The 114,961-nt window shown below is 53.2% G+C and carries 108 protein-coding genes and 1 riboswitch; of the genes, 28 read left to right on the forward strand and 80 right to left on the reverse strand.

The annotated features are described in order from the left end of the window. Nucleotides 1–164 precede the first annotated feature (164 nt). From ACTH3S_RS00005 to hslU, 5 genes are all read left to right on the forward strand, one after another. Entirely contained in the window at nucleotides 165–2,912 is a 2,748-nt protein-coding gene (locus ACTH3S_RS00005) for a hypothetical protein (protein WP_441806965.1), read from the forward strand. Nucleotides 2,913–3,076: 164 nt separating this feature from the next. Then, a complete protein-coding gene (gene argS, locus ACTH3S_RS00010; protein ID WP_441806966.1) occupies nucleotides 3,077–4,762 on the forward strand; it encodes an arginine--tRNA ligase in 1,686 nt (561 codons plus the stop codon). Between the two features lie 150 nt (nucleotides 4,763–4,912). Then, the gene (locus tag ACTH3S_RS00015) at nucleotides 4,913–5,398 is read left to right on the forward strand and encodes an SPOR domain-containing protein (RefSeq protein ID WP_441806967.1); all 486 of its coding nucleotides are present in this window, start codon (nucleotides 4,913–4,915) and stop codon (nucleotides 5,396–5,398) included. 106 nt (nucleotides 5,399–5,504) lie between these two features. Then, nucleotides 5,505–6,035, forward strand: coding sequence for an ATP-dependent protease subunit HslV (hslV, locus tag ACTH3S_RS00020; protein ID WP_441806968.1), 531 nt, complete (start codon nucleotides 5,505–5,507; stop codon nucleotides 6,033–6,035). Nucleotides 6,036–6,047: 12 nt separating this feature from the next. Beyond that, on the forward strand, nucleotides 6,048–7,379 hold the full coding sequence (gene hslU / locus ACTH3S_RS00025; protein WP_441806969.1) for an ATP-dependent protease ATPase subunit HslU: 1,332 nt from the start codon (nucleotides 6,048–6,050) through the stop codon (nucleotides 7,377–7,379). A 59-nt stretch (nucleotides 7,380–7,438) separates the two neighbouring features. Here hslU and ACTH3S_RS00030 read toward each other — a convergent pair whose 3' ends face one another. From ACTH3S_RS00030 to ACTH3S_RS00040, 3 genes are all read right to left on the reverse strand, one after another. Continuing rightward, entirely contained in the window at nucleotides 7,439–8,683 is a 1,245-nt protein-coding gene (locus tag ACTH3S_RS00030) for a patatin-like phospholipase family protein (protein ID WP_441806970.1), read from the reverse strand. Nucleotides 8,684–8,802: 119 nt separating this feature from the next. Next, entirely contained in the window at nucleotides 8,803–11,109 is a 2,307-nt protein-coding gene (gene ptsP / locus ACTH3S_RS00035) for a phosphoenolpyruvate--protein phosphotransferase (RefSeq protein ID WP_441806971.1), read from the reverse strand. Nucleotides 11,110–11,124: 15 nt separating this feature from the next. Continuing rightward, the gene (locus tag ACTH3S_RS00040) at nucleotides 11,125–11,655 is read right to left on the reverse strand and encodes an RNA pyrophosphohydrolase (protein WP_441806972.1); all 531 of its coding nucleotides are present in this window, start codon (nucleotides 11,653–11,655) and stop codon (nucleotides 11,125–11,127) included. A gap of 172 nt (nucleotides 11,656–11,827) precedes the next feature. Between ACTH3S_RS00040 and ACTH3S_RS00045 the strand changes: the two genes are divergently transcribed. Then, nucleotides 11,828–12,484 (forward strand): HAD family hydrolase, encoded by a 657-nt coding sequence (locus ACTH3S_RS00045; protein WP_441806973.1) that lies wholly within the window; start codon nucleotides 11,828–11,830, stop codon nucleotides 12,482–12,484. Nucleotides 12,485–12,544: 60 nt separating this feature from the next. On the opposite strand, the gene ACTH3S_RS00050 is transcribed toward ACTH3S_RS00045, so the two are convergent. From ACTH3S_RS00050 to ACTH3S_RS00060, 3 genes are all read right to left on the reverse strand, one after another. Further along, nucleotides 12,545–13,741 (reverse strand): class I SAM-dependent rRNA methyltransferase, encoded by a 1,197-nt coding sequence (locus ACTH3S_RS00050; RefSeq protein ID WP_441806974.1) that lies wholly within the window; start codon nucleotides 13,739–13,741, stop codon nucleotides 12,545–12,547. A gap of 192 nt (nucleotides 13,742–13,933) precedes the next feature. Continuing rightward, complete coding sequence (gcvH, locus tag ACTH3S_RS00055; protein ID WP_441806975.1) at nucleotides 13,934–14,326, reverse strand: glycine cleavage system protein GcvH; 393 nt, start codon at nucleotides 14,324–14,326, stop codon at nucleotides 13,934–13,936. 45 nt (nucleotides 14,327–14,371) lie between these two features. Next, nucleotides 14,372–15,262 carry a LysR family transcriptional regulator gene (locus tag ACTH3S_RS00060; RefSeq protein WP_441806976.1) on the reverse strand — a complete coding sequence of 297 codons (891 nt, stop codon included), beginning with the start codon at nucleotides 15,260–15,262 and terminating at the stop codon, nucleotides 14,372–14,374. Nucleotides 15,263–15,384: 122 nt separating this feature from the next. On the opposite strand from ACTH3S_RS00060, the gene metE reads away from it, so the two are divergent. Continuing rightward, the gene (gene metE / locus ACTH3S_RS00065; protein ID WP_441806977.1) at nucleotides 15,385–17,706 is read left to right on the forward strand and encodes a 5-methyltetrahydropteroyltriglutamate--homocysteine S-methyltransferase; all 2,322 of its coding nucleotides are present in this window, start codon (nucleotides 15,385–15,387) and stop codon (nucleotides 17,704–17,706) included. Here the strand turns inward: metE and cpdA are convergent. The 12 genes from cpdA to thiC all read right to left on the reverse strand — a co-directional run bounded on the left by cpdA (nucleotide 17,700) and on the right by thiC (nucleotide 32,708). After that, nucleotides 17,700–18,506, reverse strand: a complete 807-nt coding sequence (gene cpdA / locus ACTH3S_RS00070; protein ID WP_441806978.1) for a 3',5'-cyclic-AMP phosphodiesterase — start codon at nucleotides 18,504–18,506, stop codon at nucleotides 17,700–17,702. The two genes, metE and cpdA, sit on opposite strands and share 7 nt — an antisense overlap. Nucleotides 18,507–18,693: 187 nt before the next feature. Further along, a complete protein-coding gene (locus ACTH3S_RS00075) occupies nucleotides 18,694–19,179 on the reverse strand; it encodes a DUF1249 domain-containing protein (RefSeq protein ID WP_441806979.1) in 486 nt (161 codons plus the stop codon). Between the two features lie 2 nt (nucleotides 19,180–19,181). Continuing rightward, nucleotides 19,182–19,796, reverse strand: coding sequence for an NUDIX domain-containing protein (locus ACTH3S_RS00080; protein WP_441806980.1), 615 nt, complete (start codon nucleotides 19,794–19,796; stop codon nucleotides 19,182–19,184). A 360-nt stretch (nucleotides 19,797–20,156) separates the two neighbouring features. Further along, entirely contained in the window at nucleotides 20,157–20,609 is a 453-nt protein-coding gene (locus ACTH3S_RS00085) for a hypothetical protein (protein WP_441806981.1), read from the reverse strand. Nucleotides 20,610–20,834: 225 nt separating this feature from the next. Next, on the reverse strand, nucleotides 20,835–21,905 hold the full coding sequence (locus ACTH3S_RS00090; protein ID WP_441806982.1) for a hypothetical protein: 1,071 nt from the start codon (nucleotides 21,903–21,905) through the stop codon (nucleotides 20,835–20,837). 1 nt (nucleotide 21,906) lies between these two features. Continuing rightward, nucleotides 21,907–22,407: a hypothetical protein gene (locus tag ACTH3S_RS00095; protein WP_441806983.1), complete on the reverse strand. Its 501-nt coding sequence runs from the start codon at nucleotides 22,405–22,407 to the stop codon at nucleotides 21,907–21,909. Nucleotides 22,408–22,899: 492 nt separating this feature from the next. Then, nucleotides 22,900–23,055, reverse strand: a complete 156-nt coding sequence (locus ACTH3S_RS00100) for a hypothetical protein (protein WP_441806984.1) — start codon at nucleotides 23,053–23,055, stop codon at nucleotides 22,900–22,902. 173 nt (nucleotides 23,056–23,228) lie between these two features. Then, nucleotides 23,229–24,221: a hypothetical protein gene (locus ACTH3S_RS00105; protein WP_441806985.1), complete on the reverse strand. Its 993-nt coding sequence runs from the start codon at nucleotides 24,219–24,221 to the stop codon at nucleotides 23,229–23,231. A gap of 6 nt (nucleotides 24,222–24,227) precedes the next feature. Further along, the gene (locus ACTH3S_RS00110; protein ID WP_441806986.1) at nucleotides 24,228–27,929 is read right to left on the reverse strand and encodes a hypothetical protein; all 3,702 of its coding nucleotides are present in this window, start codon (nucleotides 27,927–27,929) and stop codon (nucleotides 24,228–24,230) included. Next, nucleotides 27,926–28,546 (reverse strand): DUF4123 domain-containing protein, encoded by a 621-nt coding sequence (locus ACTH3S_RS00115; RefSeq protein WP_441806987.1) that lies wholly within the window; start codon nucleotides 28,544–28,546, stop codon nucleotides 27,926–27,928. The genes ACTH3S_RS00110 and ACTH3S_RS00115 overlap by 4 nt, the downstream gene beginning before the upstream one ends. After that, nucleotides 28,543–30,660 (reverse strand): type VI secretion system Vgr family protein, encoded by a 2,118-nt coding sequence (locus tag ACTH3S_RS00120; protein WP_441806988.1) that lies wholly within the window; start codon nucleotides 30,658–30,660, stop codon nucleotides 28,543–28,545. Before ACTH3S_RS00120 ends, ACTH3S_RS00115 begins: the two co-directional genes overlap by 4 nt. 170 nt (nucleotides 30,661–30,830) lie before the next feature. Then, entirely contained in the window at nucleotides 30,831–32,708 is a 1,878-nt protein-coding gene (gene thiC, locus ACTH3S_RS00125; protein ID WP_441806989.1) for a phosphomethylpyrimidine synthase ThiC, read from the reverse strand. A gap of 90 nt (nucleotides 32,709–32,798) precedes the next feature. Then, nucleotides 32,799–32,913, reverse strand: a riboswitch (TPP riboswitch). A 218-nt stretch (nucleotides 32,914–33,131) separates the two neighbouring features. Here thiC and ACTH3S_RS00130 point away from each other — a divergent pair. Beyond that, nucleotides 33,132–34,520 (forward strand): TolC family outer membrane protein, encoded by a 1,389-nt coding sequence (locus tag ACTH3S_RS00130; protein WP_441806990.1) that lies wholly within the window; start codon nucleotides 33,132–33,134, stop codon nucleotides 34,518–34,520. Between the two features lie 45 nt (nucleotides 34,521–34,565). On the opposite strand, the gene waaA is transcribed toward ACTH3S_RS00130, so the two are convergent. Beyond that, nucleotides 34,566–35,819 carry a lipid IV(A) 3-deoxy-D-manno-octulosonic acid transferase gene (gene waaA, locus ACTH3S_RS00135; RefSeq protein ID WP_441806991.1) on the reverse strand — a complete coding sequence of 418 codons (1,254 nt, stop codon included), beginning with the start codon at nucleotides 35,817–35,819 and terminating at the stop codon, nucleotides 34,566–34,568. A 126-nt stretch (nucleotides 35,820–35,945) separates the two neighbouring features. Between waaA and lpxL the strand changes: the two genes are divergently transcribed. The 4 genes from lpxL to ACTH3S_RS00155 are packed head-to-tail and all read left to right on the forward strand — an operon-like array spanning nucleotide 35,946 to nucleotide 40,003. After that, on the forward strand, nucleotides 35,946–36,893 hold the full coding sequence (gene lpxL, locus ACTH3S_RS00140) for an LpxL/LpxP family Kdo(2)-lipid IV(A) lauroyl/palmitoleoyl acyltransferase (protein WP_441806992.1): 948 nt from the start codon (nucleotides 35,946–35,948) through the stop codon (nucleotides 36,891–36,893). Continuing rightward, nucleotides 36,880–37,860: a mitochondrial fission ELM1 family protein gene (locus ACTH3S_RS00145; protein WP_441806993.1), complete on the forward strand. Its 981-nt coding sequence runs from the start codon at nucleotides 36,880–36,882 to the stop codon at nucleotides 37,858–37,860. The genes lpxL and ACTH3S_RS00145 overlap by 14 nt, the downstream gene beginning before the upstream one ends. Continuing rightward, nucleotides 37,857–38,972 carry a glycosyltransferase family 4 protein gene (locus ACTH3S_RS00150; protein ID WP_441806994.1) on the forward strand — a complete coding sequence of 372 codons (1,116 nt, stop codon included), beginning with the start codon at nucleotides 37,857–37,859 and terminating at the stop codon, nucleotides 38,970–38,972. Before ACTH3S_RS00145 ends, ACTH3S_RS00150 begins: the two co-directional genes overlap by 4 nt. Further along, nucleotides 38,969–40,003 (forward strand): glycosyltransferase, encoded by a 1,035-nt coding sequence (locus tag ACTH3S_RS00155; protein ID WP_441806995.1) that lies wholly within the window; start codon nucleotides 38,969–38,971, stop codon nucleotides 40,001–40,003. The genes ACTH3S_RS00150 and ACTH3S_RS00155 overlap by 4 nt, the downstream gene beginning before the upstream one ends. On the opposite strand, the gene ACTH3S_RS00160 is transcribed toward ACTH3S_RS00155, so the two are convergent. Then, complete coding sequence (locus ACTH3S_RS00160) at nucleotides 39,987–40,670, reverse strand: SGNH/GDSL hydrolase family protein (RefSeq protein WP_441806996.1); 684 nt, start codon at nucleotides 40,668–40,670, stop codon at nucleotides 39,987–39,989. The genes ACTH3S_RS00155 and ACTH3S_RS00160 overlap by 17 nt on opposite strands. Before the next feature lie 94 nt (nucleotides 40,671–40,764). Here ACTH3S_RS00160 and ACTH3S_RS00165 point away from each other — a divergent pair, with 94 nt between their 5' ends. From ACTH3S_RS00165 to ACTH3S_RS00180, 4 genes are all read left to right on the forward strand, one after another. Continuing rightward, nucleotides 40,765–41,433: a YrbL family protein gene (locus ACTH3S_RS00165; protein ID WP_441806997.1), complete on the forward strand. Its 669-nt coding sequence runs from the start codon at nucleotides 40,765–40,767 to the stop codon at nucleotides 41,431–41,433. A 123-nt stretch (nucleotides 41,434–41,556) separates the two neighbouring features. Then, nucleotides 41,557–42,972 carry a mannose-1-phosphate guanylyltransferase/mannose-6-phosphate isomerase gene (locus ACTH3S_RS00170; RefSeq protein WP_441806998.1) on the forward strand — a complete coding sequence of 472 codons (1,416 nt, stop codon included), beginning with the start codon at nucleotides 41,557–41,559 and terminating at the stop codon, nucleotides 42,970–42,972. Beyond that, nucleotides 42,969–43,874, forward strand: coding sequence for a lysophospholipid acyltransferase family protein (locus tag ACTH3S_RS00175; RefSeq protein ID WP_441806999.1), 906 nt, complete (start codon nucleotides 42,969–42,971; stop codon nucleotides 43,872–43,874). The genes ACTH3S_RS00170 and ACTH3S_RS00175 overlap by 4 nt, the downstream gene beginning before the upstream one ends. 1 nt (nucleotide 43,875) lies before the next feature. Further along, nucleotides 43,876–45,903 (forward strand): glycosyltransferase, encoded by a 2,028-nt coding sequence (locus tag ACTH3S_RS00180; RefSeq protein ID WP_441807000.1) that lies wholly within the window; start codon nucleotides 43,876–43,878, stop codon nucleotides 45,901–45,903. Here ACTH3S_RS00180 and rffA read toward each other — a convergent pair. From rffA to ACTH3S_RS00215, 7 genes are read right to left on the reverse strand one after another with little or no spacing between them, the layout of a single operon-like run. Then, nucleotides 45,883–47,013: a dTDP-4-amino-4,6-dideoxygalactose transaminase gene (gene rffA, locus ACTH3S_RS00185; RefSeq protein WP_441807001.1), complete on the reverse strand. Its 1,131-nt coding sequence runs from the start codon at nucleotides 47,011–47,013 to the stop codon at nucleotides 45,883–45,885. The two genes, ACTH3S_RS00180 and rffA, sit on opposite strands and share 21 nt — an antisense overlap. Next, a complete protein-coding gene (locus tag ACTH3S_RS00190; RefSeq protein ID WP_441807002.1) occupies nucleotides 47,010–47,573 on the reverse strand; it encodes an acyltransferase in 564 nt (187 codons plus the stop codon). Before ACTH3S_RS00190 ends, rffA begins: the two co-directional genes overlap by 4 nt. A gap of 3 nt (nucleotides 47,574–47,576) precedes the next feature. Further along, on the reverse strand, nucleotides 47,577–48,620 hold the full coding sequence (locus ACTH3S_RS00195; protein WP_441807003.1) for a TDP-N-acetylfucosamine:lipid II N-acetylfucosaminyltransferase: 1,044 nt from the start codon (nucleotides 48,618–48,620) through the stop codon (nucleotides 47,577–47,579). Beyond that, nucleotides 48,613–49,524, reverse strand: a complete 912-nt coding sequence (gene rfbA, locus ACTH3S_RS00200) for a glucose-1-phosphate thymidylyltransferase RfbA (RefSeq protein WP_441807004.1) — start codon at nucleotides 49,522–49,524, stop codon at nucleotides 48,613–48,615. The genes ACTH3S_RS00195 and rfbA overlap by 8 nt, the downstream gene beginning before the upstream one ends. A gap of 22 nt (nucleotides 49,525–49,546) precedes the next feature. Then, nucleotides 49,547–50,593: a dTDP-glucose 4,6-dehydratase gene (gene rfbB / locus ACTH3S_RS00205; RefSeq protein ID WP_441807005.1), complete on the reverse strand. Its 1,047-nt coding sequence runs from the start codon at nucleotides 50,591–50,593 to the stop codon at nucleotides 49,547–49,549. Nucleotides 50,594–50,633: 40 nt separating this feature from the next. After that, nucleotides 50,634–51,701 (reverse strand): CDP-glycerol glycerophosphotransferase family protein, encoded by a 1,068-nt coding sequence (locus tag ACTH3S_RS00210; protein WP_441807006.1) that lies wholly within the window; start codon nucleotides 51,699–51,701, stop codon nucleotides 50,634–50,636. Beyond that, on the reverse strand, nucleotides 51,702–52,820 hold the full coding sequence (locus tag ACTH3S_RS00215) for a glycosyltransferase family 4 protein (RefSeq protein ID WP_441807007.1): 1,119 nt from the start codon (nucleotides 52,818–52,820) through the stop codon (nucleotides 51,702–51,704). It lies immediately after the preceding gene. A 228-nt stretch (nucleotides 52,821–53,048) separates the two neighbouring features. Here ACTH3S_RS00215 and ACTH3S_RS00220 point away from each other — a divergent pair, with 228 nt between their 5' ends. Continuing rightward, entirely contained in the window at nucleotides 53,049–53,720 is a 672-nt protein-coding gene (locus ACTH3S_RS00220; protein WP_441807008.1) for a hypothetical protein, read from the forward strand. 61 nt (nucleotides 53,721–53,781) lie between these two features. On the opposite strand, the gene ACTH3S_RS00225 is transcribed toward ACTH3S_RS00220, so the two are convergent. Next, nucleotides 53,782–54,453: a 3-deoxy-D-manno-octulosonic acid kinase gene (locus ACTH3S_RS00225; protein WP_441807009.1), complete on the reverse strand. Its 672-nt coding sequence runs from the start codon at nucleotides 54,451–54,453 to the stop codon at nucleotides 53,782–53,784. 352 nt (nucleotides 54,454–54,805) lie between these two features. On the opposite strand from ACTH3S_RS00225, the gene ACTH3S_RS00230 reads away from it, so the two are divergent. From ACTH3S_RS00230 to ACTH3S_RS00245, 4 genes are read left to right on the forward strand one after another with little or no spacing between them, the layout of a single operon-like run. After that, the gene (locus ACTH3S_RS00230; protein WP_441807059.1) at nucleotides 54,806–55,840 is read left to right on the forward strand and encodes a glycosyltransferase family 9 protein; all 1,035 of its coding nucleotides are present in this window, start codon (nucleotides 54,806–54,808) and stop codon (nucleotides 55,838–55,840) included. Next, the gene (locus ACTH3S_RS00235; RefSeq protein WP_441807010.1) at nucleotides 55,833–57,218 is read left to right on the forward strand and encodes an O-antigen ligase family protein; all 1,386 of its coding nucleotides are present in this window, start codon (nucleotides 55,833–55,835) and stop codon (nucleotides 57,216–57,218) included. The genes ACTH3S_RS00230 and ACTH3S_RS00235 overlap by 8 nt, the downstream gene beginning before the upstream one ends. Beyond that, on the forward strand, nucleotides 57,215–58,156 hold the full coding sequence (locus ACTH3S_RS00240) for a glycosyltransferase family 8 protein (protein ID WP_441807011.1): 942 nt from the start codon (nucleotides 57,215–57,217) through the stop codon (nucleotides 58,154–58,156). The genes ACTH3S_RS00235 and ACTH3S_RS00240 overlap by 4 nt, the downstream gene beginning before the upstream one ends. Continuing rightward, nucleotides 58,149–59,129, forward strand: a complete 981-nt coding sequence (locus tag ACTH3S_RS00245; protein WP_441807012.1) for a glycosyltransferase family 8 protein — start codon at nucleotides 58,149–58,151, stop codon at nucleotides 59,127–59,129. The genes ACTH3S_RS00240 and ACTH3S_RS00245 overlap by 8 nt, the downstream gene beginning before the upstream one ends. A 72-nt stretch (nucleotides 59,130–59,201) precedes the next feature. Here the strand turns inward: ACTH3S_RS00245 and ltrA are convergent, their stop codons facing one another. From ltrA to glnE, 4 genes are all read right to left on the reverse strand, one after another. Next, the gene (gene ltrA / locus ACTH3S_RS00250) at nucleotides 59,202–60,470 is read right to left on the reverse strand and encodes a group II intron reverse transcriptase/maturase (RefSeq protein ID WP_441807013.1); all 1,269 of its coding nucleotides are present in this window, start codon (nucleotides 60,468–60,470) and stop codon (nucleotides 59,202–59,204) included. Nucleotides 60,471–61,245: 775 nt separating this feature from the next. Then, nucleotides 61,246–61,650 (reverse strand): DUF6165 family protein, encoded by a 405-nt coding sequence (locus tag ACTH3S_RS00255; RefSeq protein ID WP_441807014.1) that lies wholly within the window; start codon nucleotides 61,648–61,650, stop codon nucleotides 61,246–61,248. A gap of 87 nt (nucleotides 61,651–61,737) precedes the next feature. Further along, on the reverse strand, nucleotides 61,738–62,664 hold the full coding sequence (locus ACTH3S_RS00260) for a branched-chain amino acid transaminase (protein ID WP_441807015.1): 927 nt from the start codon (nucleotides 62,662–62,664) through the stop codon (nucleotides 61,738–61,740). Between the two features lie 79 nt (nucleotides 62,665–62,743). Further along, nucleotides 62,744–65,647, reverse strand: coding sequence for a bifunctional [glutamate--ammonia ligase]-adenylyl-L-tyrosine phosphorylase/[glutamate--ammonia-ligase] adenylyltransferase (glnE, locus tag ACTH3S_RS00265; RefSeq protein ID WP_441807016.1), 2,904 nt, complete (start codon nucleotides 65,645–65,647; stop codon nucleotides 62,744–62,746). Nucleotides 65,648–65,725: 78 nt separating this feature from the next. Here glnE and ACTH3S_RS00270 point away from each other — a divergent pair, with 78 nt between their 5' ends. Together ACTH3S_RS00270 and mgtE are read left to right on the forward strand one after the other, a co-directional pair. Further along, a complete protein-coding gene (locus tag ACTH3S_RS00270) occupies nucleotides 65,726–66,889 on the forward strand; it encodes a potassium channel family protein (RefSeq protein WP_441807017.1) in 1,164 nt (387 codons plus the stop codon). 23 nt (nucleotides 66,890–66,912) lie between these two features. Beyond that, complete coding sequence (gene mgtE, locus ACTH3S_RS00275; protein WP_441807018.1) at nucleotides 66,913–68,256, forward strand: magnesium transporter; 1,344 nt, start codon at nucleotides 66,913–66,915, stop codon at nucleotides 68,254–68,256. Between the two features lie 4 nt (nucleotides 68,257–68,260). Here mgtE and ACTH3S_RS00280 read toward each other — a convergent pair whose 3' ends face one another. The 5 genes from ACTH3S_RS00280 to typA form a co-directional block, all read right to left on the reverse strand. Then, nucleotides 68,261–69,145, reverse strand: coding sequence for a CYTH domain-containing protein (locus ACTH3S_RS00280; RefSeq protein WP_441807019.1), 885 nt, complete (start codon nucleotides 69,143–69,145; stop codon nucleotides 68,261–68,263). Nucleotides 69,146–69,235: 90 nt separating this feature from the next. Further along, on the reverse strand, nucleotides 69,236–70,273 hold the full coding sequence (locus ACTH3S_RS00285) for a porin (RefSeq protein ID WP_441807020.1): 1,038 nt from the start codon (nucleotides 70,271–70,273) through the stop codon (nucleotides 69,236–69,238). 302 nt (nucleotides 70,274–70,575) lie between these two features. After that, on the reverse strand, nucleotides 70,576–71,022 hold the full coding sequence (dtd, locus tag ACTH3S_RS00290) for a D-aminoacyl-tRNA deacylase (RefSeq protein ID WP_441807021.1): 447 nt from the start codon (nucleotides 71,020–71,022) through the stop codon (nucleotides 70,576–70,578). Between the two features lie 96 nt (nucleotides 71,023–71,118). Continuing rightward, the gene (pip, locus tag ACTH3S_RS00295; RefSeq protein WP_441807022.1) at nucleotides 71,119–72,081 is read right to left on the reverse strand and encodes a prolyl aminopeptidase; all 963 of its coding nucleotides are present in this window, start codon (nucleotides 72,079–72,081) and stop codon (nucleotides 71,119–71,121) included. 136 nt (nucleotides 72,082–72,217) lie between these two features. Then, complete coding sequence (typA, locus tag ACTH3S_RS00300; RefSeq protein ID WP_441807023.1) at nucleotides 72,218–74,029, reverse strand: translational GTPase TypA; 1,812 nt, start codon at nucleotides 74,027–74,029, stop codon at nucleotides 72,218–72,220. A 613-nt stretch (nucleotides 74,030–74,642) separates the two neighbouring features. On the opposite strand from typA, the gene glnA reads away from it, so the two are divergent. The 4 genes from glnA to glnG all read left to right on the forward strand — a co-directional run bounded on the left by glnA (nucleotide 74,643) and on the right by glnG (nucleotide 79,537). Further along, nucleotides 74,643–76,046, forward strand: coding sequence for a glutamate--ammonia ligase (gene glnA / locus ACTH3S_RS00305; RefSeq protein WP_441807024.1), 1,404 nt, complete (start codon nucleotides 74,643–74,645; stop codon nucleotides 76,044–76,046). A 209-nt stretch (nucleotides 76,047–76,255) separates the two neighbouring features. Continuing rightward, the gene (locus tag ACTH3S_RS00310; RefSeq protein WP_441807025.1) at nucleotides 76,256–76,780 is read left to right on the forward strand and encodes a DUF4124 domain-containing protein; all 525 of its coding nucleotides are present in this window, start codon (nucleotides 76,256–76,258) and stop codon (nucleotides 76,778–76,780) included. A 235-nt stretch (nucleotides 76,781–77,015) separates the two neighbouring features. Next, nucleotides 77,016–78,113, forward strand: a complete 1,098-nt coding sequence (gene glnL / locus ACTH3S_RS00315; RefSeq protein WP_441807026.1) for a nitrogen regulation protein NR(II) — start codon at nucleotides 77,016–77,018, stop codon at nucleotides 78,111–78,113. Beyond that, a complete protein-coding gene (gene glnG, locus ACTH3S_RS00320) occupies nucleotides 78,110–79,537 on the forward strand; it encodes a nitrogen regulation protein NR(I) (protein WP_441807027.1) in 1,428 nt (475 codons plus the stop codon). The genes glnL and glnG overlap by 4 nt, the downstream gene beginning before the upstream one ends. 63 nt (nucleotides 79,538–79,600) lie before the next feature. Here the strand turns inward: glnG and ssb are convergent, their stop codons facing one another. After that, nucleotides 79,601–80,143: a single-stranded DNA-binding protein gene (gene ssb / locus ACTH3S_RS00325; protein WP_441807028.1), complete on the reverse strand. Its 543-nt coding sequence runs from the start codon at nucleotides 80,141–80,143 to the stop codon at nucleotides 79,601–79,603. A gap of 57 nt (nucleotides 80,144–80,200) precedes the next feature. After that, nucleotides 80,201–81,571, reverse strand: a complete 1,371-nt coding sequence (locus tag ACTH3S_RS00330; protein WP_441807029.1) for an MFS transporter — start codon at nucleotides 81,569–81,571, stop codon at nucleotides 80,201–80,203. Nucleotides 81,572–81,746: 175 nt separating this feature from the next. Between ACTH3S_RS00330 and uvrA the strand changes: the two genes are divergently transcribed. Continuing rightward, the gene (gene uvrA, locus ACTH3S_RS00335) at nucleotides 81,747–84,581 is read left to right on the forward strand and encodes an excinuclease ABC subunit UvrA (RefSeq protein WP_441807030.1); all 2,835 of its coding nucleotides are present in this window, start codon (nucleotides 81,747–81,749) and stop codon (nucleotides 84,579–84,581) included. 60 nt (nucleotides 84,582–84,641) lie between these two features. On the opposite strand, the gene rplQ is transcribed toward uvrA, so the two are convergent. The 41 genes from rplQ to secE form a co-directional block, all read right to left on the reverse strand. Continuing rightward, entirely contained in the window at nucleotides 84,642–85,040 is a 399-nt protein-coding gene (gene rplQ / locus ACTH3S_RS00340) for a 50S ribosomal protein L17 (protein ID WP_441807031.1), read from the reverse strand. A gap of 33 nt (nucleotides 85,041–85,073) precedes the next feature. Then, nucleotides 85,074–86,078 (reverse strand): DNA-directed RNA polymerase subunit alpha, encoded by a 1,005-nt coding sequence (locus tag ACTH3S_RS00345; protein ID WP_441807032.1) that lies wholly within the window; start codon nucleotides 86,076–86,078, stop codon nucleotides 85,074–85,076. 35 nt (nucleotides 86,079–86,113) lie between these two features. After that, nucleotides 86,114–86,734 (reverse strand): 30S ribosomal protein S4, encoded by a 621-nt coding sequence (gene rpsD, locus ACTH3S_RS00350; RefSeq protein WP_441807033.1) that lies wholly within the window; start codon nucleotides 86,732–86,734, stop codon nucleotides 86,114–86,116. An 18-nt stretch (nucleotides 86,735–86,752) separates the two neighbouring features. Then, the gene (gene rpsK / locus ACTH3S_RS00355) at nucleotides 86,753–87,142 is read right to left on the reverse strand and encodes a 30S ribosomal protein S11 (protein ID WP_071267319.1); all 390 of its coding nucleotides are present in this window, start codon (nucleotides 87,140–87,142) and stop codon (nucleotides 86,753–86,755) included. Nucleotides 87,143–87,155: 13 nt separating this feature from the next. Next, on the reverse strand, nucleotides 87,156–87,512 hold the full coding sequence (gene rpsM / locus ACTH3S_RS00360; protein ID WP_441807034.1) for a 30S ribosomal protein S13: 357 nt from the start codon (nucleotides 87,510–87,512) through the stop codon (nucleotides 87,156–87,158). Nucleotides 87,513–87,653: 141 nt separating this feature from the next. Further along, nucleotides 87,654–87,767 carry a 50S ribosomal protein L36 gene (gene rpmJ / locus ACTH3S_RS00365; RefSeq protein ID WP_008174902.1) on the reverse strand — a complete coding sequence of 38 codons (114 nt, stop codon included), beginning with the start codon at nucleotides 87,765–87,767 and terminating at the stop codon, nucleotides 87,654–87,656. A gap of 30 nt (nucleotides 87,768–87,797) precedes the next feature. Then, nucleotides 87,798–89,120 carry a preprotein translocase subunit SecY gene (gene secY, locus ACTH3S_RS00370; RefSeq protein WP_441807035.1) on the reverse strand — a complete coding sequence of 441 codons (1,323 nt, stop codon included), beginning with the start codon at nucleotides 89,118–89,120 and terminating at the stop codon, nucleotides 87,798–87,800. 17 nt (nucleotides 89,121–89,137) lie between these two features. Then, on the reverse strand, nucleotides 89,138–89,572 hold the full coding sequence (rplO, locus tag ACTH3S_RS00375) for a 50S ribosomal protein L15 (RefSeq protein WP_441807036.1): 435 nt from the start codon (nucleotides 89,570–89,572) through the stop codon (nucleotides 89,138–89,140). A 1-nt stretch (nucleotide 89,573) separates the two neighbouring features. After that, complete coding sequence (gene rpmD, locus ACTH3S_RS00380; RefSeq protein ID WP_441807037.1) at nucleotides 89,574–89,762, reverse strand: 50S ribosomal protein L30; 189 nt, start codon at nucleotides 89,760–89,762, stop codon at nucleotides 89,574–89,576. A 4-nt stretch (nucleotides 89,763–89,766) separates the two neighbouring features. Then, nucleotides 89,767–90,267 carry a 30S ribosomal protein S5 gene (rpsE, locus tag ACTH3S_RS00385; RefSeq protein ID WP_100641176.1) on the reverse strand — a complete coding sequence of 167 codons (501 nt, stop codon included), beginning with the start codon at nucleotides 90,265–90,267 and terminating at the stop codon, nucleotides 89,767–89,769. Nucleotides 90,268–90,279: 12 nt separating this feature from the next. Next, nucleotides 90,280–90,627: a 50S ribosomal protein L18 gene (gene rplR, locus ACTH3S_RS00390; RefSeq protein WP_096278067.1), complete on the reverse strand. Its 348-nt coding sequence runs from the start codon at nucleotides 90,625–90,627 to the stop codon at nucleotides 90,280–90,282. A 9-nt stretch (nucleotides 90,628–90,636) separates the two neighbouring features. Further along, complete coding sequence (rplF, locus tag ACTH3S_RS00395) at nucleotides 90,637–91,170, reverse strand: 50S ribosomal protein L6 (RefSeq protein ID WP_441807038.1); 534 nt, start codon at nucleotides 91,168–91,170, stop codon at nucleotides 90,637–90,639. Between the two features lie 9 nt (nucleotides 91,171–91,179). Continuing rightward, nucleotides 91,180–91,572 carry a 30S ribosomal protein S8 gene (gene rpsH, locus ACTH3S_RS00400; protein WP_441807039.1) on the reverse strand — a complete coding sequence of 131 codons (393 nt, stop codon included), beginning with the start codon at nucleotides 91,570–91,572 and terminating at the stop codon, nucleotides 91,180–91,182. Nucleotides 91,573–91,660: 88 nt separating this feature from the next. Then, on the reverse strand, nucleotides 91,661–91,966 hold the full coding sequence (rpsN, locus tag ACTH3S_RS00405; RefSeq protein ID WP_041341451.1) for a 30S ribosomal protein S14: 306 nt from the start codon (nucleotides 91,964–91,966) through the stop codon (nucleotides 91,661–91,663). A gap of 13 nt (nucleotides 91,967–91,979) precedes the next feature. Beyond that, complete coding sequence (gene rplE / locus ACTH3S_RS00410) at nucleotides 91,980–92,519, reverse strand: 50S ribosomal protein L5 (protein WP_441807040.1); 540 nt, start codon at nucleotides 92,517–92,519, stop codon at nucleotides 91,980–91,982. A 15-nt stretch (nucleotides 92,520–92,534) separates the two neighbouring features. Next, complete coding sequence (gene rplX, locus ACTH3S_RS00415; protein WP_441807041.1) at nucleotides 92,535–92,855, reverse strand: 50S ribosomal protein L24; 321 nt, start codon at nucleotides 92,853–92,855, stop codon at nucleotides 92,535–92,537. Nucleotides 92,856–92,872: 17 nt separating this feature from the next. Beyond that, entirely contained in the window at nucleotides 92,873–93,241 is a 369-nt protein-coding gene (gene rplN, locus ACTH3S_RS00420) for a 50S ribosomal protein L14 (RefSeq protein WP_304102043.1), read from the reverse strand. An 18-nt stretch (nucleotides 93,242–93,259) separates the two neighbouring features. Beyond that, entirely contained in the window at nucleotides 93,260–93,526 is a 267-nt protein-coding gene (rpsQ, locus tag ACTH3S_RS00425; protein ID WP_071267344.1) for a 30S ribosomal protein S17, read from the reverse strand. 1 nt (nucleotide 93,527) lies between these two features. Then, a complete protein-coding gene (gene rpmC, locus ACTH3S_RS00430) occupies nucleotides 93,528–93,719 on the reverse strand; it encodes a 50S ribosomal protein L29 (protein WP_441807060.1) in 192 nt (63 codons plus the stop codon). Then, nucleotides 93,719–94,132: a 50S ribosomal protein L16 gene (rplP, locus tag ACTH3S_RS00435; RefSeq protein WP_071267348.1), complete on the reverse strand. Its 414-nt coding sequence runs from the start codon at nucleotides 94,130–94,132 to the stop codon at nucleotides 93,719–93,721. Before rplP ends, rpmC begins: the two co-directional genes overlap by 1 nt. Before the next feature lie 12 nt (nucleotides 94,133–94,144). Continuing rightward, the gene (gene rpsC / locus ACTH3S_RS00440) at nucleotides 94,145–94,828 is read right to left on the reverse strand and encodes a 30S ribosomal protein S3 (protein WP_441807042.1); all 684 of its coding nucleotides are present in this window, start codon (nucleotides 94,826–94,828) and stop codon (nucleotides 94,145–94,147) included. An 11-nt stretch (nucleotides 94,829–94,839) separates the two neighbouring features. Then, a complete protein-coding gene (rplV, locus tag ACTH3S_RS00445; protein ID WP_441807043.1) occupies nucleotides 94,840–95,172 on the reverse strand; it encodes a 50S ribosomal protein L22 in 333 nt (110 codons plus the stop codon). A gap of 17 nt (nucleotides 95,173–95,189) precedes the next feature. Beyond that, a complete protein-coding gene (gene rpsS / locus ACTH3S_RS00450) occupies nucleotides 95,190–95,465 on the reverse strand; it encodes a 30S ribosomal protein S19 (protein WP_441807044.1) in 276 nt (91 codons plus the stop codon). Between the two features lie 23 nt (nucleotides 95,466–95,488). Beyond that, entirely contained in the window at nucleotides 95,489–96,316 is an 828-nt protein-coding gene (rplB, locus tag ACTH3S_RS00455) for a 50S ribosomal protein L2 (protein ID WP_441807045.1), read from the reverse strand. 17 nt (nucleotides 96,317–96,333) lie between these two features. Further along, nucleotides 96,334–96,627 (reverse strand): 50S ribosomal protein L23, encoded by a 294-nt coding sequence (gene rplW / locus ACTH3S_RS00460; RefSeq protein ID WP_200204925.1) that lies wholly within the window; start codon nucleotides 96,625–96,627, stop codon nucleotides 96,334–96,336. Beyond that, entirely contained in the window at nucleotides 96,624–97,229 is a 606-nt protein-coding gene (gene rplD, locus ACTH3S_RS00465; RefSeq protein ID WP_441807046.1) for a 50S ribosomal protein L4, read from the reverse strand. The genes rplW and rplD overlap by 4 nt, the downstream gene beginning before the upstream one ends. Nucleotides 97,230–97,240: 11 nt before the next feature. Next, a complete protein-coding gene (gene rplC, locus ACTH3S_RS00470) occupies nucleotides 97,241–97,879 on the reverse strand; it encodes a 50S ribosomal protein L3 (protein ID WP_441807047.1) in 639 nt (212 codons plus the stop codon). A 75-nt stretch (nucleotides 97,880–97,954) separates the two neighbouring features. After that, the gene (gene rpsJ, locus ACTH3S_RS00475) at nucleotides 97,955–98,266 is read right to left on the reverse strand and encodes a 30S ribosomal protein S10 (RefSeq protein WP_041341420.1); all 312 of its coding nucleotides are present in this window, start codon (nucleotides 98,264–98,266) and stop codon (nucleotides 97,955–97,957) included. Between the two features lie 190 nt (nucleotides 98,267–98,456). Further along, a complete protein-coding gene (gene tuf / locus ACTH3S_RS00480; RefSeq protein WP_441807048.1) occupies nucleotides 98,457–99,653 on the reverse strand; it encodes an elongation factor Tu in 1,197 nt (398 codons plus the stop codon). Nucleotides 99,654–99,688: 35 nt separating this feature from the next. After that, nucleotides 99,689–101,794, reverse strand: coding sequence for an elongation factor G (gene fusA, locus ACTH3S_RS00485; RefSeq protein ID WP_441807049.1), 2,106 nt, complete (start codon nucleotides 101,792–101,794; stop codon nucleotides 99,689–99,691). 18 nt (nucleotides 101,795–101,812) lie between these two features. Then, the gene (rpsG, locus tag ACTH3S_RS00490; RefSeq protein ID WP_441807050.1) at nucleotides 101,813–102,283 is read right to left on the reverse strand and encodes a 30S ribosomal protein S7; all 471 of its coding nucleotides are present in this window, start codon (nucleotides 102,281–102,283) and stop codon (nucleotides 101,813–101,815) included. A 115-nt stretch (nucleotides 102,284–102,398) separates the two neighbouring features. Next, nucleotides 102,399–102,773: a 30S ribosomal protein S12 gene (gene rpsL / locus ACTH3S_RS00495; protein ID WP_018405045.1), complete on the reverse strand. Its 375-nt coding sequence runs from the start codon at nucleotides 102,771–102,773 to the stop codon at nucleotides 102,399–102,401. A 161-nt stretch (nucleotides 102,774–102,934) separates the two neighbouring features. Then, nucleotides 102,935–107,149 carry a DNA-directed RNA polymerase subunit beta' gene (gene rpoC, locus ACTH3S_RS00500; protein WP_441807051.1) on the reverse strand — a complete coding sequence of 1,405 codons (4,215 nt, stop codon included), beginning with the start codon at nucleotides 107,147–107,149 and terminating at the stop codon, nucleotides 102,935–102,937. Between the two features lie 76 nt (nucleotides 107,150–107,225). Then, entirely contained in the window at nucleotides 107,226–111,302 is a 4,077-nt protein-coding gene (gene rpoB / locus ACTH3S_RS00505) for a DNA-directed RNA polymerase subunit beta (protein ID WP_441807052.1), read from the reverse strand. A gap of 242 nt (nucleotides 111,303–111,544) precedes the next feature. Continuing rightward, complete coding sequence (gene rplL / locus ACTH3S_RS00510; protein WP_441807053.1) at nucleotides 111,545–111,919, reverse strand: 50S ribosomal protein L7/L12; 375 nt, start codon at nucleotides 111,917–111,919, stop codon at nucleotides 111,545–111,547. Nucleotides 111,920–111,958: 39 nt separating this feature from the next. Continuing rightward, nucleotides 111,959–112,489 (reverse strand): 50S ribosomal protein L10, encoded by a 531-nt coding sequence (gene rplJ, locus ACTH3S_RS00515; protein ID WP_441807054.1) that lies wholly within the window; start codon nucleotides 112,487–112,489, stop codon nucleotides 111,959–111,961. Further along, nucleotides 112,479–112,613, reverse strand: a complete 135-nt coding sequence (locus tag ACTH3S_RS00520; RefSeq protein WP_441807055.1) for a hypothetical protein — start codon at nucleotides 112,611–112,613, stop codon at nucleotides 112,479–112,481. The genes rplJ and ACTH3S_RS00520 overlap by 11 nt, the downstream gene beginning before the upstream one ends. Before the next feature lie 112 nt (nucleotides 112,614–112,725). Beyond that, complete coding sequence (gene rplA / locus ACTH3S_RS00525; RefSeq protein ID WP_441807056.1) at nucleotides 112,726–113,424, reverse strand: 50S ribosomal protein L1; 699 nt, start codon at nucleotides 113,422–113,424, stop codon at nucleotides 112,726–112,728. A gap of 1 nt (nucleotide 113,425) precedes the next feature. After that, nucleotides 113,426–113,857 (reverse strand): 50S ribosomal protein L11, encoded by a 432-nt coding sequence (rplK, locus tag ACTH3S_RS00530; RefSeq protein WP_441807057.1) that lies wholly within the window; start codon nucleotides 113,855–113,857, stop codon nucleotides 113,426–113,428. Between the two features lie 101 nt (nucleotides 113,858–113,958). Beyond that, nucleotides 113,959–114,492, reverse strand: coding sequence for a transcription termination/antitermination protein NusG (nusG, locus tag ACTH3S_RS00535; RefSeq protein WP_441807058.1), 534 nt, complete (start codon nucleotides 114,490–114,492; stop codon nucleotides 113,959–113,961). A 12-nt stretch (nucleotides 114,493–114,504) separates the two neighbouring features. After that, nucleotides 114,505–114,873 carry a preprotein translocase subunit SecE gene (gene secE, locus ACTH3S_RS00540; protein ID WP_441807061.1) on the reverse strand — a complete coding sequence of 123 codons (369 nt, stop codon included), beginning with the start codon at nucleotides 114,871–114,873 and terminating at the stop codon, nucleotides 114,505–114,507. Nucleotides 114,874–114,961: the final 88 nt, after the last annotated feature.

Below are 114,961 nucleotides of genomic sequence, written 5' to 3' on the forward strand. Positions count from 1 at the left end.
ATTGCAGAAATGAATACTAATCAGCATTGTATAGCGAAAACCTATGCTATGCTTTTCAGCAAATCAAAAATACATACCTATAAATGCGCCACAGCTTGCTGCGATCATCACGCACGAGATAAGCATTCAAGGGCTCTTGCTGTAACGAAAACTGGAGAAAAATAATGTCAGGGAAATTTCTTGCTCGTGCGTCGGCGCTGTCGCTGGTGGCACTTTTGGCTGCTTGTGGTGGAGATGATGGTTCGACACCCATTGTTAATGTGAACCCCTCGCCTCAGGAGCCCACAGAGGACAATTCTGGGGATGGGACTAACGACAATACAGATGGGGAAGCATCTAACCCAGATACTGGTAACGGCGACACTGGCGGAAACACTCCTCCAGAACCTGTGTATCGAATCGGTTATTTGACTGACATAACAGACCCAACAACATTTGTTGCCAACCAGATTCAAGCGACCCCTCCGAACCCACTAATCGGAAATGAGCCTGCTCGTTTACAGGTAGCAATTCTCAAAGAAAACTCTGATGAGTTAGTCTTGGGGGTTGATAATACAGTTACCTTTTTTTCTGCCTGTGCTTCATCTGGCTGGGCGGCATTTGGACCCGAAAGCGTCAGTTTGGATACGGGAGTTGGTTACTCGGAATACACACCCGATGAGCGCTGTGCAGGCCAAGATGTACTTTACGCCCGTGTTAATCACAATTTCTCCAATCTCGCCAAGATAACGATGACAAACCAGTCACCCACTGGATCTACACCTCCATCAGCCTATCGAGTTGGATCCTTTGACAACAGCAGCATCTTTCAAGAAGGTATTCTTGACGCCACCACCCCTGTCCTAACCAGCGGTACTGGTGGATCCAATTCTACGGATCTTCGTCTGGCTATCGTTGACAATAACGATGACCCGGTGATCAGCAGCGGTCTGAGTGTTGAGTTTACATCTATGTGCCTCGATGCAGGAAGAGCGAAAATCGAGACAACTGGTGTGACAAACAGCGGCCAGCTGTTAGCGATATACACAGCTGAGGGCCCTGCCGGGAAGTGTTTGGGCACAGACTCTGTTTACGCACTAGCCGGCACAGACAACCAACTGCGAGCCTCTGTAGATTTGTCTATAAACGAAAACAACCTTGCAATTGGATCCTTCGATTCGGCGGGTACCTTCACTCAAACCCTAGCCGCAGAAAAGACAACATTGGACTATAACATCGAGACAGAGCCGAGCACTTCTATTCGTTCCGTCATCGGTACGCTCGACAACTCGGGCACTTTTGATCGGATTATAGGCAAGGAAAGCAATGTTGAATTCTTCTCAACCTGCATCGACTCCGGGCTGTCATCGATCGACACAACAGGATCTACAGCATCCGGCGAACTGATTAGCACCTACAAGGCTAACGGCTGTATTGGCGACGATACAGTCTATGCCCGCATTACTGATACCGACACCATTGCATCCACAACTTTGAACATTCTGCCCAAACAGGGTCAGGAATTGGCACTTGGCTTTTTCAACACAGGCACCTTCAATAAAGGCGTAATCGGAAATACCCGAAGCACACCACTGCCTCTGGGCGTCCAAACCAAACTGTACCTATCCATAGCCGATGCACAAACTGAAACCCAGATCAAAGGACAGCCGCTATCCATTAAACTCACTTCGCGCTGCGGCGAACAACAGGGCGCGATATCGCCTCTCTCCACGGAAAACGCGTCAGTGAGCTTGGGTTACATTGAGGTATTGTATACGGCTCAAAGCTGCGGTTCACGCACAGAGGACTTGGTTCGCGCTGAGCTAGAGGGCGTGGCAGGTCTGACAGCGACTGCAGAAACAACTATTGCGCTAGCAGAGCTGCCTGCAAACTCTTTAACCACAGGCCGCCCCACCCCTAACTCCATCGCCCCATCCTGGTATTCCACAGAGGGTCGTGAGACAACCTCTACACTCAGTGTGCAGCTAAAAGACAGCCAGAATAACGGCATCGAAGGGGAATCTGTAACCTTTACTCTCGACAACCCTGGAAACACAGACGTTGCTGTACTCGAGCCTGTCAACGGCGGTAAAACCAATGAAGACGGTTACGCGGAGGTTAAAATTAAAGCAGCTGTCGGTTTTGATAACGTTGTTTTTCGGGTTATTGCCAGCTATACAGATACAATTGGCAGCCTTCTAGAGGCGTATTCAGCGCCGATTGCGGTCAACTCTAAGCTGCCGTATGCGGAGCGTTTCTCTTTGAGTACAAGCAACTTTGCACCTGACACAAGAGGCATTAACGGTGTAAAAGTGCCACTAACCCTTTTGGCAGCTGACAATCAAGGTAATCGCATACGCGGCAATACCGTGGTTAACTTCGAAACAACTGTTGGCAGCATTGAACCAGAGTGCATCCTCGATAATGAAGGTCGCTGCAATGTCACATGGGAAAGCTTGAATATTAGCAACGCCCCAGGAGCCGGCTATGCTGAAATAAGAGCCTATACCCACGGCACCCTGGCCCCCGCTAATGCCAATGGGCCGACACCTACCGGAGAAATCGACAGTACGGTTAGAATATTGATGACTACATCTACGGGAGTAAGCGTTGAGCTAGACACGCAGACGATCCCAGCAACTGGCGGAGCTTTATGTGCAGAAGCATTTGTCGATCTTGAGGGAACCAATAGCAGCATGTATTCCCCCCCAGTTGGCACGACCATGGAATTTGAAGTCACGAACGGAACGCTTATTCCGGCTTCTTCCAGCAGCTACACATTAGGGTCATCATCTGCTCTTCTGCAAACCCCGTACAGCTTCACCGGGTGTACTTTCATTGAACCGGATTCAAATCGGACAGAACTGATGAAATTAACAGTAACCGTGACACCACCGGGCGGCACTAGCGCTTTTGACCGAGCGACTGAATAAATTAACCCGTTAGGGCTTTAAGCTGACGAACGCGCAAAAGCCCGGCCACGCGCCGGGCTTTTTGCTTACAAAACGACTTTCCGCGATAATAGCGCCCATCGAATTTTCGGTGGGCGTTTTTGCTTACCGCCTCCTCATTTTTGCAACCCGAGCCGTCCAACAGCATGAAAGAGACCATTTCCGATCTGCTCCAGTCCGCACTGGCTGCCCTTCAATCTGAAGGCACCCTGCCTGCCGACCAGACCTACACGCCGCAAGTGGGCAACACCAAGGATAAATCCCACGGTGACTATGCCTGCAACATTGCACTGGTTGCCGCCAAAACGGCGGGCTGCGCACCTCGCAAGCTGGCTGAGCTACTGATCGAAAAGCTGCCACAAAGCAGTGCGGTGGAGAAAGTAGAAATTGCCGGCCCGGGCTTTATCAACTTTTTCATGAGCACCTCCAGTGCGTTTGCGATCGTTAATACGATTCTGGATGAAGCGGGCCAGTTCGGTCGAAACAGCAACGGTAAGGGCAAGAAAGTTCAGGTCGAGTTTGTTTCCGCAAACCCCACCGGCCCCTTGCATGTTGGTCATGGCCGGGGCGCGGCCATTGGCGATTGCCTGTGCCGCCTGCTGGAAGCAAACGGTTACGATGTTACCCGGGAGTTTTACTACAACGATGCCGGCGCTCAGATAAACAATCTTGCGCTCTCGGTGCAGGCTCGTGTGAAAGGACTAACGCCGGAAGACGACGGCTGGCCAGAAAACGGTTACCGCGGCGACTATATTGCCGATGTCGCCAAGGCTTATCTTGCCGGTAATACAGTAACCGCAGACGATCGTGAAGTAACCGCCAGCGCCGACCCGGAAGACCGTGCCGCCATTCAGGATTTTGCGGTGGCGTATTTGCGCCGGGAGCAGGATCTGGATTTGAAGGCGTTCGGCGTGCAATTTGATGTGTATTTTCTGGAATCGTCGCTTTATCAGAGCGGCAAAGTAGAAGCGACCGTTAAGCGCCTGCAAGAAAATGGCTACACCTATGAAGACGGCGGCGCTATATGGCTGAAAACCAAAGAGTTCGGCGATGACAAAGACCGGGTAATGCGCAAACAGGATGGCGGCTACACCTACTTTCTGCCAGACGTGGCCTACCACCTGGACAAGTGGGAGCGCGGTTTTACCACGGTAATCAATGAGCAAGGCGCCGACCACCACTCCACGATTACCCGGGTTCGTGCCGGGTTACAGGCACTGAACGCGGGCATTCCCCAGGGTTGGCCGGATTACGTTCTGCACCAGATGGTTATGGTGACTCGTTCCGGCCAGGAGGTGAAAATCTCCAAGCGTGCCGGCAGCTATGTGACCATTCGAGATCTGATTGACGAAGTAGGCCGCGATGCCACCCGCTTTTTCCTCGCGGCACGGCGCGTGGATTCCCAGTTGACCTTCGATATCGATTTGGCCCGCTCTCAAACCAATGAAAACCCGGTGTATTACATTCAGTATGCCCATGCGCGTATTTGCAGCGTGCTGCGAAAGCTGGCTACCGAAGGCGTTGAGCGCGGGTTCAATGAGTGCGTGGGTGATTTGTCGTTGCTTACTCTGGATGAGGAAAAAGAGCTGGCAAACCAACTGGCAAAATACCCAGAGCTTATTGCCAACTCATCAGCCCAGCGCGAACCGCACCACCTTACGCATTACTTGAGGGACCTGGCTGGCCAGTTCCACACCTACTACAACGCCCACAAAGTGCTGATTGAAGACACCGCCGTACGTGATGCCCGTGTAAGCCTTTACCTCGCCGTGCGCCAGGTAATTGACAACGGGCTTGGCCTATTGGGCGTCAGCGCACCAGAAGAGATGTAAGTAGCAACAATGGCCCAAGATTACGCCCGAAAAAAACGATCGGCCACGCCGTCCACCACGTCCAAGAGAAAGCCGAGCAAGGCTGCGCGCGCACCCAAAAAGCGCACAAAGCCTGCAGCACCGGCTCGCTCCCAACGTGGAGGTCTATCCTTGAAGTGGATCCTGTCTTTGGCCACGGTCGGTGGGTTTATCGGATTTATTGTGTACTTAAATTCCGTACCGCCCAGCACAGGCCCTCAGCCCGCCGTCGAGAAGCCGGCGCAACAACCAACAAAAAAGGCCGCAGAGCAGCAGGAAAAGAAGCCGGGCTTTCGGTTTTACGACATGCTTCCGGAATCAGAAGTTGTTCCCTCGAAGGTGGACGAGTACACCCCTGGTCCATCCAAGCAGAACTACGACTACATTGTGCAGTCTGGCTCTTTTCGCAGTAAGGAAGACGCCGAGCGCCAACGGGCGCAGATTGCCTTTTTGGGCCTTAGGGCTTCGGTACAAAATATTGAGCTAGATAGCGGCTCTGTGTGGTACCGCGTGAATGTGGGCCCGTTCACCTCACGGAGCCAAATGAGCTCTGCCGTGGACAAGCTTGTGTCTATTAACATTCAGCCGCTGGCCCGGAAAATTCCAAAGAAAGAATAGCTACCCCGCGCACACCCGGCAGACTCCTCTGCGCAGGCACTTGAATTCTTTTATCCCGCCTCCATAACTGGCCAATACCGATTTTTATCAGGCAATTGGAGCCCTAATGACTACCATTCTTTCCGTCAGACGCGATGACGAAGTTGCCATGGGAGGCGACGGCCAGGTTTCTCTGGGCAATACCGTAATGAAGGGCAACGCCCGCAAGGTTCGTCGCCTTTACAATGGCAAGGTGGTTGCCGGTTTTGCCGGCGGCACTGCCGATGCTTTTACTCTATTTGAACGGTTTGAAGCCCAACTTGAAAAGCACGAGGGCAATCTTACAAGAGCGGCCGTTGAACTGGCCAAAGACTGGCGCTCAGATAGAGCATTGCGACGACTGGAAGCGCTTCTGGCGGTGGCGGATGAAACCGCATCTTTGATCATCACCGGAAACGGCGATGTGATCGAACCCGAGCAGGGATTGATTGCGATTGGCTCTGGCGGCCCGTTCGCGCAAGCATCTGCCCGCGCACTGCTTGAGAACACCGAGCTTTCTGCCCATGAAATTGTGGAGAAAGGCTTGGATATAGCAGCGGACATCTGCATCTACACGAACCACAATCGCACACTTGAAACACTCTCCAAAAACGATTGATCCGGAGCACACATGTCTGCAATGACTCCCCGTGAGATTGTCCACGAACTCAACAAACACATCGTGGGCCAGCAAGAGGCCAAGCGCGCAGTGGCAATTGCCCTTAGAAACCGCTGGCGCCGCATGCAACTGGACAGCACCCTTCGTGATGAGGTTACGCCAAAGAATATTCTGATGATCGGCCCCACCGGCGTGGGTAAAACCGAAATTGCCCGCCGCTTGGCCAAGCTAGCCGATGCGCCCTTCCTGAAAGTAGAAGCCACCAAATTCACTGAGGTGGGCTACGTAGGGCGTGATGTTGAGTCCATTATTCGTGACCTGGCAGACATGGCCGTGAAGATGCTGCGTGTGCAGGAAATGAAACTCCATGAAGAGAGAGCCTTGGATGCCGCTGAGGAACGTATTCTAGACGCCCTGATACCGCCAGCCAGAAGCTTCAGCGAAGACAGCCAGAAGCCGCCTGAGGACTCCTCCACGCGTCAGATGTTCCGAAAGAAGCTGCGTGAAGGTGAACTGGACGACAAAGAGATCGAAATTAATCTGAGCAATTCCGGCGGCGGCGTTGAGATCATGGCGCCTCCTGGCATGGAGGAGATGACCAATCAGTTGCAGAGCATGTTCTCGAATATGGCCTCTGAAAAATCCAAGCCCCGAAAAATGAAGGTCTCCGATGCCCTCAAGCGGGCAAAGGAAGAGGAAGCCGCTAAACTGGTCAACGAGGAATCGATCAAGCAAAAAGCCATTCTCGCCGTAGAACAAAATGGCATTGTGTTTCTCGATGAAATTGACAAGGTGGCTAAACGTTCTGAAAACACGTCGTCGGACGTGTCACGGGAAGGGGTTCAGCGGGATCTGCTGCCGCTCATTGAAGGCAGCACCGTGAGCACAAAATACGGCTCAGTGCGCACGGATCATATCCTGTTCATTGCTTCCGGCGCGTTTCACCTGTCGAAGCCCTCGGATCTGATTCCGGAGCTTCAGGGCCGCCTGCCCATCCGCGTGGAACTACAGGCTCTTACCCCGGATGATTTCAAACGCATTCTTACCGAGCCAGATGCTTCACTGGTTCAGCAGTATGAGGCATTGATGGCAACAGAGGGCGTTAAGTTGACGTTCAACAACGAAGCCATCGCCCGCATTGCAGAAATTTCCTGGAAGGTAAATGCGACCACCGAAAACATCGGTGCCCGGCGCCTGCATACGGTTCTGGAACGGCTGCTGGAAAGCCTGTCCTTTGATGCCGGTGATGACGTAACCGATACGTTTGAAGTAACCGCAGATTACGTAAATGAAAAGCTTGGGGAACTGTCGGAAGACGAAGATCTGAGCCGTTACATTCTCTGATTCGCGGGCGCGAACCAGAAACCAGTGGGCCAGGCGTGTTTTGCGCGCCTGGCCCGTTTTTATTCTGCTTTTGAAAACAGATGGGTGACGTTTTCTAGCCCAGTTGCGAGCTTGCCCTTCCCCGCTGCCTTTTTCTGCCTGCTTTTGGCCACATAGAGTGGCAGCATTTCGCCATAAAGACTGGTACTGATGGTGCGTTGTTCGTCTTCCAGACGATCTCGGCGCAACGTTATGCCGTATTTTATCAGTTTAGGCTCTAACTCATCCGCCCGGTTCAGCAAATCCCGACGGGTCATTTGATAGGCGTGCTCACACACCATCCTACGTGACTGGAAACTGAACACGTTAGAGAGAAACAGCTTGGCATCGTCTCTTGTCGGCTCAAACAGAAGAAGATCTTTATTCGGGTAATCCGTCGTGTAATGGGCCACGCCCGATTGCATACGTGAATACACCATTGTTCTGAACATCTGGGACAACAAGCTGGGCATGCCCGAATGTGTCAACTCCCCAGGCCCCATGGTTCCGGCTCTAACGGCTGCACTGGCGTCAATTGGCACCTGGGGATTTACGGCAAAAACCAGATCTGCGCCATCTTCAAACGCCACTGAAGCATGCAGGCCTTTGCGTAACGTTCCGTCCACATAATACCGGCCATCAATATCAACCGGCACATACAGCCCTGGCGACGCTGTGCTTGCCTGAATAGCTTTGGAGATCGGCACGTGATCGAACCCGGGAGCACCAAAACACACCGCCTCGGTGCTTTCCACATCCGCAGCCACAATATAGAGACTGCGCTTCAACTGCCGGAAATTGTTTGAACGTCCCAGCATAGAAAAGGCGCGCTTGAGGTACTCATGCAGCCCTTCGTTGTCAAAGAGCCCGGCAGGCGCCGCCTGCGCCAATATGGTCATGGCTTCCAGCAGGCTCTGATCGTAGGGGTTACTGATAAAACGGCGAACGGCGGTAGAAAGTAGCCCGGGCACGGCCAACAGCCGGCTGCCCATTTCCTTTAATGCGGGACGAAAAAATACGTCTGGGTGAAACGGGTGAACTTCGGCTTCATTGCGAACAAAGATCCGGCACAGTTGCGCGGTGGTCATCTGGTTAGCCAGGTTGGCTGCCACAAACGAGCCGGCGTTAACACCCACATAAACATCAAGATTGTTGAAATCCAGCCCATCCAGCGCTTCATCCAGCGCCCGGAGTGCGCCAATCTCATAAATGCCACCTAAAGGGCCGCCGCCACCGAGCGCGAGCCCGATGCGTGGAGTAGGTTTCAGATCGGTTGGCGGTTTCATAGCCTTTCCTTTTCCGGATAAATAGCCAGAGCTAACATTCTGAATTGTCTGACTAACAAGGTAACAACCCGGTTTAGAGTACACACCCTAGATTTGAAAGGCTGCCTAATATGACATCCTCAGGTGGTGGTGTGTGCCGCCAGTGCTGTTGTTGTGGATTTACTTGGCCGGAGGTAACGTCCGAAGCCTGCGTTACGCAACGCGAGATCCACACAGCTTTTGATTACATGGGGCGAATCCAGCAGCAGCACATCTTTCAGAAGCGTCACTGCCCATTCCTTACTTACACTGCGAATCACCGATTTTACTTTCGGCAAACTGGCCGCGTTCATGGATAAAGAATCGTAGCCCATGGCCATTAACAGCAATGCCCCCCCGGGGTCCCCGGCTAATTCACCGCAAATACCCAGGGGCTTACCCACCGCATGAGCATCTTGAGCAATGCGCACCAGCGCCTGCAGCACAGCCGGGTGGTACGAGTGATAGAGCTGCGCCACCCGTGGGTTGTTGCGGTCTACCGCAAGTAAGTACTGAGTCAAGTCGTTGGAGCCAACTGACAGGAAGTCCACACGGTCCGCCAGCTCACGAATTTGATACACCGCAGCAGGTATCTCAATCATTACGCCCACTTTGGGCATGTGGATGTCAAAACCCTCTTCCCTCACCTCGTGGTACACCCGGTAAATCAGGTGCAGGGATTCCTCCACTTCGGAAATATTGCTGATCATGGGCAGCATGATTTGAAGGTTATTCAAGCCCTCACTGGCTTTGAGCATGGCTCGCACTTGCACGAGAAAGATCTCAGGATGATCCAATGTAACTCGAATGCCCCGCCAGCCCAGAAATGGGTTTTCTTCTTCAATGGGGAAGTACGCTAGCGATTTATCGCCGCCGATATCCAGAGTACGCATGGTGACTGGATTGGGCGCAAACGCCTCTAGCTGCTCACGGTAATATTGGCGCTGCTCCTGTTCCGAGGGGAAACGGTCCTTGATCATGAAAGGCACTTCGGTGCGGTACAGACCTATGCCCTCTGCGCCATGGGACAATGAACGCACCACATCTGTCATCAACCCGGTATTGACCAAAAGCGGAACCCGGTGGCCATCGGTTGTTTCGCAGGGTAAGTCGCGAAGCGCTTCCAGGCTACGGTCGATCTCCTCTTCTTCATCAAAAATAGCCTGGAAGAACGTCCGCAGATCTGAGGAGGGCGAGGCGAAAATCTGCCCCTCAAACCCATCCACAATCAACTCTTTACGGTCAAGCTGATTAACCGGGATATCCACCAACCCCATCACGGTGGGCACACCCATGGCGCGGGCTAGAATGGCAACGTGGGAGTTGCTAGAGCCTTTAACGGACACCAGTCCCACCAACTTCCCTCGGGGCACCTCACCGAGCATGGCCGGAGTGAGCTCTTCACTAACCAGAACAGTGTGTTCTGGGTAAATCACATCGTTTTGCTCACCTTCTTGCAGGTACGAAAGCAGGCGGCGACCTAGGTCGCGAATATCCACCGCGCGCTCTTGCAGGTAGTGATCGTCCATCATTTCAAACTGGCGAACGTACTGCAGAACCACCCGTTTTAGGGCGCCTTGCGCCCAATTCCCTTCCCGAATTGTGTTGTTAACCTCTCCGGGCAAGGCCTCATCACTCAACATCCGAAGATACACGTCGAACAGTGCCAGCTCTTCCGGTCGCAAGCGGGAGGTAAGCCGCTTTGCAACAGCTTCGATATCTTCACAAACCGCCTGTACAGCAGACCGGAACAACTCCAATTCCAAATCAATATCTTCAGCCGGCCTCTCGGGCACAGCGTCCAGATCTGCAGGTGGGTAAACCACTACACCGTGGCCAATAGCTACGCCTGGAGAGCCGGGCACACCATCGAAGGCCACGTCGCGGGCCTCTTCCCCGGTCAGGGACAGGCCGCTGATGGCACCGGTTGCTTCGCTATGGGCAATAACACCGGCAAGCTGAGCGGATACGGTAACCAGAAAAGCTTCTTCACCTTCGTCAAAACACCGGGAGCTCTCCCGCTGCTGAACTACAAGCACGCCGAGTACCCGGCGATGGTGAATAATAGGGACCCCGAGAAAGGAGCGGAAGCGCTCCTCGCCGGTTTCAGGAAAGTATCGATAGCGGGGGTGGGATGGTGCGTCTTCCAGGTTAATGGGCTCTTCTCTGGAGCCCACAAGCCCCACAAGCCCTTCAGAGTGCGCAAGACTCACTTGGCCCACAGCCTGCAGGTATAGCCCTTCGGTGGCCATTAGGATATAGCGGTTGGAGGCTGGATCCAGCAGATAAACGGAACACACTTCGGTTCCCATGGCTTTCTGCACACGCGATACAATGATACCCAGCGCCTCCTGAAGATCCCGGGCGCTGTTTACCTCTTGTACTAGACTTCGCAGAATGCTCAGCATGGGTGTGTCAGTCCGTCATTTCGCCTGTTCCTTTAAACGCCGGTTATGCTCGCTTCGGTGCCACTGCTCCATGTTGTAGAACAGTCTTGGTGCAAGCTCTCTCAGCGCACGTCGGTATACTTCGCGCTTGAAGGAAACCACCTGACCCAACGGGTACCAGTAGCTTACCCACTGCCAGCCATCGAATTCCGGTGAATTCGTACCGTCAACGCGTACTTGCGCATCTGGCGATAACATCCTCAGTAGGAACCATTTCTGTTTTTGGCCCACGCAAACGGGGTGCGAGTGTTGCCGTACCATTCTTCGGGGAAGGCGATACCTCAGCCAGCCCCGGGTACAACTGATGATTTCAACATCATTGGCGTTTAGGCCAATTTCCTCTCCAAGCTCCCGGTACAGTGCTTCTTCCGGCGATTCTTCATGATTGATGCCGCCTTGGGGAAACTGCCAGGAGTCCTGCCCTATTCGCCTTGCCCAGAGAACTTGCCCCCGGTAGTTGGCCAGAATGATTCCGACGTTGGGTCTGAAACCGTCTGAATCGATCACGGCACAGTCCTCTTAATAGAGTCGGTAGACCGGTCAGATAGTTACCGGTCGGATTTTTCCAAGTTGCGCTCATTCTTACAGAATCCCAAGGCTTCGGCAAACGCAGCTGCTGGCAATCGCCCGTGGTAAGATACCGGCCTTCCACAAGTTCCGTGTCCTTGGAGGTAATCGTTTGACGCTCGCAATTTTTGATCTCGACAACACCCTACTCGCTGGCGACAGCGATCATGCCTGGGGTGAGTTTTTGGTAGAGGAAGGTATTGTTGATGCCCAGGCCTACCGTAAGGCCAATGATCGCTTCTATCAGGATTACCTGAATGGCGAGCTGGATATACTTAACTACCTTGGGTTTGTGCTTCAGCCGCTGTCAATTCACAGCATGGACGAACTGCTAGAATGGCGCGCCACGTTCATGGATAAAAAAGTACGCCCTATGCTGCTAAAAAAAGCCGATGCGCTTTTGAACAGCCACCGGGAACGTGGTCACACCCTGATGATTATCACGGCGACCAACCGGTTTGTGACCGAGCCCATTGCCGATGCACTGGGCATTGACCACCTGATTGCCACTGAGCCAGAGATGGTCGATGGCCGTTATACCGGCGGAATTGCGGGTACCCCCAGCTTTCAAGGCGGCAAAGTCGCCCGGCTGAATGACTGGCTGGCGGCTACGGGTGAGAGCCTGGACGGCGCTTGGTTCTACAGCGATTCCCACAATGATTTGCCGCTGTTAGAAAAAGTGGACAACCCGGTTGCGGTTGACCCGGACCCGAAGCTGGAAGAATTCGCCAGAAATCAGGGCTGGGATGTTATGACACTTCGCGATTGATACTTGCCAGAGAAGAGCCGAACCCTCTCTCTTTTCGAGAGCAGGCGTTCGGCTTCAGCGTCACATAAACCCGGTAAGAGAGCGCACAAAGCAGGATTTGATGTAGTCAGTCTCTGGAATTCCCGGAATAATCGGATGATCCGGCGCTTGATGCCCCTGCTCCAAAAGCTGCACGAAGCGATCAATCTTGCGGCCACTGCCCCGAATGATATCCACCAGTTTCTCTTGGGAGAGGTGCATAGAGCAGGAAGCCGACACCAACAGGCCATCCCGCTCCAGCAGCCGCAAACCCAGCTGATTCAATCGGGCATACGCCTGCTCACCGGCTTTCTGGTCACGACGGCGGGGAATAAATGCCGGTGGGTCCAGCACCACAATATCGAACTTTTCCTTCTCGTCCGCCAGCGCTTTCAGTGCTTCGAATGCATCACCTTCAAGAGTCTCAACGTTATCCAGGCCATTGAGCTTGGCATTGTGGTGAACAGAATCGATAGCTGAGGAAGAGCTATCTACACAGGTAACCTGAGTAGCACCCGCGCAAGCCGCCTGAATGCCCCAGCCGCCCACGTAACTGAACACATCTAACACGCGCTTACCTGGCGCATACGCTTGCAAGCGCTGACGATTCATTCGGTGATCATAAAACCAGCCGGTTTTCTGGCCGCCTTCAAGGGGCACTTCAAAGTGAACACCGTTTTCTTCCACTTCAAGTAGCGTCGCTTCTGGGCCATGGGCCTGCTCAACGTAGGTATCCAGTCCTTCCACTGAGCGCATCTTGCCATCATTCTTGAGAATAATGGCCTTGGGGTGCGCCAGCCGCTGAATCGCCCGAATGATCGACTCTTTCATGTGCTCCATGCCAGCGGTGGAAATTTGCACCACTACGGTATCGCCAAACCGATCGACCACGAGCCCGGAAAGGCCGTCGCTGTCGCCAAACACCCAGCGATAGAAGGGTTTATCAAACACCCGTTCCCGCAGAACCAGTGCTGTTTCCATGCGCTGGGTCAGTCGGTTTGGTGTCATGCCCTGCGCCGCATCACGGCTGATCAGGCGGCCGCAAATGAGTGCATGAGGGTTCACGAACACTACGCCCAGGGGTTTGTCGTTTGCCGCACGTAACTCAGCCTGAGTACCGGCTTCAAACTGCGCCAACGGTGACCGCTGGATATCCACTTCGTTGCTGTAAACCCACAGATGGCCAGCCCGAAGCCTGCGCTCCGCGCCTTTGCGTAAATATAAAACCGGGAAATTCATTGCAACCACCTGATCGGAAAACGGGGCGTGGATTATACATTAACTAACGACGACAGCACCCAAGCTAGAGGGAACCGTCGGGCAAGGCTTTCCAAAACTGTGCGGAGCCAGGGATGGCGGAGCCCAAGCGCCACATGGATGTGCCGCAAGGAGCGTGTTTTGGAAAGCCTTGCCCGACGGTTCCTACTCGGTTTATTCGGCGGCCGCCACATGCTCTGCGTAAGCAGCAGCATCCATCAAACCTTCAAGCTCGCCTTCATCGGCCAGCTTTACTTTGAACAGCCAGCCGTCGCCGTACGGGTCTTCGTTGGTCTTCTCTGGCTCATCTTCGAGAAGCTCATTAATCTCGATAACCTCACCGGTAACCGGGCTAAATACATCCGATGCGGATTTCACCGATTCGGCAACGCCGGCTTCTTCGCCGCCGGTAACCGTTTCACCAACCTCGGGAACCCCGATATAAACCACATCACCCAATTGCTCTTGGGCAAAGTCAGTTATGCCAACCGTTGCTGTTCCATCGGCGTGCACTCGCACCCACTGGTGAGTGTCGATGTATTTGAGATCGGAAGGGGTATCGCTCATAACGGTAATTCCTAGCAGATTTTTGGGGCAGTGTAACCGAAGACTTTAGCGCCAGCTAACCTCTCGTGCCAACTTCATGAAAGAATCCATGTACTGCACCCCCACATCCCGCTCGCGACAACCCAGAAAAATCTGTTTTGAAACGCCTTCTTTCCCTAACTTCACCGGAACCACGCCCAGCCGGTCGCTATATTCATGCACCAACCAGCGCGGTAATGCTGCTACTCCACGGCCTGCTGCGACCATTTGCAGCATAATATCTGTGGTTTCGATGGTTTTATGGCGGGCTGGGCGCATGTTTGCGGGTACCAGCAAATAATTAAACACATCCAGCCGCTCAATTGCTACGGGATAGGTGATTAGGGTTTCTGGCTCCAAATCTGCAGCCTCTACCCAGGGCTTCTTGGCTAGGCGATGGCTGGCCGCAACCACCAACACCTGTTCATAATCAAACACCGGCTCAAACACCAAGCCTGGTCGATGCAATGGATCGGGGGTGACCAGCATGTCGATGTCGTGACCAAACAGCGCACCAATGCCGCCAAACTGGAATTTCTGTTTTACATCCACATCCACCGACGGCCATTTTTCAAGGTACGGCCCCACGACTTTCAGCAGCCATTGATAACACGGGTGGCATTCCATTCCGATGCGCAGCGTGCCGGCTTGGCCGTTGGCGAACTGGCCGATTAGCATCTCTGCATGCTCAAACTGCGGCAGCAGCCGGTTGGCCAGTGCCAGCAGGTGGCCGCCTGCCTGGGTCAGCCGAAGTCGACGACCTTCCCGAAACCATAAAGGGGTTCCAAGCTGCTGCTCCAACTTGCGAACAGAGTGGCTGAGCGCGGACTGGGTCAGGTGAAGGCGATTGGCGGCCGCGGTCAGCGAGCCTTCCGCTTCCACGGCCCGTAGCACTTCCAGATGATTACGCTCAATCATTTAACAATCCATGAGTAAAATTAATAGAACCCTGAAATAATACCATTATTTTTCATTGATCCCGAACGCTAATCTGGCCATTCCTAACAACGACTCACTAAACACAGAATCAGGAGTTTCGGATGACCACCACTCACAACCTCGGCTACCCGCGCATCGGCGCTCGCCGGGAACTAAAATTTGCTCTGGAAGCTCTTTGGAATGGCAAGTCCAGCGAAGCAGAGTTGCAGGCAACCGCCGCTGGGCTGCGTGAGCAGAACTGGAAGCAGCAAGCAGACCTTTCCTTTGCGCCCGTTGGCGAATTCTCGCTGTACGATCAGGTGCTAGACATGAGCGCCACACTTGGCAACCTGCCCGAGCGTGCTAGTACTCATGAGGGCTCTGCGCTGGATGAGTATTTTCGTGTCGCACGAGGCCGCTCCCCAAGCGACACGGCCTGTTGCAGTGTACACGCCGGTGAAATGACCAAGTGGTTCGACACCAACTACCACTACATAGTGCCGGAGTTCAGTGCCGATACGAGCTTCAGCCTGAATGCCGACCGCATTCTGGAGCAATTGGCAGAAGCTCAGTCTCAAGGCATCACCGCCAAGCCAGTAATCATCGGCCCGGTGACGTATTTGTGGCTGGGCAAGGCCAAAGACGAATCTGACCGCCTGGCACTGCTGGACAAACTGTTGCCGGTATACAGCGAATTGCTGGAAAAACTAGCCACAGGGGGCGCGGAATGGGTGCAAATTGACGAGCCTGCGCTGGTTACAGAATTGGATGCCGATTGGAAGCATGCCTTCGTGCTCGCCTACCATGAACTGAAAACAGCGCCCGTGAAGCTGTTGCTGACGACTTATTTCGGCGAGCTGCGGGAAAACCTGCAGCTTGTTTGTGAGCTACCGGTCGCCGGCGTTCACCTGGATGCGATCAGTGCCCACGGAGAGATCGCGCGACTAGCCGACTGGCTGCCGCCTCACAAGGTGCTGTCTCTTGGTGTGATCAATGGCCGTAATATCTGGAAAACGGACCTGAACGCGACACTGAACCTGTTGGAGCCACTGAAAGACAAGCTGGGCGAACGCCTCTGGCTGGCACCCTCTTGTTCGCTTCTGCATGTGCCGGTTGATCTGGAAAGTGAAACCACGTTGGATGCCGAAGTGGGCAACTGGCTGGCCTTTGCCCGCCAGAAACTGCAGGAACTGAGCACTCTGGCCAAGGCACTTGATGAAGGCCGTGGCGCTGTTGCTCAAGACTTGGACACCAACCAAAAGGCGATTGGGAGCCGCCGTGATTCTTCACGGGTTCACAACCCTGTGGTTGCCAAGGCCGTGTCTGCTATTACACCTGCACACGGCGAGCGCAAAAGCCCATTCAACACCCGGGCCAAGCTGCAACAGGATCGATTCCAGCTGCCGGCCTACCCTACAACCACCATTGGCTCTTTCCCGCAAACGCCGGAAATCCGCCAGGTACGCAAAGAATACCGCCTGGGCAACCTGAACCAGCAAGACTATACCGCGCGAATTCACGAGGAGATTGGCTACTGCGTGGAACAGCAAGAGGCCCTTGGCCTAGACGTATTGGTACACGGCGAAGCCGAACGTAACGACATGGTGGAGTATTTCGGCGAGCAGCTGGAAGGTTATGTATTCAGCCGCTTTGGCTGGGTGCAATCCTACGGTTCACGATGCGTGAAACCGCCCATTTTGTTTGGCGATATCACCCGCCCTAACGCCATGACCGTAGACTGGATAAAGTACGCTCAATCTCTGACGGATAAACCACTGAAAGGCATGTTGACCGGCCCTGTGACGATTCTGAACTGGTCGTTCGTGCGTGATGACCAGCCACGCAAGGATACCTGCCTGCAACTGGCACTGGCCGTGCGTGAAGAAGTGCAGGATCTGGAAAAAGCCGGCGCGGGCATCATTCAAATCGATGAAGCAGCCTTGCGCGAAGGCCTGCCACTGCGCCAATCAGACTGGAACACCTACCTGGAATGGGCGATAGAGGCTTTCCGTATCAGCGCCAACGGCGTAGAAGATGACACTCAGATTCATACGCACATGTGCTATTCGGAGTTCAACGACATCATTGGTGCCATTGCCCGTATGGATGCGGACGTGATCACCATCGAAACATCCCGCTCAGCCATGGAGCTGCTGGATGCGTTCAAGGGCTTTGAGTATCCGAACGATATCGGCCCTGGGGTGTACGACATCCACTCGCCGAACATTCCGCAAACCGCCCAGGTTACGGACTTGATGGAAAAGGCAGCACAGCGGATACCGGCGGAGCGCTTGTGGGTGAACCCCGATTGTGGCCTGAAAACCCGACGCTGGGAGGAGGTGATTCCGGCACTCGAAGCCATGGTGTCTGCCGCTAAAGAATTGCGAGCGCAGCACCCGCAGATCCAGACATCAGCACGGGAACTCGCGGCTGCGGCTCAGTAACCAGAACTGTTCTGATCCAGCTCAAACTCGAAATCCAGGGCCCGGCGCACTTCTGTAGTGAAGTTGCCGGAGGCCTGGAGTTCAAACCAGCGGTATCCCGGCGCCCTGCTCTCTACGGAAAAATCCTGTGCGCCCGACGTGAACTGAATACAGGTGGATGGCGTTGCCAGCAATTGCGCGCCCTTTCTCTGTTGTTCGTATACCTGATGGATGTGTCCCCAGAGCACGATTCTGACCTGCGGAAACCGATCAATAATCTGCCAGAAAGCGTCCCGGTTCCTGAGGCCGATATCTGCCATCCAGTCAGCACTAATATCAACCGGGTGATGATGCAGCGTGACAAGCGCTGGTAAGTCCGGATGCTGCTCCAGCGTGCTTGCCAGAAATTCCAGCTCAGGTTCTGCAAGCTCTCCGTGCACGTTCTCAGGCACTGAAGAATCCAGAAGAATAAACTGCCAGCCACCCTGAATAATATGCCGGCGATCTGCGCCATGCTCTTTTGCCACTCTGGCGAGAGTCGCAACGTGATCGTGATTTCCGGCAATCCATGCGGAGTCACAACTAAAAGCCTGGAGACGATCACCCAACACCCGATAAGCTTCTTCTGAGCCATCCTGGGCGAGATCGCCGGTGGCCAGAATCAAGTCCGGTTGCCCATGGGTCTTGAGCACCTCGTCAATCACAGCGTCGAGACTGTCGCGGGTATTCACGCCCAGTAACGCGCCATCCTCGCTGGCCATAAGGTGCGGGTCTGTTAACTGCAGTACCCGAAAAGGCCGGGTGGTTTGCGTTGAAGTCATGATGCTCTTGGTCTGCTCGCTGTCATCACTTGAAGAACAACAAGTGTACGTTGTCAGCTTCGGGATTGATCACCTCTCACTGGTACAATGTCACATTCTGACGAGGTGCAGGGCCATTTATTGCACTATTTAACAACACTTCACATTACCCGGGCATCCGACCTATAGCTAACACGGCACAGACGGCTCAGTCGGTAGGTTCTCCCGTAGTCCAGGCAGCATGTTCAAGCGGTAAATGGCCAAATCGCAGACAGTACTCAAGCCAGTCGGCAAGAAACCCATTCACCTGCACTTTTTCATCCGGGTGGTGCATAAAACGGTTTGGGTAGTCATTCACCGGAGCAATCTGCGTATCCCGGTAACAGCTGATGACTTCAGCCATGGCGGCATCGTGGTACACCCGAACGGTCATCCGGGGGTTATTGAGCCAGCGGCCACTATTGTGGATCTGTTCCAGCAGAAGGGTTTCGGTATATCTGGCGGTTTGCAGCACCTGTATCCGCACCCGGCCGAGATACTCATTTTCCCGGTGCAGTTCAATATCACACACCGGGCGCCCATCCGCTCTTAGCTGACGCAGCCTGAAGAGGCGCTGATAGTTGCCTTCACACAAAGCACCCAGTTGACGTAAATCCGGTACATAACGCCTGGGTTTCATTGTCCACTCACCCATTCTTACCGCCCCGCCCGCAATCTGGAACGATTAAGCTGCAACCACTGGATGGCGATAATAGCCGCCGCATTATTGATGCGGCCATCGCTGATCATCGCAATGGCTTCATCTGCCGGGACCACATGGGCTCTTATATCTTCATGTTCGTGTTCGAGGCCGTAGAGACCGCCTGCAAGCTCGGTACTGACACGACCATAGTACAGGTGAATCATTTCGGTGCTGCCACCGGGAGAGACCAGGTAGCCGCATATTTTTTCAAGCGTGCTGAAACTAAGCCCGGCTTCTTCCTGGCCTTCTCTTTGTGCCGTTTCTTCGTTGCTTTCACCTTCGTCATTCATGCCGGCCACAAGTTCCAGCAACCAGGGAGACTGGTCGCGCCCCAGAGCGCCCGGCCGGAACTGTTCAAGCAGGACAACTTCGTCGCGGCCCGGGTCGTAGGGGAGGACACAGGTGGCGTCGCCACGGATGAAGAGTTCACGACTAAATCGGGGCATCTTCCCGCCATCAAAACGTGGGTGTGTAAGCCATAGCTTATCCATACGAAAAAAGCCCTGAAAGACGGTTTCGCGCTTTTCGATACAGATATCGCTGGCTTTAAACTGGAACGGCTCAGTCATGGTTTACCCTAAGATGGAATCGATCTGGAACGATAGACTCTGGCTTGGGGTTATTGCAAGTCTGTGTGGGGTTGGCCGGGTGTGAGGCCGCGCTTGAGCGCGGCTCAGGAGTCCTGATGGGATAAAATACTGTGACAGGCAATCCTCAATTCGGGATCAGTAATAGTTAATCTTCCCAAAGATGTCTTCAATCTCCTTCGGCCACTAATAGATCTTTTTACGCTGTAGCGGCATCTTGGGGGGCTTCCCGCAAAAGTAATGCGTCTCCCGCATGAACAGGTGGGCGTAGTACTGCCGCTCCCACACGACGCCGGAGCCCAGGTACTGCCAATTGTAGGAAAAGGTCACCTCCAGCTCGCCCTAGGGAATCCGGTAAAAGGTGCCTCGGTGCCCTACATACACAAACCCTTCCTGCCGGTCGATCCGGACCGGCAACGTGAGCGGGAAGAAGATTTCAAACAGGTATATCGCAACCCAGACCGGCCCAAAAGCGATCAAAACTCCGAGCAATGCCTTTGAATAGAGCAGGCTAATAACCCAGCCTAACGCCAGCACAACGACCATGAACAAATTTATGATGCCCAATTGGCCTGCTCGAAAAATCGAGAAGGCTGTCCGGGTGTCCATAAACCGTTCGTTGATATCGGCGACACAATACTCCATACCCTCCGAGGAACCGGACACCCCCGCCACCTTCAGGGCTGGAGGGCTGGCGAGCCGTGCACCATGAGTACGATACAGCTTCCTCTCCAGCTGTTGTTCCAGATCCGTTTCCGGAAAATCACACTTCAAAGGCGAGTCTTTCATCGACATTCAGCTCCTTCACATCGTTGCCGTCCAGAATGAAACGGAGCCCGTTTTCACCCGTAACTTTCCGGCCATCCTTCTCATACTCGATCAGCAACTCAAGCTGGTCCCGCTTGTCGTGGTTGTAGTGAGTAATTTCGTTCGAATCGTCGTCAGAGCAACCAGTTACTATCCGCCTCGAACAGCGTAATGGAGGTAGTTAAATTACTCCCCGCTGTGTCGACTTCGTTCTCAGCTCGCATAACTCAGTTTCTCTGCCATCACATTGCGCCGCTGGGCTGTATCGATGATGGTGACCTCAGTGAACATCCGGTCCACTTTCTTCTTGAAGGTTTTATCGTCCATGTCCCGCCAGTAACGCGGTGAGCGACCGGTATTTCTATCATGTTCTGCCGTGGCCGGGTCCAGGGGGCGGTATCGCTCCAGTAGGGGGACTTCCGGCAGTGGTTTGGTGATATCCATGTAGTTCTGGATAAAGTCCCAATAGGCATAGCACATGGTGGCGCTGCCATGGGCGCCGAGGATATCGCCAACCGTTACATCCAGCTTGCTGTAACGGTGAGACAACACCAGATCGAACAAGGTGCCGAACCGGTCCACCCGAGCGCAGCACCAGGCATCAAATTCGTAGAAGGGTTTTTCGATCACGACCGGAGGCTTTCGGGGCACGAACGGGAGTTTCCGGGAATATTGCCAGGCCTTGATCATGCCGGTGCGGCGGTTGAATTCCCATTCGGGGCCACGGCCGTTTTGATAAAGCCATTTGGGGAAGAGGCGGAAGGCTAGGCCACCGATAATTATGAAAAGCCAGCCACCAAATAAAAGGCTAACCTCCAACGGAATCAAGCTGTGCAAGAATTTAGGCCAAGTTTCATTTAGCACGCCAAACAGGGGGGACACCAAGATCAAAACGATCAGAACTATCGGAGACACAATATAAGCCGACACCTTTCCCAAAACAGAAATCATGTCGAAAAAACGCGCCTGAAACGCTAACGGTGCGTGCCGGAAGCATTCGTGGCTGTTCTCGACGTATAGCCCGAGCTTGGCAGCCAAGTCTTCCTTTTTCTCCAGCCTTCGCAGTTCTTTGGGTGGATCATCGGACATGAAGGTCGGGGGCACCACCTCACGGGTATTACCCCATGGCAGGCGAAGACTGGCAGACCGATCCAGTCCTGTCCGGTTCGATTCCTCTACCTGGTTCTTCTGATGGGAAATCACATCAGAACGGTAAGCGTACTGCCCGTAGTGATCACTCTCCTCCGCATCCATCAGCTTCGACCTAGGCGTTCCATTGCCCACATTACCCAAACTCCTTCAGGCACCGTTTATACATTTCGTCCGTCTTCTGTTTGTAGGTGACATCATCCATATTGCGCCAGTAACGTGAATTACGGCCGATGCGTCTGTCATGTTCGGCAGTCACCGGGTCTTTGCTTCGGTGGGGCTCAAACAAGGGAATATCTGGCAGCGGTGCGGTGCTGTCCATGTACTGCAGCCAGAAATTCCACAGCGCCTTGTGGTCTTCGTCGTTGGCCGAAGCGGCCTGGAAGGCGGTCAGGGGCAACGCCTCTTCCCGGAAGCGGTGCACCATGGCGCCGTAGTACAGAGGTAAGCCCTGATGAGTCGGGCCGCTGTGGATGTAGCCATCGAATTCGGCAAATGGTGACTGCCAGGCTATCTGGCCAGCGTCACGTTTTTTCTTGGGATCACGGAAGGCAGTCACGAGACCGGTTCGGCGGTTGAATTCCCACAGGGGGCCTTTAGGGTCTTTGTAGATCCAGCTGGGGAAGAAGTGCTCCATGAAGCTTCCCCCCCCCCCCAAACCGCAGCGCAGGGTGCACCTACATATAAAAGGGCGGGGAGGAAAAACTCTGTAATGTATGGCGCTGGATTACGGCCACTGAGGAAGACAATCTCTAACAGCTGAAGGAGTAATAGGGCTCCACCACCAAATATAATGACTTTCGCGAATCCCTTTAAAATTAGCCAGAGCCAAGACGAACTTGGCAACGTCGCCCATCGGATGCTTTCATAGTTGATCCAGGCAATCGGAACCCTCTTTTTCTCCTTACCTCGGCCCTGTTCAACATACCAATTGGTGTCCTCATCCTGGCCCGGCGGCCAGGTTTCCAGAAAGTCGCCCGGCACCACATCAGAAACATACTCTTTGGACAACTTCTGCCCTGCCGCCCATTGAAAGCGAAAGCTCCGGGAGCGCTGTTCCAATTGGCCGCGACGGCGTGGACGGCTGTTCTGCTCAGGCTGCCAGGCAGTAGTGCTGTAGTATGAATTGTCAGGCATCAGAGGCTTCCTCCACGGTGCTACTAGACAGTCGGTGGGCTCGGACACTCAAAGCTCGCCGGTTGGTGGTCATGGCCGCCCAGAACGCACCGTCATCGCGGGTGAAGTCAGGAGCCTCGTGATTGCCGTGCCTGGCTTCCTGATACATCAGCTTCTCCAGCACCACACCATCGCAGCCTCCACGGATGATTCAGCATACCCCTCAGGGGGCTCTGTTAAGGTATCGCATCCCGACGATAGGAACCTGATGTGACGTTTGTCACTGTTGCCCCCAGCAGCCCATCACTGAGGAAATCCTAAAAACGCCATATATGGAACTCATCATGCCAGCATGGCCCCTTGCGGCTGATCAGGCAGCGGCAAACCCCTCCCCTGGATATGGGCGTCCAGAATACAGGCCTGGTGGAAGTTCGTAGCCCTCAAACGCTCCCGATACGTCTGTTCGTGATGTTTACGCCAGGATTCGGGCGAAATCTTTCGCCACTTGAACGGATCACGCCCAGTGCGCTGGTCCCATTCCGCCGTAACCGGATCACGGTGCCGGAACGGCTCGAAAATAGGCACGTCCGGCAAAGGTCCCGACACATCCATGAACTGCTGGATCATTTCCCAATAAGCATACACTTCCTTTTGATCCATCGCGTCCGTCAACAAACCTTTCATCCGCAGTTGATGCTTACTGTAACGGTGCTGCAGGAGAAGATTGAAATACCGACCACCACGTCCTGAAGGGCTGTGCACCAGATAGGCATCGAACTCAATGAAGGGCGCCTCGAAAACCGCCTTTCCTTTTTTTATGCGAACCAGACCTTCCCGGCGATACAGACCCGTGGGGTTGGCACGTTGGCGCTTTTCACTTATCCACGCTATTAGAATTCGGCCGTACTTTCCGCCAAAATAAAAACCTAGCAAAATACCAAAATAATATTTAACAGAATCAATAAGATCTACAAAGTTACTAATGCTTTGATGATATATAATTAAACTTATAATTGCGATTGCTAATCCAGCCAATGATGCGATTAAACCCACCCCTACTGACATATAAAGAATATACAAAAACCCTTGAAGCCCGCGTAAAAAGCCATTACCTATCAGGTATGTGGTATCGTCCCAAGGAAATCCACTCTCCGCATCATTTTCGTATAATCTGGCGTAGGTCAACTGTACCTCAATGGTGTTCGGCATGATTGGATTGTGAGTCCCACCCCAAGGCAAGCGTTGAAACGCCAAATCCATGTCTGGATGGCCTCCCGCTAACAACACCGGTATCGCATCAGAACGATAGGCAGTATCTCGATAAACATCGGTCATAAATGGTCAACTCGTGATGGTAAGCCAGCGAGGGCTATCGTCATTAAGAGTGGGGACGTCCACTCCCGATACCAAGGGCTTCTCCATATCACTGACGGGGAGCAAGCCACCATTACCGAGAGTGATCCTAACCTTGGCGGTCAGTCTTTCAAGGGAACGCGATCGACCAGCCCAACGCCAACGGGGTTTCGGAAGATGAAACCGAAGCATCTGCCGCTCGGCATCATAAAATACAAACTCCGGCTCTATAGACTTTGCTTTGTGTCCCTGTCTCGTTGAGATCCAGAATTTTGCATTGAACTGCTCGCCAGGCTCGTCGACTAACGCAAACGCGGCGGAACTAACAGCAATGATCTGCCCTTCCGTTCGCTCATGATCTTCCAACCAATCCTTCTCTGTCTTGGACAAAAGGCGTCGGTCGTTAAACTCTGCCAGACTGCCACTCGTGCCTTTAAGCGGGAAAAGTCCATTGACCATGAACTGAAATGAATCTTCTGGCTCGTCGTGAAGATGCGTATATTTTCTACCGGGATTCTCCTTGCCGAACGGGCCGTGCTTTAACCATACTTCCAAGGCATCATCTGTCTTGAAAATGGCCCAGACCAAAGCGGAAAGAGCGACGAGAAGCGCTACTGCAGCCAAAGCTGCCGCAAAACTCACCCCGATGATCGGAATCACGCCGGCTCCTGCAAGATGAGAGAACATAAAGACACCAAACCCCGCTGCGGCAATGAAATACCCTGCAGCCGCGTCCGTATCATTAGCCCGCAACCGCTGAACACCCTCCCATAGCGACAATATGACTTCTAAGCCTGCCCCAAAGGCACCTGCAAATTTGGCAATTGACATCAATCTATCCGCAAACAATCGCCTAGCTATTGATTTACCGACGACGTTGCTGATCTTGTCAACATCCAGCCGAGTTTTCGTAAGCCAAGAAAGACGGTTTTGCTGAACAGAGTTTTCAGCTTCGACAATATGCCCGAGCCAATATAAAAGATTAGTTGCTCCATATGCTAAAGTTGCAATGTCTTTAGGAAGCTTACCAAAATCCAGGTCCCGAACTGTTCTAGAAATGCCCTCAATAGAAGCTATCGTATTCCAACCAAAAACCGCCAGCATCCCGGGCGGCGCCCAACGCAAAAGAACGCCCTTACTTTGACTCGTCAGTCCTCGGGACATCCTGGCGGCTACGCTGTTCTCATGAGCCAACAACATTTCGACCTGGGTCGACACGGTAGGGGTCTTACCCTGCAAACCAGCAACCGAAGTAGCATTGGCAAGAAGTTTACCGTTGCCATTACGGATAACGGCATAGTTACCGCTCATTCCGGGCCCTACCCGATTAATGACGCCACCTTTGGGTCTTACGATTTGCGAGCCACTGGACTTTTTAAGTGCCTCGTTTATCGCCTCATTGGAAAACTTGCCGATCCCCATTGTCTGGCTGCCATACCGCATGCCAATAACAACCATTTTAGGGTTCGGGTTAGGTATGAAAGGATTAGCATGGTCTACGACCAATCCACCAAAAAAGGGATTTCCGAGTTTCATGTACCTAATCGGAACTTGAAGTGTATCCGTTGCGTTATAAATTGGGCTGGTGCCAATTGACCTCAAAATAGCCCGCTGGGTGCGCACATAGAGCTCACTAGAGAGGTCCGCCATCAGCTGGCCCATGGTGGTATAGGACGCCGCGCCCCACTCAAGCAAGTCTGGATCTCCCATCTTTCTGATGTTGTCGTATACTTTCTCCCGCTCCCACTCGCTCAGCTCGTATTGTTCCTGTAGCGCTTTCGGCAAATCACCCTTTTCGATTTGTAGGGCTTGAAGCCACTTCAGAAGCCCAGGCCTCGGCTGGCCTGATCCATCACCAATCTCATCTCCTGTTGCAACTTGGTCATTAGAGGTGTCCGAATCTATCTTGAAAAAGACAGATAAACCTTCCTTCCCGAGGGAAATTCTCTTGATAAATTCGGCCCCCGCGTGATCTCTATATGCTTCCTTTTCTCTTGCGACCTTACTCACGAGTGGGTCAAACTGAAACACCGAGGTTTCCAAATGAGTAAACAACGTATTAAATGTTGCGAGAGCAATAGGCTGGCGCAGGCCGTTAAGCTCAAAAAGGTCCTTGAATACAGGGATTGCTCGATCCTCCAGCAACGTAATTCGGCGCTGGATCAATTCGTAGCATTTCTCACGACAGGCTTCCCGGTCCCCCTTTCGCAGCGCAGCATCTAACTTGGCAGTGTCGACGGCGTATTTATAGTCATCGAATGGTCCGCGCTCATAACCTTTATGATCAAAAATAGCTGAATGAACGAGCATAGCGCTTTTGAAATGAGGGTGTCCCTGAGCGGCCTGCGCTATCGTCAAAAGGTAGGTTAAGTGCAAAGTGGTCTGAGCCGTAAGCCACTCGAGCTCAAACAAAACATCAGGTAAAAGAATCGCAGGTATATGCCGCGTCCGAAGATGAGCGACCTGATCTTTATCGCTGGTGCCAGCTTGCAGGCGTTGACGCACCTCTCGCAACAGATCACTGCGAGCAATCTCAGACTTATCTTTGGCCGTATCTTCAGTTGGAGTGTCTCGCTCACTTGCAAACTGGGCTCGCCAATCTTCACCGAGCAGTTCATCGACCCAGCCAGTCAAACCACCGGCAAACTCAAGTGTTTCCTCGGCTTTACACGCAAAGCCCTCCATTCGCTCTAACTCATACCGAATGTCCTGAAGCAAGGTGTTATTGTTATCCAAGCCATTGCCCTCCAGTGCCTGCGCAACAATGGTTGGATTAGAGGCCTCTTTTTCACGGTTCGGATCTCGACGACGACAAGTTCCTACATCTTGAAATGAAAACCAGCCCGTTCCCGAACGCTTATCTGGACCAAAACGGCGACGGTACTCATAATTTCCGAGCATTTCCAAGCTTACACAACGAGCTTTTCGCCGTTCATTAATAACCTGCGGTTGGGGTTTTCCGTAGGACGGAATGCCTGTCATTTCCCGATAGCTTGCCGGAAGCTGGACTATCTCCTGACCCGACTCCAAGGATTCAATGTAACTCCAGCTCCACTGTTCTTCAGACCAGGCTACCTCTATATCGCCGATGGTCCAGCTTGGATCCCCTACCGATTGGAGACGAGCCGGTACCCATAATGTATCCAGCAGCTTACCCACAGGTTGGCGAACATCGGCGGCGAGGGTGCCTTCATTTTTCGCGAGTTCTCGGTAACTGCCTAAGTCAATGTCCCGTAGCTTGCCATTTTCATCATTTTGAAGTTCCCGCCACAAAATTCCTTTCCAAAACACATAAAGGTAACCAGGCCTCAGCAAAGCGTGCCCGGATTCGCCGTTAACATTTGGCATCTCTGCTAAAGGGTATATCGGGAACAAAAGATTGGGCTGCGTACGAGCAGAGAGGCGACTTGGATGAGGCCTATCTAATAAAGGAAGCCGCAGAATGCCTCCCTGCTCTTTCTCAATGGTGAGAGTCAAGGTGTGGTTAAAACGATCAGCAGCGTTGACCGCGTAGCCACACTCATAACGCTGGTGCCACTGCCGTTGTTCCATTGATAACGTGCTGATCAATTCTCCGTTCTTTTCGAGTATCAACCCGTACCCGGAGTGAACGCTGGTTCCGGCAACTTCAACGTACAGTTTTTCGGGTGTTTTACATGGAGAACCCGCTGAAATACATGTTCCTGTCACCAGTATGTCTCCTTCCAATTCCGTTTGGACATGAGGCTCTTATTGATTATGTTCTGGCGGTTATCGCAGAGCTCCAACCATCCTTCACTTTGTGCCTGTGCATCCCTGCGCATAACATCAATTCCTTCCGCCGCAGTGAGAAAAGCCTCCTGATCCACAATCCATAGCCACTGCCTGACTGGCCCATTAAACATGGCCCTCTCGGCATCATCGAGTGCTGGGTATAGAGCGCTTGAAATCCACGAATCATGAAAGCGGAAAATGGATTCAACGCCTCCCTCAACTCGAACGGAAACCAAAGTGCGTAGGTGCGCTACCACAGTTTCAATGCTGTGCTCCGAGCTAAGTAAGGATCCTGACAGAGCTGGAAACTCAGCTAGCCAAAAGTCTAACCAATCTCGCGGCTGATCCAGCTTAACTAATACAGGGCTCACGCCTGCAATCCCCTCATAGGGTTCGCATTGATAGATCGCAACCCATTCCGGATTCACAGCATGACGGTAAATTAGTTCACGAATATTGAAGTGCGGATGGGCACCTTCCATTACCGCATACCAGTTCTGCTCATCTTCCATGAACAGAAGCTCACTGGCATTAAACTTCTCCACAGAGCTCATCCTAATGCCTCCCGACAGGGGCAATCCCGTAGCGGACAACTCCCATCCGATTGCTCCATACATTTATCCACCAGAGCGAACTCTTCCACAGCAGCGAGTTCAAGCAACTCAATCGTTTCCTCGATTTTGCCAATAGACCGCTGCCCAACCTCCGCCAACGCCACCGGCGCCACAACACCGCCCGCAGCCGTCACCAACCCGGGCCTCTCCGGCACCTGCACCTTCTGCCCACTGCCCTTTCCACCAGCGCCACCGGCGTTCATCTTGATGCTCGCACCACCCAATGCCACGCCGCTTGGGTCGATCTTTACGAAGCTGCCACCGGCTTTGAGGGTGATTTCAGCGCCTGCTTCGATCACCGCTTTCTGACCGGCTTTGATATGCAGTTCGGTGCCCGAGTCACTGAGCCAGGCGGTGCCGGCTTTGAGGTGCAGGGTGCCGGTGACGTTAAAGCTGTGGTCTTTGCCAGTTTGTTCCCGCTTTTCGCCGTCCACGGTGTGGTGGCTGTTGCCTTTGGTGTGGCTGAAGCGGTTGTTCTCCACCGTCAGGTGGCTGTCGTTCTTGATGACTTCGGTACGGTTGTTTTCCGTCAGCAGGTCCAGGTCTTTCTGGGCGTGAACGTAGATTTGCTCTTGATCAGCTTCGTCTTCAAACCTGAGTTCGTTGCTGCCCTCACCCTTGTGGGTTTTGGTTTTTAATGTGGTCCGGGTTTTGTGTTCCGGCAGCGCGTACGGCGGTGTGTTGGTGGCGTGGTAGGTTCTTCCGGTGATGATGGGCTGGTCCGGGTCGCCGTCCAGGAAGCTGACGATGACCTCGTGGCCGATTCTGGGCAGGGCCATGAAGCCGTATTGACCACCGGCCCAGCCCTGGGCCACGCGCAGCCAGGCGCTGCTATGTTCGTCGTTTTTCGAGTAGCGATCCCACGGGAATCGGACTTTCACCCGGCCGTACTGATCGCAGTGGATCTCTTCACCCTCGGGGCCGGTGACGATGGCCATCTGAGGGCCGTCCATCATGGGTTTATGTTCACAAAGAGGCCGCCAGGTTTTGTCGGCCGGGATGGCGGTGAAGTCGTTGTGGTAACTGGTGGGTTCGCTGCCACCCTCTTCTTCCATGGCCTGGGGCTGTTTGCCGGTGTGGGTGATGGCGGTCAGCAGCCATTCCCGGTTCAGGCTCTGGCTGTCGTGTTCCTGCAACTCCACTTTGGCGCCGGGAGCGAAGTCCGGGCGGTTGCTTTTGCCGTTGGCCATGGACGCGTCGTTTCTGAGGGCATCCAGTCTGTTCTGGGTGAACGGCTGGCCGCTGGCGTCGGCTTTGTAGCGGCCGGGGTAGTCGTAGTGCTGGTAGTCTTCCCGGTGGTTAACACCGCCGGCACTGTGTTCATGTATCAGGGCGTAGGCGGGGTTCTTGAAGGTGTAGTCCTTCATGGCCACGGAGGCGGCTTTGACCCGTTCTTCGTAGGCGAAGCTGAACACGCAGGCCTGTCGGGTGCTGCCACCGGCTTGGGTGTTGCAGGCGACCGGGTCCAGTTTGGGGGCATCGCCGTGGTGGTCAGCGATAATCAGGGCCGGCTGTTCTTCGCCATCCACACTGCCGTGCTGGTAGCGGTAGTGCCAGCCTTCTTCAGCGGCCAGGCGTTCCAGGAATTGCAGGTCGCTTTCCCTGTGCTGAACGCAGTATTCCCGTTCGGCCGGCGGGCGCTTCAGATCAAACACCGAATCCATAATGCCCCGCTCTTCGAGCAGTGTTCGCACGATGGTGTCTGTAGTCTGGGTCTGGAAGATGCGGCTGTTGTGCATCAGCCCTAATCGCCATAACGGCGGCTGGATAGCAATCTCGTAGCGGGTGCGGCGATGGCCGGTATCGCCCCGGGCAAACTCGTTGACCACGCCAGTGAAGCGACGAAGGGGAGTACCATCCTGCCAGACCACCAGATCCACCTGCTGCTCCAGAACCTCAGAAGCACTTACACCTGGGTCGGTACTGGCCAGTTCAAGGCGGCCATGGAATAACGTAGAAAGGCTTTCCGTCAGCGCAAAGCTGACAACAGCAAAGTGGTCTGAGGGGAATTCGCCGATACGGGCGGTAAACTGCAATCCGTTTGCCTGGGGCATGACTTCGATCCCTGAAGTTTAGTAATGAACACTCACTCATCCTGAGCAGCGCAGATTATAACCACCTCGCCTGTGATTACAAATCACGGACAATCAGGAAGAACCAAAGAGCCTGAGTAGCAGCAGGCTGGCAGCGCAATTTCCTGTTGCACTGCCAGTATCCAGCAAGTTCAGACCTTATCGTAAAGTTTGCTACCGGCCTCAATAAACTCCCGGGACTTCTCCTTCATCCCCGCATCCACTGCGGATATCTCATCCAGGCCATGCTCTTTGGCGTAGTCCCGAACTTCCTGGGAGATTTTCATAGAGCAGAACTTCGGGCCGCACATGGAGCAGAAGTGGGCCACTTTGGCAGAGTCCTTAGGCAGGGTTTCGTCGTGGTAGGCCCGGGCTGTGTCCGGATCTAGGCCCAGGTTAAATTGGTCCTCCCAGCGAAACTCAAACCGAGCTTTAGAGAGGGCATTGTCGCGTATTTGGGCACCTGGGTGGCCTTTGGCCAGGTCGGCGGCGTGGGCGGCAATTTTGTAGGTGATGATGCCGGTTTTTACGTCGTCTTTATTGGGCAGGCCCAGGTGTTCTTTAGGGGTTACATAACAGAGCATGGCACAGCCGTACCAGCCGATCATGGCAGCGCCAATGCCGGAGGTTATATGATCGTAGCCCGGGGCTATGTCGGTAACCAATGGGCCGAGGGTGTAGAACGGGGCTTCGTCGCAGCATTCAAGCTGCTTGTCCATGTTCTCTTTAATCAGGTGCATGGGTACGTGGCCTGGGCCCTCTATCATGCACTGTACGTCGTGTTTCCAGGCTATTTTGGTGAGCTCGCCCAGAGTTTCCAGTTCGCCAAACTGAGCGGCGTCGTTGGCATCAGCTATGGAGCCGGGTCGCAGGCCGTCGCCCAGGCTGAAGGAGACATCGTAGGCTTTCATGATTTCGCAGATGTCTTCAAAGTGCTCGTAAAGGAAGCTTTCCTGATGGTGGGCCAGACACCATTTCGCCATGATGGAGCCGCCACGGGAGACAATGCCGGTGGTGCGTTTGGCGGTCATGGGTACGTGATGCAAGCGCACGCCTGCGTGAATGGTGAAGTAGTCCACGCCCTGCTCTGCTTGTTCGATTAGCGTGTCTCGAAAAATATCCCAGCTCAGGTTTTCGGCAACGCCGCCTACTTTCTCCAGCGCCTGGTAGATAGGCACTGTGCCGATGGGGACCGGTGAGTTGCGGATGAGCCATTCGCGGGTTTCGTGAATGTTTTTGCCGGTGGACAAATCCATGATGGTGTCGGAGCCCCAGCGAATGCCCCAGGTAAGCTTTTCCACTTCTTCTTCAATGGAGGAGGTAACCGCAGAGTTGCCGATGTTGCCGTTTATTTTCACCAGGAAGTTACGGCCGATAATCATCGGTTCGGATTCTGGGTGGTTAATATTGGCGGGGATAATCGCCCTGCCCCGGGCCACTTCGTCGCGCACAAACTCCGGGGTAATTTCTGCAGGCAGGCTGGCACCAAAAGACTGGCCCGGGTGCTGATCTTTCATCAGCCCTTTGTCACGGGCTTCCTGCAATTTCATATTTTCGCGTATCGCGATGTATTCCATCTCCGGGGTAACAATGCCCTGGCGTGCGTAGTGCATCTGAGTCACGTTTTTATCCGCCAGCGCACGCAAAGGCTTGCGTTCATCCATAAATCTGAGTGGATCAAGCTGCGGGTCTTTCATTCGGCGGCGGGTGAATTCCGATGTGTAGCCGGGCAAGGTGGCGGTGTCTTCACGCTCGGCTATCCAGGCGGCACGAATGGCGGGAAGCCCTTTGCGCAGGTCGATAGTGGCATTTGGGTCCATATAAATGCCGGAGGTATCATAAACGGCTACGGGCGGGTTCTTCTCACCGCCTAACTCGGTAGGCGTATCCTGCACGGTAATTTCCCGCATAGGCACGCGTATGTCTGAACGGCTACCCTGTACGTATATTTTGCGAGATCCTGGTAACGGTTTTATCGCGGCAGAATCGACGCGAGCGGAATCACTGAGGTAAGTTGGCAGATCTGTCATCATTCGCTCCCGGTATTTATCTTTGGTATTCGGGTCGCGCATGACGGAGAGAGCAGCTATACCTTTGATATAAAGGCAGCGTTGGCTCTTCGATGGTCTGACCTTAATCCCTACGCCGGTATTATCCGGATCAGGTCGCGGGTTCTGCGTTGCAATCTCAGCCGGCTGTCAAAAAGTTAGGCAGCCAGCACCCCGTCAAGACGCGATTCTATAATGCGTAGCACTTAAAGTGAGTGCTATTTGCAAGTGTAGAGCTGGGGGCAATTATTGTCCATAATAGCCGCTCTGTTTAGGCCGGTTTGTTGTATTCATGCCACCACGGATGGCGCTCCCGTTTTGTTTTTGGAGTCACCTGTGGCGATCCGGCATTCCTTTCAAGCGCCCCGGGTGGGTGCAGATGCGCACATGTATTCAGGAGTTACAATGAAGAAACGACTGCTTTCCGGACTTGTCGGCCTCTTGGCGGCCCAACCCGCCTTTTCCCTGGACCTGGTAGAGACCTATGAGAAAGCACTCTCTTACGACTCCGGCATTGCCGCAGCTCAGGCTAGATTTGAGTCTCAGCAGGCCGCCAGCGATGTAAGCCAAAGCGCATTGCTGCCTCAAATCGGCGCCTACGGGGATGCCCAACACATTGACATCGACGGCCCAAACCAAGACAACAGCTATCGGGAATTAAAATACGGAGTGCAACTGACACAGCCACTGTTCCGTGCAGATGCCTGGTTTCAGTATGACGCCAGCCAATTCCAAACCGACTCTGCCCGCGCCCAATACAATCTGGCGCAGCAGCAGCTGATTCTCGATGTTGCAACCGCTTATTTCGACGTTTTGCGTGCCCAGGATACGGTAACCACAACTCAAGCAAGCGAAGCGGCCATTCAGCGCCAATATGAACAGGCGCAAGAACGTTTCGACGTTGGCCTGATCGCCATTACAGAAGTGTACGAAGCCCGCGCCAGCTACGATGACAGCCGCAGTTTGCGGATTGCTGCCGAAAACCAGGTCAACATTGCCCGGGAACAGCTATCACGCTTAACCGGCGAGTACTCCGAAAACTTGGAAAACCTGCGCCAAAACTTCCCACTAGGTCGGCCCGACCCTATGGACCCGGCGTCATGGGAACTGACAGCACTAGAGCAAAACTGGTCTATTCAAGCGGCCATGTACGACCTGAACGCTAGTGAATCCGGGTTGAAACAAGCCAAAGCCGGCCATTACCCAACTTTGGATCTGAGCGCTTCTTACGGTAAATCCGATATTCACGGAATGGAACAAAATGGCCCGGGTGTATCGCCTCTCAGCCAGCGTGACGGCGAGACCACTCAAGGTGTTATCGCGCTTAACCTTAAGGTTCCTTTGTATTCCGGTGGCGGCACCCAAGCCGGGGTGCGCCAGCAACGCTCTCTAGTCACCGTGGCTGAACAGTCGCTTAATACAGTACGCCGCGACGTTCGGGTAAATACCCGTAGCCTGTACCTGACGGTAAACAACAATATTGAAACAGCCTCAGCCCTGGAGCGGACGATCATTTCCCGCCGCAGTGCATTGGATGCAACCCGCGCAGGCTACGATGTGGGTACACGGAACATTGTTGAGGTGCTGGATGCGGAGCGGGCTTACTATGTTGCGTTGAGAGATTACGCCAACTCGCGCTATGACTATGTGAACAACACGCTTCAGTTGAAGCAGGCGGCAGGCACACTTAGCCCGAGAGATCTGATTGAGCTAAACAACTGGCTCAGCGCCAGCGCTCCGGGCATCGAAGCCCTGGCCAATGATAAGGAAACTCTGGACGACCCTGCGCAATAAAATACTGAAAAACGGAATCACTACCGGGTTAGGGGTGGCGCGCCCCTATACCCGCTCAATAATTCCATCAACCACCCTATCCAACGCCCCTCTGTTTTTATTGACTACTGACAACGCTCTTTGGCCGCTAGCGCGGCGTTCATCGCCATCATCAAACAGTGCCGAAAGATACTGGAACAGCTCATTGGCACCCTCAACGATGACAACACCACGATCGTCCAGAAGACGCTGGTAAATGGTCTCAAAGTTGAACACGTTGGGCCCGGAAATTACCGGAATACCCCAACCTGCAGGCTCCAACGGATTATGACCACCTCGCTCAATTAGTGAGCCCCCGACAAACGCTGCATCACTGGCGCCGTAGAGCATCATCAGCTCACCCATGGTATCGCCAAGGTACACCTCTGCCCCATTCAACTCTTCGTCCTGAGATCGGCGCGCCAGAGAGAAATTCTGCTTGGTGATTTTATCGGCCACAGATTCAAAACGCTCGGGATGACGAGGGACGATTATTAGCAGAGCATTTGGGTGATGATTCAAAAGCTTGCGATGCGCAGCCAACAACTGGTCATCTTCTCCCCCATGAGTACTGCCGGCGATCCAGACTGGGCGATCTAACAATGAGGCCTTGAGCTGTTGCGACTCTTCACGGACATCCTCAGGGATATCCACATCAAACTTCACACTGCCTGTAACAGCCACTTTGGATGCAGCCACTCCAATCCGGCGAAAGCGCTCTGCGTCTTTCTCCGCTTGGGCAGCCACCCAACTGATACTGCGCATGATGGGTGCAACCAGACTTTTGACACGCTCATAGCCTCGGGCAGAGTGCTCAGAAAGACGTGCGTTAACAAGGAAAACAGGCACTCGGCGAGATCGGCTCTGGCGTATCATGTTCGGCCATATTTCCGTTTCCATGATAACCAGAATGCTGGGATTGGCCCGATTCAAAAAGCGGCGTATCGACCCGGGCGTATCGTAGGGGGCGTAAGCATACTGAACCTGATCACCAAACATTTTCCTGGCTTGCGCCAGCCCTGTGTCAGTCATCGCCGTCATCAGAATGGTTATATCAGGATTACGAGCATGCAGGCGCCGCACCATGGGCGCAGCCGCAATGGTTTCGCCAACAGACACCGCATGCACCCAAACAACTGACCCACTGGCCCGAGGCACAAAGCCCAATCGCTGCCGCCAATTAATGCGTAGCTCAGGCGCGTGCCGGCCCTGCCACCATAATCGCAGAAGGATAAACGGCAAGACCAACCGTATAAGCTGTGAATAGATAAATTGAAGCACACAGGACTCCCGACAAACCAGTGCGGTATCATATCGCAAACCCTAATCATTTGCTTCCGACTGACCCTGCCGGGCAACATACATAGCCTGGCCAGCAACCCACTGAGTTCGCAGGATACGTTTCAAGTGAAAAAGAAATACCGCCGCCAAGCACGCAACACAGACTATTCAGCCTACCGCCACCCCCGTTGGTGGCCAACCTGGGCAGGAATTGCCGTTATGTGGTGCGCCGCCCAGCTTCCCATCCGCTTTCAGTGGTGGCTTGGCAAACAGGCTGGCATGCTGGCATGGCGCTTCGCCAGCAGACGCCGACACATCGCTGAGGTCAACATTCGGCTGTGTTTTCCCGAATTCACGAAAGCCCAACAAGGTGCGTTGGTGCGAAACACCTTTATTGCCAACGGGATTGGGCTGATGGAGTTAGGCATAGCTTGGTTCCGTAACCCTGCAAAACTTAAAGGCATAACCGAGGTACATGGCAAGGAACATCTTGATAACGCCTTGGCCGAGGGCAAAGGCGTGCTGTTGCTGGGTGGCCATTACAGCACTCTGGATCTTGGGGGCAGCCTGGTTACCGAGTACATTGATGCAGATGTGATGCAGCGAGATCACAACAATCCACTGATGAATGCCGTAATGACCCGGGCACGGGAACGTCGATATGAGACCGTTCTTGGCGCGCAGGACATCCGGGGATTATTCCGAAGCCTGCGAAAAAATCGCACCGTTTGGTATGCCACCGATCAAGATTATGGCCGCAAGGATATCGTGTTTGCACCATTCTTCGGCGTTCCAGCCGGCACTATCAATGCTACCTCCCGAATCGCTGCCCGCAGCCATTGTAAGGTTGTTCCTTTCAGCCACTTTCGGCGAGACGACAAACCCGGTTACGACATCTACTTCCACCCCCCGCTGGATCCCTTTCCAAGCGGCGACGACCTGAAAGACGCAACCGCAATTAACCAGATTCTTGAGCGCGAAATCCTGCGTGCACCAGACCAGTACCTCTGGATGCACCGGCGTTTCAAAACGCGACCAGATAGAGACGATCCGGGTTTTTATGGTGACAAGTAACATACCAGAAGCACCTGTAATATGGTTGCTCACAGACAATAAACCCGGGCACCGGAATCAACTGAAAGGCCTGGGCAATCGTTTACGGGTGAAAGCCGGCGCCAGCCTGTACTGGGTCAATACTCTGGAGGTAAACGTTCCGTTGTGGCGCGCACTATTGGCTATGCCTCCTGCGATGGACAAAGCGCTCCCCCACCCGGATCTGATCATCGCGGCTGGCACCGGCACTCACAAGCTTTTGCTCTCTTTGCGGCGGCTCAAAAATACCAGAACGCTGGTTCTCATGAAGCCCGGATTCCCGCGTACCTGGGTCGACGGGGTAATTATCCCCGCCCATGACGGAGTTACTGAAAACCAGCATACCCTGGTAACAGAAGGTGCCATAAACACCGTTACACCCCTGGCCAAAATCACTGATAAGCCGGAAGCGCTGCTGCTACTTGGTGGGCCGTCCTCACATTTCAACTGGGACGATGACGTTGTTTTTGGGCAGGTTACCCACCTGATTGGCGAGTACCCCCAATGGCGCTGGACGATCAGTGGTTCAAGGCGAACCCCCGAGGCACTCAGAATACGGCTTAATGAACTTGCTGGCCCCAAAATTACCGTGGCAGATCCAGACACTACTCACGAAGACTGGCTCAGCCATAGCGTTGCTGCATCGCGGGCAATCTGGGTAACACCAGACAGCATGTCTATGGTGTGCGAAGCGGCTACGTCTGGCGTACCAACCGGGTTGCTCCAATTGCAGCAACGCCCCGGTAGCCGCGTTGCAAGCGGCGTGCAGCGGCTGGTTGAAACCGGCTATGTAGCTCGCTGGAGTGATCATGCTACGGTAATGGGAGGCAAAACCGGTCAGGAGACGCCTCTATGGGAGGCCAATCGGGCCGCTCAATGGGTAATCCAGCGCGGGCTTGTGCCAAGCACTGGTACCATGGCCAAAGGACAAAAGAGGAGCAACACTTGAGAATTCTTCAGGCACTGCCGGCGCTTTACAGTGGTGGTGTAGAAAGAGGAACCGTAGAGTTTGCGGCAGACCTTGTAAGGCACGGCCATGAGTCATTTGTCGTCTCTAACGGCGGCCCATTGGCTGCTCGCCTAGAGGCACAAGGCTCAACTCATATTCAGATGCCTGTTCACCGCAAATCGCCCGCATCTTTTGGGCAGATCCGCCCTATGCGCCAATTGATTCAGGATTTGCAGCCCGACATTATTCATGTGCGCTCACGCATGCCGGCCTGGATTGTACGCCTAGCGTGGAAGGGTTTGCCGGCGCATCAACAACCAGCAATTGTATCAACCTTCCACGGAATGTATTCCGTGAACCCCTACAGCGCCATCATGGCCAAATCTGATCATGTGATTGCGGTGTCAAATTGCGTACGCAGCTACGTTATCCAGAATTTTCAGGTGCCGGATCAAAACCTGACCGTGATACAGCGGGGCGTGGATGTGGATTATTTTCAGCACCGAGAGTTAGACGACACATGGCGACAGACTCTGTTTGGGCAGTTCCCTCACTTACAAAACAAGCGCATTTTGATGATGCCGGGGCGCATTTCCCGCTGGAAAGGACAGTTGCAGTTTCTAGACGCAATGGCAGAAATTGCCCGTAAAGAACCGGACTGCCACGGCATCATCGTTGGCGGAGTAGAGCCAGGTAAAGACCGCTTTATGGGGGAACTTGAGCAGCAACGCTCAAAACTTGGGCTTGCCGACAAGGTAACCTTCCTTGGGCAACGCGACGACATGTCGGAACTGTATCTCTTTGCTGATCTGGTGTGCCATATGTCAACAAAGCCTGAACCCTTCGGCCGCACGGTTACGGAAGCTCTGTCATCCGGCACGCCCGTCGTTGCGTTTAACCGTGGCGGCGCGGCGGAAACGCTGCAGGCATGCTTTCGCGACGGGCTTGTAACGCCTGATGACACCCGGGAGTTCGCGCAGGTTGCGCTAAGGCTCTTGAGCAGTAAGGAGGCTGCAATCGAGATTCCCTTCCGCTTCCGCCTCCAAGCTCAAACGGAGTCGACGCTGGAGGTCTACCGCAAGGTTCTCGACGAAGCGCCCTCGCTATCATGAGCACACCAGATCACCTCACGGTTGCCCAGCTAATCGCCACGCCTGGCGGTAACTGGGGAGGCATGGAGAAGCATACGGCCGACCTTGTGGAGGAACTTGTACGCCGCGGGCACAAGGTACATGTTCTTGCACATCCAGATTACCGAAACTGGTTTTCACCTGAGGTAACCTTCCACCCTTTGCCGACTCAGTGGGGAAGACGAAATCCCCTGCTAAAACTGCGCTTGAGGCGAACGCTCCGCAAGTTATCGCCTGATGTACTTCATGCCCAAGGTAATAAAGCGGCGGCATTGATCTCAGGTATGGGAACTCAGGGAAGCATAACGGTGGGCACTATCCACGGCACCAAATCCAGCCATAAGGATTTCGACAAACTTGATGGTGTGATCGCCGTAAGCAAAGGCATTCAGCAGGCACTGTCTCACCCCAATACAAAGCTGATTCACAATGGGATCAAACCCCACAGCACGGAGATTAAAACAACTCACCCGGTACCCAGAACCCAGGCCTTTGCCGTAGCCGTAGGTCGCATCGAGCCGGTCAAGCAGTTCGACAACCTGATTTCAGCGTGGGCGACACTCAAACCGACACTGCCGCTTTATATCCTGGGCCATGGCTCCGAAGCGGATACATTAAAGGCTCAGATACAACGCCTTGGCGTTGAAAGTTTGGTAAAACTACCTGGCTACGAGAACAACCCCACAGCTTGGCTTAAACAAGCATCTGTCTGCGTAATCAGTTCCGAGCGCGAGGGCTTCCCCTATGCTCTGATCGAAGCACTGCTGGCTGGCTGCCCGGTGCTATCAACACCCGTTAATGGCGCTCTTGACTTGCTTCCTGCTGAAAGCCTCGCGCGCTCAACCGAGCTTAGCGCACTGCACACATTATTGTCCGAGCAACTTGCGAACCTGGAAAGCCTGAAAAAGGCCCAGATTGAGTGCTTTGAGCATGCATCGAAAGAACTGACGCTCGAGGCAATGGGGCGCCGAACAGCTGCCTTCTATTACGAGCTTCTCAACGTACATTCTTGAGCCTGAGGGCATTCTGAACACAACCGGCGACAACCCGGTGCCCCCGGGATGTAAGGTGAGTCCCATCGTCCATCAGACATGCATCAAGGTTACTCCAGAGCTCATCCCAGGCATCGACATAGATTGCGTTATGCTCCTCGTCAGCAAGATTTGAAAGAGCAGAGTTATATCTCAGGATTCTCGGGTTCCGGGGTGTGTCGCGGTTCGGAGCCGTGGCCACCAGCACAAATTGGCTGCCCGGGGCAGACTTCAACACGGCCCGCAGATTTTCAATGTATTCCTCCAGCGGTACTTGCTCGACCGCCCCCAGCCTTTTTTGAAGCTGCAAAGAGCGCGCCCACTTCTTTAACTTTTTAACCAGTTTCCTTGCGAGTTTCCGGCGCGGGTTGTCAGGGTAATAAAGTACGTAAGGTGCACCGCGAAACGTCAGCCAGGAGTCCACCAGCCCATACTGGATAAACACTAATGCATATTCCGATGGAGGAAACACTGCCGCATACTGCAGCAGCTCCCGGGTAGTGCTCATGGTGTGCCCGCAATTTTTGAACTCAAGCCCCAGGGCATCCGCAACCCGCTTGGCCCAGACAGGGCCTTCGAGGGTTCGAAAACCCTCTGTGTTACAATCACCAAACGCCAAACAAAGCTTAGATGCCTCAGAAAAACTCATAACCATCAGGCTCCAGTTGCCAACAGAACGAATTGCCAGTGATGAAAACCTGCCTGGCAATCAGCATATAAATCCGAAGAGAACAAACACTACCGTGATAGATCTTTCAGACCAAGAGCCCTTTGCCTCGGGGTACAACCGCCATTGTTACCTTCACCCGGCTACCCTTGGCCGCTGCCTGAAAGTGATTCGCCCTGAAAATATAGAAGCTCGCTTTCAAAGACAAATGCCTCTAAAGAAACTGCTCGGCAAGTCCAGAATCAACGACAACGAGCAGGAACAGCGTGCGCATCAACAGAGTGCAATAGTATCGTTGATCAAACAGGGCCACGAAAGCACTGTTTGGAACCATCTCCCCCGATTTTATGGCGAAACGCCAACATCGCTTGGCGCCGCCAATGAGAGTGAACTGCTCCTGGATGTTCACGGGGATCCTGCTGAAACGCTAGAGAACTACCTGAAGAAACACGGTTTTGACGCCCCCATAAAAGCCGCTGCGGAGCGTTTCTGTGAGTGGCTTGAAAAAACCGGCATACTGACCCGCAACCTTCTGCCGCACAACTTGGTTATCTCACTTCGCGGCAACCAACCAGAGCTCTTTCTGGTTGACGGCCTGGGGGCTCCCGGCGCTCAAAACAAGCTTGCAGCAATTCCGGCATGGCGTAGGCGTTATATAGCTAGGCGAATCAGCCGTTTCTACAAGCGCATTGCTTGGGAACTGAGTGACAAGAAACAAACCTGGGAGGTGTCGCAACGTCTGTGACGTTTGCGCGTGGCCTGCAACACGGCGCCGGCGCACTGTAGATGCTCAACCCATATGGTAACATTCCACTTTTGAGCCTAAGGCTCAAGAACACTTCCACAAACTCAAGCCCGGAGTATACGCATGATTCATCCCGTCATTATGGCAGGCGGTACCGGCTCGCGACTTTGGCCGTTGTCACGACAACTGAACCCGAAACAGTTTCTTAAACTGACAGACGGCCCACTCTCGATGCTGCAATCAACAGTAGCCAGGCTTGACGGAATGGACGCGCTAAAACCACTCCTGATCTGCAACGAGGAGCACCGTTTTCTCGCTGCGGAACAAATGCGGCAATCCGGCCATGAAGACAGCTGCATCATCCTTGAACCCTGCGGTCGCAACACCGCACCTGCCATCGCGCTGGCGGCTCTTCAGTTATGCGAGAGCAACGAAGGTGATGACCCACTGATGCTGGTTCTTGCTGCCGATCATCTAATCAAGGATATCGAAGCTTTTCAGGCAGGCGTGGCAAAGGCGGTGCCTCTGGCAAAGGAGGGAAAGCTTGTCACCTTCGGTATTGTCCCCCACCAACCTGAAACCGGGTATGGCTACATACACCGCAGCAGCGAACTGGCCACAGATTGCTACACCGTTGATGGCTTTGTGGAAAAGCCCGATATGGAGACTGCCAAAGCCTATCTTGCGTCCGGAGAATACCTCTGGAACAGCGGCATGTTCCTGTTCGGCGCCCGGCAATATCTGACAGAGCTGGAGCTGCACCGGCCCGACATTCTCGCTGCCTGCCGCGCTGCAATGGCGGATACCAGCGAGGATCTTCACTTTATCCGGGTGAATTCTGAACTGTTCGCCAGTTGTCCTTCTGAGTCCGTTGACTATGCCGTTATGGAAAAAACCGACCACGCTGTGGTTGTCTCCCTTGACGCTGGGTGGAGCGACATCGGATCCTGGTCGGCACTTTGGGATGTCAGCGAAAAAAACCTCGATGGAAACAGCCTTAGCGGCGACGTGATAGCCCATCAAACACGCAACACGCTTGTTCGCGCAGAGAGTCGGCTCGTTGCAACCATCGGTGTCGATGACCTTGTCATCATCGAGACCAATGATGCCGTTCTTGTTGCCCACAAAGACAAGGTCCAGGACGTAAAAGCTGTGGTTGAGCAAATCCGCAGTGATGGCCGGCACGAGCACATGAATCACCGTGAGGTCTATCGACCCTGGGGTATCTATGACTCCATAGACAGTGGCCCGCGCTACCAGGTCAAACGAATCACAGTAAAGCCCGGAGCCAAGCTATCCGTTCAGATGCATCACCATCGCGCTGAGCACTGGATTGTCGTCAGCGGTACCGCACGAGTCACCAACGGTGAAAAAACCTATCTGGTCACCGAAAACCAGTCGACCTACATCCCGATAGGCCAGGTGCACTCACTGGAAAACCCTGGAGTTATCGATCTGGAGCTGATTGAGGTGCAATCCGGCTCCTACCTCGGCGAGGACGACATTGTTCGTTACGAAGACCGGTACGGCAGAAAATGAGCAAGTTGAAGTATTTTTTTGTTGCAGGCCTTCTGCGTATTGCCGGCTGGCTTTCTCTGGCAGGTGCTCAGAGAATCGGTAAGTTTTTGGGCCTGCTTATGTGGAGGCTACCCGTCAAAGCTCGCGAGGTTACGGACATAAACCTCGCGATTTGTCTCCCGGAACTGTCACAAGCCGAACGCGCAGCCATGGCAAAAGAATCGCTGGTAAACACAGGGATGACGATGCTTGAAGTTCCTTTGATGTGGGAATGGCCTGTTGAAAAATGCCTTGATCTGGTTCAGGAAACCGAGGGGCTTGAGCTGATTGACGAAGCCATGGCTGACGGCAGCGGGTTAATTCTGCTCGCGCCCCATCTCGGAAACTGGGAGCTGGCGGGGCTGTTTTTCTCATCCCGCTACAAAATGGCTGCACTGTACAGCCCACCGAACATGCCGGAGTTCGAGGACTATATGATCCGGGTACGAGGCAGGCTTGGCTCAGAACTCGTGCGAGGCGACAGGCGAGGGCTTGTAAGGCTGACCTCCATTCTTCGGGAAGGCGGTGTTGCCGGCATCCTCCCTGACCAGTCCCCGCGCGGCAAAGGCAATGCCTTTGCTCCGTTTTTTGGCATGGAAGTCAAAACCATGACGCTGGTGTCGAAGCTTATGCAGCGCACCGGCGCAAAGGTTCTGATTACCTACGCCGAAAGACTGGAGAATGCCCGCGGGTTTCGGATAGTTGTACGTGAAACTGAGCCGGGCCTGGACAGTAAGGATGCGGTAGCTGCTACAACAGCTCTGAATACGTCTGTCGAGCATTGTATCCGGGACATTCCCGGGCAGTACCAATGGGAATATAAACGCATGCGCCACCGGCCCGAAGGCGAGACAAACCCCTACAACCCGGACAAGGTGTGCTGACATGACCGCCCCCATCAAAAAGCCTATCCACCTGCTTTTTGTAATCGGTGTTGCGGGCGCACTTCTATCGTCCAGCGTGCTGGCATCTGCCACTCTTTTGCTCGCCATCACAGGTTTTGTGATCAGCTACAGGAAATCCCTGTACCAAGCGGGGTGGGATAAGCCAAAAGAGTTACGCTTGTTGCATTTTGCCTTCTGGTTTTTTGTACTCGTGAGCGTTTGCTCCTGGGCTGTTGAAGGCTTCAGTTATGAGGGTGGGAAAACGCTAGGCGCTCACGCCCGCTTTATTCTGTTCTGGCCCCTGATTATCGCCCTGAGCTATGGCCGACTGGGCGCGAACACGGTATTCGCCGCGGCTGGGCTCTTGGCTGCATCCATTTTTGCTCTGCTGGGTTCGGCGCTGATCACGAGCCAGGGCTCTATGGCCACGCTTCTGAGCAGCCGATTTGGCGGCGGAATCAACCCGATCAGCTTTGGGAATATCGCGTTGCTGGGCAGCTTTCTCACTCTGACGGGCGGGCTGTTTTTCTATCGCAGCAAGCGACGCCCTCTTGCGCTTCTTTTTATCGTTATGGGTACCGGAGCTGCCGCCATTGCCATGCTGTCGCAAACCCGGAGTAATCTGATTGCACTGCCATTTTTTCTGTTGCTCCTGATGCCACTACTCAGCAGAAATCTGCGCATCGTCAGCATGGTCGCAATTCCTGTTTTGCTGGTGACCGCCATTGCTACCAACGATCGCGTGCCAGGCCAGTTCGACAGGTTTATGCACAGTGACACTCTGGATTCGGGCATTACGATCCGAATGGAAGTTTGGGGACAGGCTTGGCACATGTTTGCAGACAACCCCTGGATCGGTGTCGGTCTCGGAGGCTACACGCGCGAAATCGAGACGGCAGTCGCAAACGGGGAGGCCTCTGCCATGCTGATCGACTGTTGCACCGGCCACGCCCACGGCGATGTACTCAACATTGCCGCTACCAGCGGTATTCTAGGCATTCTCAGCTGGGCGCTGTTGATTTTCATACCTCTGGCGATTTTCGCACGACACCTGTTCAGCACACACACGGCTACGGCACACCTCGCCGTGTCAGGCTCAATGATCAGCGTTGGCTACCTCCTCTTTGGGCTGACCGAAGCGACCTTTAACCGAACGCTGTTCCTGACCTTCTACCTGGTGTCCGTTTCAGGCATTGCCGCTGCACTCTTCAACGAGCTGAGCACCTCTTACGTAAGGCAACGGATGAGAACGGTATCAGCCACAATCATCACGAAAAACGAGGAAGACCACATTGCCGATTGTCTGAAGTCGGCCAGGTTGGTTGCTGACGAAATTATTGTACTTGACAGCGGAAGCACAGACAGAACCGTTGAGATTGCAAAACAGTATGCCGACATCCTTGAGGTCACCGACTGGCCCGGCTTTGGTGTTCAGAAACAGAGAGCGCTGGAAAAAGCCACTGGCGACTGGGTACTGTCACTGGACGCCGATGAGCGCATAACCCCGGAACTTGCCCGGGAAATCAACCACCGGCTTGCCGATCCCGACGCAGATGCTTACAAACTCCCCTGGGCCGTCACAATCTATGGCGCTCGCCTGGATTTCGGCCGCAGTGGCAGGGCACCTTTGAGACTGTTCCGGCGGGAAGGCGTTTGCTTCTCCGACGCACTGGTGCATGAGCGGATCCTGATTCCGGAAGGACGAAAGACCAAAACGCTGCGCGGTCGCCTGACTCACTACACTCACAGAGACTTTGGTCATTCGCTGGAGAAAAGCTCTAAATATGCCTGGCTGGGATCGCTGGAAAAGCACCGGAAGGGCAAGAAAACGCGCACTATGATCTACCCGACACTAAGGGGTTTGATGACCTTTGTGCAGGTTTATTTTATCCGGTTCGGATTTCTTGATGGCGCAGTGGGTTACCTGACGGCGGTCACCTACGCTCAAGTGACGTTTAACAAATACGCGGGCCTGTGGACGTTAAGTCCCCGGCGAAAAAATCACTCATCAGCCGAAGAACGCAAGTAGCGACTGAATGACGCGCTCCTGCTCTTCCTCTAGCATGCCGTACCAGAGAGGCAGACGCACCAAGCGCTCGCTCTCCCTGGTGGTATAGCGTTCCTCGCCGTGGAATCGCCCCACGGTCTCGCCAAACGGCGTGGAGTGCAGCGGCACGTAGTGAAATACAGCCATAACACCGGCTTGTTTTAGGTGATCAATCAGGGCGCTGCGCTCTTCCAGATCCCGGATTTTCAGAAAATACATGTGGGCATTGTGTGCCGTCGCCTCCGGCCGTGCAGGCCCGTCAACAATACCGTTTGCAATCAGGGATTTGAACGCCTGGTGATACCGCTTCCAGATAGCCAGACGATTGTCACGAATCTGCTCGGCCCGGTTTAACTGGCCCCAGAGGTATGCAGCTTGAAGCTCGGAAGGGAGATAGCTGCTACCCACCCCAACCCAGCTGTACTTGTCGACCATGCCGCGGAAAAACTGACTGCGGTTGGTACCCTTTTCCCGAATGATTTCAGCCCGCTTTACAAAGCTTTCATCGTTGATGATGAGCAATCCGCCCTCACCACCGCTGGTGTAGTTTTTCGTTTCATGAAAGCTGAACGTACCCAGGTGCCCGATGGCGCCCAAAGGGCGGCCATGGTATTCGGCCATCATGCCTTGGGCGGCGTCTTCGATCACATAAAGCCCATGACGATTGGCTAGTTCCATAATAACGTCCATGTCGCATCCGACGCCGGCGTAATGCACAGGAACAATGGCCCGGGTTCTTTCGGTAATCGCTTGCTCTATCAGAGTTTCATCAATATTCATGGTGTCCGGACGGACGTCTACGAACACAATGCGCGCGCCACGAAGTACAAACGCATTAGCGGTGCTGACAAAGGTGTAGCTTGGCATGATAATTTCATCGCCGGGCTTCACACCAATCAACAGGGCCGCCATCTCCAAGGCATGGGTACAGGAGGGGGTCAAAAATGCCCGCTCACAGCCCAACTGGCGCTCAAACCACCGCTGACACAGTTCGGTGAACGGACCGTCGCCAGAAAGTTTTCCCTGTTTCAGCGCTTCTTCGATGAAGGGCAGCTCATTTCCCGTCGAAGGAGGACGATTAAATGGGATCACGCGTTTGTTTCCTGTAAAAATCTGTTTTCAAGTTCGTTCAGATCTTTCTTTCTCGCCTTGAGCCACCGGGCCGGACTTCCAACGTATATTCCCCAGGGTTCGGTGCTCTTTGCGACCAGAGTCATAGCCCCTATTGCGCAGCCTTCGGCAACCGTTACACCGGGGAGTATGACCGAGTTTGTTCCGACAATAACCTGCCGCTCCAGCCGAACCGGAGCAAAAATTTCTCGCTTGTATTTCCGTGGAATAAGCGAGTTCACCATGGTCTCCCCGGAATAATCATCTGACTGGGCAAAAATCTTTACACCATAAGCCAAAGTGCAAAAATCTCTAAGCTCCACACCCGGTTGCCCACCGGCAATCAGGCACATGGGTGTCACATGACAATACCTGCCAAGGGAGACTTTGCCTGACAGAATGCAGAAATCATCAACCCGGGAGAAGTCGCCTATGTCCATCAGATCTGCATCATAGATGCTTGCCTTATCACTTATCTTGACGCCCCGCCCCAGACTCCTGAAATTCAGTTCTTCGAGCGCACTTTCAGAAAGATAACCCACTACTCACCCCTTAAAAAGATCATCGAGTTGTGCGATTAAGTTAGGCTTTGAGAAGACTTGCCGCACTCGCTGCATATTACTTTCCCTTGAAACCTCGGGCATCGGAGACAAATCGATCTTTTCAACATCAAACCACTCAATGTCCAGCGAATCCAGCAAGCTGGTAGTTGATATACCACGCCGCAGATATACTTTTTTTCCCATACCGAGAAGCGATATCAGATTGCCGAGTCCTTGCTGGCGATTGTGATTGAAAATGGCAACATCAATCATTGCAAGAAATTCCTGATACTGCGCTAATGGCAAGAAATCAATGAGCGGCACAAATCGGTCGCCAAACAGTTTCTTGCCCTCGCTAATAACTCGGAGGGCATGTTGCTGATTGCCGTAAGAAAGTGGCGCAAGCACGCGAAAATTATTAGCCGGAAGACTCGCCAGTTTTTCAAAAATCTCAAGATGGTTATTACTGGGATCAGAAGAATTGCCCACCTGAACTTCGACAAAATCGGTGGTTCTCTCACCAACGCCCGAATCCGAAAACAGATTGGAGGTATACATCAGGCAGTGATGGGCTTTCCCTTCAGCACCATACCACTCCCTGGCAAGCTCAATATCACCTGGCACGTGGGTGACGAGATGCCCCATATGCCTGATAACAAACCGCCTGGAGAAATCCTTCAGACCTGGTTTCGAGTTCGCATCTCTCTTGCCGTAAAGATCATTACCCCAGATAAACCAGTAGGTCTTCTTTAACAGCCACGGCATCAGAAACAGCATCTTGGTGACCGCACGGGTAAACATCCCATGAAGAATGATTCGATCCGCGCGATGCATCTGAACAATCAATCGAGCTTTTGCAGCTGTTTTCTCGACAAAACCCTTTCCTACGCGATGTACGCTTGGGCGCCCCTCACTGCTGAACTTCTCATGGTCACCAAAAATGACAAATTCATGCAGGGCCGGATCAAAGTTGGCCTGTACCAAATCGATAAACGGTGGAATGAACTTCTCTGCCCGGCAAATGTGCAGAACTCTTTGGTTACTCAAGTGACGCATCACTCTTATCGAAAGTGTCAGATTCGTCGACCAGCTCCCTTATATACGACCCATACCCACTTTTCGCGTAAAACGCTGCAGCGCTGAGCATGCCCGCGTTATCCAGCCAGCCATTGCGCCAGGCAATCTCCTCAAGGCAGGCGATCTTGAATCCCTGACGTTTTTCGATAGTTTCGACAAATTGTGCCGCTTCCAGGAGGGTGCCATGGGTGCCGGTATCGAGCCATGCGAATCCGCGACCAAGGAGCTGGACGCTCAGTGAGCCATCGTCCAGGTACGCATTATTGATCGCGGTTATTTCAAGTTCACCGCGAGCGGACGGTGCTACGTTTTTGGCAAACTCTACAACCCGATTGTCGTAAAAATAAAGACCCGTCACCGCAAAATTGGACTTAGGGTGTTCAGGCTTTTCCTCGAGCGACACAGCCTGCATTTCACTATTGAACTCAATGACCCCGAAATCCTGTGGCGTTTTGACCTGATAGCCGAAAATCGTCGCGCCTCGTTTTCGCTGGAGCTGGCGCACAGTATTTTTCAACATGGGCGTAAAACCCTGCCCGTAAAAAATGTTATCACCAAGCACCAGACAAACATCTGAAGTGCCGATAAACTCCTCTCCAATCAGAAATGCCTGGGCGAGACCGTCGGGGCTTTCTTGGGTTTCATAACTCAATTGAATGCCAAACCTTTTGCCATCCCCCAATAAGCGCTTGAACGCAGGCGCATCATCGGGTGTGGTAATGATCAGGATGTCACTGATACCCGCCAGCATTAACACCGAGAGCGGGTAATAGATCATAGGCTTGTCATAAATAGGCAAAAGCTGTTTGGAAACACCCATGGTGATCGGGAACAGGCGAGAGCCGGTACCACCTGCGAGAATAATACCCTTCATAATTGCTCAACTCTGCTGAGTGTCAGTGTGCGTTATCGGATTTTTCAAGAATTCGATGGCACCAGTCGAGATTATCGAGATACCAGCTCACCGTTTTCCGCATACCGGAATCAAATGTTTCACTGGGGCGCCAGCGCAACTCATGCCGGATTTTTTCGATATTAACAGCATACCGGCGGTCGTGACCCGGTCGATCCGTCACATGGGAGATTAACTCCTTGAAAGTCGACAGCCCGGAAGGTTTGGTTTCAACCAGCTCATCAAGGGACCGACACAAACAATGCACCACTTCAAGATTGGTTTTCTCACTCTGCCCACCGATGTTGTAGGTTTCGCCCAACTCCCCTTCCCTCAACACCGTATAAAGCGCCGTGACGTGATCCTCAACAAAAAGCCAATCGCGGACCTGAAGACCATCGCCATATACCGGCAAAGGCTTACCAGCCAAAGCATTGAGGATCATCAAGGGGATCAACTTTTCCGGAAACTGGAACGGGCCATAGTTATTCGAACAATTGCTGACAACGACCGGCAGGCCATATGTCCTGTACCAGGCACGGACCAAGTGATCAGAGCTGGCTTTGCTGGCTGAGTATGGCGAGCTCGGCGAATACCGGGTGCTTTCTGTAAAAGACTCATCCGTGGCGGTAAGGTCGCCAAAAACTTCATCGGTGCTGATGTGATGAAACCGAAACACCTCTCGCTTGTGTTCAGACAACGCCAACCAGTATTTTCGCGCAACTTCGAGCAGCGTGTAGGTGCCAACGATGTTGGTTTGAATAAATGCGGCAGGGCCATCTATGGACCGGTCAACATGACTCTCTGCCGCCAGATGCATTATCGCATCGGGCTGATGCGCATCAAAAACAGCCTGCAGCGCAGACTGATCACAGATATCAACTTGCTCAAACCTGTATCGATCGCTGCCAGACACTCCACCCAGTGACTCCAGATTACCGGCGTAAGTCAGTAAATCGACATTGACGACCTCGGTATCGGTTTGCGCGATAAGGTACCGGATCATTGCCGAGCCAATAAAACCGGCACCCCCGGTGACCAGAATTTTCATACCACACTCCCATCAGGTTCAAACTCAATGGCATCACTGACTAGTGAGGCGTTTGGGCCAATTCCCTTTGCAACCGCCGCCTTACCTTCAGTTTCCTCAGCAGGTTCCACGGCTTGGGGCGCAAGGTATGCTTTTTTTCCAGCAAAAACTGATCAACCGCATCCAGTACCCGCCCACTCGAGCGCCCATCGAAAAACACGTGAAGGTCGCTGCACAGTTCCTTTTGTGCGGCAAGCAATTGTTCCGGCCGCTGGACGGCTCGCGTCAGGCCATCCTCCAGCTGATCAACGCTCTGAACATCAATAAGGTAAGGGCCAGGCATCTTGGTACGGAAGGTCACCACAGGTCTTTGGAGAAACATGAACTCAAACATGATTGACGAGGTGTCACACAGCATAAGATCTGCTTCTGGCAATAGCGGCACCAGATCCTCATCACTTTCAACGAATTTCAGGTTAGCGCTCTGCATACCCCGGTAGCGTTCGACAACAGATTCTTCCATTTTTGGATGCAGGGTTACGATGAACCGCCACTTGCCACTCTCGGAGAGTGCCTCAATCTCGTCCGCCAGCTGAGGCGCACAGGTAACCGAGCGGCTGAATGTCGAGGCAAAAAATACGGTTGGCGGCTCCCCTTCAGGACGGGCACGTTCACCGCCATTCACATTCCGGAGCAGCGGGTCGAGTTTGGGCCAGCCGGTCTTGGCTACCGCAAAATGGCCTAATTCCTGAGCCAGGGCCTGAAATTTTTCAGTGTCTTTCTCCGCGTGAGTACAATAGAGGTCAAACCAGCCCCGAATTCGGTAATGGTCGCTTTCATCCTCGTTTTTGTGTCCGCGCTTGTTTCTGGCCATGCCATGGAACACTTCTACTTTTATGCCCGGGAAAAAATAAGGTACCCAGTCGCCCGGCACAAAGGTCGCATCCGCTCCGTAAGCCTGAACTTCTTTCACCGTCTTCAGTCTTTTCTCATCCGGCTTCAGTGGGGCGGTTGAACATCCTGCAATAAACCAGGCAACGTCATCGCCACGGCGCCGAATTTCAGCCTGCAATGGCCGCAGTATTGAGTAGGAATATGGCTGATTGACGAAAAACAGATACCTGCGCACTCAGTTCTTACCCATCAATGATTTGTAAAGTTCGCCCGTTTCACGGACGGTTTGCGATGTATGAAAATCTTTCGCAATTCTTGCCTTGGCTGCCCGCCCTAGCTTATCGAGCAACGTTTTGTCACGGTACAAGCGCTCGATCGCCGAAGACAGTGCCACAGAGTTTTCGGGGGGAACTACCAAACCACTCACATCCTCTTCGACCAGCTCGGGCATCCCACCCACACGGGTTACCACAGGTGTCACGCCATAAGCCATTGCTTCAATAACCGCTCTGGGCAGCCCCTCCCGCTCCTTCGAAGGCAGAACGAAAACATCGCTCGCTGCGGCTATGGCCGGCGCATCGTCTCGGTACCCGGTGAAATGAATGCGTTCAGGATGCTTTGACTGAGCAACCTGAGTTTTCAGCTCCTGACTGTCAATTGCATCACCGACTAACAGCAAGTGTGCGCTTAGGTCATCAGGTAAACGATTCATAGCGTCAATTAGATCATCATATCCCTTTCTGGGATTATTTCGCCCCGTACTGCACACGACAAAAGCTCCAGCCGGCACACCAAACTGTTCAAGGTTGGCTGGCGCTGCCTGATACCAAGCAAGATCATGACCCTTGTAGATACGGATGAGCTTTTCATCTGAAATGCGCATCCAGAGAAACTTCAAGCTTGCCAGATAATCCTTGATAGCATCTGCCACGCAGACAATTTTGCTCACTCTCGGGTGCAAAAATGTAATCCAGGACTCCGGGTTCAAAAAACTGATATTGCCGATAATACCCCGGTAAGCCACGATCTTGATGCTGGTGCCTTTCGACGCGCGGAGCGCACATGCCAAAGCTCGCGGATTGTAGGCGTGGATAATGTCGTAGCGTCTGCTTTTCAGTTGTTTGCTGATCGCCTGTATGCCTTCTTTATCAAAACGACTTTTCAACGCCATTTGCTGAACGACCATGTTTTCAGCAACCAGGCGTTGATAATTTCGACCTTTCGGGTTGCACATGACATCAACGCTAAACCCGGCATTTTTAAGGCCGATAAAGAGCTCACTCTCCGGGCGATCGCAAGCGTCCGTAAGGCATAAAATCGCCAGCATTTCTCGCTGTTCAGTCTTATTACTCAAGCAGAGGAACTCCTTCGCATATAATTAAAATAATATTCCGGATCTGTCTCGTTGTTCTGAACACTGACCATCTTAGCCAAATCCAGACGCAATGCAGCTGCAAAAACTCTTGATGCCATGAAAAACACCACATGATAAGTTACGCGACTTCATATCAAGCTTTTCGGCCACTTCACCAACAATCGTGACCTGAGCGCCTGAGTGTCTATCGATAAGAGCCCATATAGCATGAACGATATTGGCCGTCAGCCGCCTGGTTGGCACCCAGATGAGCTGGCTTTTCTCGGCAAGCATCGAGTCTTGCAACATACGGGCGAAATCCCGAGTCTTACCTATATTAAACAGCGGTGGGTTTACAACACCCTGAGAGAAGTTTTTCTGACTGAAAACGGGTACATTCTCAAGCGTTACTCTCATTTTTCCGGGCGCAAGGATTACCGAAAAGTCTGGAAGCGCGAGCATGATGCACTATGCCGACTTGGAGACCTGAATACCCCCGACTCAATGGGTTATATAAACGTAAAGCATAACCGCAACCTGAGCGGCACACTGCATTTACGTACCCTGCTACCCGGTTCAACCGTTAACTGGGCGACTGAAAACAGAGTGGAAAGCCTCGCTGAATTCATGGCAGATATTCATCGACGGCACGTTGTTACTTTGGATCCTCAGCATGAGAACTTCATTGATACACATAACCATCATCACCCCATCGGCTTCATTGACTTCGGTCGGGCGAGAGTTTTCAGTGGCATGAACCTTCCAATGCTCCTTCATATCGGTAAAGATCTCGCAAAACTCAGAATTGACGGCGGGTTGAATCACCGGCAATTCGAAGCATTCAGCCAGCATTATCAGCAATGCATTCAACTCAACTCAACTCACTACAGAATGCCATAGTCAATCTTAGCGTCGGTCACTTCTTGCGCCGTCGAATCAGAACTCACGGCCCACCTGTTCGTTAATGACCGTAGCCTTGGCAAAAGGCAAGCCACACAAGCTCTTTGCTTTCCGGTGTTAAGTTTGTGCAACGCTTACGAACTGAGCGCCATAACCGTGACAGGTTGCGTCTTTTCCAGCTTGCCGGCCCCGGGGAAGCTTTTTGCATCCGGCACTTGTCAAAATCAATTAAAAAAAGCCCGTCATCAGCAACCAGAATATTGTCGCAATTTAGATCTGCGTGATAAAGGCCGGCATCGTGAAACCGACGCAACATTGCACCAACCCGACACCAGAGCGCGGCTTCTTGCAAAGACTCAGATTCCGGTAATGGCACCGCTCCTGGAATTCGTCGAATAATAATAGAAGCGCAGTAAGTCAGGGGGCCATTTCGTTGAACCAACGCTGCCACTGGATCAGGCACAGGCAACCCCATGTCACTGAGCTCTTTCAGCAACCGAAATTCTGCAAAAGACCGGGTTCGCTCATCGCCTGTATAAAAATAGCTACGACCTGAAAGCCTCGAAGCCAGGCCGCCACGACGATATTGACGCAAAACGACAGCGCCCTCCGGCGAGTTTACAAACCAAGCTCCGCCGCGTCCTCCAGTTGCGACGGAGCGCGCTTTGGTCCCCCAAAATCCGGGATCAAACCAATCGCTGGTTATGTCAGCCATCTCAGGCGAAACCAGCATTCGCATGGCTCCGTCAGAAATCAATTTTTCCCGCGAAAATTCCACTCAATCAAAACCTTTTGGTTATTCGATATTTGGAACACACTACATGCGTCTTAAAGCGCACCACCAACTCAGGTACACTGAATCATATCTTTAAGAACTCGCCCAAACCGAACGCACAAAAGCCCGATTCAGGAGCACCCGTCGTCATAAGTGCCTATTCGCGAACAAGTCGGACACCTGGTCATGTGGAAATGAGCGGCTTTATCTGGCTTCAGTCACCGGATAATATCACGCAGAAATGAGACGAATACATTCTATGGGCCATAGCCTATTTACAGATTGTACTTTACCAAGAGAACAAACGTTGATCACTTCCATCTGCATTCTCCGCCTTTCTGCCATTGGAGACGTTACTCACGTCATACCCGTTGTGCTTAGCCTTCAGGAACAGGTTCCCGATATAAGAATCACCTGGGTCATCGGAAAAATCGAAGCAAAGCTGGTGGGCGACTTGCCCGGAGTCGAGTTTATTATCTTTGACAAGAAGGCCGGTCGCCAAGGCTATTCAGACCTCCGAAAACAAATGCGAGGGCGTAAATTTGACGCTTTACTGCATATGCAGGTCGCCTTTCGAGCCAATCTTGCTTCTGCCTGTATTCCTGCAAAGATCCGGGTGGGCTATGACAACGCACGTAGCAAAGACCTCCACAGCCTTTTTATAAATCGCCGAATTGCACCTGTTCAAAAACAGCACGTTCGTGATTGTCTGGCCAGTTTCCTTGAGCCTTTAGGTTTAAAGGCTGCTCCGCCAAAATGGCTGATCCCACTTTCAGCGAGCGACCAGGAATTCGCGGTAACACATCTTGCACCGGATAGTAGAAACCTGATCATCAGCCCTTGCGCAAGTCATGTGCTTCGCAACTGGCCGGCTGACCGCTACGCTCGTCTGGCCGACCATGCGATAAGCCAGCACGGGATGAATGTTATCCTGGTTGGCAGTCCTGCGCCCTTTGAAATAGAATTTTGTAAATCCATATCTGATCAGATGCAGCAACCGGTTACCAATATCTGCGGCAAGGATACCCTCAAACAGCTGACGGCGTTAATGGCGGCAGCTGATCTTGTTGTTGCTCCCGACACCGGCCCGGCACACATTGCCAGCGCCGTGGGCACCGATGTTATTGGTCTTTATGCAGCGAGCAATCCTAACCGGTCCGGCCCCTACAACACATTATCGTGGTGCGTTAATCGCTATGCAGAGGCATTGAAAACGCATACTGGCAAAACCGTTGAAACTGCCCGCTGGGGAGCCAAGGCGGAATTTGTAGGCGCTATGGATCTAATTGGCGTGGATGAAGTCTGCACCAAGCTTGATGAATGGATCGCGCAGCACAATGACTAACGCCCTTCCACTCTCAGCCCTCACGCCCTGGTTCTCTCAAAAAAACCTCGGCGAAAAACTGTTTATTGTTGCTCTCGCAACCTTCATGTTCTGTTACCTCCCTTTGCTGGCAGTGTATCGTAGCGCGGAGAGCGTCATGATCCTGACATTTCTCTGGCTAGCTTTCGTTTCAGGCAGAGAAACCGGGCTGCGCTCTACTATCGTCCGCGATCCATTGTTCTTGACCTGTTTGGCGCTACTCGGCTTTCTTGTACTGGCAAGGCTCTGGTACGCCTTCAGCTTACCCCCGGGCATTGACCCCGAAACCCGCGAAACGCGGTACGTTTTAAAGCCGGTGCTGGTGTTTCTGGTTGCTTTTGGCATGGGCATTATTGCCCGCCCTTATCGCTGGGCGCTTCTGCTGCTGGCCCTGCTCGGCTTGGCTGTATACTTGCCGACAACTATCGGCTCTGGCCAATGGATTAACGCATGGGCGGGAAACCGGGAAGACTTCGGTATCCACAACGCCCAGCACACAGCCATGTTTTTTGGAACGGCTCTTATCGGCATCGTGTGCTTCATGCACCGAGCCATCAAGGCGAGCTCGCGCCGCTGGCGCCTGGTGATGATATTTCTCATGATCCTTTCGCTTGCCGTAGCTGTCTTTGGATTAATCGCTACTCAGACCCGTGCTGCCTGGCTTGGGATTACGATAGCAACCGCAATTGGCCTGATAACGGCTGTTTGTCTCATATGGAGAAAGCAAGACAAGTCATTTGGCAAGGGGCACAAAAAAGCTGTTTTTGGCTTGGCCCTGCTGCTCCTGTTCGGTTTTGTACTTGCTGGACTGAATGCGCCAGAAAGAGTCAAAGCCCCACTTACCAACAGTCAGTCTGGTAGCGGAGGACTCCTCACGATAGAGGGGTATTCCAGCCTACCGGAGCAAAACTCCGACCCGCGCACCAGTCACGGCGTTCGGCTAGTTTCCTGGCGGGTCGCATTCGAGTGGCTGAAAGAACGCCCGTTGATGGGATGGGGGCCTGGCAGCACCAAAGACCTGATCAACCAATCCGAGTTTTTCTCTGACCAATTCAAGAAAAACTTTGGTCATCTGCACAACTCATTTATTGAATCCCTGGTTGCCAACGGGCTGATTGGCTCAGCTATTCTGTTAGCCATGACCGCCTGGATTGGATACGCTGCACTTGCGGCCTATCGAAATGGTAGAATGCCCGCTGATGTTTTCGTATTTGCACTCAGCTTCTTTGGTTTCTGGACTGCAATAAATCTTTTTGAGTCATACACCCTGTATACCACGGGGCATTATATCAATGCTGTTGTTGTGGGGTTCATCTACTCTTTTTATCTTCAACCGCAGGACAAGGACCCGAGCCCATGACTACCAGGATTCACGTCGCGGCTTGTTGTGATGAAAACTACGTCCCCTACGCTGCCGTCATGATGCTGTCGGCGCTGGCCTCAACGCCTGGAACACCGATTACATTTCACCTGATAAATTGCAGCATTTCTTCCGATAGCATTCGCAAGCTGCAAGACCTCATCAGCAAACAAAATAGCCAACTCGAAGTTCACCAGCCTGATGATGCACTGTACCGAGGCCTGCCCACACTGAGATACGGGGAGGCTGTTTACCAACGCATCAATTTACCCGAATACATTCCTTCGGATATCGGGCGGATCATCTACATAGATTGCGACACACTGGTTCTCGGCAACCTGGAGAAGTTGTGGCAAGTAGACCTTGAGGGCAACCTCGTTGGCGCAGTCGAAAACCTGTCACCAAGAGCCTGCAAGGACATCGGTTTACCACGCACTGAATACTTCAACTCAGGCGTGCTGTTAATTGACCTTGAGGGTTGGAGGCGAGAGAAAGTCCACAACCAGGTTACCGATTACGCACGGGAACATGCACACAACCTGCAGTACGTTGATCAATGCAGCCTGAATGCAGTTCTGAGGGGCCGCTGGCTACGACTGCTGCCGGAATGGAATCAGCAGTCCGATATTTACAAAGTCGTCAAAAAGTATCATGAGGGCAGCTCCTACACGCAGAAAAGCATGGAAAAAGCGATTCTGAGCCCGGAAATTGTGCACTTTACCGGTAAGAAAAAACCCTGGACGATCTATTGCTTTCACCCTTTCAAAACGCAGCACAAGGCGTTTGTTAGGCGTACACCTTGGGCGGACCTTCCTCCACCCGATGCCTCATTGAAGGTCTACCTCAGGTACTTTTTTGCATTGAGACAGCGCTGGAAAGCCTACAGACGGCAGTCCGCTATTAAAAATTTCCAACAGAGTAACGCCAACCATGAGTGATGATCAGCGCCGGAGCCTGCCCGCCGATGCAGTCGGTATTGTTGCAAGCTCTGATGACAATTACGCCCCTCACCTGACCGTTCTGTTTCACTCGTTACTGGCAAATTGCTCGGCGCCGGAGCGTGTCTCGCTGTTTTGCCTGGATGGCGGAATATCCGGCGAAAACAAAGCCAGGATGAGCCGGGAGGTCCAGAAACTGGGTGCCACAGGTGTCGACTTTGTTACGTTCAACAGTGATCGGTACGACAACCTGCCGACAATCAAACACATAACGTCATCGGCTTATTACCGGATTTCCATTCCTGAAATATTCGATGACTCTGTGCACAAGGTTCTCTACCTGGACTGCGATATGATCGTCAAAGGCGACATCATCGAATTGTGGGAAACCGACATATCTGACTTCCACGTTGGCGCAGTCGAAAACCTCTCAGGTCACACCTACAAAAAGCTCGGAATCCCACAGAACGAGTACTTCAATTCCGGCATGCTGTTGATCAATCTTGATCTATGGCGGCGCGATGGAATACCGGAAAAAGTGTTTGAATTCAAAAAAGAGAACCCTGACAGAATCAGTACCAATGACCAGTGCGCACTGAACGGCGTACTGCATGACAAATGGAAACATCTGCACCTGAAGTGGAATCATCAAACCGGTTTGTATCGGCCTGGTGAGCAAACGGCGGCCTTTCCACAAAGCGAGATCGCTGAAGCCACGCTATCCCCTGGAATCATCCACTACATCGGCTGGGATAAGCCGTGGCGGAAGGTGCGATTCCACCCACTGGCCGGCGAGTACGATCGCTTTGCCGATAAGTTAGACGAGTCTCCAAGATCACGACCCGGCTTTGGCGATTACCTTAAGTCTTATGCGTCTGTATCCCGACTGAAGAAACTGAGGCGGCAATTGAAGTGGCAGGCCTGGTACAAAGAAAAAGGTTATGACCTCTACCACGAATATCGAGTAGGGTGAGGCGTTGCCGCCTCAGCCCTCTCACAGAACCGTACATACGGACCACGTATACGGCTCATGTAAACGCCTATCCTACAAGACCGGGACACAGAGCCCCATTCGTTGTCGGGTCAAGTCGACCAGACCCAGTTCATCATGCAACCAACGGTTGGGCATCGCGTAGCTGGCCAGTGGACTTTGCGCATTGTGCCAGCTTTTCATCCGGATCGATCTGAACGGCGGTTGGTAGCCCAACTGTCTTAATCGCCGGTGCAGGCGGGTTGGCTTTTTCCACTGTTTTAGCTGAAGACAGCGCAGGCGCCGCCTTAACCAGCCCATCAGCTGCTTGATCACCCGTGTACCGTTTGCCACCCGGAAGTAGTTCATAAACCCACGCAGTATCGGGTTAAGCCGTCGGATCACGTCCGATAGGTTTTCCCCCGTGTTGCGGCGGGTTATCTCCTTGAGCTTGGCTTTCAGCCCCCGCAATTTCGGCTCCTGTATGCGCGTGAAGCGCGTATGGATGACCACACCCAGGAACGCGACACCCTCACGGCTGTGTGCCAGATGGGTCTTATTGCGGTTGACTGTCAGTTTCAGCTCATCTTCCAGGTACGCGCTGGCCACGGTCAGCGCATTGTAAGCCGCAGGCTTTGATCCACACAGGATCAGGATGTCGTCTGCATAGCGGACGATCCGGTGCCCCCGGCGTTTCATGTGCTGATCGAAGGCGTCCAGATAGACGTTGGCGATCAGCGGACTGATCACCCCGCCCTGAGGACTGCCTTGTGGGGTGGCCTCATACTGGTGGCCGACCATTACGCCACTGCTCAGGAACTGCCGGAGCAGCCCCAGGACACTGCCATCCGTTACCTTACGCCGGAACCGACGAATGATGAGATCGTGGTCCAGTGTGTCAAAGCACTTGGACAGATCCATATCCACCACCCATTGGCGGTGGTAGCGACGAATGAACAGTTGGGCTTTGGCAGTGGCGTGGTGGGCACTTCGACCCGGTCGGTAGCCGTAGCTCGACGGGTGGAAATCCCCATCGAAGATCGGTTCCAGTATCGCGCGCACGGCTTGTTGCACGACTCGGTCCCGAACCGTCGGAATCCCCAGTAACCGTTCGCCGCCATCCGCTTTGGGGATGGTGACACGGCGTACGGGTTGCGCCTGATAGCGCTTCTCCTTCAGCTCGGTGAGCAGGCACGACAGCTCCGCCTTCAAATTGGCTTCAAACGCACTCAGGTTCTGCCCATCGATTCCGGCCGCACCTTTGTTGCGTTTCACCTGCCTGAAGGCATCATACAAGGCTTGCTTCGAGAGCAAGCGACTGTAAAGGCTGTAGTAGGTCCTCATACCTGCCGCTCTGTGTGGGCGCATCGCCAAGAGGCACTGGTCAGGGCTGGGGTCTTCAGACCGTGTTCGACGGGGTGCTAGCGCTTTGGCAATCTACCGCCCAACACGGACTTACTCCCGGATACAGACCAGAGTGTGACCTGACCGTCCCCGGCAGGCACTGGCTCTGCGCCCCCACCTCGTCAGGTGGCTTGTGTATCAACCCATTCCAACGCACTCAGGGTCAACAACCCTTGTTGCGTTTACTTCCGCCCTTCGCTAACCGCGTCGGCTTGCGCCTCGGCGGCTACCCTGAAACCTCCGCTCAGAGTCGTTCCGGTTTTCTCCTCCACGCTGTTACCAGGCTTCTCAGGCCGGAACTTCAACACTACTACGGCGTCATCTGCCACCTCGCCCCCACATGGACCTTGGCTTTCACCTTGGCGCCATGCGCCCTGACATCAGGGTGCGGGGTCAGGCTTCCCCGGTTACTGCACCAGCTCCCTGCAAGATAGGCCATCCTCAAACACGTCCTGCTGCTGACCGAGTATCGGGCTTCGCGCTATTTTGCACGCTCACCGCCAGCAGACCGCCGAATCAGGTTCGCTCTCGCTACGTCCATCTTGCTTCCTATGGCTTCCTTCAGACCCCGCCGTTGGCCAGCAGCGCCCTTGCCAGTCGGATTGTCTTCCCCTCGGTCGGGGTGACGCCACCTTCTCTCAGGTGGCCGGGTTTGCCGGCTTCGCCGGGCAAACAAAAAAGGCGCCCAATGGGCGCCTTTCTCGTCTTGGCCAACTTACGTTCTGGCGGTGTAGTCCTGGTAAGATTTTTCTTCTACAAATCGCGAACCCAGTGCCAGGTTGATGTCTTTCTTCAACGCCGCTCGCTTATCATTGGTGACATATACCGCGCGAGCCAACTCAATAAACTTGGGGCCGAAATCCTGCGCGGCCTCTTCGTCCCGAATATCGTCCTCGATAACCCAAAGCTCTTCATTCACAGCCTTCAGCTGTTTACGCAGATCTGCAATTACGCTTTGATCTTTTACCGCCTCGTTCCAGGTCGCGCTTAGTTCGTCCAGCTCAAGCCGGACATTTCGCACCTTGGCCTCATCCTTGATACGTTCGGATTTAATTTCAAGAATGGTGATCTTATCGAGGACTTCGCCGAAAGAAACCGGAACTTTAATGACGTCTGCCATTGTCTGTACCTGTCAATTTGATGAATTTAAACACAAAGAAGCCGCCCAATTGCTGGGTAGCAGAGGACGGCTGTAAAATCTTTATTCTCAGTTTTTAACCAACGTGAGCCAGTCACTATGCTGGGGCAGCTTTCCTTGCACCGCATCAAAATACATAGCCTGCAGTTTCTCGGTAACCGGTCCACGCTTACCTGCACCTATAGCACGGCCATCCAGTTCACGAATTGGCAGTACTTCTGCCGCGGTGCCGGTAAAGAAAGCCTCATCGGCAACATAGACTTCGTCGCGAGTAATACGGCGTTCTTTCACGGGGATGTTCAACTCGGCGGCAAAATCCAGAATGGTCTGGCGGGTAATGCCTTCCAGGCAAGAAGTCAGCTCTGGCGTGTGCAGAACACCATTGCGCATGATGAAAATGTTCTCACCTGAGCCTTCAGCTACATAGCCCTCGTTATCCAGCAACAAGGCTTCTTCACAACCGCTGGCAATGGCTTCGTTCAGGGCCAGCATGGAGTTGATGTAGTTGCCGTTTGCCTTGGCCTTACACATGGTGATGTTGACGTGGTGACGGGTATAAGACGAGGTGCGAACCTTAATGCCCATTTCTTTGGCTTCCGGCGACATGTACGAAGGCCAGCTCCAGGCGGCAACCATAACGTGGACCTTCAGGTTATCTGCGCGCAGACCCATTCCTTCTGAGCCCAGAAAGGCCATCGGGCGCAAGTATGCTTCGTCCAGGTTATTCTCGCGGACGGCCGCGCACTGAGCATCGTTAAGCTCTTCTTTGCTGAACGGCATTTTCATGTTCAGAATGTGGGCAGACCGGAACAGGCGATCGGTATGATCCTTCAAGCGAAAAATAGCCGGGCCATTCGCAGTGTTGTAGGCACGCACTCCTTCAAAACAGCCCATGCCGTAATGCAGGGTGTGGGTCAGGACGTGAGTTTTAGCTTCCCGCCAGGGAACCATTTCACCATCCAGCCAAATAACGCCATCGCGATCAGCCATCGACATGCTTCGTTGCTCCTAAAAAAGCGGTTTTGGGGAAGCTAGCATTCTAGCAGGAAATTTTGACGGAACGACACCCGAGCCACTATCTGACCATGATTTTCTGCCAGGCAGACCGGATGTAACGCCGTTCTTCCAAAAATGCATCCCCCGCCACCTGGCTGTTGAGATTTTGCAGCGCCCGCCGGTGAATGCATGAGCGCAACGCAATGTAAGCTTTTCGCAGCTGCTCAGATTCTTCCACCGGCAACACGCCAGCTCTGCCCAGCTCTTCCATTTGCCGGATATTATCAGACCACCCGGTTAATTCCGGGTGCGACTCACTCCACGCCAACATCAGGTACTGCACCATAAACTCCATATCCACAATGCCACCGGCATCATGTTTAATATGGAAGGTTTCCTCCCGGCGGCTTTCCGGCGTGCCCAGATTGACTCTCATCTTTTCACGCATATCTACCACTTCCTGGCACAGCGTGTTCTTATCACGATTCTGACAAAGCGTGTCGTGCCGAACAGCCTCAAAAGCAGCAAGCGTTTTGGAGCTCCCGGCAACACCTCTAGCCCGGGCAAGCGCCTGATGCTCCCAGGTCCAGGCGTCGCTGCGCTGGTACTTTTCAAAAGCCTGCAGAGTGCTCACCAGCAACCCGGAATTGCCGGAGGGCCGCAATCGCATGTCCACTTCATACAGCTGACCAGAAGGGGTTTGTGCATTGAGTATATGGACAATTCGCTGCCCTAAACGGGTATAGAAAACGGCGTTATCAATAGACTTTTCACCATCGGTTGCCAACTCTGTATCTGCATTATGAACAAACACCAAATCCAAATCCGACGTGTAGCCAAGCTCAATACCGCCGAGCTTGCCATAACCCACAACCGCAAAATCCGTTTCGTTGGTTGCGCCACCAGCGCGACCCGGATAACCATGGCGAGCAACCAAATTGGAAAACGCCACGTCGACCACGTGATCCAGGACAACCTCAGCAATCCATGTCAGATAATCACTCACTTTCATCAGCGGCAAAGTGCCCTTCAGCTCGGATGCGGCAACCCGGAGCGTATGAGCTTTTTTGAAATGTCGCAGCGATTCCATCTGATTTTCTAAATCATCGTAGGAAATTCGCAACATTTGCTGGCGTAAATCATCCTGTAACTCGTCTCTTGCTGGTGGATGATAAAGGCTCTCAGCATTTAACAATTCATCCAGCAGCAGCGGCGTTTCTGCGAGTTGTCGTGCAATCCATGGGCTTTCACTACACAGGTTGACCAACTGGGTGCGCGCCCCTGGGTTCTCCAAAAGCAACACCATATATGCGGTTCGGCGCAAAATAGCTTCAACCAGCAGGAGCACGCGGGATAAGGTTTCTGACGGGTTGTCCACCTCGGCCAGCGCCTCCAGCAACACTGGCATAAACTGATTCAGCCGTTTACGCCCCTGGGTCTGCATGGTCTGAATCGTGCGACTGTCACGCAGACTGCTGAGCAATTTTAAGCTGCCGACCGGATCTTCGTAACCGTGCTCCTCAAGCCATTTGGTGTCTGAATCCTCATCAACTTCCGCCAGCCATAGCTCAAACCAGCCTTCATCAAGGGCAGACTGCGCGCCCTCCTCTCCCTCTTCTGTGGCAATAATGTTGGCAAAGTGGGTGGCAACGTTTTCCCGGTGTTGCGCCAGCATTTTCTGGCAGCCGTGCCAATCTTTAAAGCCCATGATCAATGCGACCCGCGCGCTCGTAAGCTCGTCTTCTGGCAATAGCTGGGTCTGTTTGTCTTCCATGCCCTGCAGTGCATGCTCCAGGTTACGGAGAAAAACATAAGCCTCGCGGAGCTCATTAACCACCGGCGAGGGCAGGAGCTCAAGCGCCTCAAGCTCATTCAAAATCACCAACAGTTCACGCTGCTGCAATTCTCTGTCGCGACCACCGCGAATAAGCTGAAACGCCTGAACCACAAACTCGATTTCCCGGATACCTCCGCTGCCAAGCTTGATATTGTTCTCCAGCCCCTGCCTGCGAACCTCGCGGCTAATCATCGCCTTCATGCTGCGCAAAGATTCAAATGCACTGAAATCTATGTACCTGCGATACACAAACGGCCGAAGGCTCTCCATGAGAACCTGGCCGGCTTCGGGGTCGCCGGCCACTATCCGGGACTTCACCATGGCATAGCGTTCCCAGTCTCGACCCTGGTCCTGATAATAGGTCTCCAGCGCTGCGAAACTCAACGCAAGCGCCCCACTCTGCCCGTAGGGGCGCAAGCGCATATCCACACGAAACACAAACCCGTCGGCAGTGATCTGATCCAGCGCTTGAATCAGTCGCTGGCCCAGCCGAATGAAAAATTGCTGATTATCAAGGGAACGCCGACCACCCCGAGTCTCACCTTTCCCAGGAAAAGCAAAAATCAGATCAATATCAGAAGATACGTTAAGTTCGCGCCCACCCAATTTCCCCATACCTATAACGATCAGCGATTGCGGCGCCTCTGCACCCGATACCGGGTCGATACCCCACGGCGTGCCATACTGCTCGCAGGCCGCCTGGTGCAGCCAGCCGAGCGCGGCCTGTATACACACTTCTGCAAATGCACTGGTGGCAGCTATGGTCTCGGCGAGATCTGCCCACCGCATCAAATCCCGCCAGATAATGCGGAACTGCATTTCCCTACGAAAACGTCGTAACTCTGTGTGTAAGCCAGGCTCGTCGGTCACATCCACAAGATACTCGCGCCAACGTTCATGAAGGTAATCCGAGGTGGTTGGGTGGCTCAGCGCTCTGGACGTCAACAAGGCATGCACCTGCTCCGGATGCCGCTCAAGGGTCTGACGCAAAAATGGGCTCCGGGCCATAGCTTGCGCAACCACTTCCGCCGAAACCTGGGCGTCGTTCAGCAACCAGCCAGGCAAGCCCTCTGGGAAAACCGACGCCCAATTACCAGCAACTTCGTCTGCCAGCGTTAGTGGAAGGCAACTCCATGGCTCGGACATAATGCAAACCCCTGTTTCTCTGTTATATTCCCGTTACTGTATAACGAACTTACTCGAGACTGAACAGGCCAACACCGGATGCTGAGAAACCGCTTCCCCCTTAACGCAGAACACGAAAAAAGCAAGCTGCCGATGGGCGGACTCATCCGGAAACGGGCGAAACGCCTGTTCATGATTCTGTTAGCGCTGCTGGCCGTGCACATTCTTATAATCTGGACGGTTGAAGAGCTGACGCTGTTTGAGTCGCTGTGGATGACAATGACAACGATTGCCACGGTGGGCTACGGCGACTACGCGCCCGTGACTTACATTGGCCGAATCAGCACTATCCTGCTCATGTTTGTGGGCGCAATCACCATGCTGACCCTGATTGTCAGCGATTTTATCGAGTACCGGTTCTACCGCCGGGAACGCATCCTAACCGGACGTTGGATCTATAAAATGAACAACCACATTGTCATTATTAATACCCCGAAGCACGGCGGCATGACGTACTTCATGCGTTTTGCCACACAAATCCGCTCTGTACAGGGCTACGAAACCATTCCAATCATGATACTCACGCGCGAGTTTCCGAATGGTCTCCCAGCCGAACTGTCTGATCTTGGCATCGTACATTTCCATGGCTCCGGGTTCGATCCAGAAGCATTGAAGGCGGTGCATGCGGGAAGCACACGGCACATTGTTGTGCTAGCCGCCGACGAATCCGACCCCCACTCAGACAGCCTTACGTTCGACATATCCCATCGCCTAGCCGAGCTTAACCTTGGCCAAAAAACCACTGTGGAGTGTGTTACAGACGCGAATCGTAGCCGCTTCAAAGAGCTTGGCGTGCGGGCGATTATACGCCCGGTTCGTACCTACCCGGAGATTATGGTGCGATCTGTGGTAGCACCGGGGTCGGAAACGGTGCTGGAAGACATGTTCAATTATGAGCACGATCACCCACACCGCTACGATCTGGAGCTTGACGATCTAAACTGGGCTGATATTGTCAGCGCATTAATTCGCCACGGCATTGGCACCGCGCTGGCGTATATTAACGATAGCGACGAAGTTATCTGCCATCCGCCCGTAAACGGTGAAATCGAGGGGAAAGGGCTTATCGTGTTGGTGAAATCAAGTAACCCCCCAGATCTTGAAGTGGTAAAAGACGCATTGGAACGCTATCGCGTTTTTCTGAAGAAATGGAGAAACCTGCAGGACAACCCAACCTCAGCCGACTCTCCCGCTGCCCACTGAGTGATTTTTACTAGGCATCGTCTATGGAATCCGTACTTTTTCAGCCGCTGGTGGATGCGCTTGCATCGGGCCAGCACCAAGCCGTTGTAAACGCAGCGAATCTGTTTAATGCTGCGGACCTTGCTGAATTTATAGAACAAAATCTGGAAAGTGATTCAGGTGGCGCCCTGTTCCAGAGCTTGCCCTTGGCTTTGCGTGCGAAGGTTCTGGGCTACACCAACCCAGACACCCAGCTGCTGCTAACACAGGCAACGCCGCTGGCGGAACTCGCGCTGCTTACAGCCGAAATGCCATCGGATGACCGGGTTGATTTTTTCAATCTACTTGATGAATCTCGTCAGAAACAGCTCATCAGTAAGCTTGATGAGGAAGACCGAAAGGATCTGACTGCACTTCTGGCTCACGCTGAGGGAACTGCCGGCTCTTTGATGAGCACGGATTACGCAGTGTTTGAATCAGGTATCACGGCCAGTGAAGCCATAGACATTCTGCGCAAAACAGCCAAAGACAAAGAAACCATTTATCAATCGTACGTGATTGACGAGAACCAGGTGCTAATTGGCGTAGTATCCCTGCGCCGCCTTATCATCGCCCAGCCTGATTCCATTATTGATTCTCTGCTTGCGACCGGTCTGGTATCTACCCATACGAACACATCTCAGGACGACGTTGCCAGGCTGATTGCCAAGTACGACCTGCTGGCCCTCCCCGTACTGGACGATCACGACCGCCTTGCAGGGATTATCACCTACGACGACGCCATGGATGTTATCGAGGCAGAAGCAACAGAGGATATTCACAAAGGGGGGTCGGTGAGCAATCTGGAAACCGGCATTACCACGGCCTCACCTTTCTCGCTTTACCGCTCACGGATTCAATGGCTGATCATTCTCGTATTTGCCAACATTTTTACCGGTGCTGGCATCGCACATTTTGAAGATATCATCGGCGCCCACCTGGCCTTGCTGTTCTTTATGCCCTTGCTGGTTGCCAGTGCTGGCAACGCAGGTGCCCAGTCCGCCACGCTGGTGATACGAGGTATTGCCACCGGGGATGTGGTAAACAGCGATTGGGTTCGGCTATTTAATAAAGAGCTGCTGGTGGCAGCGGCACTCGGCTTAACCATGGCACTCACCGTGTGGGTGGTAGGCATGTTCCGCACGGAAATGGCCATTGCCACTACAGTGGCGATAACTATGATTGCGGTTGTGCTTGCCGGCGGCCTGATAGGCATCTTGTTACCGCTGTTACTCAACCGATTGGGCGTAGACCCGGCTGCTGCGAGCATACCGCTTATCACGACCATTGCCGACGTAAGCGGCGTAATGATCTATTTCACGATCGCTTCGATGATCTTAGGGCCTTAACACCTTACTCTGCAGACTGCTTTTCTCGATTAGCCAGCAAGCCCAGCTGGCACTGACCAATTTCTGGCTCGCTAAGTAACTGCCTGGGGGACTCGCCCTTAGCCAGCCGCCCAAGCAGCGCAGAAAATGGCTGCCCTAATCCGCACGTTTCCGCCTGGGTGCCGAGCCGCTGAACATCGATACCTTCAAGCGCAACAGCTCTTTGCTCCAACCACGCTCTGCTAAGCTGGCGCAGTAGTTGGTCAATATCGTCGTACCCATCGGCGGTATTACCAGCTTGCTCACCAGATTCGTGCATGCCAGCAAGACAATAACCCTGCTCAGCCTTACTGATCAGGTTCAGAAAAACCGGGCATTGCCGGGCCAACCGTTCTGCCCAAACAAGAAGCCGGGAAGGGTCGCCAGACTTAAGCTCGAACTCCACCTCATGAAGCGGCATTTCGTGTTCACCCGCAACAATCATGCCCTCGTCTACAGCACACTCAATAACAGCTTCACCGTCATCCAGCATGACAATCTGCCGGGTAAAGTTGGTTTCAAAAACAGGCGCGAGTTGTGCCAGATTGATTCCACCTCCCAGCGGTGTATCCGCCAGCAAGCCCAGCGAAAGTGAAGGCCCTGAAAGCGGCCATTCCCATTCCTGGCGACGGTGTGCACCGTTAACAAATTCGCCCTGAGTCTTGAGTGTCTGGATATATTGGTTTCCGGCCTGGCGCACACGCAAGGCTGCGTACTGCTGGTTAAGTTCAGCGCCAGGCGTGTCGTAGTAGCAATTCACCAGCGTTTTCCTTACTCCTGCTTGGGCCTCGGGGCGGGCCAGCAGCCATTCCTGGGCCTGAGCTTGGGCGCCTTTCGATAGGGTGAGTTTAATTTCCAACTCTACAGCCATAGGTTCTCCAAAAAACACGGGGCTAAAAACGCAAAAGCCGGTGACCTAGGTCACCGGCTTTTTATACTACTGGATTAGCCTAGCGGCTGATCAGAAGTAGTAAGTTGCGCCAACGGCAGCAACAGAGCGCTCATCCGTAGTCGCGGTAGCGCCAGAGGAGTCAGTATACTCGTATACCTCGTCGCCACCGCCGATGTAACCTTCAACGTATACGTACATGTTGTCAGACAAGCTATGCAGTGCCTGCAGCGTGATAGTGTCGTTTTTGTCAGAGCTAGAGTTATCATCTTCTTGATACTCATATGCCAGAGCAAACTGATTTTTGCCTAGTGTATAAACGCCCATCAGGCCGTAGATGTCAGCAACATCTTTACGGGTCTGGAATTGACCGGTTACACGCAGGTTCGCAAAATTACCGCTGGCACGCAGGCCGTAGGTGTTTTCATTGTTGACGCTAGGGGCACCGCTGGAATAATTCTCGCCACCGTCGTTAGAATCCACGGCAAACGCCAGTTCCAACGCGTCGATCTCGTATACAGCTGACAGCTGGTAAGGGTATGACTTCTTGTTCTTCATGCCGTCACCGTCGCCATTGAACTGAACGGCTGCACCCAGAGTCAAGCCACCGAAAGACGGTGCTTTATATTGAACCAGATCGCCTTCGCCAGTGTCGTAGAGGCCACCAAGGCTCAAGCTTGCAACTTCAAAGAAGTTGGCAATTTCGTCTACAGCGGTTTCGTAAGTAGAGTCATCAGAACCTACCCATACTTGACCGAAGTTATCGCCGCGCACACCAATGTAGGCTTCGTCGAAACTACCCAGGCCACTGTTGCCAGCCTTGTTGTCGGCATCAAATTCCAGTTCGGCTTTGAAAAAGCCAACGATGCCCGGAGCAAGAACGTGGTCGTGCTTCACGCCGATAGTGGAGCCGTTGTCGGCGAGTTCAGTCGCAGATGGGCCGCCATCATAGTTGTCGTGGGTGATTGCCAGCTGAATGTTGCCGTAAACCTGCGGCATAGAATCCATCTTGGCCGCCAGCTCGGAAGCAGACAAATTACCCTCTGCAGCGAATGTTGCACCGGAGAAAGCAACAGCAGCAATAGCAGATGCAATGAGTGTTTTTTTCATGTTGTATTTCCTTTTGCGAGTTATGTCAGGTTTTAACAACGGGTTAATCCCGATTTTTTAGGGTGCCCCAGGTCAACTGGATGGCTCTGATCTTAGGGCTGCAACATGTCAACTCTATGACATGGCAGCAACTTTTTTTATTATTGAGACCCGCACCAAGCCAGGTCTTTATAGTTCAGTGACTTACATCGCTCTCTTAAAGCGCTGCCTGATGACTCTGTTTTAATACACCAGCGCCTATTTTGCAAATATTTAATATTGATTTTTTAGCCTATTTGGCACAAACACGCCTGCAACGGCGATCAGCGGGTTGAGAGCAAAAAGGTGACCGGCCCGTCATTAAGCAAGTTCACTTTCATATCTGCACCGAACTGCCCTTCTTTCACTCTTTCTACACCCACGCTTAAGCGCGCAAGATCAAGAAAATCCGTATAGAGGGTTTTTGCTATTTCCGGTGTTGCCGCCCTAGAGAAGCCCGGGCGAGTGCCAGAGGAGGTATCCGCTGCAAGTGTAAACTGAGGAACAACAAGTAGGGCGCCACCTGTGTCGAGCACGCTTAGGTTCATTCGCCCCGATTCATCAGGAAAGATACGATATGAAAGGACTCTTCGGCAAAGCTCCTTTGCCTCATTCTGCCCGTCTCCGCGCTCCACACCCAAAAACAATAGGATGCCGGCACCTATTCTCGATATTTCGCGACCATCAACGTCAACGCTTGCTTTAGACACCCGCTGGACAAGTCCTTTCATCTGCTTTTTTGGCAACTCTAGCTAAACGAGAATTAAAATCAGGTAAGAGTGTATCCATGCGTGCAACTTCTCGCAAGCCTAGCCTGATTGAAAGCGTCATCCAGCATTTTTCTCTGCCTTTGCAATCACCCCCTCAACCCCCCGAATGAGTGCATCTACAATGGCAGGCTCGGAAGCAGAATGCCCAGCGTCACGAATAATACGCAAATCTGCTTCGGGCCATGCATTGCTGAGGGCGAGGGCATTATCCAGCGGGCAAACCATGTCGTAGCGTCCATGAACAATGACACTGGGTATGTGCCGAAGCTTGTGAGCATCCCTCACAATTTGGTTGTCCTCAAGAAACGCAGAATTCATGAAGTAATGGCACTCGATTCGCGCCAACGCGATCGCAACATGAGGGTGGCCAAAATGCTCAACTACCCGCGGATTTGGCTGTAACGTTGCACAGCGGCCTTCCCATATGGACCAAGCCTTTGCGGCCTGAATCTGCTCCAACTCGTTACTACTTGTCAGCCTGCGATAGTATGCACTCACCATCTCCCGCCGCTCACTTTCGGGAATCTGTGCCTCAAACTCTTGCCAATAGTCCGGGAACACCCGGCTTGCACCTTCCTGGTAGAACCAGGAAATGTCCCGCGGGCGGCATAGAAAGATCCCCCTAAGCACAAGGCCCAGTACCCGCTCAGCGTGAGTTTGAGCGTATACCAAGCTGAGAGTCGACCCCCAGCTACCACCGAAAAGCAGCCAGCGATCAACACCCAGAAATAAGCGGATGGTTTCCATATCCTGAACCAGCTTGTCGGTGCTATTGCCCGCCAGCTCGGCCAGGGGTGTCGAGCGACCAGCACCGCGCTGGTCCATCAGAATGATTCGAAAACGTTCAGCATCAAAAAAGCGGCGATGGTAATCCTCGCACCCTCCTCCGGGCCCACCATGTACGAAGAGAACCGGGATGCCCTCAGGGTTACCACTTTCCTCAACGTACAGCTCATGGGGCTCTTCCACCGCCAGCCGGTGTTTAGCGTAAGGTTTGATGTCTGGGTATAAGGTGAGCATGAGCCACTCCGCTATTCAGATGAAATTCCATAACAGTGTAGCGGAGATGCCTCGGCGGTGAATCGCGTTTGAAGAAAGCAAAGGCAAAAAAAAGCCGGGGCTGTCACCAGCGCCGGCCTGATTCAATGCGGGAACATTACTTCTTGTTCGCGCGTTTACGGTCGTTCTCAGTAAGGTGCTTTTTACGCAGACGAATAGACTTAGGCGTCACTTCCACCAACTCTTCGTCGTCAATAAACTCCAGCGCCTGCTCAAGAGTAAACTTGATCGGCGGTACCAAGGCAATGACTTCATCCTTGCCGGAGGCACGCATGTTGTCGAGCTTCTTACCCTTCGTGGGGTTGATCACCAAGTCGTTGTCACGACTGTGGATACCACAAAGCTGCCCTTCATAGATGTCCTGGCCGGGATCGAGGAAAAGCTTACCACGACTCTGGAGGGTCTCCAGAGAGTAGGTCAAAGCTGTGCCCGTTGCCATGGAGACCAGCACGCCGTTCTGGCGACTGGTTACATCACCGCCCTTGATGGGGCCGTAATGGCTAAAGGTTGAAGTAAGAATACCCGTGCCGGAGGTCATGGTCAGAAAGCTGTTACGGAAGCCAATCAAACCACGAGCAGGAATGGTGTACTCAAGCCGCATACGGCCTTTGCCATCCGGAACCATGTTGGTAAGCTCGCCTTTACGCAGCCCCATTTGCTCCATCAAAGGGCCCTGATGCTGCTCTTCGATATCGACAATGACGTTTTCGTATGGCTCTTGCTTTTCGCCGTCCACTTCCCTGATAACCACTTCCGGGCGACCAACGGCCAGCTCGAAGTTTTCGCGGCGCATGTTTTCAATCAGAACCGACAAGTGCAGCTCACCACGGCCGGACACCTTGAACTTGTCCATGGTTTCGCCGTCTTCAACCCGCAGAGCTACGTTGTGCAGCAGCTCTTTCTCCAAGCGCTCTTTAATGTTCCGGCTGGTTATGAACTTGCCTTCCTTACCGCAAAACGGTGAGTCGTTTACTTGGAAGGTCATAGATACTGTAGGCTCGTCTACCGTAAGTGCTGGCAGGGCCTCAACATTATTCATGTCGCATAGGGTGTCGGAGATGTGCAGCTTATCCAGGCCGCTTATGCATATGATGTCACCCGCCTGAGCTTCTTCGACTTCTACACGCTGCAAACCGGAGTGACCCATAATCTTCAGGATCCGACCTTGGCGTTTTTTGCCATCGGCGCCAATGGCAATCACCGGTGAGTTGGTTGTGATCTTGCCACGGGCAATACGACCGATACCAATCACACCTAGAAAGCTGCTGTAATCGAGCTGGGAGATCTGCATCTGGAAGGGACCATCCAGATCAACAGCAGGCGCGGGCACGTGGTCAACGATGGATTGAAAAACAGCATCCATGTTGTCGTCCAGCTGCTCATGCTCCAGGCCGGCAACGCCATTCAGGGCACTGGCGTAAACAATCGGGAAATCCAGCTGCTCATCGGTCGCACCAAGGCTGTCAAACAGATCAAAGACCTGATCAACAACCCAGTCTGGGCGGGCGCCCGGGCGGTCAATCTTATTCACCACCACAATCGGGCGTAGCCCGGCTGCGAAGGCTTTCTGGGTTACAAAGCGAGTCTGTGGCATGGGGCCGTCGATGGAATCAACCACCAGCAGCACACAGTCAACCATGCTCATTACCCGTTCCACTTCGCCGCCAAAATCCGCGTGGCCTGGGGTGTCTACGATATTGATGTCGTAGCCGTTCCATTTAAGAGCGGTGTTTTTGGCAAGAATGGTAATGCCCCGCTCTTTTTCCTGGTCGTTGGAGTCCATAACGCGCTCGTTCTCGAGCTCTTTGCGGTCCAACGTGCCAGACAGACGCAGCAACTTGTCTACGAGGGTGGTCTTACCATGGTCAACGTGGGCAATAATGGCGATATTACGAAGTTTTTCAATCACAAAATTATTCCTGCGGAATGCACTCAATGACCTGAGAAAACCGTTCGAGGGCAACGCCCACACACGCCATCTCAAATCTGTAAAATGAACTCATCCACCGGAGCCTGGCGGCCCGGCGCCTCACACGTGACAACCAGATTGGTATCCGGGCACATGCGGAGAAAATGAAGCGGCGCGCAGTATATCGAAAACTCGGCACCGTTTATATGAAGAAGAACGCCTATTTCTTAATCAATTTCGCCAAACAATCACATCGCACCAATTTAGCGCAACCACAGAACCCACCTCCCAGCGGCGCACCAATATAGTGCGCCCATTCATTGCATCAAAAACTCATCCGAGAGAATTCCAACCTGCAGACACGCGAAAAACGCCGTAGTCAGCAAAAAACCGTTATTCCAGGACTGCCACTTAAAACTGGCAAGCACCTTGCTTTAATTCACCCATCAGGTTTTTTAACCTCCTGCGCGGCGGAAATGTGAAGGTAAGAATCGACAGCTTTTGCTAAGCTGCGCAGACCTGTACAACAGACCGGAGTTTGGCACTACAAGGCCGCCCGGAACACAGATCACGAATACACCCGCGGCGCGGGACTACTTACGGAGCATGCACAATGTCCAAGACAGTTGATTTGATCAAAGAGCACGAAGTCAAATGGGTTGATCTGCGTTTCACCGACACCCGCGGTAAAGAGCAGCACGTAACCATGCCTGCAAACGTGGTAGATGAGGACTTTTTCACCGAAGGCAAAATGTTTGACGGCTCCTCTATCTCGGGCTGGAAAGGCATCAACGAATCCGACATGATTCTAATGCCCGATGACAGCAGCTCTGTTCTCGATCCGTTCACCGAAGAAAGCACCATCAACATCACCTGCGACATTGTTGAACCTTCTACCATGCAGGGTTACGAGCGAGATCCTCGCTCCGTTGCGCACAGGGCCGAAGAATATCTAAAGTCCACAGGCATCGCAGATGGCGCACTGTTTGGCCCCGAGCCCGAGTTCTTTGTTTTTGACTCTGTTAAATGGAAAACAGACATGCAGGGCTCCATGTATGAGCTCTACTCCGAAGAAGCAGCTTGGGTCTCCGGGGATGATTTCAACCGAAATAACATGGGCCATCGCCCGGGCGTAAAAGGCGGCTATTTCCCGGTACCACCAGTAGACAGCCTGCATGATCTACGGGGCGCCATGTGTGCTGCTATGGAGTCCATGGGGCTGGAGATTGAAGTACACCACCACGAAGTAGGTACAGCTGGCCAGTGCGAAATCGGCGTTGGCCCCAACCCGCTCACCAAAAAAGCGGACGAAGTTCAGGTTCTGAAATACTGCGTACACAACGTGGCTCACGCTTACGGTAAAACCGCCACCTTTATGCCCAAGCCCGTTGTCGGCGACAACGGCTCTGGCATGCACGTGCACATGAGCCTGAACAAAGATGGTAAAAACCTGTTTGCAGGCGACAGCTACGCTGGCCTTAGTGAAATGGCGCTGTTCTATGTTGGCGGCATCATCAAGCACGCAAAAGCTATCAACGCGTTCACCAACCCAGCCACCAACAGCTACAAGCGCCTGGTTCCGGGCTACGAGGCCCCGGTTATGTTGGCGTACTCTGCCCGCAACCGCTCTGCCTCTATTCGCATTCCCTACGTAACCAGCCCCAAAGCCCGCCGCGTGGAAGTGCGCTTCCCCGACGCAGCAGCTAACCCGTACCTGGCATTTGCCGCGCTGATGATGGCCGGTCTTGATGGTATCCAGAATAAGATTCACCCTGGCGACGCCATGGACAAGGATCTGTATGACCTGCCCAAAGAAGAAGCTTTGAGCATCCCGAAAGTGGCTGAAACCCTGCAGGAAGCTCTGGATTGTCTGGCAGAAGATCACGAGTTCCTGACCCGCGGCGGTGTGTTCACGGAAGATATGATCGAAGGTTACATCGACCTTAAGCGTGGCGAGGTTGAGCGCATCAATATGACCACTCACCCGGTTGAGTTCGAGCTGTACTATTCATGCTAAGACCGCTCCGGCGAACTCTTGTTAAAATCGCTGCGCGATAAATAGCAACACCAAAAGCCTCGCTCCCACACAGAGCGAGGCTTTTTTTGTGACGCTGAACACAATGCCGCCGCCCTTAACGATATGTAATCATCATCTCCCCTCTGCCACATTGAAAAGGTCACCCCGGCCATTGATAATCAGAACAAATATTACTGCAGGCTGTATTTATGAACCCAAGGCTTGGAATTACCGTGGGGCTAATGCTCCTGATCGCAGCGCCGGTCACCGCAGAGGTTTACCGCAATGTGGATGCACAGGGCAATGTAACCTTCTCCGATGAACCGTCAAAAGGTGCAAAGGAAGTAAAAGTAAAACCGGTTACAACCATCACGCTTCCCAAACCGCAAAATGTCCGAGAAACTGACAAGCTCCGAGCCGAGGTAAAACGGGAGGGCTCGGTGTATGAGAGCGTTTCATTCACCTACCCTGAAAACGAGCAAGCATTCCATAGTGGTAGTGGCGACGTACGCTTTGAAATGCGCAGCACGCCCGGGCTTGAGTCAGGCCACAAATACGAAGTCACGCTAGATGGCCAGCCGGTAGGCCAAAGCACGTCTGGCTCCGTTACCGTCAGCAATGTGTTCCGGGGCTCTCACGAGGCTGGCATTCATATTGTGGATAATAATGGCGTTCAAATTAAAACAGGTAGCTCTGTTCGCTTTACCGTTCATCGTCCTTCGACTCAGAACTAACACGCCACCAGCGCACTATTATGGTGCTCGCGCATCAAAATAGTGCAACAATGCGGACAGCAACGGCGTGAAACGCTCGGCTGTCCGGATTTTACCGCACAGCCTGCCCCCAAAATAAAGCCCCGCCAGCGCCTTTGCTGCCCGACCCGCGCACCTAATCAGTCAGATATGCAGCAAGAGCATCGAGACTGGTTCGGTTTTTGCTCAATCCTGTTACAACCAACAGGAAGTCATCATGGCAGTCGCATCAGCCAACGCCTACAGATACAAGAACATACTGGATAACCTCACCACAGCCGTTGTTGTGTTGGAATCCGATCTGGCAATCCGCTATCTAAACCCTGCGGCCGAAAGCCTGTTTGAAACCAGCATGGCCCGCAGCACCGGCCTCGCGTTCGGCGACGTCATCCTGAATTCTGACGGCGCCTTCAAAACCCTGCGCAAAGCCGCTGAAACTGGCCACTCTTACACGCGCCGAGAAACAGAACTTTTGCTTGCCAGCGGCTCACGGCGAACGGTGGACTACTCTGTATCACTCCTCGACCAGAACCCCGTTACGCTACTGATAGAGATACAACCCAGAGATCGTCTGCTACGAATAAGCCGAGAAGAAGATCTGATCGCGCAGCAGGAAACCACACGAACTCTGGTACGTGGCATGGCCCACGAAATCAAAAACCCCCTTGGCGGCATCCGCGGTGCCGCACAACTACTTGATCGTGAGTTGAGCAGCGAGGGCCAGAGGGAATATACCCAGATCATCATTGAAGAAGCGGATCGCCTGCGTAATCTGGTAGATCGCATGCTGGGCCCCAACAAGGCGCTAAAACTGGCTCCCACCAACATCCATGAGATTCTTGAGCGCGTGCGCACCCTGCTGGAAGCAGAAAGCAAGGGCCGGGTACAGTTCAAACGAGACTACGACCCTAGCCTGCCCGAGTTTTCGGGGGACAAAGAACTGTTAATTCAGGCTTTTCTAAACATTGCACGCAATGCCATGGAGGCGGCCTTTGAAAGCTCGTCAAACCAATACGGTGAGACTGAAACACCGGCTATTACCCTTCGTACCCGCGCCCTACGGCAGGTCACTATCGGCTCGAAGCGCCACCGGCTTGGATGCCGGATAGACATAATAGACAACGGCCCGGGAATTACTCCGGAGCTGCGCCAAAACATCTTCTACCCAATGATTAGCGGCCGTGCTAACGGCACCGGGCTTGGGCTGTCCATTACTCAGAGCATCATCAGCCAACACCACGGCTTAGTTGAGTGTGAAAGTGAGCCTGGCCAAACAGACTTCATCACCTTCCTGCCCCTGGAGGGCACACCATGAGCCAAAAACCCGCCAAAATCTGGATCGTTGATGACGACCGCAGCATACGCTGGGTGCTGGATCGTGCCCTAAGCCAAGCAGGCATACAGCCCACAGCTTTCGAAAGCGGCGAAAACATCATGACGCGGCTGGAGCACGAGCAACCCGATGCCATTATCAGCGATGTTCGCATGCCCGGCGTGGACGGCATCACCCTACTGTCACGGATTGTTGAAACACATCCAGACCTACCCGTTATCATCATGACCGCCCATTCTGACCTGGAAAGTGCTGTAACCAGCTACCAAACCGGCGCCTTCGAGTATCTTCCGAAGCCCTTTGATGTAGACGATGCCGTTGCTCTGGCAAAACGGGCAATCGCTCACAGCCGCGAAAAGCGTGCAGTTTCCGAGCCCCAAACAGCAATCGTTCAGCAAAGTACCGAAATCATTGGCGAAGCCCCCGCCATGCAGGAGGTTTTCCGCGCCATCGGCCGGCTTTCTCACTCCAACATTACCGTTCTAATTAACGGTGAAAGCGGCACCGGCAAAGAGCTGGTGGCCCAGGCATTACATAACCACAGCCCCCGGGCCCGGCATCCGTTTATTGCCCTTAACATGGCGGCCATTCCCAAAGACCTTATAGAGTCGGAGCTCTTCGGCCACGAAAAAGGCGCTTTTACCGGAGCTACCGCCGTACGCCAAGGCCGTTTCGAACAAGCCAACGACGGCACTCTGTTTCTTGATGAGATTGGCGACATGCCCGGCGATACCCAAACCCGGCTACTACGGGTTCTGGCCGATGGTGAATTCTACCGAGTGGGCGGCGCCACACCCATCAAAGTTGATGTCCGCATCATCGCGGCTACTCATCAGAACCTGGAGAAACTCGTTCAGACTGGCTCGTTCCGAGAGGACCTCTTCCACCGGCTAAACGTAATCCGTGTGCACCTGCCAAAGTTGGCCGAACGCCGTGAGGACATTCCCCGACTAATGCAGCACTTCCTCCAACGGGCTGCCCGCGAACTGGCCGTGGAGCCAAAAAACCTGCGATTGGAGGCCGAGAGCTATCTCACCACTCTCCCCTGGCCTGGCAATGTGCGGCAACTTGAGAATACCTGCAGATGGCTCACTGTCATGGCAAGCGGCAGAGAAATCCATGTTAATGATTTGCCTCCCGAGTTACGTCACCACGAAAGTGAACCTCACGCCATCGGAACCACCTGGCAGGAGGGGCTGAGAAATTGGGTAGACCAGGAGTTAAAGCGAGGGGAAAAGGCAATTCTGGAGTCGGCGGTGCCGGAGTTTGAAAAAATCATGATTGAGACTGCGCTGAAACACACCGAAGGGCGACGCCGGGATGCGTCGATTCTCCTTGGCTGGGGGCGAAATACTCTCACGCGCAAAATAAATGAGCTGGGCATGGATCGCGCTGAGGAAGAATGAGCCCACAGCTAACCTAAAAAAACGGCTGCCGAAGCAACCGTTTTTGGTTACCAACACTCAGTCTTAAAACGGTATGTCGTCATCAAAATCGTCAACCGGCTCAGGCATGCTGCCACCCTGTGCTGGCTGACCTTGGCTTTGATTTTGGCTATAGCCGCCAGACTGCTGAGACTGCGGGCTGCTCTGGGACTGAGCAGCGGGCGCTGTTTGCTGCTGGGGACGACCAGAAGGCGCACCTTGGTTCATGCCACCCTCACTGCCACGGCTGTCCAGCATCTGCATCTGGCCGTTAATATCAACAACCACCTCTGTGGTGTAAACGTCCTGACCTTCTTTGTTCTGCCACTTACGCGTCTGCAGCTTGCCCTCAATATAAACTTTAGAGCCCTTACGCAGGTACTGGCCGGCTATCTCGGCAATCTTGCCGAACATAACGATTCGATGCCATTCCGTTTTGGGAACCAGCTGGCCGGTCTGGCGATCCTTATAACTCTCGTCGGTGGCAAGATTCAGGTTCACCACGGCATTGCCGTTAGGGGTGTAACGGGTATCCGGATCTTGCCCAAGATTCCCGATAAGAATAACTTTGTTTACGCCTCTTGCCATGTTCTGCTCCCGATTCTGTTTTCATGGATGCCCGCACTCCTTGCAAGCCTCCGGATTTCAAGAACTGCTACTTGGCTGGACAAATGGAAAGTCCGCAAGTAACGCCTCATCAAAATACTGTCGATCCACCTTGAGATAGGCGGTGCCAGCGTTTTCCACAATAACCACATCCTGCACGCCCGGCAGGCGGCGCAGACTGCCGTCTACATCGTCGTACTGGTCGCTGACCATATCTCGCAACTGTACCACGAAACCAGCCGTGTGGCCCGGCGCCGGCATGGTTAGGGCCACCAACAACCAGAGCCCAAGCACCGTCACCATAAACCACACAACCCCTTCAATTCCAACCTGCTGAAGCAAAAATCCACCTAAGGCCCCGCCCAGAAAAGCGCCCATAAACTGCGAGGTAGAATACACACCCATGGCCGTCCCTTTGCTTGCGGCCGGCGCTTCTTTGCTAATCAACGACGGCAAACTGGCTTCAAGCAGATTGAAGGCCATGAAGAAGAAAAATAGCACAACCCATGCAATAAGAAGGCTATCTGCCACTCCAGCAAGCCCAGCTGTTGCCAGTGTAAGCAACGCAATCGCACCACAGAGCACCGGCTTCATTTTGCGCTTTTTCTCACCAATGATGATAAACGGCACCATGGCAAAAAATGAGGTAATCATCACACTCAGATAGAACCACCAGTGTGAAGCACTGGCCAACCCAAGTTGATTCTGCAAAACAGATGGAAAAACCAGAAACAATGAGGTCAACACCAGGTGCAGCGCGAAGATCCCAAAATCCAATCTCAACAGACGCTTGTCAGATAAGACACGCCCCAACATGGCTTTTGCAGGATGGGTGTCCGCGCTGGCTTTATGTTGATGGGGCGTAGGCACAACGCGGCTGACTACGAGAAAGGCAAACATAGCCAGCACGGCGGTTGCGTAGAAAATCCCAGACAACCCCCATACCGAACCCAACAAAGGCCCCAGAACCAGAGACACAGAGAACGACAGTCCTATAGAGATGCCTACGGTTGCCATCGCCTTGGTTCTTTCTTCCTCCCGGGTCAGGTCACTGAGCAACGCCATGAGCACACTAGCGATGGCTCCCGCCCCTTGTAGCATCCGCCCGGCGATTACCACGTATATCGAATCTGTGGACCCTGCCAGTATGCTGCCCGCAGCGAAAAGAACCAGGCCGATATAAATCATGCGCTTGCGGCCAACGCGGTCTGAAAGCAAACCAAAAGGTATCTGCAATAATGCTTGGCTCAACCCATAGGCGCCAATGGCAAGACCAAGCAGAGCCGGCGTAGCGCCTCTAAGCTCTTCACCCAACAGCATGAATACCGGCATAACCATGAAGAGCCCCAGCATACGCATGGCATACACAGATGCCAGCGCAGATACGGAGCGTTTTTCCAGCGCATTCATGGTAGTTAGCTCCTCTGTCGGGGTTGAAAATGTGACTTTGCAGAAAAATATATGCTCCGCAGGCGGCGCATTGTAACAGAAGGTTCTCTGGCGGGGCACAGCTACAACTTTACCGACATCTTCGCCGCCGCCGGCGTAACGCGGTATAATTTCCGTTTTTTCCAAGCGAGGCAATATGGATCATATCCAGATCAAAGGGGCACGAACCCACAACCTGAAGAACATCGACCTGGATATCCCAAGGGACAAGCTGATCGTCATAACGGGCCTATCCGGCTCAGGCAAATCATCCTTGGCATTTGACACGCTTTATGCAGAAGGTCAGAGGCGCTATGTGGAATCACTATCCACTTACGCGCGCCAGTTTCTCTCTATGATGGAAAAGCCCGATATCGATCACATCGAGGGTTTATCTCCTGCCATTTCTATCGAGCAAAAATCCACATCGCACAACCCTCGTTCAACCGTTGGCACCATTACCGAAATTTACGATTATCTTCGACTACTTTTTGCCCGGGCGGGCGAACCAAGATGCCCCGAACACGGCCAACCACTGGAAGCGCAAACCGTAAGCCAAATGGTTGACCAAGTGCTGGCCATGCCGGAGGACAGCAAGCTAATGATTCTTGCGCCGGTTATCCGGGACCGCAAAGGCGAACACCTGCAAGTGGTTGAGACCATGCGCAGCCAAGGTTTCATCCGATTGAGGGTGGACGGCACCGTATATGACATCGACGATGCACCGGTGCTCGACAAAAAGCGCAAACACCAGATAGATGTGGTCGTTGACCGCTTCAAAGTAAAACCGGGCTTAGAACAACGATTAGCTGAGAGTTTCGAAACCGCCCTGGGGCTGGCCGACGGCATAGCCCTGGTCGCGCCGATGGATGGAGAGATAACTGGAGAAGGCAAAGAACAAACCTTTTCAGCAAAATACGCGTGCACTCAGTGTGGCTACGCGCTGAGCGAACTGGAACCCAAACTGTTCTCCTTCAACAGCCCCGCCGGGGCCTGCCCTACCTGCGACGGCCTGGGCGTTAAGCAGTTCTTTGATGCTGACAAAATTGTGCAGCACCCTGAAGCGACACTTGCCGCGGGTGCTATTAAAGGCTGGGATCGACGGGCAGTGTACTATTTTCAGCTACTGGGCAGCGTTGCTGAACACTACAACATAGATCTGGAAACCCCCTGGGAAGAGCTCCCAGAAGATGTCCGAACGACACTGCTCTTCGGCTCCGGCACCGAAGAGATTGCCTTTCGTTACGTGAATTCTCGCGGCCACATCATGGAAAAAGCTCACTCATTCGAGGGGATTATTCCAAACCTTGAGCGCCGCTACCGGGAAACTGACTCCCAGAGCATACGCGAAGAGCTGGCCCGTAATCTTAGTACCCAAGCCTGCAAAGAATGCCATGGCTCCCGCCTGCGTCGCAGTGCACGCAACGTGTTCATCGAGCAGCGCAACCTGTCGGATCTAACTCGCCTCCCAATCGGCGAAGCCTATACCTACTTCGATACTCTGGAGCTGCCCGGGCGCAAAGGCGAAATTGCCGAGAAGATCACGAAAGAAGTCAGGCAGAGACTCCAATTCCTAGTCAATGTCGGCCTAGAGTATCTAACGCTCGAACGCAGTGCTGACACCCTGTCGGGAGGTGAAGCGCAACGCATAAGACTCGCCAGCCAGATTGGCGCAGGCCTTGTTGGCGTTATGTACATCTTGGACGAACCCTCTATAGGGCTTCATCAACGAGATAACGATCGCTTGCTGAGCACCCTTACCCATCTTCGCGACTTGGGCAACACCGTTATCGTAGTTGAACACGATGAAGATGCCATTCGGGCCGCCGATTACGTGATTGACATAGGCCCAGGCGCCGGGGTACATGGCGGCGAAATCATTGCCCAAGGCACACCTGCGCAAATCCTTGAAAACCCCAACTCGTTGACCGGACAGTACCTCAGCGGAGCCAAGGAAATAGCCATCCCGGCGACACGAAACCAGGGTACAGGCGAAAACCTCATTTTAAGCGGCGCCTCCGGCAACAATCTGCAGGATGTCACCCTCACCCTTCCCCTAGGCATCATGACCTGCGTCACCGGCGTTTCTGGCTCCGGCAAGTCCACTCTAATCAATAGCACCCTGTACCCAGTGGCCGCCGCCAAGCTGAACAAAGCCACCAGTCTAAATGCATCACCCTACGAAGGGTTAAAGGGGCTTGACCAGCTGGACAAGGTGATCGATATAGATCAGAGCCCCATCGGGCGCACACCCCGCTCAAACCCCGCCACCTATACCGGCCTATTCACCCCAATTCGGGAGCTTTTTGCAGGCACTCAGGAGGCGCGATCACGGGGCTACAAACCCGGTCGTTTCTCCTTCAACGTAAAGGGCGGCCGATGTGAAGCATGCCAGGGTGACGGCATGATCAAAGTTGAAATGCACTTCCTGCCGGACGTGTACGTTCCCTGCGACGTGTGTAAGGCCAAACGCTATAATCGGGAAACTCTTGAGGTGCGTTATAAAGGCAAGAATATCAACGAGGTTCTGAGCATGACGGTGGAGGAAGGCCGGGCATTTTTTGATGCCGTGCCCTTTCTTGCCAGAAAGCTACAGACATTGATGGACGTAGGACTCTCCTACATTCGACTTGGGCAAAGTGCTGTCACCCTGTCTGGTGGCGAAGCTCAGCGCGTAAAGCTTGCCAAAGAGCTATCCAAGCGGGACACCGGAAAAACCCTGTATATCCTAGACGAACCCACAACAGGGTTACACTTCTACGATATCCAGCAACTGCTGAACGTACTGCAACGCCTACGGGACCACGGCAACACTATCGTGGTCATCGAGCATAACCTTGACGTCATTAAGACGGCTGACTGGGTTATCGACCTGGGCCCTGAAGGCGGCTCAGGAGGCGGGAAAATCATTGCAGAAGGCACGCCGGAACAAGTGGCTGCAACCTCAGCCTCACATACCGGCTACTACCTGAAAAAATTGTTGCCGGGCTAACCGGCACAAAAAAACCGGAGGCGTTTCCGGCTCCGGTTTTTTCTAAACTAAACGGCGATGTTACTTGCCGTCTTCGTCTACTTCTTCTGCTTCGATCTCCAACGGACGACCTACCAGCTCAACAAATGCCATAGGGGCATTGTCGCCAGCACGGAAGCCACACTTCAGAATACGAAGGTAACCACCCGGACGTTCGTTGTAACGGGGGCCAAGCTCGTTAAACAGCTTAGCAACCGCTGCGTCGTCGCGCAGGCGAGAAAACGCCAGACGACGATTCGCAACCGAATCTTTCTTGGCGAGCGTGATCAAAGGCTCTGCTACACGACGAAGCTCTTTGGCTTTCGGCAGCGTTGTTTTAATCAGCTCATGACCAACCAGTGACGCAGTCATGTTACGAAACATGGCCTTGCGATGCGCACTGGTCCTGCTGAACTTACGACCACTCTTACGATGACGCATTGCTCTGATTCCTTACCTTAAACTAATCGGCAATCAACCGCCCAAAACCCGATCATCGCCACGAAGGCTAGCCGGTGGCCAGTTATCAAGACGCATACCCAGAGACAAACCGCGAGACGCCAAAACGTCCTTAATCTCGGTGAGCGACTTCTTACCAAGGTTAGGCGTCTTCAACAGCTCAACTTCTGTGCGCTGGATAAGATCGCCGATGTAGTAAATGTTTTCAGCCTTCAAGCAGTTAGCTGAACGCACTGTCAGTTCCAGATCATCAACCGGGCGCAGGAGAATCGGATCAATTTCTTCCTCTTCCTCAACGCGTTCTGGCTCTTTTTCATGATCGAAATCGACAAATACCGCCAGTTGCTGCTGGAGAATCGTGGCCGCCCGGCGAATTGCTTCTTCCGGATCGATAGTGCCATTTGTCTCCAAATCAATAACCAGCTTGTCCAGATCGGTACGCTGCTCTACTCGTGCACTTTCCACGGAATAGGCTACACGACGAACCGGGCTGAAGGTTGCATCCAGTTGCAGACGTCCGATGGCGCGGGTTTCATCTTCGTCGAGACCACGCTGATCTGCAGGCTCATAGCCGCGACCGCGTGCAACGCGTAGACGCATGTTCACTTCACCGTTTTCACTCAGGTGACAGATCACATGATCCGGGTTGGAAATCTCAACGTCATGATCCAGCTTAATATCACCAGCTGTGACAACGCCCGGACCTTTCTTGCTGAGCGTTAACTCAGTGTCGTCCCGACCGTTCATTTTGACCGCAACGCCTTTGAGATTCAGAAGAATCTCGATTACGTCTTCCTGGACACCCTCAATGGCGCTGTACTCGTGCAAGACACCATCAATCTGCGCTTCAGTTACGGCGCAGCCCGGCATCGAAGACAAGAGAATGCGACGCAACGCGCTACCCAAGGTGTGACCGAAGCCTCTTTCCAGAGGCTCAAGAGTAACCTTAGCGCGAACTGCACTCGATTCTTTCACGTCAATCGTACGAGGTGTCAATAACTCTTGTACTGAACGCTGCATAGACGCCCCTATCTGCTATCGTTGCTAACTGGGCTTTACTTAGAGTAAAGCTCGACGATGAGGTTCTCGTTGATGTCGGCCGGCAACTCAGTACGCTCAGGTACTGAACTGTAAACGCCAGACATCTTAGTGGCGTCGACCTCTACCCAGCTCACCGGTGCACGGCTTGCAGACAGATCCAGAGCGCCTTTAACGCGCAGCTGATTTCTGGCCTTTTCGCGTACACTCACAACATCACCTGGCTTGACCTTATAGGAAGCAATGTTCACTACCTTGTCATTAACCAGGATCGCCTTGTGGGAGACGAGCTGACGGGACTCTGCACGGGTAGAACCGAACCCCATGCGATATACAACGTTATCAAGACGCGTCTCGAGAAGCTGCAGCAGGTTTTCACCTGTGGCACCTTTTAGGCGAGCCGCCTCTTTGTAATAGTTGCGGAATTGCTTTTCCAGAACGCCGTAAATACGACGGACTTTCTGTTTTTCACGAAGCTGTACGCCGTACTCAGACAGACGACTGCGTCGTGCGCCATGCATACCCGGCGGAGTCTCGATGTTGCACTTGGAATCAAGTGAGCGAACACCGCTCTTCAGAAAAAGGTCTGTCCCTTCACGACGAGACAGCTTGCACTTCGGGCCTATATAACGAGCCATATTTCACTGTCTCCTGTGTTAGACGCGGCGCTTTTTAGGCGGACGACAACCGTTATGGGGAATCGGCGTCACATCTGTGATGTTAGTGATCTTGTAGCCGCACCCATTAAGAGCACGAACTGCAGATTCACGTCCGGGCCCGGGACCCTTAACCTCTACGTCCAGGTTTTTAAGGCCGTATTCAGCAGCCGCGTTACCGGCTCTTTCAGCTGCTACCTGCGCAGCAAAAGGTGTACTCTTGCGTGACCCACGGAAACCGGAACCACCAGAGGTAGCCCAAGACAGGACGTTGCCCTGACGGTCAGAAATGGTCACGATAGTGTTATTGAAGGACGCGTGAACGTGCGCGACGCCATCAACAACGGTCTTTTTCACCTTTTTACGGGTACGTGTACCTGGCTTTGCCATGTTTGCCTACCTGTTACCTGCGAATAGGTTTGCGTGGACCTTTACGGGTGCGCGCGTTGGTCTTGGTGCGCTGGCCGCGGACTGGAAGTCCGTGACGGTGGCGCAGACCACGGTGACATCCGAGATCCTTCAAACGCTTAATGTTCATCTGTACTTCACGACGCAGATCGCCTTCAACGAGTGCTTTACCAACTTCTGTACGAAGTGATTCAAGCTGCTCGTCGGAAAGGTCTTTGACCTTTACGTCCGGCGTAACGCCGGTTGCATCGCAAAGCTTCTGGGCTGTTGTCTTGCCAACACCAAAGATATAGGTCAGCGAGATAACAGCATGTTTGTGATCGGGTATATTGACACCGGCTATACGTGCCATCCAAATTACTCCGCGTTCAAAGCTATGCTGTGTGAATTTTCCGCCACTAATAAGGGCGCGAAATAATAGCGCCTGACCCGCTACCGAGTCAAGCGCTACTATTCATGCCCCTTTCACAGGCCAGACCGCTTCCCGAAGGAATTAGCCCTGACGCTGCTTATGGCGAGGCTCCGAGCAAATGACTCGTACTGAGCCATTGCGACGAATTACTTTGCAGTTACGGCAAATTTTCTTTACCGAAGCGCGTACTTTCATTGTCGACTCCAGTTTTCAAGGGGAACGGGTTTAACCGTTCCGACCATAGCCCTTGAGATTGGACTTCTTCATCAGCGATTCATACTGATGCGACATCAGGTGCGACTGAACCTGGGCCATGAAATCCATCACCACGACTACAACAATCAGCAGTGAGGTGCCACCCAAATAGAAGGGCACATTCCCCGCAACCATCAGAAACTGAGGGAACAGGGAGACTGCTGCAATGTACATTGCACCGAACAGAGTCAGGCGAGTCAGAACACCATCAATATACTTGGCAGTCTGATCACCCGGACGAATGCCCGAAATAAACGCGCCAGAGCGCTTGAGGTTATCCGCAACTTCTTTCGGGTTGTACATCAGTGCTGTATAGAAGAAGCAGAAGAAGACCACCGCTGCTGCAAACAGAATGATGTACAACGGCTGACTTGGAGCCAGTGCCTGGGAGACATCGCTGAGCCACTCCATACCTTCGCCCTGGCCAAACCACTGTCCCAGCGATGCCGGGAACAGCAAAATGGAAGAAGCAAAAATGGGCGGAATGACGCCAGCCATGTTCACCTTCAAAGGTAGGTGACTAGACTGTTGAGCAAACACCCGGCGCCCTTGCTGCCGCTTCGCGTAGTTGATGGTCAGCCGACGCTGCCCACGCTCCATGAAAACTACGAAGCCAACTACTGCAATCGCAAGGATACCGATCCCCAGAACAACCAACAGGCTCATCTCGCCGTTACGAGCCTGTTCCAGAGTCTGACCAATTGCACCGGGAAGCCCGGCGACAATACCTGCAAAAATCAACAGGGAGATGCCGTTGCCAACACCTCGCTCAGTAATCTGCTCACCCAGCCACATCATGAAGACCGCACCGCTCACGAAAGAGACAACCGCCACAAAGTGGAAACTGAAACTATCGTTAAAGGTGACGCCCTGAGAGGCCAACCCGACAGAAATACCAAAACCCTGAACCAGAGCTAAGACAACCGTACCATACCGCGTGTACTGGCTAATCTTTCGACGGCCAGCCTCACCCTCTTTCTTCAGCTGCTCAAGTTGCGGACTTACCGCTGTCATGAGCTGCATGATGATCGAGGCAGAGATATACGGCATGATACCGAGAGCGAAGATACTCATGCGCTCGAGCGCACCACCTGAAAACATGTTGAACATACTCAGAATTGTACCCTGATTCTGCTCAAACAGTGCTGCCAGCCGGTCTGGGTTAATACCTGGCACCGGAATGTGGGCACCTATCCGGTACACCAACAATGCCAGGAAGACAAACCAGAGCCGCGATCGCAGCTCTGCCAGTCCTTTTCCCGCGCCCGCAGGCAATGATGCGTTCTTGGCCATTTAGTCCTCGACTCGCCTTAGTCTTCGACTTTGCCACCCGCGGCAGAAATTGCCTCGCGCGCGCCTTTAGTTACCCGAAGTCCTTTCACGGTTACTGCGCGGTCGAGCTCGCCCGACAGGATAACCTTGGCTTCGCGAATTTCTTCGCGGATGATGTCAGCCTTCTTAAGAGCTGCAATATCCACAATGTCGCCTTCTACCTTCGCCAGTTCGTTCAGACGAATTTCGGCCACATAGCGCTGCTGGCGCGATGTAAAACCAAACTTCGGAAGACGACGAGCCAAAGGCTGCTGACCACCCTCGAAACCAGGAGCAACACTGCCACCGGAACGGGATTTCAAACCCTTGTGACCACGGCCACCGGTTTTACCGAAACCGCTACCGATCCCACGACCAACGCGCTTCGCAGCAGGACGTGAACCGGGCTCTGGACTAAGTTCGTTTAGACGCATCTTAGTTCTCCTCAACCCGAACCAGGTAATCTACCCGATTAGCCATGCCGCGAATGGAAGGAGTATCTTCCACAACAACGGATTGGCCGATTTTACGAAGACCCAAACCCTTCACACAAAGCTTGTGCTTGGGCTGACAGCCGATGGGGCTGCGGATCAGAGTTACTTTGATCGTTTTTGCGTTCGCCATGACTTCAACCCAGAATCTCTTCGACGGATTTACCGCGCTTGGCTGCAATATCTTCAGGCGCTTGAGTGGCCTGAAGACCCTTGATGGTGGAACGTACCACGTTCACCGGGTTGGTAGACCCGTAACACTTAGACAGTACGTTCTGAACACCTGCGACTTCGAGTACCGCACGCATCGCACCACCGGCGATGATACCTGTACCCTCAGAAGCGGGCTGCATGTACACCTTGGAGCCACCATGCTGGGCTTTCACTGCGTACTGCAGGGTAGTACCGTCGAGCGGCACATCTACCATGTTCTTGCGTGCAGCTTCCATTGCCTTCTGGATAGCGACCGGCACTTCGCGTGCCTTGCCGCGGCCGAAGCCAACGCGTCCTTTACCATCACCAACAACGCTCAGTGCGGTGAACGCGAAAACGCGACCACCCTTGACCACTTTGGCGACGCGATTCACCTGAACCAGCTTCTCCTGGAGCTCAGGCGCCTTCTGATCGTTAACGCTCATCTTCTCCACCTCTTAGAATTGCAAGCCAGCTTCACGGGCTGCATCGGCCAAAGCCTGTACGCGTCCGTGGTAACGGTAACCGGAGCGGTCAAATGCTACCTGCTCCACACCTGCCGCCTTGGCACGCTCAGCAATCAGCTGACCAACCTTTTTGGCGGCGTCCACGTTACCGGTTGCACCCTGGCGCAATTCCTTATCCAACGTGGAGGCAGTAGCAATCACTTGGCTGCCATCTGCTGTCGTAACCTGGGCGTACATATGACGCGGGGTGCGGTGAACGCACAAGCGTGTCGTACCCAGTTCACGGATCTTCATGCGCACTTTGCGTGCGCGACGCAATCTTTCGTTATTCGCGCTCATAGTCCCGCCTTATTTCTTCTTGGCTTCTTTGCGTCTTACCTGCTCATCCGCATACCGTACACCTTTGCCCTTATAAGGCTCGGGCGGACGGAACGCGCGGATTTCCGCAGCGACGTGGCCAACCTGTTGCTTGTCGATACCGCGGATAACAACTTCCGTATTGGACGGAGTTTCAGCAGTAATCCCCTCGGGCAGCTCATACTCTACCGGGTGAGAAAAACCCAGTGTCAGATTGAGCTTCTTACCTTGCGCCTGGGCCCGGTAACCTACGCCGATCAGCTGGAGCTTACGCTCGAAGCCTGCGGATACGCCGGTCACCATATTGCCGACCAGCGCGCGGGTTGTGCCAGCAAGAGCGCGGGACTGTTGGGCACCATCACGGGCAGCAAAACGAAGAAGATTCTCTTCTTGCTTTACTTCCACCGCCTGGTGAATTGAAAACTCTAGCGCTCCTTTGGAGCCCTTTACACTAATTTCCTGTCCGTTCAGCTTAACCTCAACACCGGAAGGCAGCACGACAGGATTATTGGCAACCCTGGACATGTGATTCTCCTAGAATACGGTGCAGATGACTTCGCCACCCACGCCAGCAGCTCGTGCGGCGCGGTCTGTCATTACGCCCTTAGACGTAGAGACAATCGCGACTCCCAAACCACCGGATACCTTCGGCAGTTCCCCGGTGCCTTTGTACTGTCGCAGACTTGGGCGACTAACCCGCTTAATCTGCTCAATAACTGGCTTGCCACCGAAATACTTAAGAGCGATCGTCAGCTCAGGCTTTACGTCGGCTGAAACGGAAAAATCTCCAACATAACCTTCATCCTTTAGGACTTGAGCTACTGAGACCTTCATCTTTGAAGACGGCATCGTAACGTCTGCTTTCGATGCCATCTGGGCGTTGCGTATACGGGTTACCATATCCGCAAGCGTGTCTTGCATACTCATTGGTATGAGGCTCCTGATCTTTTTAGTTGTGCAGCGGCTTGCCGCACCGCTTACCAACAGGCACCTGACCTAAGTCAGGTTACCTATCTTACCAGCTTGCTTTAGTCAGACCCGGAACGTCACCGCGCATGCCGTATTCACGGAGCTTAATCCGTGAAAGCTCGAACTTGCGAAGAACGCCATGGGGACGACCAGTCACCTGGCAACGATTACGAAGACGCGAAGGAGACGCATCGCGAGGAAGCTGCTGTAGCTTCATCTGCGCATCCCAACGGTCATCATCGCTGGTATTTGGGTTTTTGATAATCGCCTTGAGCTCAGCGCGCTTCGCTGCGAATTTCGCAACGGTTTGCTCGCGCTTTAACTCACGGTTTTTCATGGAAACCTTAGCCATTACTCTCGTTCCTTTATTTCTTGAACGGAAAACCGAAAGCTTTTAACAGCTCACGACCTTCATCGTCGGTATCGGCACTGGTGGTAATGGTGATATCTAGACCGCGGATCTTGTCGACTTTATCGTACTCGATCTCAGGAAAGATGATCTGCTCACGCACACCCATGCTGTAGTTACCGCGCCCATCAAAGGACTTGGGATTCAGACCACGGAAGTCACGAATACGGGGAACCGCAATGTGAACCAGGCGATCAAAGAAATCCCACATACGCTCACCGCGCAGGGTAACTTTACACCCAATCGGCCAACCTTCACGGATCTTAAAGCCCGCAACAGATTTACGTGCCGTAGTAACAACCACTTTTTGACCTGCCAGGCGCTCTAAATCTGCCACAGCATTTTCAATCAGCTTTTTGTCACCAACCGCCTCACCGACACCCATGTTCAGGGTAATCTTCTCGATACGCGGAACCTGCATAATGTTCTTGTAGCTGAACTCTTTCTGCAGGGCGGGTACCACTTCCTTGCTGTACTGCTCTTTCATGTTAAGCATCGTAACCACCACCGCTTACTGGTTATCGACAGCTTCGTTCGTAGCTCTGAAGATCCGCGTCTTCGTCCCGTCTTCCTTAACCTGGAAGCCAACACGATCGGCTTTGCCGGTCTGCGGATTAAAAACAGCTACGTTGGAAGCCTGGATAGGTGCTTCTTTTTCGACGATGCCACCTGGGGTGCCCAGCATCGGGTTCGGCTTTGTGTGCTTCTTCATCATATTGATGCCAGAAACAATCACACGGCCGTCGTCCTGAACTTTCAGAACTTTACCACGTTTGCCTTTGTCTTTCCCCGTAGTGACGATTACTTCGTCATCTCGTTTAATCTTTTTCATAACCGGCCTCTGGTCCTTTAAAGTACTTCGGGTGCCAGTGAGATAATTTTCATGAACTTTTCATTTCGCAGTTCACGGGTAACCGGTCCGAAGATCCGAGTACCAATTGGTGCGTCCTGAGCGTTCAGAAGTACAGCCGCGTTGCCGTCGAAACGGATCAGCGACCCATCGGGACGGCGTACACCTTTGCGGGTGCGCACTACTACAGCCTTCAAGACCTGGCCTTTTTTCACTTTACCGCGGGGGATGGCTTCCTTAACGGTCACCTTAATAACATCCCCTACGCTGGCGTAACGCCGGTGTGAACCGCCCAGGACCTTAATGCACATCACCTGACGCGCACCGCTGTTATCCGCGACTTCAAGCATTGTCTGAGTCTGAATCATGGTTGTTCTCCGGGCGATTTACACCTTGGATGCATGTTCAGTGACTTCCACCAGGGCCCAACTCTTGGTCTTAGAGACCGGACGGGTTTCCTGAATGGTCACAGTGTCACCGATGTTGCACTGATTGCTCTCATCGTGAGCGTGAATCTTGGTTGAACGCTTCATGTACTTACCGTACAGAGGATGCTTTACCTGACGCTCGACCAACACCACGATGGATTTCTCCATTTTGTTGCTCACGACCTTGCCGCTCAGAGTTCTGGCAGTTTGGGTAGCTTCGGTCATGTCACTGTCCTGCCTTTTCGTTCAATACTGTTTTCACGCGAGCAATATCACGCTTCACCCCTGGGAGGAGATGAGACTGATTCAGCTGACCCGTCGCTTTACGCATGCGCAGGTTGAACTGCTCCTTTAGGAGACCGATCAGCTCTTGCTTCAGCTCCTCGGCTGACTTTGCACGCAGCTCTGTTGCTTTCATCACATCACCGTCCTCGTTACAAAGGTGGTCTGTACCGGCAATTTGGCAGCAGCCAGAGTGAAAGCTTCACGCGCGATATCTTCAGCAACGCCTTCCATCTCGTAGAGCATACGGCCCGGCTGAATTTCAGCCACCCAATACTCGACAGAACCTTTACCTTTACCCATACGAACTTCCAGGGGCTTGCCAGTAATCGGCTTGTCCGGGAAGACGCGAATCCAGATCTTACCACCCCGCTTGATCTTACGAGTCATGGTACGACGTGCGGCTTCAATCTGACGAGCAGTTATACGCCCGCGACTGGTCGCCTTCAATCCGTATTCACCGAAGCTCACCTTGTTAGCGCGGTGAGCAAGACCGGTGTTACGGCCCTTCATTACCTTGCGAAATTTGGTGCGTTTTGGTTGCAGCATAAGAGTGCCCCTTTACTTAGAACCTTTTTTCCCAGAGGCTTTCTTGTCAGCACGGACTTGTTCCATACCACCAAGAATCTCACCTTTGAAGATCCATACCTTGACGCCGATTACGCCGTAAGTGGTGTGCGCTTCGTAGGTTGCGTAATCAATATCTGCACGCAGTGTGTGCAGCGGAACACGACCTTCGCGATACCACTCGGAACGGGCAATTTCAGCTCCCCCGAGACGACCGCCAACCTGAATCTTAATACCCTTGGCTCCCTGACGCATTGCGTTCTGTACCGCGCGCTTCATAGCACGACGAAACATCACACGACGCTCCAGCTGACCGGCAACGTTTTGTGCTACCAGGCGGGCATCCAAATCCGGCTTGCGGACTTCTTCAATGTTGATGTGGACGGGCACGCCCATCATTGCGCCGACTTCACGACGCAGACGATCAACATCTTCACCCTTTTTACCGATAACTATACCGGGGCGGGCAGTATGAATCGTGATACGGGCGTTCTGAGCAGGGCGCTCGATCACAATCTTGCTGACAGACGCTTTTACAAGACGCTTGTCTAGGAATTCGCGCACCTGAATATCATTCAACAGGTTCTTCGCGTATTCCTTTTTATCGGCATACCATACTGAGTTGTGCTCTTTGATCACACCCAGGCGAAAGCCGATCGGATTTACTTTATGACCCATCTGAGCATCTCCTACTTGTCGGCGACCTTGACGGTGATATGACAGGTGCGCTTCATGATTCTATCAGCGCGCCCCTTGGCTCGAGCTTTGATCCGCTTGAGCGTCGGGCCTTCATCCACCATCACAGTGGAAACCCGCAGTTCGTCAACGTCCAGACCTTCGTTGTGCTCAGCGTTAGCGATGGCAGATTCAAGAGCTTTCTTGATAATCCCCGCCGCCTTCTTCGGGCTGAAAGTCAGAATGTTCAGGGCGTCCTCAACAGCCTTGCCGCGGACCTGGTCGGCGACAAGACGTGCTTTCTGAGCTGAGAGGCGAGCGCCCTTATACTTGGCTGCTACTTCCATTTCTATTCCCCTCACAATCAGCGTTTAGCTTTCTTGTCGGCCGAATGGCCACGATAAGTACGCGTTGCCGCGAACTCACCCAGTTTATGCCCGACCATATCTTCGGTGACATAAACCGGCACGTGCTGCCTGCCGTTGTGGACTGCAATGGTCAAGCCTACGAACTCTGGAAAGATCGTTGAGCGACGCGACCAGGTTTTGATCGGTCGCTTGTCATTTATTTCCAGAGCTGCCTCGACCTTCTTCAACAGATGCAGGTCTATAAAAGGACCTTTCTTTAAAGAACGTGGCACAGCATTTACCTCTATGTAGTCGTTTACTTGGCTGAACGACGACGTACTATCATTTTGTCAGTACGCTTGTTCTTACGAGTCTTATGCCCTTTGGTCGGAACACCCCACGGAGTAACCGGGTGACGTCCGCCAGAGGTACGCCCTTCACCACCACCATGCGGGTGGTCAACTGGGTTCATAGCAACACCACGTACTGTTGGACGCTTGCCACGCCAACGTGATGCACCCGCTTTGCCAAGCCGCTTGAGACTGTGCTCACTGTTGGATACTTCACCCAACGTAGCACGGCAATCTACAAGCACCTTACGCATTTCACCTGAACGCAGGCGGATAGTCGCATAAGCGCCTTCCCGAGCAACCAGCTGTACGGATGCGCCCGCAGAGCGAGCCAGCTGAGCACCTTTGCCAGGCTTGAGCTCAACGCAATGAACCACAGAACCTACTGGGATATTCCGCAGCGGCAACGTGCTTCCCACCTTAATAGGCGCGTCGATTCCTGAGCGCACAGGCTGACCAATCTGCAGGCCTTTGGGAGCGATAATGTAACGACGCTCGCCATCGGCGTACTTGATCAGCGCAATATGCGCAGAGCGGTTAGGATCGTATTCAATGCGCTCAATTGTCGCAGGAATACCATCTTTGGTCCGCTTAAAGTCAATAATACGGTAGTGCTGTTTATGACCACCACCAACATGACGGGTAGTAATCCGGCCAGCGTTATTACGGCCACCCGACTTACTTTGTGATTCGACCAACGGTTCGTAAGGGCGCCCTTTGTGCAAATCCGGGTTGTAAAGCTTTACAACGTGACGGCGTCCGGCAGATGTTGGTTTGGTTTTGACGATCGGCATATTACGACCCCTTTACCTTATTCCACATCCAGAAAATCGATGTCCTGACCTTCAGCCAGCTTTACATAAGCCTTACGAATGTCATTACGCTTGCCGAACCCGCGGGCAGTGCGCTTAAGCTTGCCCTTACGATTCAGAACCTGAACACCTTCTACGGTGACGTTGAACAACTGCTCAACAGCCTTCCTGATTTCCGGCTTGGTGGCGTCCGGGGCGACCCGAAAAACGACCTGACCATGCTCGGCAACCATAGAGGCTTTCTCCGATACGTGAGGCCCAAGAAGGACCTTATAAATACGTTCCTGATTCATCCCAGCATCTCCTCGATCTTCTTCAGAGCGGGAACAGTCACCACGATCTTCTCAAAGCCAACCAGGCTAACTGGATCCAGACCTGCAACATCACGCACATCGACGTGAGGCACGTTGCGAGAAGCCAGATGCAGGTTCTGCTCGAGGCTTTCTGTCAAGATCAGGGCATTGGAAACACCCAAATCTGCCAGCTTAGAAGTAAAAGCTTTGGTCTTTGGTGCATCGATCGTGAAATCGTCAACCAGAACCAAGCGCTCTTGACGAACCAACTCAGAGAAAATAGAGCACATTGCTGCGCGGTACATTTTACGGTTAACCTTTTGCTCAAAGCCGCGAGGCTTAGCAGCAAAGGTCACACCACCGGCGCGCCAGATTGGGCTACGAATGGTACCGGCACGTGCACGACCTGTACCCTTCTGACGCCAAGGCTTCTTACCGCCACCCCGAACTTCTGAACGAGTCTTCTGAGCCTTGGTGCCTTGGCGGCCGGCTGCCATATAAGCAGTAACCACCTGGTGAACCAGCGACTCGTTAAAATCTTTGGCAAATGCAGCATCGGAAACAGAAATTCCTTTGCCACTACCTGTAATAGTCAATTCCATCGAACCGCTCCTCAGGCTTTAAGTGCAGGCTTGATGACAACATCACTGCCAGTCGCGCCAGGTACGGCACCACTAATCAGCAGGAGGTTGCGCTCGGCGTCGACACGGACAACTTTCAGGTTCTGCACTGTTACCTGCGCATTACCCATTTGGCCCGCCATCTTTTTGCCCTTGAATACCTTGCCCGGAGTCTGGTTCTGACCAATAGAACCCGGAGCACGATGCGATAGGGAGTTACCATGCGTTGCATCTTGCATGGAGAAGTTCCAGCGCTTTACGCCACCCTGGAAACCTTTACCCTTGGACTGACCGGTAGCATCAACAGCCTGACCATCTTCAAAAACAGTCGCAGCAATCTCGCCGCCTGCGGCTAGATCTTCACCTTCGCCATCAGCCAGACGAAACTCCCAAACCCCCCGGCCAGCTTCTACACCAGCCTTGGCAAAATGACCTGCCTCGCCCTTAGTAACACGTGACGCGCGACGCGCACCCACAGTCACCTGAACAGCGCGATAGCCATCATTCTCAAGAGTCTTGAGTTGAGTAATGCGGTTAGGTTCAACCTCAATTACTGTGACAGGCAACGCCTGCCCATCTTCCGTAAAAATACGGGTCATACCAGCCTTACGGCCGACAACACCAATTGCCATGTTTCACCTCTAAGTGTACGGGGCTCTCACCCTCTATGGCCTTAGGACAGTTACACAGACTAATACCGGGCGGTATTAACCGAGGCTAATCTGAACGTCTACACCTGCAGCCAGGTCTAGCTTCATCAAAGCATCTACTGTCTTTTCGGTTGGCTCAACAATGTCGAGCAAACGCTTATGAGTACGAATTTCATACTGGTCGCGCGCGTCTTTATTGACGTGCGGAGAAACCAGAATAGTGTACTTTTCCTTCCGCGTCGGCAGAGGGATAGGCCCACGCACCTGAGCGCCGGTCCGCTTAGCGGTATCGACGATCTCCTGCGTGGACTGGTCGATCAGGCGATAATCAAACGCCTTCAACCGGATTCGAATCTTTTGGCTTTGCATGATGCACCAAACTCCACTCGTAGCAGCTACTAACTAGTTAGCCGACCTTCAAAAAAAGGAGCCGCATTGTATGCATAATACTCAACCCTGTCAACAAACATAGTTTTGACAGGGTTGAGTGAAGCGGTTGCGACCGAAACGGAAAAAGGGGCTGATCAAATCAGCCCCTCCTCCTGATGCAACGAGTGTATTACTCGATGATCTTTGCAACTACGCCGGCACCAACGGTACGGCCGCCTTCGCGAATCGCGAAGCGCAGGCCATCTTCCATGGCGATCGGAGCAATCAACGTCACATCCATCTTCACGTTGTCACCCGGCATAACCATTTCCACGCCTTCCGGCAGTTCACAGGAACCAGTTACGTCGGTTGTACGGAAGTAGAACTGTGGACGATAACCCTTAAAGAACGGAGTATGACGACCACCTTCGTCCTTGCTCAGGATATACACTTCGCACTCAAACTTGGTGTGCGGCTTGATGCTGCCTGGCTTACATAGAACCTGGCCACGCTCAACGTCGTCACGCTTAGTACCACGCAGCAGTACGCCTACGTTCTCGCCCGCACGACCTTCGTCGAGAAGCTTACGGAACATCTCAACACCGGTGCAGACTGTCTTAACGGTATCTTTGATACCAACAATCTCAACTTCCTCACCAACCTTGACGATACCGCGCTCAACACGACCAGTCACAACCGTACCGCGACCAGAAATAGAGAACACATCCTCAATCGGCAACAGGAACGGCTGATCAATCGCACGCTCTGGCTCAGGAATGTAATCGTCCAGGGCTTCTACCAGCTTCTTAACAGCGGTAGTACCCATTTCATTGTCGTCTTTACCTTGCAGCGCCATCAGGGCTGAACCGGTAACGATCGGAGTGTCGTCACCCGGGAAGTCGTACGCGCTCAACAGCTCGCGAACTTCCATCTCGACCAGCTCTAGCAGCTCTTCATCATCGACCATGTCCGCCTTGTTCAGGAACACAACGATGTAAGGAACGCCAACCTGACGTGACAGCAGGATGTGCTCGCGAGTCTGCGGCATAGGACCGTCAGCGGCGGAGCAAACCAGAATCGCACCGTCCATCTGCGCCGCACCAGTGATCATGTTTTTAACATAGTCAGCGTGGCCTGGGCAGTCTACGTGTGCGTAGTGACGAGCCGGGGAATCATACTCAACGTGGGAGGTCGCGATGGTAATACCACGCGCACGCTCTTCCGGTGCGTTATCGATCTGATCGAATGCACTCGCAGAACCCGTACCCCAAACTTCGTGACACACACGAGTCAAGGCAGCGGTCAGAGTCGTCTTACCATGGTCAACGTGACCAATAGTGCCCACGTTCAGGTGCGGCTTATTACGTTCGAATTTTGATTTAGACACAGTTACACCTCTTCCTGTTACTTAAGTCCTGGGTATCAACCCTTCTTAATGATTGCTTCGGCAATGTTGTTTGGCGCTTCCGCATAACGCGAAAATTCCATAGCGTAGGACGCGCGGCCCTGGGTCGCCGACCGAACATCAGTCGCATACCCAAACATCTCAGACAACGGAACTTCAGCACGCACAGTTTTGCCGGCTGGGCCGTCTTCCATACCCTGAATCAGGCCACGACGGCGGTTCAAGTCGCCAACCACATCACCCATATAATCTTCAGGCGTTACAACCTCAACCTTCATCATAGGCTCAAGCAGAGCCGGGTTCGCTTCCAAGGCGCCCTTCTTCATCGCCATGGAACCCGCGATTTTGAACGCCATTTCGTTGGAGTCCACATCGTGGAAAGAACCATCGTACAAGGTTGCCTTGATACCCAGCAGCGGATAGCCGGCCAGACAGCCGTTCTGCATCTGCTCCGAGATACCCTGCTGAACCGCTGGAATGTATTCCTTAGGAACAGCACCGCCGACAATTTCGTTTACAAAGATGAAGTTCTCACCATCTTCAACATCCAGCGGCAGCGGATCAATCCTGACCTTTACGTGACCATACTGACCACGACCACCAGACTGACGAACAAACTTGCCTTCGACATCTACTGACTTACGAATACACTCACGATACGCAACCTGCGGCTTACCGATATTCGCCTCAACCTTGAACTCGCGACGCATACGGTCAACAAGAATATCCAGGTGAAGCTCACCCATGCCAGAAATAATGGTCTGGCCTGTTTCCTCATCAGTACGCACACGGAAGGATGGATCTTCCTGAGCCAACTTGCCCAGGGCCACACCCATCTTTTCCTGATCCGCCTTGGAATTAGGCTCAACCGCAACCGAAATAACCGGCTCAGGGAATTCCATACGCTCAAGGATGATCTTGTGGTTTTCGTCACACAGGGTGTCACCTGTGGTGACGTTCTTCAGGCCGATCGCCGCAGCAATGTCACCCGCAAGAACTTCCTTAATCTCTTCCCGATCATTGGCATGCATCTGAACCATACGGCCCACACGCTCTTTCTTGCCTTTTACCGAGTTGAAAACTGCGTTGCCTGACTCCAGCGTACCCGAGTAAACCCGGAAGAACGTCAAAGAACCCACAAACGGATCCGTAGCGATCTTAAACGCCAGCGCCGCAAACGGAGCCTTGTCATCAACTGGACGCGTCTCTTCGGTGCCATCTTCATCAACTTCACCGCGGATCGCTTTTACTTCGTCCGGAGCCGGCAAGTATTCGATGACAGCATCCAGCACCGCCTGAACGCCCTTGTTCTTGAAGGCTGAGCCGCAGCAAGCAAGAACGATTTCGTTAGCGATGGTACGCGTACGAAGACCTTTCTTAATTTCTTCCAGAGTCAGCTCACCTTCTTCAAGGTACTTCTCCATATACTCTTCGCTGGCTTCGGCGGCAGCCTCAACCAGAAGCTCACGATACTTGGCAACCTCATCGGTCATGTCTTCCGGAATATCACCCAACTCGTAGGTCATACCCTGATCATCACCGTTCCAGTAAATCGCCTTCATTCGAAGCAAATCTACAACGCCATTGAAATTCTCTTCAGACCCAATTGGCAGCTGCAGCGGAACCGGAGTAGCGCCCAAGCGCTTTTTGATCTGCTCAACCACACGCAAGAAATCAGCACCGGCGCGATCCATCTTGTTGACGAACACCATGCGCGGAACTTCATACTTGTTGGCCTGGCGCCAGACAGTCTCTGACTGCGGCTCAACACCTGAGGACCCGCAGAAAACAACCACAGCGCCATCAAGAACCCGCAGCGAACGCTCAACTTCAATAGTGAAGTCAACGTGGCCCGGGGTATCAATAACGTTGATACGATGCTCATCGAACTGCTTGTCCATACCCTGCCAGAACGTGGTGACAGCAGCAGAAGTAATGGTAATACCTCGCTCCTGCTCCTGGGCCATCCAGTCAGTAGTAGACGCGCCATCATGGGTTTCACCCATCTTATGGCTACGACCGGTGTAATAAAGAATACGCTCGGTCGTTGTGGTTTTGCCCGCATCAACGTGCGCACAGATACCAATGTTTCTGTAACGTTTAATCGGAGTTTTGCGTGCCACTGTATAAACCTCGGCTGATTAGAAACGGAAGTGAGAGAACGCCTTGTTGGCTTCTGCCATGCGGTGTACGTCTTCACGCTTCTTAACAGCTGAACCCTTGCTGTCAGCGGCGTCAAGAATCTCACCGGCCAAACGCTGCGCCATAGATTTCTCGCCGCGCTTCCGTGAAAATTCTACGAGCCAGCGCATAGCCAGCGCGTTCTGACGGGAAGGCCGTACTTCTACAGGCACCTGGTAAGTAGCACCACCCACACGACGGGACTTAACCTCAACCATCGGCTGGATGTTCTCCAGGGCCTTTTCGAACATGTCGATCGGCTCTTCTTTGGACTTCTCGGCAACGATTGTCAGAGCACCGTATACGATACGCTCTGCAACTGCTTTCTTACCGCTTTCCATCACGTGGTTGATGAACTTGGCAAGACGTGCACTGCCGAATTTCGGATCCGGGATAATCTCCCGTTTAGCTGCAACTCTTCTTCTAGGCATCGATAAGCCCTTATTTAATTAAAAGGTCTTCAGGAACCCCTGAGATAGCCAAAAGCTACTCAGCCTTACTCTTACCGTTCTGACAAGCAACGATAAAAGACACCCGCGTGGGATATCAGGACTTGGGACGTTTTGTACCGTACTTGGAGCGACCCTGCTTACGGTTCTGCACACCTTGGGTGTCCAGTGTTCCGCGAACAGTGTGATAACGCACACCCGGAAGGTCTTTTACGCGACCGCCACGGATAAGCACAACACTGTGCTCCTGAAGGTTGTGACCTTCACCACCAATGTAAGAGGAAACCTCGAAGCCGTTAGTCAGACGAACACGGCACACTTTACGTAGTGCTGAGTTCGGCTTCTTCGGCGTTGTGGTATACACACGAGTGCACACACCACGGCGCTGAGGACATGCCTGAAGAGCAGGAACATCGCTCTTGGCTACCTTGCGCTTACGAGGCTTACGCACCAACTGATTAATCGTTGCCATGTAAGCAAACTCCAAAAAACCAAATCAATGAAACTTACCCCCAATAAAGGGGGTAAAATTAAGGGTCGCAAGTTTAAGCCTGCGCCCCCGGACAGTCAAGACGACTGTTCTCTTTTTAACCACCTCCGCATAAGTAACTACACGGAGACGGCACGCAGAATTCAACCTCCGCGGTTGAGTTCTGCGCTCAGAGCTTCTTCAACGTCGGCAGCTGTAACGCCCTGCTCTTCCAGTTCGCGCTTGCGTCGACGCTCGGCGTGATAAGCCAACCCGGTTCCCGCAGGAATCAGTCGACCAACCACTACGTTCTCTTTCAGGCCGCGCAAATAATCGCGCTTTCCGGTGACCGCACCTTCGGTGAGTACACGGGTTGTTTCCTGGAACGAAGCCGCAGAAATGAACGACTCAGTTGCCAAAGAAGCCTTTGTGATACCCAACAGCAGACGCTCGAACCTTGCAGGCTCTTTGTCTTCCGCAATGACTCTTTCGTTTTCTTCGAGCAGTCGGGTAATCTCCAACTGATCTCCCGAAAGCAGAGCCGTATCACCCGGATCCGTTATTTCGATCTTCCGTAGCATCTGGCGAACGATGACCTCAATGTGCTTGTCGTTTATGACAACACCCTGCAGGCGGTATACGTCCTGGATTTCATTGGTGATGTAATTCGCCAACGCAACCACACCCAGCAAGCGCAAGATATCATGCGGATTGGATGGGCCATCCGAAATCACCTCACCCTTCTCAACGGTCTCGCCTTCAAACACGTTCATCTGGCGATGCTTCGGAATCAGAACCTCATAAGGGTCTGCGTCTTTCGGCGTAAGCACCAGGCGCTTCTTACCTTTGGTTTCCTTGCCGAACGACACCATTCCGCTGATCTCAGCAAGAATCGAGGACTCTTTCGGACGACGGGCTTCGAACAAGTCGGCAACCCGCGGCAAACCACCGGTGATATCACGTGTTTTAGAGCTCGCCTGAGGAATACGGGCAACCACATCACCCAACTCAATACGCGCGCCGTTGGCCATAGTGACCAGGGCATTTGCCGGCATGAAGAAGATCGCCGCGCCACCACCTGGCAAGTCAACGTCTTCACCTGACTCATCAATCATCTGGATGGCCGGGCGAATGTCTTTACCCGCCGCCGGGCGCTCCTTAGGATCGATGACCTCCATGGTGGACAGGCCAGTGAGCTCATCGGTCTGGGTACGTACGGTAATACCCTGATCCATATTGACGAACTTGGCTGTACCTTCGGCTTCCGCAATGATTGGGTGAGTGTGCGGATCCCATTTAGCAACCACAACGCCCGCCTCAACCTCGTCACCGTCTTTCACTGACAACACGGCGCCGTATGGCAGCTTGTACAACTCACGCTCACGCCCTTGATCATCGGCCACAGCCAACGCAGAAGAGCGAGAAATAACAACCAAGGAACCATTCGTCTTTTCGAGCGACTTCAGGTTATGCAGGCGAACCCTGCCGCCATGCTTGACCTGAATGCTATCTACCGCTGAAGCCCGGCTTGCCGCACCACCAATGTGGAACGTCCGCATGGTGAGCTGAGTACCCGGCTCACCAATAGACTGAGCAGCGATAACACCCACTGCCTCGCCAACGTTAACGCGATGACCACGAGCCAGGTCGCGACCGTAGCACTTGGAGCAGATACCGTGACGAGTCTCACAGGTGATCGCAGAGCGAACCCATATTTCGTCTACGCCAGCGCCTTCGATTGTCTCAATCGTCTTCTCATCCAGCAGCGTACCAGCAGGAACAACAGCATTGTCCTTATCGGTTGGCGTAAATGCGTCCCGAGCCGTTACACGACCAAGCACACGAGCCCCCAGAGGCACAACTACGTCACCGCCTTCAATGTGCGGTGTCATAAGCAGGCCGACTTCGGTGCCGCAATCTTCCTCGGTAACCACCAGATCCTGTGATACGTCAACCAAGCGACGAGTCAGGTAACCAGAGTTGGCAGTCTTCAGTGCGGTATCCGCCAGACCCTTACGGGCACCGTGAGTCGAGATAAAGTACTGAAGTACGTTCAAGCCTTCACGGAAGTTGGCGGTAATTGGCGTTTCGATGATCGAGCCATCTGGCTTAGCCATCAGACCACGCATACCAGCCAGCTGACGAATCTGCGCAGCAGAGCCTCGAGCACCGGAATCGGCCATCATGTATACGGAGTTGAACGACTCCTGCATCAGGTCTTCGCCATCTTCGCCTTTGACGGGCTTGCCGTCGGCACCGATGACCTTTTCCTTCGCCAGGCGCTCCATCATGGCCTTGGAGACCTTGTCGTTGGCGCGCGACCAGATATCGATTACCTTGTTGTACTTCTCGCCTTGAGTCAGCAGACCCGACGCGTACTGGGACTCGATATCTTTAACTTCTTGCGAAGCCGCATCCACCAGTTCGTATTTCTCTGGGGGAATCTCGAAATCGTTGAAGCCAATAGAAATACCGGAAACCGTCGCATACTGGTAGCCCGTGTACATGAGCTGATCCGCGAAAATAACCGTTTCTTTCAACCCCGCATCCCGGTAGCAGGTATTGATCAGGTTCGAGATCGCCTTTTTGACCATAGGCTTGTTAACCAAGTCATAGGAAAGCCCATCCGGAACAATATCAAACAGCAGCGCACGACCAACCGTGGTGTCCACGATCTTATATTCTTCAGTGCGCTCGCCGCTTTCAAGAATGGCAACTTCCTTCACGCGAACCTTAACGATGGCCTGAAGATCAACCTGACCGGCACCGTATGCGCGGTGGGCTTCTTTTACATCGGCAAACACCATGCCTTCACCAAGCGCACTTTTGCGCTCGCGAGTCATGTAATACAGACCAAGTACGACATCCTGTGAAGGCACGATGATTGGCTCACCGTTTGCCGGAGACAGAATGTTGTTGGTAGACATCATCAACGCACGAGCTTCAAGCTGGGCTTCCAGGGTCAGCGGTACGTGTACTGCCATCTGGTCACCATCGAAGTCGGCGTTATAGGCCGCACACACTAGTGGGTGCAACTGAATTGCCTTACCTTCAATCAGTACCGGCTCAAACGCTTGAATGCCCAAACGGTGCAGAGTCGGTGCGCGGTTAAGCATGATCGGGTGCTGACGAATAACCTCATCCAGAATATCCCAAACAACGCCTTCTTCACGCTCAACCATTTTCTTGGCCGCTTTGATGGTCGTAGCCAGGCCACGATGCTCAAGCTTGGAGAAAATAAACGGCTTGAAAAGTTCAAGTGCCATTTTCTTAGGCAAACCACACTGGTGCAGGCGCAGATAAGGCCCTACAACAATTACGGAACGGCCGGAATAGTCGACTCGCTTACCTAGCAGGTTCTGACGGAAACGACCCTGCTTACCCTTGATCATGTCTGCCAAGGACTTTAGTGGGCGCTTGTTAGTGCCAGTAATGGCACGGCCGCGACGACCGTTATCCAGCAGAGCGTCTACTGCTTCCTGCAGCATGCGCTTTTCGTTACGCACGATGATGTCCGGAGCATTCAGTTCAAGCAGACGCTTGAGACGGTTATTCCGGTTGATTACTCGGCGATACAGATCGTTGAGATCCGACGTCGCGAACCGGCCGCCATCCAGCGGTACCAACGGACGCAGATCTGGCGGCAGAACCGGTAGCACGGTCATGACCATGTCGCCCGGCTTGTTGCCGGAATACAGGAAGGCCTCAAGTATTTTCAGGCGCTTGCTGAACTTCTTGATCTTGGTCTCGGAATTGGTCTGAGGAATTTCTTCCCGCAGCAGGTCAACCTGCTCCTGCAGATCAATACCTTCGAGCAGTTCCTTGACGGCCTCAGCACCCATACGGGCATCAAATTCATCGCCAAACTCTTCCAGAGCTTCGTAGTACTGCTCATCGTTCAGCAGTTGGCCGCGCTCAAGCGTGGTCATACCAGGATCGATCACAATGAACGATTCGAAATAGAGTACGCGCTCGATATCACGCAGCGTCATGTCCAGCATCAAACCGATGCGAGACGGCAATGATTTCAGGAACCAAATATGAGCGACCGGACTGGCCAGCTCAATATGCCCCATACGCTCACGACGAACGCTTGCCAGTGCAACCTCAACACCACACTTTTCGCAGATAACTCCGCGATGCTTGAGGCGCTTGTACTTGCCGCACAGACACTCGTAGTCTTTGATTGGGCCGAAAATTTTGGCACAGAAAAGACCGTCACGCTCAGGCTTGAACGTACGGTAGTTGATGGTCTCAGGCTTCTTAACTTCACCAAAGGACCAGGAACGGATCATCTCCGGCGATGCCAAGCCTATACGGATGGCATCAAATTCCTTACTTTGGTTCTGGCTCTTGAGAAGATTCAGCAAATCTTTCATCAGTAAAAGCTCCGGATGGCGTTAATCTCGGGCGGGCACACCAGGTGCCCGCTCACGCTGCCAAAAACAATTCGGCTCACTCAGATTCCAGCTCGATGTCGATACCCAGCGAACGGATCTCCTTGACAAGAACGTTGAAGGATTCCGGCATGCCGGGCTCCATACGATGATCACCATCGACAATGTTCTTGTACATCTTAGTCCGACCGTTGACGTCGTCAGACTTAACGGTGAGCATTTCTTGCAGCGTATACGCTGCGCCGTAAGCCTCTAGGGCCCACACTTCCATCTCACCGAAGCGCTGACCACCGAACTGCGCCTTACCACCCAGCGGCTGCTGAGTAACGAGGCTGTACGAACCGGTGGAACGGGCGTGCATCTTGTCATCGATCAAGTGGTTGAGCTTGAGGATATACATATACCCTACAGTCACCGGGCGATCGAAGCGGTCACCTGTGCGTCCATCGTACAACATGGTCTGACCCGTTGTGCTCAGGCCTGCAAGCTCAAGCATGTGCTTGACCTCAGCTTCCTCAGCACCATCAAACACTGGCGTGGCCATGGGAACACCGCCGCGCAAGTTGTGGGACATCTCAAGGATCTCCTTGTCACTCAGAGAATCCAAGTCCACTTTAAACACTTCATCAGAGTGGTTGTAGATCTCATCAAGCAACTTACGCAGCTCGGCAACCTTGCGCTGCTCATCCAGCATTTTGCCGATGCGTTCCCCCAGGCCTTTGGCGGCTGCACCCAAGTGGGTCTCAAGCACCTGACCTACGTTCATCCGTGAAGGAACACCCAACGGGTTCAGAACGATATCAACAGTATTACCGAACTCATCGTACGGCATATCTTCGATAGGCTTGACTGCTGAGATAACACCCTTGTTACCGTGACGACCCGCCATCTTGTCACCAGGCTGGATACGACGCTTGATCGCCAAGTAAACCTTGACGATTTTCAGAACACCTGGCGCAAGATCATCACCCTGCTGAAGCTTGCCTTTCTTATCATCAAAGCGTGCTTCGTGTTCTTTCTTGCGCTCCTCAAGCCCCTGCTCGGACTTCTCCAGCAGCTCATTGAGACTTTCGTCCTGCATGCGCAGCTTGAACCAATCGGAACGCGGCAGCTCTACCAAGTACCCTTCATCGAGGCTGGCGCCTTTTTTCAGGCTCGGGCCACTGATCACTGACTGACCTTTCAGGGCGCTCAACAGTCGCTCGAAGGTTGCGCCTTCAACGATGCGATACTCGTCCTTCAAGTCTTTGCGATACTGGTTCAGCTGCTCTTTCTCAATGGCTTGAGCTCGCTGATCCTTCTCGATACCGTCGCGAGTAAAGACCTGTACATCGATTACGGTACCGCGGGTGCCTGTTGGCACACGGGAGGAGGTGTCTTTTACATCAGACGCCTTCTCACCAAAGATAGCTCTCAGTAGCTTTTCCTCCGGGGTCAGCTGGGTTTCACCCTTGGGTGTTACCTTGCCTACCAGAATGTCGCCAGCGCCAACTTCAGCACCTATGTAAACAATGCCTGACTCATCTAGCTTGGCCAGCGCACTTTCGCCAACGTTCGGAATGTCCGCGGTGATCTCTTCGCTGCCCAATTTGGTATCACGAGCCACACAGGTCAATTCCTGAATGTGGATGGTGGTCAGACGGTCTTCCTGAACCACTTTCTCGGAAATGAGGATGGAATCCTCAAAGTTGTAACCGTTCCAAGGCATGAATGCGATGCGCATGTTCTGCCCCAGAGCCAGCTCACCGAGATCTACAGAAGGCCCGTCTGCGAGCACATCACCGCGGGCAATCGCATCCCCCTGTCGAACAATGGAGCGCTGATTAATACAGGTGTTCTGGTTCGAACGGGTGTACTTGGTAAGGTTGTAGATATCCACACCAGCATCACCAGCCTCGGTTTCCTCATGATTAACACGAACAACCACACGAGCCGCATCAACGCTTTCAATCACACCACCACGACGGGCCGTCACACAGACGCCGGAATCCTGGGCAACCGTACGCTCAACACCCGTACCAACCAGTGGTACCTGGGAGCGCAATGTCGGAACTGCCTGACGCTGCATGTTCGCGCCCATCAGGGCTCGGTTAGCATCATCGTGTTCAAGGAACGGAATCAGTGAGGCTGCAACAGATACAACCTGACGCGGCGATACATCCATGAAGTTGACGGCTTCAGGAGGCATGACCGTGGTTTCGTTCTGATGACGTACCGTTACCAGCTCGTCCATCAGGCGCTTGCCTTCGTCCACGGCAGCACTGGCCTGAGCGATAACGTAATTGCTTTCTTCGATAGCAGAGAGATAAACCAGCTCATCAGTTACCAGGCCATCGACAACTTTTCGGTACGGACTCTCAAGAAAGCCGTAAGAGTTGGCACGGGCATAGGTAGCCAGCGAGTTTATAAGACCAATGTTCGGGCCTTCTGGTGTCTCAATCGGGCACACACGACCATAGTGCGTCGGGTGAACGTCACGAACTTCAAAACCGGCACGCTCACGAGTCAAACCACCTGGCCCAAGGGCCGAAATGCGACGCTTGTGAGTCACTTCAGACAGCGGGTTGTTCTGGTCCATAAACTGGGACAACTGACTGGAACCAAAGAACTCCTTAACCGCAGCTGCAACCGGCTTGGCATTGATCAGATCCTGAGGCATCAAGCCTTCACTTTCTGCCAGACTCAAACGTTCACGCACGGCACGCTCTACACGAACCAGGCCGACGCGGAACTGGTTCTCCGCCATTTCGCCTACGCAACGCACACGACGGTTACCCAGGTTATCGATATCATCTACATTGCCCTGTCCGTTACGGATATCGATCAGGGTTTTGAGAACATCGATTATGTCTTCGTGAGTCAGCGTGCCTTCACCGGTACTCTCTTCCCGGCGCAGACGACGGTTGAGCTTCATCCGACCGACAGCCGACAGATCGTATCGCTCCTCAGAGAAGAACAAGTTGTTAAACAGGTTCTCTGCCGAATCCTTAGTGGGCGGCTCTCCAGGGCGCATCATGCGGTAAATTTCAACCAGCGCCTCTAACGGACTACGGGTCGGGTCGATACGCAGTGTATCGGACATAAACGGACCGCAATCCAAGTCGTTGGTATAAAGCGTCTCGATGTCTGTTACGCCAGCATCCAGAATCTTGGCAACAACCTCATCGCTCAGCTCAGTATTGCACTCAACGAGAACTTCACCGCTGGCCTGGTCCACCATATCTTTGGCAAGAACGCGCCCGTACAGATATTCAGTGGGGACCTCAAGCTCGTCGATGCCTGCTTTTTCTAGCTGCTTGATGTGACGAGCGGTAATCCGACGCCCTTCTTCAACGATCAGCTTTCCGTCGTTGTCTTTGATATCAAACGTCGCGATATCACCACGAAGGCGGCTTGGTACCAGCTCAAGCTTGCAATGCTCCGCAGCCAGAGTGAACTTGCTCGTATCAAAGAACATTTCCAGCATTTGCTCGGAGGTATATCCCAGCGCACGCAGAAGGATGGAAGCAGGCAGTTTACGCCTGCGATCGATACGAACGAAGACAGAGTCCTTCGCATCGAACTCGAAATCGAGCCACGAACCACGGTAAGGAATCACCCGAGCTGAATACAGCAGCTTGCCAGACGAATGGGTCTTACCTTTGTCATGATCAAAAAACACACCGGGAGAGCGGTGTAACTGGGAAACAATAACACGCTCGGTACCGTTGATAACGAAGGTACCATTCTCAGTCATCAGGGGCATTTCGCCCATGTAGACTTCTTGTTCCTTGATGTCCTTGATCGCCTTGTTGGACGACTCCCTATCGTAAATGATAAGGCGGACTTTAACTCTCAGCGGCGCCGCGTATGTTACGCCCCTAAGCTGGCATTCCTTGACATCAAATACGGGCTCACCGATACGGTAGCTCACATACTCGAGTGCAGCATTGCCAGAGTAGCTGGCAATCGGAAATACGGATTTGAATGCTGCGTGAAGACCGGTTTCCCGACGATCTCCAGGGGCGGCTTCCATTTGCAGGAAGTCCCGGAATGAATCCAGCTGAATAGACAGCAAATAGGGGACATCCATCACGGAAGGCAATTTACTAAAATCTTTGCGGATCCGCTTTTTTTCAGTGTAGGAGTAAGTCATCTGCATTCCCCAGCTTTAGACCTGATACCTGGTATCAAGAAGCAACCAATGTTTTGCTTCGGGGCCGAATTGCTCGGCTTATCGCGCCGTCTTGAACAAAGATTCTGGTAACCGATTGCAGATCTAAAACCAACCTGCGCGTGCTCACCAGACTCTATAGCATATACAACAGAAAAAGGCCGGTGGCACAAAGCCACCAGCCTATCTACGCTCGACGCGCAGTTTCGATCAACAGCCGACTCTTACTTAAGCTCAACAGAAGCGCCTGCTTCCTCAAGCTTCTTCTTAGCTTCTTCTGCGTCGTCTTTGCTCGCTGCTTCCTTAATAGTGGAAGGCGCGCCGTCAACCAGTTCTTTAGCTTCTTTCAGACCAAGACCGGTCAGTTCACGAACAGCCTTGATTACGTTTACTTTCTTCTCGCCGTGACCGGTAAGAATAATGTCAAATTCGGTCTGCTCTTCTACAGCAGCGGCTTCGCCGGCAGCTGCAGGTGCAGCAGCAACGGCTGCAGCGGCAGATACGCCGAACTTCTCTTCCATTGCTTCAACAAGCGCTACAACGTCCATTACGCTCATTTCTGCAATTGCGTTCAAAATGTCTTCGTTAGACAGAGCCATGACTTTCTCCCAAAATGGTAAAAATGGTGTTCAACAGAATCAAGCAGCTTCTTGCTTCTGGTCGCGAACTGCCGCTACAGCGCGGGTCACTTTCGAAGGAACTTCGTTCAGTGTCCGTGCCAGCTTGGTGATTGGTGCCTGTGTTACTGCTGCCAGCATCGTCAACGCTTCGTGACGTGTTGGCAACTTGGCAAGACGATCGATCTGGTCTGCGCCCATCAGCTCACCGCCGACAGCCAGGCCTTTAATCTCGAACACCTCTTTCTCTTTCGCAAAATCCTTCAGCAGGCGCGCGGCCGCTCCCGGATCTTCCATAGAGAATGCCAAAATAGTCGGGCCGACCAGGGCCTCATCGATGCACTCAAACTCGGTACCACGAATAGCGATCTTCGCAAGATTGTTACGAACAACCTTGAGATGAACATTCTCAGCACGAGCTTTGGCACGCAGAGCCGTCATGTCACCAGAGGTGACGCCACGGTAGTCAGCCAGAACCACAGACAGAGCACCACCGGCAGTCTCGTTGACTTCAGCGACGATCGCTTTCTTGTCTTCGAGTCTAATTGCCACTGGATTTCTCCTCGATTTCGCCGGGGGTATTCCCGGCAAACCCATCATTGCCCTGAAAGCCACTTGCAAATCGGCTTCCTTCGGGCGCCTTAACGGTGTTTGGGTTCAGAGAGAACGTCTTCACACCGTCTGCGCAGGCGTTGCTTTAACCCTTCCAGTCAAAAGACTTCAGGGGCCTGCGGTCTTTGACAGTCTTGGCTTCCGCCTAGACTACAAAGCAACTACCGCTCAAAACGTCAGACTTCAAGACCGCTTTGATCGATAGTCAGGCCAGGACCCATAGTCGAGGAAACGGTGATCTTTTTGAGATACACGCCTTTCGCCGACGATGGCTTGGCCTTTTTCAGGTCTGCTACCAGAGCCTCAAGGTTTTCCTTGATGTTCTGGGCAGAGAATTCAACATTCCCCAAAGGAGAGTGGATAATACCGTTCTTGTCGGTACGGTAGCGCACCTGCCCTGCTTTTGCGTTTTTGACCGCAGTCTCAACGTCAGGTGTAACGGTACCCACTTTCGGGTTTGGCATCAGGCCGCGAGGGCCAAGGATCTGACCTAGCTGACCAACAACACGCATGGCATCCGGAGTGGCAATAACCACATCGAAATCCATGTTGCCTTTCTTAACCTCTTCAGCGAGGTCATCCATGCCAACAATATCTGCACCGGCCGCTGTTGCTTTTTCAGCGTTTGCACCCTGCGTGAACACCGCAACACGAACAGTTTTACCTGTACCGTGCGGCAACACAGTGCTGCTACGAACAACCTGGTCGGATTTACGCGCATCAACACCAAGGTTGATTGCAACGTCTAAAGATTCTTTGAACTTTACGCCCTGCCCCAGCTCGACCAGCAGTGTTACTGCTTCATCAACAGAGTAGGAACGGCCAGACTCAACTTTTTCACGAATCAGTTTCTGACGCTTGCTCAACTTCGACATGTTACACGCCCTCCACGGTTAGGCCCATGCTGCGGGCAGTTCCCGCAATGGTACGAACCGCTGCTTCCATATCGGCTGCAGTCAGATCCGGCTCTTTGGTCTTGGCGATTTCTTCAAGCTGCTCGCGAGTCACCTTACCAACCTTGTCGGTATTCGGACGACCAGAACCACTCTTAACACCGGCAGCCTTTTTAAGAAGAACAGGCGCAGGCGGAGTTTTAGTGATAAAGGTAAAGCTGCGATCACTGTACACAGTGATAACGGTAGGAATCGGCAGCCCGGCTTCCATATCTTGGGTCTGGGCGTTGAATGCCTTACAGAACTCCATGATATTAACGCCGCGCTGACCCAAAGCAGGGCCAACGGGGGGGCTTGGATTGGCCTTACCGGCAGCAACCTGAAGCTTAATATATGCTTCTATCTTTTTAGCCATGATAGTACTCCTGTGGGTTCAAGCGCCTTTCAGCTCCCCGTTGCAGACACAAAAAGCCCGCAGCACCTGAGTGCGCGAGCCTTCCGGTTAAATGCTACTGATCAGTCCTTCTCGACCTGACCAAACTCCAGCTCTACCGGAGTTGAGCGACCGAAAATCAGAACAGCAACCTTGACACGACTCTTGTCGTAGTCAACTTCTTCTACTACGCCATTGAAATCCGCAAAAGGGCCCTCAATAACGCGAACAACTTCACCAGGCTCAAACAGTGTTTTGGGCTTAGGCTTATCAACACCACTCTCAACGCGGCGCAAGATAGCTTCTGCCTCGCGCTCAGTAATCGGTGCTGGCTTATCTTTCGTGCCACCAATAAAGCCGAGCACTCGCGGCGTATTTTTCACGAGATGCCAAGTGCCGTCATCCATTTCCATTTGAACGAGAACATATCCGGGATAGAACTTGCGCTCACTCTTGCGCTTCTTCCCGTCTCGCATCTCCACAACTTCCTCGGTAGGAACCAGTATTTCGCCGAACTGATCCTCCATACCTTCAAGCGCAATGCGCTCTGCGAGAGTGCGCATTACGTGCTTTTCGTAGCCAGAATATGCGTGAACCACGTACCAGCGCTTAGCCATTGCCCACTCCTGTTAACCGATAAACCCGGCGACCAGCAAACTGATGATCGAATCCATGCCCCACAACAGCAAGGACACAACCAGCACAAAAACCACAACGATAATCGTGGTTTGAACCAGTTCTGGCCTAGTGGGCCATACGACCTTCCGGATCTCAACGCGCGCTTCTTTCAGCAACGTCGCAAAACGCCGCCCACGCCCGGTCTGCAGTGCAACAAACGCTGCCACAATAGCGAGACCAACAAGAGCCAGAACCCGATACAGCAAAGATTCGGCGCCAAAATACTGATTACCAACTACACCAGCGGCAACCAGCACAAACACAACCAGCCACTTCACTAGGTCGAAACGACTGTTTGACTGAACGGCTTTTGACTCCATGGGAATCAACTTATGTATCCGGATGTTAAAAAAATGGCAGGCCAGGAGGGAATCGAACCCCCAACCTGCGGTTTTGGAGACCGCTGCT

The sequence above is a fragment of the Marinobacter sp. genome (assembly GCF_052094685.1).
In the GTDB taxonomy this organism is placed as follows: domain Bacteria; phylum Pseudomonadota; class Gammaproteobacteria; order Pseudomonadales; family Oleiphilaceae; genus Marinobacter.

What these genes read in the sequence shown, in the direction of transcription:
- ACTH3S_RS00005 (WP_441806965.1), top strand. Translation starts at nt 165, where the DNA reads ATGTCAGGGAAATTTCTTGCTCGTGCGTCGGCGCTGTCGCTGGTGGCA.
- argS (WP_441806966.1), top strand. Translation starts at nt 3,077, where the DNA reads ATGAAAGAGACCATTTCCGATCTGCTCCAGTCCGCACTGGCTGCCCTT.
- hslV (WP_441806968.1), top strand. Translation starts at nt 5,505, where the DNA reads ATGACTACCATTCTTTCCGTCAGACGCGATGACGAAGTTGCCATGGGA.
- hslU (WP_441806969.1), top strand. Translation starts at nt 6,048, where the DNA reads ATGTCTGCAATGACTCCCCGTGAGATTGTCCACGAACTCAACAAACAC.
- ACTH3S_RS00030 (WP_441806970.1), bottom strand. Translation starts at nt 8,683, where the DNA reads ATGAAACCGCCAACCGATCTGAAACCTACTCCACGCATCGGGCTCGCG.
- ptsP (WP_441806971.1), bottom strand. Translation starts at nt 11,109, where the DNA reads ATGCTGAGCATTCTGCGAAGTCTAGTACAAGAGGTAAACAGCGCCCGG.
- ACTH3S_RS00050 (WP_441806974.1), bottom strand. Translation starts at nt 13,741, where the DNA reads ATGAATTTCCCGGTTTTATATTTACGCAAAGGCGCGGAGCGCAGGCTT.
- gcvH (WP_441806975.1), bottom strand. Translation starts at nt 14,326, where the DNA reads ATGAGCGATACCCCTTCCGATCTCAAATACATCGACACTCACCAGTGG.
- ACTH3S_RS00060 (WP_441806976.1), bottom strand. Translation starts at nt 15,262, where the DNA reads ATGATTGAGCGTAATCATCTGGAAGTGCTACGGGCCGTGGAAGCGGAA.
- metE (WP_441806977.1), top strand. Translation starts at nt 15,385, where the DNA reads ATGACCACCACTCACAACCTCGGCTACCCGCGCATCGGCGCTCGCCGG.
- cpdA (WP_441806978.1), bottom strand. Translation starts at nt 18,506, where the DNA reads ATGACTTCAACGCAAACCACCCGGCCTTTTCGGGTACTGCAGTTAACA.
- ACTH3S_RS00075 (WP_441806979.1), bottom strand. Translation starts at nt 19,179, where the DNA reads ATGGGTGAGTGGACAATGAAACCCAGGCGTTATGTACCGGATTTACGT.
- ACTH3S_RS00080 (WP_441806980.1), bottom strand. Translation starts at nt 19,796, where the DNA reads ATGACTGAGCCGTTCCAGTTTAAAGCCAGCGATATCTGTATCGAAAAG.
- ACTH3S_RS00085 (WP_441806981.1), bottom strand. Translation starts at nt 20,609, where the DNA reads ATGTCGATGAAAGACTCGCCTTTGAAGTGTGATTTTCCGGAAACGGAT.
- ACTH3S_RS00095 (WP_441806983.1), bottom strand. Translation starts at nt 22,407, where the DNA reads ATGGAGCACTTCTTCCCCAGCTGGATCTACAAAGACCCTAAAGGCCCC.
- ACTH3S_RS00100 (WP_441806984.1), bottom strand. Translation starts at nt 23,055, where the DNA reads ATGTATCAGGAAGCCAGGCACGGCAATCACGAGGCTCCTGACTTCACC.
- ACTH3S_RS00105 (WP_441806985.1), bottom strand. Translation starts at nt 24,221, where the DNA reads ATGACCGATGTTTATCGAGATACTGCCTATCGTTCTGATGCGATACCG.
- ACTH3S_RS00115 (WP_441806987.1), bottom strand. Translation starts at nt 28,546, where the DNA reads ATGAGCTCTGTGGAGAAGTTTAATGCCAGTGAGCTTCTGTTCATGGAA.
- ACTH3S_RS00120 (WP_441806988.1), bottom strand. Translation starts at nt 30,660, where the DNA reads ATGCCCCAGGCAAACGGATTGCAGTTTACCGCCCGTATCGGCGAATTC.
- thiC (WP_441806989.1), bottom strand. Translation starts at nt 32,708, where the DNA reads ATGACAGATCTGCCAACTTACCTCAGTGATTCCGCTCGCGTCGATTCT.
- ACTH3S_RS00130 (WP_441806990.1), top strand. Translation starts at nt 33,132, where the DNA reads ATGAAGAAACGACTGCTTTCCGGACTTGTCGGCCTCTTGGCGGCCCAA.
- ACTH3S_RS00145 (WP_441806993.1), top strand. Translation starts at nt 36,880, where the DNA reads ATGGTGACAAGTAACATACCAGAAGCACCTGTAATATGGTTGCTCACA.
- ACTH3S_RS00155 (WP_441806995.1), top strand. Translation starts at nt 38,969, where the DNA reads ATGAGCACACCAGATCACCTCACGGTTGCCCAGCTAATCGCCACGCCT.
- ACTH3S_RS00160 (WP_441806996.1), bottom strand. Translation starts at nt 40,670, where the DNA reads ATGAGTTTTTCTGAGGCATCTAAGCTTTGTTTGGCGTTTGGTGATTGT.
- ACTH3S_RS00170 (WP_441806998.1), top strand. Translation starts at nt 41,557, where the DNA reads ATGATTCATCCCGTCATTATGGCAGGCGGTACCGGCTCGCGACTTTGG.
- ACTH3S_RS00175 (WP_441806999.1), top strand. Translation starts at nt 42,969, where the DNA reads ATGAGCAAGTTGAAGTATTTTTTTGTTGCAGGCCTTCTGCGTATTGCC.
- ACTH3S_RS00180 (WP_441807000.1), top strand. Translation starts at nt 43,876, where the DNA reads ATGACCGCCCCCATCAAAAAGCCTATCCACCTGCTTTTTGTAATCGGT.
- rfbA (WP_441807004.1), bottom strand. Translation starts at nt 49,524, where the DNA reads ATGAAGGGTATTATTCTCGCAGGTGGTACCGGCTCTCGCCTGTTCCCG.
- rfbB (WP_441807005.1), bottom strand. Translation starts at nt 50,593, where the DNA reads ATGAAAATTCTGGTCACCGGGGGTGCCGGTTTTATTGGCTCGGCAATG.
- ACTH3S_RS00220 (WP_441807008.1), top strand. Translation starts at nt 53,049, where the DNA reads ATGAACGATATTGGCCGTCAGCCGCCTGGTTGGCACCCAGATGAGCTG.
- ACTH3S_RS00225 (WP_441807009.1), bottom strand. Translation starts at nt 54,453, where the DNA reads ATGCTGGTTTCGCCTGAGATGGCTGACATAACCAGCGATTGGTTTGAT.
- ACTH3S_RS00235 (WP_441807010.1), top strand. Translation starts at nt 55,833, where the DNA reads ATGACTAACGCCCTTCCACTCTCAGCCCTCACGCCCTGGTTCTCTCAA.
- ACTH3S_RS00240 (WP_441807011.1), top strand. Translation starts at nt 57,215, where the DNA reads ATGACTACCAGGATTCACGTCGCGGCTTGTTGTGATGAAAACTACGTC.
- ACTH3S_RS00245 (WP_441807012.1), top strand. Translation starts at nt 58,149, where the DNA reads ATGAGTGATGATCAGCGCCGGAGCCTGCCCGCCGATGCAGTCGGTATT.
- ltrA (WP_441807013.1), bottom strand. Translation starts at nt 60,470, where the DNA reads ATGAGGACCTACTACAGCCTTTACAGTCGCTTGCTCTCGAAGCAAGCC.
- ACTH3S_RS00255 (WP_441807014.1), bottom strand. Translation starts at nt 61,650, where the DNA reads ATGGCAGACGTCATTAAAGTTCCGGTTTCTTTCGGCGAAGTCCTCGAT.
- ACTH3S_RS00260 (WP_441807015.1), bottom strand. Translation starts at nt 62,664, where the DNA reads ATGTCGATGGCTGATCGCGATGGCGTTATTTGGCTGGATGGTGAAATG.
- glnE (WP_441807016.1), bottom strand. Translation starts at nt 65,647, where the DNA reads ATGTCCGAGCCATGGAGTTGCCTTCCACTAACGCTGGCAGACGAAGTT.
- ACTH3S_RS00270 (WP_441807017.1), top strand. Translation starts at nt 65,726, where the DNA reads ATGCTGAGAAACCGCTTCCCCCTTAACGCAGAACACGAAAAAAGCAAG.
- mgtE (WP_441807018.1), top strand. Translation starts at nt 66,913, where the DNA reads ATGGAATCCGTACTTTTTCAGCCGCTGGTGGATGCGCTTGCATCGGGC.
- ACTH3S_RS00280 (WP_441807019.1), bottom strand. Translation starts at nt 69,145, where the DNA reads ATGGCTGTAGAGTTGGAAATTAAACTCACCCTATCGAAAGGCGCCCAA.
- ACTH3S_RS00285 (WP_441807020.1), bottom strand. Translation starts at nt 70,273, where the DNA reads ATGAAAAAAACACTCATTGCATCTGCTATTGCTGCTGTTGCTTTCTCC.
- dtd (WP_441807021.1), bottom strand. Translation starts at nt 71,022, where the DNA reads ATGAAAGGACTTGTCCAGCGGGTGTCTAAAGCAAGCGTTGACGTTGAT.
- pip (WP_441807022.1), bottom strand. Translation starts at nt 72,081, where the DNA reads ATGCTCACCTTATACCCAGACATCAAACCTTACGCTAAACACCGGCTG.
- glnA (WP_441807024.1), top strand. Translation starts at nt 74,643, where the DNA reads ATGTCCAAGACAGTTGATTTGATCAAAGAGCACGAAGTCAAATGGGTT.
- ACTH3S_RS00310 (WP_441807025.1), top strand. Translation starts at nt 76,256, where the DNA reads ATGAACCCAAGGCTTGGAATTACCGTGGGGCTAATGCTCCTGATCGCA.
- glnL (WP_441807026.1), top strand. Translation starts at nt 77,016, where the DNA reads ATGGCAGTCGCATCAGCCAACGCCTACAGATACAAGAACATACTGGAT.
- glnG (WP_441807027.1), top strand. Translation starts at nt 78,110, where the DNA reads ATGAGCCAAAAACCCGCCAAAATCTGGATCGTTGATGACGACCGCAGC.
- ssb (WP_441807028.1), bottom strand. Translation starts at nt 80,143, where the DNA reads ATGGCAAGAGGCGTAAACAAAGTTATTCTTATCGGGAATCTTGGGCAA.
- ACTH3S_RS00330 (WP_441807029.1), bottom strand. Translation starts at nt 81,571, where the DNA reads ATGAATGCGCTGGAAAAACGCTCCGTATCTGCGCTGGCATCTGTGTAT.
- uvrA (WP_441807030.1), top strand. Translation starts at nt 81,747, where the DNA reads ATGGATCATATCCAGATCAAAGGGGCACGAACCCACAACCTGAAGAAC.
- rplQ (WP_441807031.1), bottom strand. Translation starts at nt 85,040, where the DNA reads ATGCGTCATCGTAAGAGTGGTCGTAAGTTCAGCAGGACCAGTGCGCAT.
- ACTH3S_RS00345 (WP_441807032.1), bottom strand. Translation starts at nt 86,078, where the DNA reads ATGCAGCGTTCAGTACAAGAGTTATTGACACCTCGTACGATTGACGTG.
- rpsD (WP_441807033.1), bottom strand. Translation starts at nt 86,734, where the DNA reads ATGGCTCGTTATATAGGCCCGAAGTGCAAGCTGTCTCGTCGTGAAGGG.
- rpsK (WP_071267319.1), bottom strand. Translation starts at nt 87,142, where the DNA reads ATGGCAAAGCCAGGTACACGTACCCGTAAAAAGGTGAAAAAGACCGTT.
- rpsM (WP_441807034.1), bottom strand. Translation starts at nt 87,512, where the DNA reads ATGGCACGTATAGCCGGTGTCAATATACCCGATCACAAACATGCTGTT.
- rpmJ (WP_008174902.1), bottom strand. Translation starts at nt 87,767, where the DNA reads ATGAAAGTACGCGCTTCGGTAAAGAAAATTTGCCGTAACTGCAAAGTA.
- secY (WP_441807035.1), bottom strand. Translation starts at nt 89,120, where the DNA reads ATGGCCAAGAACGCATCATTGCCTGCGGGCGCGGGAAAAGGACTGGCA.
- rplO (WP_441807036.1), bottom strand. Translation starts at nt 89,572, where the DNA reads ATGCGTCTAAACGAACTTAGTCCAGAGCCCGGTTCACGTCCTGCTGCG.
- rpmD (WP_441807037.1), bottom strand. Translation starts at nt 89,762, where the DNA reads ATGGCGAACGCAAAAACGATCAAAGTAACTCTGATCCGCAGCCCCATC.
- rpsE (WP_100641176.1), bottom strand. Translation starts at nt 90,267, where the DNA reads ATGAGCGTTAACGATCAGAAGGCGCCTGAGCTCCAGGAGAAGCTGGTT.
- rplR (WP_096278067.1), bottom strand. Translation starts at nt 90,627, where the DNA reads ATGAGCGCGAATAACGAAAGATTGCGTCGCGCACGCAAAGTGCGCATG.
- rplF (WP_441807038.1), bottom strand. Translation starts at nt 91,170, where the DNA reads ATGTCCAGGGTTGCCAATAATCCTGTCGTGCTGCCTTCCGGTGTTGAG.
- rpsH (WP_441807039.1), bottom strand. Translation starts at nt 91,572, where the DNA reads ATGAGTATGCAAGACACGCTTGCGGATATGGTAACCCGTATACGCAAC.
- rpsN (WP_041341451.1), bottom strand. Translation starts at nt 91,966, where the DNA reads ATGGCTAAGGTTTCCATGAAAAACCGTGAGTTAAAGCGCGAGCAAACC.
- rplE (WP_441807040.1), bottom strand. Translation starts at nt 92,519, where the DNA reads ATGCTTAACATGAAAGAGCAGTACAGCAAGGAAGTGGTACCCGCCCTG.
- rplX (WP_441807041.1), bottom strand. Translation starts at nt 92,855, where the DNA reads ATGAAAAAGATTAAACGAGATGACGAAGTAATCGTCACTACGGGGAAA.
- rplN (WP_304102043.1), bottom strand. Translation starts at nt 93,241, where the DNA reads ATGATTCAGACTCAGACAATGCTTGAAGTCGCGGATAACAGCGGTGCG.
- rpsQ (WP_071267344.1), bottom strand. Translation starts at nt 93,526, where the DNA reads ATGACCGAAGCTACCCAAACTGCCAGAACTCTGAGCGGCAAGGTCGTG.
- rpmC (WP_441807060.1), bottom strand. Translation starts at nt 93,719, where the DNA reads ATGAAAGCAACAGAGCTGCGTGCAAAGTCAGCCGAGGAGCTGAAGCAA.
- rplP (WP_071267348.1), bottom strand. Translation starts at nt 94,132, where the DNA reads ATGCTGCAACCAAAACGCACCAAATTTCGCAAGGTAATGAAGGGCCGT.
- rpsC (WP_441807042.1), bottom strand. Translation starts at nt 94,828, where the DNA reads ATGGGTCATAAAGTAAATCCGATCGGCTTTCGCCTGGGTGTGATCAAA.
- rplV (WP_441807043.1), bottom strand. Translation starts at nt 95,172, where the DNA reads ATGGAAGTAGCAGCCAAGTATAAGGGCGCTCGCCTCTCAGCTCAGAAA.
- rplB (WP_441807045.1), bottom strand. Translation starts at nt 96,316, where the DNA reads ATGCCGATCGTCAAAACCAAACCAACATCTGCCGGACGCCGTCACGTT.
- rplW (WP_200204925.1), bottom strand. Translation starts at nt 96,627, where the DNA reads ATGAATCAGGAACGTATTTATAAGGTCCTTCTTGGGCCTCACGTATCG.
- rplD (WP_441807046.1), bottom strand. Translation starts at nt 97,229, where the DNA reads ATGGAATTGACTATTACAGGTAGTGGCAAAGGAATTTCTGTTTCCGAT.
- rplC (WP_441807047.1), bottom strand. Translation starts at nt 97,879, where the DNA reads ATGGCAATTGGTGTTGTCGGCCGTAAGGCTGGTATGACCCGTATTTTT.
- rpsJ (WP_041341420.1), bottom strand. Translation starts at nt 98,266, where the DNA reads ATGCAAAGCCAAAAGATTCGAATCCGGTTGAAGGCGTTTGATTATCGC.
- rpsG (WP_441807050.1), bottom strand. Translation starts at nt 102,283, where the DNA reads ATGCCTAGAAGAAGAGTTGCAGCTAAACGGGAGATTATCCCGGATCCG.
- rpsL (WP_018405045.1), bottom strand. Translation starts at nt 102,773, where the DNA reads ATGGCAACGATTAATCAGTTGGTGCGTAAGCCTCGTAAGCGCAAGGTA.
- rpoC (WP_441807051.1), bottom strand. Translation starts at nt 107,149, where the DNA reads ATGAAAGATTTGCTGAATCTTCTCAAGAGCCAGAACCAAAGTAAGGAA.
- rpoB (WP_441807052.1), bottom strand. Translation starts at nt 111,302, where the DNA reads ATGACTTACTCCTACACTGAAAAAAAGCGGATCCGCAAAGATTTTAGT.
- rplL (WP_441807053.1), bottom strand. Translation starts at nt 111,919, where the DNA reads ATGGCTCTGTCTAACGAAGACATTTTGAACGCAATTGCAGAAATGAGC.
- rplA (WP_441807056.1), bottom strand. Translation starts at nt 113,424, where the DNA reads ATGTCGAAGTTGAGCAAGCGTCAGAAACTGATTCGTGAAAAAGTTGAG.
- rplK (WP_441807057.1), bottom strand. Translation starts at nt 113,857, where the DNA reads ATGGCTAAAAAGATAGAAGCATATATTAAGCTTCAGGTTGCTGCCGGT.
- nusG (WP_441807058.1), bottom strand. Translation starts at nt 114,492, where the DNA reads ATGGCTAAGCGCTGGTACGTGGTTCACGCATATTCTGGCTACGAAAAG.
- secE (WP_441807061.1), bottom strand. Translation starts at nt 114,873, where the DNA reads ATGGAGTCAAAAGCCGTTCAGTCAAACAGTCGTTTCGACCTAGTGAAG.